Below are 112674 nucleotides of genomic sequence, written 5' to 3' on the forward strand. Positions count from 1 at the left end.
AACCAACCCCCCCCTTGTGTGTTTTTGGTCCTCTGTTTCAAAAAAACCCCCCCCGCGCCCCCCGCCCCCGCCCCCCCCCCCGCCCCTCTGATCGTTTTCTGCGACCGCTGTGCGGACTACGAGCGCGGACTACAGCGCGCCGAAGCCCACCTTGCGCGGGGCCGGCTCGCCGAGCTCGACGTAGGCGAGGCGGTCCGCCGGGACCAGGACCTTGCGGCCGTGCTCGTCCACGAGGCTCAGCAGCTGCGACTTCCCGGCCAGTGCCTCGGCCACCGCCCGCTCGACCTCCTCGGCGCTCTGACCGCTCTCCAGAACGATCTCGCGGGGCGCGTGCTGCACGCCGATCTTGACCTCCACGGCTATGTCCCTCCGACGGTCAGTGAAGTGCGCGACCATTCCGCGCCGTACCCAGCACACATTAGCCCGGTGAGGGGACGTACACGCTCCGGCCGAGAACGCCAGGAGCGAACAGTGACCGGGAACAAACCCGCACGGGGGCGCGCCACGGGTACTCCGCCGGGGGCGGGTCAGTGGTGATCGCCTACTCCGCCGAGGGCGGGTCAGTGGTGATCGCTGCCGTGCAGGGGGAAGCCCGCGATGCCCCGCCAGGCCAGCGAGGCCAGCAGCTGGACCGCCTGGTCGCGCGCGACGCTGCGGTCGCTGTGCAGCCAGGAGCGGGCCACCACCTGGGCGAGGCCGCCCAGGCCGGAGGCCAGCAGCATCGACTCGGCGCGCGAGAGGCCGGTGTCCACGGCGATGACCTCGCAGATCGCCTCGGCGCACTCGGTGGTGACCTTGTCGACGCGCTCGCGCACGGCGGGCTCGTTCGTCAGGTCAGACTCGAAGACCAGGCGGAAGGCGCCGCCGTCGTCCTCGACGTACGCGAAGTAGGCGTCCATCGTCGCCCGGACGCGCTGCTTGTTGTCGGTCGTTGACGCCAGTGCGGTTCGTACGGCCTGGATCAGCGACTCGCAGTGCTGGTCCAGCAGGGCGAGGTAGAGGTCGAGCTTGCCCGGGAAGTGCTGGTAGAGCACGGGCTTGCTGACGCCGGCGCGCTCGGCGATGTCGTCCATCGCCGCCGCGTGATAGCCCTGCGCGACGAAGACCTCCTGGGCGGCGCCCAGCAGCTGGTTCCGTCGGGCTCGGCGCGGCAGGCGAGTGCCACGCGGGCGCGCCGCCTCAGTTTGCTCGATGGCTGTCACGCCGCCTCCCAAATGTCGTCCACTTGCGGTGTGCGCCGCGCCGCCATCGTACTTTTCGGTAACCGTGGTGTGTGCGGTGCGAGCGGAGAATTTCACGGACCGGACGCCGATCAAAACGGAGCAGACCGGTGTGAACAGGTAGGTAGCGGGCAGGCCGGAACTCCGTTCCTGCTCAGCGCGCTGTCCGATGGCCGCCTTCCTTGTCAGCGGTAGTCGTCCTCGTCCAGGGACACGACGCGTGCCTGCTCGACGAGATCGGCCTCGTTCGCGCGGGCCGGGTCCACGTCCTCGAGGGAGTCGTCGCGTTCAGGCGCGATGTCCGCGTACTGTTCCGCCGCGTCGTTCTCGGGGGCCTCGACGTCGATCTCCGGGGGATCGTCGACCTGGAACTCCTCGAACACCTCGGGGTCGGTGGGGTCAACGGCCATGATGGGCTCCCTTCCTCGAACGTCCCTGCAATAAGCAGGGGCTACATGCGGGTGCCCTCTCTATGAGCCTAGGAGACACCCGATCCGGACGCTATGCGATCCGCCCACGATCTGTGACGGCGAACACATGAGTCACTGCGTGATCGTCTCGTAACATTGCCGCATGTCGTCGACCGAGTTGCCGTCCGTGCCACCCACCGATCTGCTTCCGGAAGCGGCCGCCGTCAGGGTCGCGGAGGGCGAGCGGCTCAGGTTGGTCGGGCTGCCGGGAATCACGCTGTCGGTGCGGTCGCGGCCACCCGCGCGCGAGGGGCTGCCACCGGCGCTGTACGTCCATGGCCTCGGTGGTTCCTCCCAGAACTGGTCGTCGCTGATGGCGTTGCTCGACGGGGTCGTCGAGAGCGAGGCGCTGGACCTGCCCGGCTTCGGCGACTCCCCGCCGCCGGACGACGGTGACTACTCGGTCACGGGGCACGCGCGCGCGGTCATCCGTTACCTCGACTCGGCCGGACGCGGGCCCGTACACCTCTTCGGCAACTCGCTCGGCGGCGCGGTCGCCACGCGCGTGGCCGCGGTGCGGCCCGACCTCGTCCGGACGCTCACGCTTGTTTCGCCCGCGCTACCGGAGCTGCGGGTGCAGCGCACCGCGGTGCCGACGGGGCTGCTCGGGTTTCCCGGCGTGGCGGCGCTGTTCACCCGGTTCACCAGGGAGTGGACGGCGGAACAGCGGGTGCGCGGCGTCATGGCGCTCTGCTACGGGGACCCCGGGCGGGTCACTCCGGAGGCGTTCGGCCACGCGGTGGCGGAACTGGAGCGGCGGCTGCGGTTGCCGTACTTCTGGGACGCGATGACGCGGTCCGCGCGCGGGCTGGTCAACGCGTACACGCTGGGCGGCCAGCACGGGCTGTGGCGCCAGGCCGAACGGGTCCTCGCGCCGACCCTCCTCGTCTACGGCGGCCGGGACCAACTCGTCGGCTTCCGCATGGCCCAGCGGGCGGCCCGCGCCTTCCGCGACTCCCGCCTGCTCACCCTGCCGAACGCCGGGCACGTGGCAATGATGGAGTACCCCGATACGGTGGCTACGGCGTTCGGCGAGCTTCTGCTGCATGCAGAGGGCTCCGGGGGCGGGAGCGCCGGTGTCTCCGACGGTGACGCCGAGTCCGTCCGACGTACGAGTACCGGGAGCTGAAGCGCGAGGTGGGACGCCACAGCCGGCGCGGTCCTGCGCCCAAGAGCGCGGGCGAGAGGGACACCGGGGAGAGGGTGCCGCCGCCGCGACCCGCGCCGGCGACGGAGGGTACGCCCGCGCGGGCGGTTCCGCGTTTCGCTGACGGTACGCCCGTGCGCGGGGTGCCCCGTCTCCCGGACGGCACTCCCGCTCATGGTGTGCCCCGTCTCCCGGACGGCACTCCCGCTCATGGTGTGCCCCGTCTCCCGGACGGCACCCCCGCCCACGGTGTCCCCCGCGTTCGTGGTGGGCACCCCGAGCAGCGTGAAACCGGTGGCGGCTGGGGCGAGTTGAGGGGGCAGACGGTCGACGGGGTGGGCTACGGGTGGCCGGGTGCGCCGGGGGCCGCGATACCGCGGCAGCGCCAGGCGCCTCCGACGCGCCCGAGGCAGGACTACCTCGACGCCTTCACCCAGGACGACGACGTCTTCGCACCCCACGCCTCCGCCCCCGCCTCCCCACTTGCCACGGATCTGCACGCCCCTGTCACCGACCGGCCCACGGACGCACCCGGGACCAGCACGGGCACCGGCACCGGCACCGGCACCGGCGTCGATGACGACGACGCGCCGCCGACCGGCGAGCCCGCGCGCGAGAAGGGCGCCAAGGGCCGGACCTTCACCGGCATCGCGGCCGCCGCCGTCACCACCGTGCTGGCCGTCGTCGTCGCCGGCCAGGTCACCGGCGGTCAGGACGAGAGCGCCGTACGGTCGCAGTCCGCCACCGACCAGGCCGGCGACTCCCGTCCCTCGGCCGCGTCGAGCCCCTCCGCTTCGCCCGAGGTGGCGACGCTGACGTATGCGCAGAAGATGGCCGAGAAGTACGCGCTGAGTGCCACGCTCAAGGGCTCGGGAAAGTTCGACGCGGTTCCCGGTGTCGACAAGGCACCCGGGAAAGGGCAGAAGTACACGTACCGCGTGGACGTGGAGCAGGGGCTCGGGCTCGACGGCGAACTCTTCGCGCAGGCCGTGCAGAAGACACTCAACGACGACCGGAGCTGGGCCCACAACGGCGCCCGCACCTTCGAGCGGATCCACTCCGGTAAGCCCGACTTCGTGATCACCCTCGCCAGCCCCGGCACCACCGCCACCTGGTGCGCCAAGTCCGGCCTGGACACCACCGAGGACAACGTGTCCTGCGACTCCGCCTCCACCGAGCGCGTGATGATCAATGCCTATCGTTGGGCGCAGGGCTCGAAGACATACGGTGACGAGATTCACGCCTACCGGCAGATGCTGATCAATCACGAAGTCGGTCACCGCCTCGGCCGCAGCCACGTGACGTGCGACAAGAACGGTGAACTCGCCCCGGTCATGCAGCAGCAGACCAAGTTCCTCGACCACGACGGAATCCACTGTCTGCCCAACCCCTGGCCCTATCCCAAGAGTTGACAGGCGGCGCATGAGTCACGCTGGCGTGAGCGGGAAGTTCGTTCGTATTTCTGTGCTGTTGTCTCGTCGCGCGTCCGTCCGCGCCGCCATCGAGCCGGCGCTCACCGGTGTGACCACGCTGTGCATGGCCGACATCCACTGTCACTGACGCCCGCCTTCCTCGACCCGGAGGCCGCGGCCTGGCGCCGGGCCGCGCGACAGGAGCTGGCCGGTATGTGACGTTGCGCGCCCGAACAATCTCCTAGCGCGACGGAACGCGACCTGTGCGGGAAAGTTACGACTGTTCACCCCTTTTGATGGCGTGATGGACAACCGTCCATCGCGCCACCGTCTTGTCCGCATACGTTCTTCCCGCTGTGAGCCGCCGAACCAACGGCGGCTCCCCATACGGGAGATCGGGGTGCACTCGTGCGCATCGGACTGCTTACGGAGGGTGGCTATCCGTATGTGAGCGGTGACGCCAGGCTCTGGTGCGACCGGCTCGTGCGCGGGCTCGGGCAGCACGAGTTCGACATCTACGCGCTCAGCCGCAGCGAGCGTCAGGAGGACGAGGGCTGGATCGAGCTTCCGTCGCAGGTCAGCCGCGTGCGTACGGCACCGCTCTGGACGGCCGGCGACGACGGGGTGGTTTACGGGCGTCGCGCGCGCCGGCGGTTCACCGAGTGCTACGGGGAGCTTGTGGCCGCGTTGTGCGCGGGGGGCACAGGGGGTGTAGGGGGCGCGCAGCAGCCGTCAGGGGACTCCTCCGGTGAATCCGGGGAGGTCTGCGCCTCCGAGGCGGACCGTTTCAGCAGTGCGCTGTACGGGCTCGCCGAGCTCGCCCGCGACGAGGGCGGACTGGTGGGGGCACTCCGCTCCGAGCGCGCCGTACGCGTGCTGGAGCGCGCCTGTCGTGCGCCCGGCACGCTGCGCCCGGCACGCGAGGCGCGCGTACCCGATCTGCTCGCCGTCGCCGCGCACCTCGAACATGCCCTGCGCCCCCTCTCGCTCGACTGGTACGAGGACGACGGACTCGGCTCGGCCGACCTGTGCCACGCGGCGTCCGGCGGCGCGGCGGCCCTGCCCGGACTCCTCGCCCGCCACTTCTTCGACGTCCCCCTGCTGGTCACCGAGTACGGGGTCCGGCTGCGCACGCACTACCTGGCCTCCGGCGTCGGCCCGACCGCCGAGGCCGCCCCCTCCGTACGAGCACTGCTCGCCGCCTTCCACGGCAGGCTCGCCGCCGAGGTCTACCGGCGGGCCGCCTGCGTCACGCCCGGCAACGCGCACGCCCGCCGCTGGCAGGAGCGCTGCGGCGCCGACCGGGCCAAGGTCCGCACCGTCTACCCCGGCATGGACGCCTCGCACTTCGCGGAGGTGGGAGAGGCGCCCGAGTGCACCGACCCGGACACGCTGGTCTGGGTCGGCCGGATCGAACCGGCCAAGGACCTGATGTCCCTGCTGCACGCCTTCGCCGAGGTCCGTAAGGAGGAGCCGAAGACGCGCCTGCGCATCGTCGGCGCGGCCGTCGGCGCCGAGGGCGAGGCGTATCTCGGGCACTGCAAGGCGCTGGCCGCGCAGCTCTTCCCCGACGAGGCGGAGGGCCCGCACACCGTGGGCGACAACCCGGTGTCCTTCGAGGAGATCGGCGGCCCGGAGGCCCCTACGGTCGCGGAGGCGTACGCGTCGGGTGCGGTGACCGTCCTGTCGAGCGTCGTCGAGGGCTTCCCCATCAGCCTCGTCGAGGCCATGTTCTGCGGCCGCGCCACGGTCTCCACCGACGTCGGCGCGGTGGTGGAGGTCATCGGCGGTACCGGACTCGTCGTGCCCCCACGCAATCCGAGGGCGCTCGCCGAGGCGTGCGTGACGCTGCTGCGTGACCCCGAGCGCCGTGCGCGCCTGGGCGCCGCGGCACGCGCCCGTGCGCTCGAACTGTTCACCGTCGAGCAGAACATCGCGGCATTTCACGGCATTTACCTGGAGATCGTCTCGCACTGCCCGGTCAACCGGGTCGCCCTCGACCGCACGGGCGAGCCATTGCCGTTCGCCGTCCCCGCCGAGGCTCACCTGCCGGGCCGCTGGACGGGACCGGTCGCCCGTGTCGCCGCCCGTGGCGGCCCCGGCTGGGCGGCAGGACCGCCGGTGCGGGAGACGGCTCCGGCGCGAGCCGCCTCCTCGGTGGTGGCGAGGGCCGCGGCGGAGGGGGCGCGATGAGCGGGCTGGGGGAACTGGACCGGCCCGGGACACCAGGCCGTCCCGGCGCGCGGGATGCGGAGTCACAGGACTGGGGTGTGGGGGAGAGCGAGGCGGAGGGCTTGGGGGCTGCGGAGGGCGCCCAGGAGGTGGACGTACCGGACGCACAGGGCGCACAGGAACTGGGCGAGTCCGGCGCGCACGCCGGAGCACCGAGTGTCGGAGCGCCCCCCGACGCACCCGCCGGCGGCATGCGTTCCGGTGGAACGACCGCCGGCCGCGGGACCGCCGCCCCCCGCCGTGGCGCGGCCGACCCCGTCAAGACCCTGATGCACCGTCACCGGGAACTGTGTGAACGAGCCGTGGACCCCCTGGAGATCGCGGCAGGTCTCGAGGCGCACGGGGTCACCGACCGGACCGCCGCGCGCTTCCGCCACCGGGACGTCTTCTCCCTCGCGGAGGAGATGTACGCGCGCGTCCCCCGCAGCGGCGAGGATTCCCCGCACCCAGCAGCCCTCGTGACCACCCGGCTACGCGCGGACTGGGCCCTGCTCGCCCTTCTGCCAGGGGCGCTGTGCGCCGCCACAGTGGTCGGCCTGCGCCTCACCACGGGACAACCACGCCTGATCACGGCCGCCGTGGGCGTCCTCGCCGTGGCCGTCGGCCTGCGCGCGGCGCTCGGCCGCGGCCCGCTGAGCGCCGCGCGCCGCACCCGTTCCGGCTCGCACACGACCGGCACCAGCACCTGGACATGGTGGCTCCTCGTCTATGTCGCCCTCGGGGACGGCCTGCTGCGCGGCGCCGTCGGAGGAGGCCCCGACGGCCTGCCGACCGGCACCTCGGACGGCCTCTGGCCCCTTGCCACGGCCCCCGTCCTGGCCCTCGCACTGGCCTGCGCCCCAGCCGCCTGGACCGCCCACCTCTTCGCCGTACGAGCCCGCCGCAAACTGACGGCCAGCCGCGGCCTGGCGGAGTTCGCCGCCTCCGTACAACCGCTGCTGCTCGGCACGTTCGCCCTGTACCTGTGCGCGCTGACGGCCCTGCTGGCCCTGTGCGCCGCGGCCCTGGGCGAGCCCGCCGCCTATGCCCAGGCCCTCACCCTCGGCGCCCTCCTCCTGCTCGCCCGCCTCCTCACCGTCCACGGCTTCACCCACGCCCCCGTGGTCGTCCTCGGTGCCACGGCCATGGCCGAAGCGGCCGCCCTGAGCACCGTGTTCGCGGGCCGTCTCCCGGGCTGCGCCTTCCTGGCCGCGCCCGTCGAGGCCCTGGTGGAGGCCTGGGGCCCCGGCGGTCTCCCGGCCCTCGTCTGCGGCGCGGCGGCCCTGACCCTGCTGGTCCACGCGACCCGCACCCTGACCCGCGCCTCGGCTCACGCCCAACCTCACGACTCGCCGTGACGCGTGGCCCCCGCTCGGGCGCACCCCCGACCCCGCGACGACGACACGCGACGCAAACCCCCCATGCCGGACGCGCGCCGAACACCCCAATCCGCCATCCGCCCTCGGAGAACCGGCCCCCGCGCCGGAGGCAACCGCACCACCCCCTCGAAGGAGAACACGAGATGACCACCTCCCGATCCGGAGCGTCCGGAGCCACCGGAACATCCGGAACGCACACCCCGGGAGCCGCGCGATGAGGGTCCTGCTGATCGGAGCCAACGGCTACCTCGGCCGCTTCGTCGCCGACCGACTGCTCGCCGACCCGGCCGTCCAGCTCACCGCGCTCGGCCGCGGCGACGACGCCGACGTCCGCTTCGACCTCGCGTCCGGCAGCCCCGGCGCGCTCACCCGCTTCCTCGACGCGGTCCACCCCCAGGTCGTCATCAACTGCGCGGGCGCCACCCGCGGCGGCGCCCGCGAGCTCACGCGGCACAACACCGTCGCCGTCGCCACCGTCTGCGAGGCCCTGCGCCGCAGCGGCTGTGGCGCCCGCCTGGTGCAGATCGGCTGCGGCGCCGAGTACGGCCCCAGCCAGGCCGGCTCCTCCACGGCCGAGGACGCCGTCCCGCGCCCCGGCGGCCCCTACGGTGTCAGCAAGCTCGCCGCCACCGAACTCGTCCTCGGCTCCGGCCTGGACGCCGTCGTGCTGCGGGTCTTCTCTCCCGCCGGCCCCGGCACTCCCGCGGGCTCCCCGCTCGGCCGCCTCGCCGAGGCCATGCGCCGCGCCATGCAGTCCGGCGACGGCGAACTCAAGCTCGGCGGTCTCGGCGCCCAGCGCGACTTCATCGACGTGCGCGACGTGGCCCGCGCCGTCCACGCCGCCTCGCTCTCCGCCGCACAGGGCGTCATCAACATCGGCTCGGGCCGTGCCGTGCGCCTGCGGGACGCCGCCGCGATCCTCGCCCGCGTAGCCGGCTACGGCGGCGCCCTGCACGAACTCGACGGGCCTCCCGGCGGCCACCACCTGAGGACCACCATCGGCCACCCCCGCACCGACTCCGACCACGCGGCCCCGCTCGCCTACCCGTACCCCGACGGCTGCGGCAGCTGGCAGCAGGCCGACGTCCGCACCGCACGCGACCGGCTCGGCTGGCGGCCCCGCATCAACCTCGAGGAGTCCCTCGCCGACATCTGGATGGAGGCGGCATGCCGTATCTGACCAGCTCGACGGCGGGTTCCGCGAGCACCGACGTCCGCACCGGTTTCGGCATCCCCGGCTACGCACACCCCCTGCTCGCCCCGACCGAATGGGGCGAACTCACCCGCCCCGGGACACCACTGCACTGGGTCGTGCTCAACGTCGCCGACGGCCCCGGCAGCCGCCCCGATCCGCACTGCCTGGAAGCGGCGGGCCGGGTACGCAACGCGGGCGTCCGGGTCCTCGGCCACCTCGACACCGCTTACGGAGCCCGCCCCTTCGCCGACATGATCTCCGACGCACACCGGTACCTCGACTGGTACCGGGTCGACGGCTTCCTGCTGAACCGCTGCCCGACCGAACGCACCGCACTCCCCGAGACGCGCCGCACGGTGACCACGCTCCGTGGATTGCGCGACGACACCCACATCGTCCTCGGCCATGGCACCCACCCGTATCCGGGCTACGCGGAGAACGCCGACCAGCTCGTCACGTTCTCCGGCTCCTGGAGCGATTACCGCTGGTCGCAGGTGGCCGAGTGGACCGCCGACTACCCGCCCGAGCGCTTCTGCCACCTCGTCCACGGTGTCCCGCGCGGCCACCTCGACGAGGCGCTGCGCATCGCCCGCTGGCAGGGGGCCTCGACGATCTACTTCACCGACCGCACGGACCGTGACGGCCGCGACGCCCCCTGGGAGGGCATGCCCGGCTACTGGGACGAAATCGTCTCGCGGATCGGAACGGGTGTCTCGGAATGAAGGAGGCCATGGCAGTGTTACAGGGAGAACAACTGTAGTGATTGACCGACCAACGGAGTCCCCGTGTCGTTGCCACCCCTGGTCGAGCCAGCCTCTGAGCTCACCGTAGACGAGGTCCGCAGGTACTCCCGCCACCTGATCATCCCCGACGTCGGGATGGACGGGCAGAAGCGGCTGAAGAACGCCAAGGTGCTCTGTGTGGGCGCCGGCGGCCTGGGCTCGCCGGCGCTGATGTACCTGGCCGCGGCGGGCGTGGGCACGCTCGGCATCGTGGAGTTCGACGAGGTCGACGAGTCGAACCTGCAGCGCCAGATCATCCACAGCCAGGCCGACATCGGCCGCTCCAAGGCCGAGTCGGCGCGCGACTCGGTCCTCGGCATCAACCCGTACGTGAACGTGATCCTTCACGAAGAGCGGCTCGAAGCCGAGAACGTGATGGACATTTTCAGCCAGTACGACCTGATCGTCGACGGCACGGACAACTTCGCGACCCGCTACCTGGTCAACGACGCCGCCGTGCTGCTGAACAAGCCGTACGTGTGGGGCTCGATCTACCGCTTCGACGGCCAGGCCTCCGTCTTCTGGTCCGAGCACGGCCCCTGCTACCGCTGCCTCTACCCGGAGCCCCCGCCGCCCGGCATGGTCCCCTCCTGCGCCGAGGGCGGCGTCCTGGGCGTGCTGTGCGCGTCCATCGGCTCCATCCAGGTCACCGAGGCGATCAAGGTCCTCACCGGCACCGGTGAGCCCCTGGTCGGCCGTCTGATGATCTACGACGCCCTGGAGATGCAGTACCGCCAGGTCAAGGTCCGCAAGGACCCCAACTGCGCGGTCTGCGGCGAGAACCCGACCGTCACCGAGCTCATCGACTACGAGGCCTTCTGCGGCGTCGTCTCCGAGGAGGCCCAGGAGGCGGCCGCCGGTTCGACGATCACTCCCAAGCAGCTCAAGGAGTGGATCGACGACGGCGAGAACATCGAGATCATCGACGTCCGCGAGATCAACGAGTACGAGATCGTCTCGATCCCCGGCGCCAAGCTGATCCCGAAGAACGAGTTCCTCATGGGCACCGCCCTGGAGGCCCTCCCGCAGGACAAGAAGATCGTCCTGCACTGCAAGACGGGTGTCCGCAGTGCGGAGGTCCTCGCCGTGCTGAAGTCCGCGGGCTTCGCGGACGCCGTGCACGTCGGCGGCGGCGTGATCGGCTGGGTCAACCAGATCGAGCCGCACAAGCCGGTTTACTAAGTCAGCCCTTCCGCTGACCAGCGGAACAGAAGAAGCCCACGGCTCTGACCAGTTCGGATGCTGTGGGCTTCTGCCGTTGTCGGTCGCCCTCGGCTGACCTTGGACGGCCCAGCGTCCCGCCACCGGGCCACTACCTGCGGCGAGACCGCAACGGCGGGGGCTTCGCGCACCACGGGTGCCCGGAGCCCCCGCCGTCGTCATGAGCAGACCTTGCCGTCCTTCGGCATCGTCCCCTTCAACAGGTACGTGTTCACAGTGGAGTCGACACAGTCGCTCCCGCTCCCGTACGCCCCGTGACCCTCGCCCTTCCAGGTGAGCACCACACCTACGTCCTTGCCCAGTTCGTCCGCCATCCTGCGGGCGCCCTCGTACGGCGTCGCAGGGTCGCCCGTGTTGCCGACCACCAGGACTGGCGACGCACCCGGCGCACTCACCTCCGGAGTGTCGTACTGCCCGGCCACCGGCCAGTCGTGGCACCAGCCGGCCGTGTCCCAGCCGAGGAAGTCCCCGAACACGGGTGAGATCTTCTCGAACTCCGGCAGCAGCTTCTTCGTCTCCTCCAGCGTGGGCCGCTGCTTGTCGTCCAGGCACGATATGACGCGTTGCGAGTGGGTCGTCGTGCCGTAGTGCCCTGACCCGTCCCGCTCGTTGTAGCCGTCGGCGAGCGTCAGCAGCTCCGAGCCGTCCCCCTGCTCCGCATCCTTGAGGGCGCTGGTCAGGCTCGGCCAGCCGGCCTCGCTGTAGAGCGGCAGGACGATGCCGGTGATCGCCAGCGTCTGCGTCAGCTTCCGCCCCGACGACGTCGGCAGCGGGTTGGCGTCGATCCGCTTCAGCAGGTCAGCGATCTTCTGCGTGCCCTTCTGCGGGTCCTGGCCGATGGACTCGAGGTAGTCGTTCAGCGCGCGCTGGAAACCCCTGGCCTGGTTCTCGGCGTGACCCACCGTGTCGGCGCTCGGGTCGACGACCGCGTCGAGGATCAGCCGCCCGACGTTCTTCGGGAACAAGTGGGCGTAGACGCCGCCGAGTTCGGTGCCGTAGGAGATGCCGAAGTAGTGCATCTTCGTGTCGCCGAGGACCTGGCGCATCAGGTCCATGTCCCGGGCGGTGTCGGTGGTCGAGACGTGCGCCATCAGGTCCCCGGCGGCCTTCTCGCAGCCTTTGCCGAAGTCGGTGGAGTCCTGGAAGTACGCCTGCTCCTCGGCCGGGGTGTCCGGTGTCGCGTCGATCGCCTCGGCGGCCCGGATCTCCTTGTCGCCACGGCAGCGCACGCCCCCACTGGCAGCGACTCCGCGCGGATCCCAGCTCACCAGGTCGTACCGCTGGCGCAGCTGGGACACCGTGGAGGCGTACGACGGCATCATGGACACGCCCGAGCCGCCGGGGCCGCCGAAGTTGAACAGGAGCGAGCCGATGCGATCCTGGCCGCGGGCCTTGGCCCGGATCATTGCCAGGCCGATCGTCCTGCCGTCCGGTTTCGCCCAGTCCAGCGGCACCTTGAGCGTCGCGCACTGCCAGTCGCCGCCCGGTGCGGGCGAGTCGGCCGTGGCCTTGCAACGTCCCCAGTCGAGCTTCTGGGACGTCAGCGAGGAGGGCAGCGCGGACGCCGTGCCGGAGGGGTCGCGTGAGGACGCCGTGGCCGACGCCTTCGCCCTGCCCGTTCCCTTGCTGTTCTTGCCGTTGCCGGATGACGAGCCGCTGCTACAGCCCGCCACCAGCAGTGCGGCGGCGGCGCCCAGCGCCGTCCACCGTGCCAATCGCGCCATCCGGTGTCCCCCCTCGCAGGCCGTCCGCACCGAGCAGCGGACGGCAGTCAGGCCATAGTAGGCGGAGCACGCCAAGCTCACCGAGGCCTGTGGATAACCGTCTGACCTGCCAGTTTGCCGGGTTCAGGGAGGGAATCAGGAGCACACGGTCCCGGCCGCCGGCACCTTCCCGTCCAGCAGATAGCCGTTCACCGCGCTCTGCACGCACTTGTTCTTGCTGTCGTACGCGCCGTGCCCCTGCCCCTTGTACGTCAGCTCCACACCGACTCCCTTGCCCAGCGCGTCCACCATCCTCCGCGCACCCGCGTACGGCGTGGCCGGGTCACCGGTGTTGCCCACGACGAGGATCGGCGCGGCTCCGGGCGCGCGGACGTCGGGGTGGTCGGCGGCGCCGGCCACCGGCCAGTCGGTGCAGTTGACCATGCCCCAGGCCAGGAAGTCGCCGAACAGGGCGGAGGCGGCCCGGAACTCGGGCAGCTTCCCCTCCACGTAGTCGACGGTGTATCGCGGCTTGTCGTCGGCGCAGTTGATGGAGACGTTGGCCGCGGCGAGGTTGCTGTACTCGCCGTTCGCGCTGCGCCCGTTCATCGAGTCGGACAGCAGCATCAGGACCTTGCCGTCACCGGCGTACGCCTCTTCCAGGCCCTCGGTGAGGTACTCCCAGAAATCCTTCGAGTACAGGGCCTGCGCGATGCCGTTGGTCGCGGCCGTCTGGGTCAGCTCGCGCGGCAGGATGCCGGGGATCGGTTTCTTGTCGAGGCTCTTGAGCAGGGCGGCGATGCGGTCCTTGACGTCCTGAGCGGTATCGCCGATCGGGCAGTCCTCGACCTTCGAGGTGCAGTCCTCGGCGAAGTTGTCGAGCGCGAGCTGGAAACCCTTGGCCTGCCCGAGCGAGCCCTGCTCGGCCGTCTGCGTCGGGTCGACGACCGCGTCGAAGACGGCGCGGCCCACGTTCTTCGGGAACAAGTGGGCGTAGACGCCGCCGAGTTCGGTGCCGTAGGAGATGCCGAAGTAGTGCAGCTTGTCGTCGCCGAGCACCTGGCGCATCAGGTCCATGTCGCGGGCCGCGTCGGTGGTGCGCACATGCGGCAGCATCTTCTTGGAGTTCTTCTCGCAGGCGGCGTTGAACTGCTTGGTGTTGTCCAGGAACTCGGTGCGCTCGGCGGCGTCGTCCGGGGTGGCGTCCTGCTGGAAGTACTGGTCGAGCTGCTGGTCGTTCTCGCACTTCACGCCGGCGCTGCGGCCCACCCCGCGCGGATCGAAGCTGACCAGGTCGTAGCGGGTGCGCAGGGCCGTGTAGTCCTCGCCGAAGGCGGGCAGTGCGGTGACGCCCGAGCCGCCGGGGCCGCCGAAGTTGAACACGAGCGAGCCGATGCGCTTGCTCTCCGCGCCGCTCGCCTTCGCCCGGATCAGCGCGATCTTGATGGTGTCGCCCTTGGGGTCGTTCCAGTCGAGGGGCGCCTTCATCGTGGCGCACTGCCACTCGTCGCCGTCCGGCAGGGGCGACGGGGCGTCACCGCCGCCCTCCGCCTGGGACGGGGCCGGGCAGTCCTCCCAGCTGAGTTTCTGGGCCGTCAGGTCCCCGTCCTTGGAGTCGTCGTCGCAGCCCGCCAGCACTGAGAACAGCAGCAGGGCAGTGGCGGTCAGGGCGGCGGCGCGCAGCCGGGAGGGGTTGGGCATGATTCCATCGTGGGGTCGTGCCCGCTCGCGCGCGCGGGACACGGTCCGTACGAGGTACGCCGGCCCCCACCGGTCAGAGCGCTCCCTTGCGCGACAGATGGTTGAAGGCCAGCCACCCCGGCAGCACCGGTAGCCACAGCGTCAGCAGCCGGTACAGCAGCACCGCAGGAGCGGCGACCTCCTTCGGGAGTCCGACGGCGATCAGACCGACCGTCAGGGTCGCTTCGACCGCGCCCACACCGCCGGGCGTCGGCGCCGCGGAGCCGAGCGCGTTTCCGGCGAGAAAGACGACAGCGACGCTGGCGATGCTGAGCGAGGTCGACTCGTCGCCGAAGGCGCGGATCGACGCGTCCAGGCACATCACGAAGCAGGCGGTGAGCAGCAGCATGCCGCCGATACCGGTGAGCAGCTTCTGGGGCCGCTGCAGCACGTCGAGCATGCGCGGTACGACGCCCGCGAACAGTGACCTCACGCGCGTGACGGCGAACTTGCGCAGGAACGGCACCGAGGTCACCACGAGCACGAGCACCGCCACCGTCAGCAGACCCGCGATGACCGTCCGGGACGGCGACAGCGACGGTGTCTTTTCGGTGCCGGTCAGATAGCCGAAGGACAGCAGCATCAGGATGTGGCAGCCGAGCCCGAACAGCTGCGACGCGCCCACGCTGGCCACCGCGAGTCCGGGCCGTACGCCCGCGCGCTGCAGAAAACGCGTGTTGAGGGCGACACCGCCCACTGCGGCCGGCGCGACGATCTTCACGAACGAGCCGGCGACCTGCGCCCCCACGGTCCGTACGAACGGCACCCGCTCCGGCACGAAGCCGAGCAGGCTCATCGCTGCGGCGACGTAGCTGAGGGCCGAGAACAACACCGCTGCGATGACCCAGCCCCACTGGGCGTTGGAGAAGAGGGTCCCGAACTCGATGTGCGTGAGCTGCGTCAGCAGGAAGTACGCGCCGATGGCGCCCGCGATGAAGCTCATCAGCGTGCGTGGCCGCACCCGCTCCAGGCGGGCCGGCTCGACCGGCGCCTGCGGCCTGATCCGCAGCACCGCGTGTCGGATCTGGGTGAGCAGATCCTCCTCGCGCGCCTCCTCCACGGCCTCGTCGATGGCCCGCTTCTCGGCCCGCTGCTCCGCGCGTACGGCCTTCTTGTCGGGTCTGTCGGGTACGACGGGCGCGGCCTCGTCCTCGGCCGCCTCCAAGCGGGCCTGCTTGGCCTGCCGGGACGCTTCCAGGACCGCCTCGCGTTCGCGCTGTGCGCGCTCCCGGGCCCGTTTCCGCAGCGTCGCGCGCGTGGAGCGCGTCAAGGCGATGGGCTGGAGCATCGGCAGGCAGTCGGCGACGGCGTCGGGACCGAGGACGCCCACCGCGGAGGCCACCGCGCGCTCCGCTCCCGCTCGCAGGCCGAGCGTCGTCAGGAGCTGCGCGACGTCCATGCGCAGCAGCAGGTCGCCGGCCGCGATCTCACCGCCGCGCAGGTCGGTGAGGACCACCGCGCCGGAACGATCCACCACAATCGCGTCGCCCGACAGCCTGCGGTGCGCGATGCGCCGCGACTGCAGCGCATGCACCTGGTGCCAGGTGTGGTGCAGCAACTCGTCGGTGATCTCCTCGTCGGCCAGCGAGTCGAGGGTGCGGCCGCCGGTGTGTTCGTAGACGAGCATCACGGCGTCGGGGCCGAGTTCGGAGGTCGCGATCAGCTTGGGGGCGTTGGCGCCGGCCGCGATGGCCGCGTACGCGAGCAGCGCCTCCTGCTCGAGGGCCTGGCGCAGCGACTGCAGGCTGCTGCGGGTGGCGAATCCGCGCAGTGTCAGGTTGCGCCAGGCGCGGTAGAAGAAGCCCTGCGCCTGCTGCTCCCGGTCGACCACCGTGACGTCCAGCGGCGGACCGTCCTCCAGGGTGACGAAGTAGCGCCGCCCGCGGTCGCCGTTCTCTGCCGCCTCGGAGGTGTCCTCACGGGCCGCGCTCACCGGGCGGAAGCCGACCGTCCGCAGGCCCGCCATCAACGTCCGTCCCGTGGGACGGACGTTCGGCGAGCCGACCGCGTACAGCGTTCCGTAGGCCACGGTCCAGCCGATCAGCACCGTCAGGATGATCGAGAACGGTGTCGTGTAGCCGGTGACCAACATGGAGAACGCGTCGAGGAGCAGCACGATCCACAGCACGGAGCGCCAGCGCGGTCTGCGGGACATGCCGACGGCCGTCATGTACGCGATGACGGGGGCGAGATAGCCGTGCACCGGGTCGGTCAGGGCGTGGATGTCGCCGGGGGAGGGTTGGGTGAGCGCCTCCTGGATCGAGCCGGGGGCGGCCTTGGCGACCCACAGGTCGGTGGCGAGGGTCACGCCGTGCGCGAGGACCGCCGCGAGTACGCCGTCGGCGATGCGCAGCCCGTCCCGCTTGATCAGCCGTTCGATCGCGAAGGCGACCGGTACCAGCAGGATCGCGATGCTGGACGCCAGCCCCGCGATCTTGATCAGGAGATCGGGTGCCTGACCGGTGCCCTTGTTGATGTCCTGTTCGAGCCCCGAGGTCGTTCCGTGGGCGAACGCGGAGATCGCGAACAGCACGACGATGGCGAGTACACCCACCAGCAGCCGCATCAGGTCGGAAGGACGGTGCACGCGCGCGGGGAGCAGTGGTTCGTCGCCCTCGACCTCGTCGATGTGCACCTCCTCGGCAAGATCCGCGTCCGACGGGAGCCGCTTCCCGGCCGTCTTCCTGCCGTTGTCGGCAGCCTTCTTGCGTTCGTCGGCGGTGTCCGGGCGCGACGCGGCGTCAGAGGTACCCTCCGCGTCCTCGGGGTGCACACCCTGCTGCTTCATCGTCTCTTCTTGGTCTCGTATCACCGGTCACCGCCCGCACGATGGTGGCATGCCCCACCGACACACGGGGGCATCAGGGTGCAAATGCGGGGGCGCACAGTCTGCCCCAAGCATCGCTCCAGGGCGAGGGTCACGCAGAGTCGCGCGGCCGTCGCGCTGTCGGTGGGGTGGGGCAGGATGGGGTGAATGAGCGAGCAGAGCCTTCCGGACGACGACCGCCCGGAGTACGCGGACGCGCTGCCGGAGTACGCCGAGCGGGTCCTCGAGGTCGCCGAGCTGATCCCGCCGGGGCACGTCATGACGTATGGGGACGTCGCCGAGTGGCTGGAGGTGGGTGGCCCGCGCCAGGTCGGCCGCGTGATGGCCCTCTACGGAGGAGTCGCCCCGTGGTGGCGAGTCGTGCGCGCCGACGGAGTTCTGCTGCCCGGCCACGAGTTGCAGGCGCTCGGCCACTACCGCGCGGAGGGCACACCGCTGAAGGAAGCGAGCAGGGCTGCCGAGGGCCACCTGCCGCGCCTCGACATGAAGCGGGCGCGGTGGGACGGCGGCGAACGTGCGGAGGGTCACACCTGACAGCTTCCGCCACCGAAAGGGCTCGGGGGAAACCTGTGGCCCGTACGGGGGAAACGGGGCACATCTGTGGCATGCCGTACGTTCGTGAGGCGAGGGACATGCGTGGCGCATGGGCCGTGCGGGCCGTGCGGGCCGTGCGGGAAGAGGGGGAAGCCCTGCTTCCGCACCATTCGTCGGCGTAGCGTCGCCTGCACGCGTCCCCCTCACCCCGCGGTCACCGCCCTCCACACGTGGCGGCCCGCCTGCCCGTGACCCGACGACCATTTCCTCGACGACGGCGCTCCGCGCCGGCAGTGACAGCCCCCAGCACACCCACCAGGACCGGCGAACCACGTGAGCTCCTCTTCCTCCACCAGGCGCCTGCCGCACCCCCAGGTGCGGCAGGGGAGTCGTGGCGCTTACCGACTGGTTCGTACCCCGCCGGACCGACCGGATCCCCCTCGTCTGGACGCCGCACAGCGTGCCGTGGTTGACCACAGGACCGGCCCGCTGCTCGTCCTCGCAGGTCCGGGCACCGGCAAGACCACCACCCTCGTCGAGTCCGTGGCGGACCGCGTCGCCCGGGGCGGCGACCCCGCGCGGATCCTGGTGCTGACGTTCAGCCGCAAGGCCGCCGTCGACCTGCGCGACCGCATGGCGCTGCGCACCGGCGCCGCCCACGCGCCGCAGGCGACCACCTTCCACTCGTTCTGCTACGCCCTGATCCGCGCCCACCAGGACAGCGACCTCTTCGTGGAGCCGCTGCGACTGCTGTCCGGACCCGAGCAGGACGTCGCCGTCCGTGAACTGCTCGCCGGCCAGCTCGACCTGGAGCGCCTCGGCCTCGCCCATGTGCGCTGGCCGGACGAACTGCGCGCCTGCCTGACCACCCGTGGCTTCGCCGACGAGGTCCGCGCGGTCCTCGCCCGCAGCCGCGAACTGGGCCTGGGCCCCGAAGCCCTGGAGGCCTTCGCCCGCCGTATCGGCCGCCCCGACTGGCGGGCCGCGGCCGCCTTCCTCGCCGAGTATCTCGACGTCCTCGACCTCCAGGGCGTGCTCGACTACGCGGAACTGGTCCACCGCGCGGTGCTCCTCGCCCGCCGTCCCGAGATCGCCGGCCGGCTCGCCGCCCAGTACGACGCCGTTTTCGTGGACGAGTACCAGGACACCGACCCCGCCCAGCTACGGCTGCTGCACGCCCTCGCCGGCGGCGGCCGCACCCTCGTCGCCTTCGGCGACCCCGACCAGTCGATCTACGCCTTCCGGGGCGCGGACCTGAACGGCATCCTCGACTTCCCGCAGGCCTTCCCGCGCTCCGACGGCCGCCCGGCCCCCGTCGAGGTCCTGCGCACCTCCCGCCGCTCCGGTGCCGCACTGCTGGCCGCCACCCGGCTGCTGACCCGGCGCATGCCGCTGACCCGCCTTCCGGCGGAGAAGGTACGTGCCCACCGCGAGCTCACGCCGGTCCACCAGGGCGGGCGCGTCGAGGTCTACACGTATCCGACGCCTGGCACGGAGCTGGACAACATCGCAGACATCCTCCGCAGAGCGCACTTGGAGGACGGCGTTCCGTGGGGCGAGATGGCCGTCCTGGTGCGTGCCGGGTCCCGCATCCCGTCCGTCCGCCGCACCCTCACGGCCGCCGGCGTCCCGCTCGACATCGACGGCGACGACCTGCCGCTGCGACACGAACCGGCGGTGGCACCGCTGCTGACGGCGCTGCGGGCGGTGGCGACGGCGGAAGCCGCGGGGCGTGGCGAGGGCTGCCGTATGGACGATTCTCAAAAGCCGGAATCGGAGCGGGAGCAGGAGCCTGAATCGGAACCGGAGCGTGAGCGAGAGTCGGAGCCGGAATCCGAATCGCAGCGGGGGCGAGAGTCGGAGCCGGACACCTGCTGGCTCGACACCGAAGCCGCCCTGACCCTGCTCACCTCCCCCCTCGCCGGAATGGACGCCGCCGACCTGCGCCGCCTCGGACGGGCCCTGCGGGAGGAGGAGCGGGCAGCGGGCAACCCCGTGCCGCCGCCCTCCGACGAACTGCTCGCGCGGGCGCTCGCCGAGCCCGAGCGCCTGGTCACGCACGACCCGGCGTACGCGCGCGGCGCCCAGCGCCTCGGCGCGTTGCTCAGGAAGGCCCGAGAACGCCTCGCGGGCGGCGGCAGCGCCGAGGAGGCGTTGTGGGACCTGTGGGAGGGCACGCCGTGGCCCACGCGCCTGGAGCGGTCCGCACAGCGCGGCGGCGCGGCCGGCCGCAACGCCGACCGGGACCTGGACGCCGTGTGCGCGCTGTTCGCGACCGCCACGCGCGCGGAGCAGCGCACCGGGGGCCGGGGCGCCCTGAACTTCCTGGAGGAGATCGAGGCCGAGGACATCGCGGCCGACACGCTCACGCGCCGCGCCGTGCGCCCCGACGCCGTCCGTCTGATGACCGCGCACCGCTCCAAGGGCCTGCAGTGGCGCCTGGTCGTGGTGGCCGGAGTCCAGGAGGGGCTGTGGCCCGACCTGCGCCGCCGCGGCTCCCTGCTGGAGGCCGACCGCATCGGCCGCGACGGCCTCGCCGAACCGCTCAGCCCGGGCGCACTGCTCGCCGAGGAGCGTCGCCTGTTCTACGTGGCCGCCACGCGCGCGCGTGAACGCCTTGTCGTCACCGCTGTGAAGGCCCCGGCCGACGACGGTGACCAGCCCTCCCGCTTCCTCACCGAAATCGGCGTGGAGCCCAAGGACGTCACGGGCCGCCCCCGCCGCCCGCTGTCCGTCGCCGCACTCGTCGCCGAACTGCGCGCCACCACGGTCGATCCGCGCGTCTCGCAGGCCCTCAGGGAGGCCGCCGCCCGCCGTCTGGCCCGGCTCGCCGCCCTTGCCGACGAGGACGGCCGCCCGCTGGTGCCGTCCGCGCACCCCTACCGCTGGTGGGGCATGTTCGAGCCGACCGAGAGCAAGGTGCCGCTGCGCAACCGCGACCAGCCCGTGGTGCTGTCCGGCAGCGCCCTCGACCAGCTCGCCAACACCTGCGCCCTCCAGTGGTTCCTGGGCCGCGAGGTGAAGGCAGACACACCCGCGACCGCCGCCCAGGGCTTCGGCAACGTCGTGCACGTCCTCGCCGACGAGGTCGCCTCCGGGCACACGCCGGCCGATCTCGCCGTCCTCATGGAGCGCCTCGACTCCGTGTGGAACGCGCTCGCCTTCGACGCGCCCTGGAAGTCGGCGCAGGAGAAGGACAACGCACGCGTGGCGCTCGAACGCTTCCTGAAATGGCACGTCATGGACCGCGCCGGACGTACGCCCGTGACGAGTGAGCACGACTTCGACGTCACCCTCGGAGCAGGCGACTACGAGGTGCGCATCCGCGGCCAGATGGACCGCGTCGAGACGGACGCCGAGGGCCGCGCCTACGTCGTCGACTTCAAGACCGGCAAACAGGCGCCCAGCGCGGCCGAGGTGGCCCGCCATCCCCAGCTCGCCGTCTACCAGCTTGCCGTCAGCGAGGGCGCCGTCGACGATGCCTTCGACGGAGCGCGCCCCGAGCCGGGCGGCGCCGAACTCGTCCAGCTGCGCCAAGGCGCCGCGAAGCGGGACGGCGGCGAGACCCTGCCCAAGGTGCAGGCGCAGGAGCCCCTGGAGGGACCGGAGGGCGAGTGGGTCGGCGACCTGCTGGCCACGGCCGCCGGCAAGGTCCTCGACGAACGGTTCACCCCCACCGCCGGCCAGCACTGCACACACTGTTCCTTCCAGGCGTCGTGCAGCGCGCGTCCCGAGGGGCGACACGTGGTCGAGTGACCCCGCGTGATCGCTCGCGGCCGTTGTGATACACCGCACCACGCGTGCTGACCTGCGCTTCTCCCATCCCTGAGCGGCGATCGGGCACCGACTGTCAGTGGCCGCGGCTAGCCTCTCCGACATGCCCGCCCGTATCACCGATCCCGAGCAGCTCAAGGAGCTCCTCGGTATCCCGTTCACCCCGGAGCAGACGGCCTGCATCACCGCGCCGCCCGCCCCGCAGGTCATCGTGGCCGGAGCCGGATCGGGCAAGACGACGGTGATGGCCGCACGAGTGCTGTGGCTGGTCGGCACCGGCCAGGTCGCTCCCGAGCAGGTCCTCGGCCTGACCTTCACCAACAAGGCCGCCGGCGAACTCGCCGAACGCGTCCGCAAGGCACTGATCAAGGCAGGCGTCACCGACCCCGACGTCATCGACCCGGACAACCCCCCGGGCGAGCCCGTGATCTCCACGTACCACTCCTTCGCCGGCCGCCTCCTGACCGACCACGGTCTGCGCATCGGGCTCGAACCGACCGCCCGCCTCCTCGCCGACGCCACCCGCTACCAGCTCGCCGCGCGCGTGCTGCGCGAGGCCCCCGGCTCGTACCCGGCACTCACCCGGTCTTTCCCCGACCTGGTCAGCGACCTCCTCGCCCTCGACGGCGAGCTCGCCGAGCACCTCGTACGGCCCGAGGACCTGCGCGCGTGGGACGCCGAACTGCTGCGTGCCCTGGAGAGCGCCAAACTCACCAACGCCGAGCTGCGCAAGGTCCCCGACACAGCAGCCGCCCGCCGCGAGCTCGCCGGCCTGGTCCTGCGCTACCGGGCCGCCAAGCGCGAGCGCGACCTGCTCGACTTCGGCGACCAGATCGCCCTCGCGGCACGGCTCGCCCAGCTCCCTGAGGTGGGCCGCATCCTGCGCGACGAGTTCCGCGTGGTGCTCCTCGACGAGTACCAGGACACATCCGTGGCCCAGCGCATCCTGCTCGCGGGTCTGTTCGGCGGCGGCACGGGCCATCCGGTGACCGCCGTCGGCGACCCCTGTCAGGCGATCTACGGCTGGCGCGGCGCCTCCGTCGCCAACCTTGATGATTTCCCCGAACACTTCGCCCACACCGACGGCCGTCCCGCCACCCGCCAGGCCCTCAGCGAGAACCGCCGAAGCGGCGGCCGCCTCCTCGACCTCGCCAACGGACTCGCCGAGCCCCTGCGCGCCATGCACGCGGGCGTGGAGGCCCTCCGCCCGGCACCCGGCGCCGAACGCGACGGCATGGTCCGTTGCGCCCTGCTGCGCACCCACACCGAGGAGATCGACTGGATCGCCGACTCCGTCGCCCACCTCATGCGGACCGGGACAGCACCCGGCGAGATCGCCGTCCTGTGCCGTACGGCCACCGACTTCGCGCAGATCCAGGGCGCCCTCGTCGCCCGGGACGTCCCCGTTGAGGTGGTCGGCCTCTCCGGGCTGCTGCACCTGCCCGAGGTCGCCGACCTCGTCGCCGTCTGCGAAGTCCTCCAGGACCCTGGCGCCAACGCCTCCCTGGTCCGCCTGCTGACCGGCCCACGCTGGCGCATCGGCCCACGCGACCTGGCCCTCCTGGGCCGCCGTGCCCGACTGCTCGTCTCCCACGCGCGTGTGGGAGACGCCGACCCCGATCGCAGGCTCGCCGAGGCCGTCGAGGGGGTCGACCCGTCCGAGGTGATATCGCTCGCGGACGCTCTCGACACGTTCCTGGAGACGCCGCTGAACGGCGCAGGGGACGACGACGGGCTGCCCTTCTCGCCCGACGCGCGTGTGCGGTTCGCCCGCCTGGCCGCCGAACTGCGCGACCTGCGCCGCTCCCTGTCCGACCCCCTCATGGACGTCCTGCACCGGGTCCTTGCGGTCACCGGCCTGGAGGTGGAGTTGTCGGCGTCCCCGCACGCCCTGGCCGCCCGCCGCCGCGAGACCCTGTCGAACTTCCTCGACGTCGCCGCCTCCTTCGCCGCGGGCGACGGCGAGGCCACCCTGCTGGCCTTCCTCGGCTTCCTGCGTACCGCCGCCCAGTACGAGAAGGGCCTCGACAACGCCCTCCCCGGCGGCGAGAACACCGTCAAGGTGCTCACCGCGCACAAGTCCAAGGGCCTGGAGTGGGACGTCGTCGCCGTCCCCGGCCTGGTCACCGGCACTTTCCCCAGTACCCAGGGCCGCGAGAAGTGGACCGCCCAGGGCAAGGTGCTGCCACACGGGCTGCGCGGCGACGCCGACACTCTGCCCGACGTCGAGTCCTGGGACTCCCGCGGCATGAAGGCCTTCCACGAGGCCATGAAGGAGCACCAGCACACCGAGGAACTCCGCCTCGGCTACGTCACCTTCACCCGCCCCCGCTCCCTGCTCCTCGGCTCCGGCCACTGGTGGGGCCCCACCCAGAAGAAGCCCCGCGGCCCCTCCGACTTCCTCCAGGCCCTCCACGACCACTGCGCCGCCGGACACGGCGAGATCGAGGCATGGGCGGACGAGCCCGAGGAGGGCGAGGAGAACCCGGCCCTGCACCTGGCGACCGCCGACCAGGTCTGGCCCCTGCCCCTGGACGACGCCGCCCTCGCCCGCCGCCGCGCGGCGGCCGAGACGGTCCTGGCCCACCTGGAGGCCCTCGCCTCCCACGAGGACGGCCACCCTGCGGCCGCGCACGACCCCGACACCTTCGACGACCCGGACTGGCCCGTGCCGCCGGAGGACGACGAACCTCTCTACGACGAGCGGTTCGAGGAGAGCGACCCCTTCGACGAGGACGCCTCGGACTGGGAGGCATTGGCCACGGACCGGCCGACGGTCCCGCACCAGGCGACCGCCCCGCAGAGCGCGGAGCGCGCGGTCCCGCACACGGGCGCCCGCCCGCACCCCGCACCGGCTGAGTACGGCCAGACCCCCGAACACCACCCCCTCACCCCCGAGGAAGCCCGTACCGTCGCCTCCTGGGACCGCGACCTCGGGGCCCTCACCGGTGAGCTCCTGCGCGCCCGGCAGAGCGTCGGGGACGTTCCCCTGCCCATGACGCTGACCGCGTCCCAGCTGCTGCGCCTGGCCGCCGACCCGGACGGATTCGCCCAGGAACTCGCGCGCCCCATGCCACGCCCCCCACAACCAGCCGCGCGCCGGGGCACCCGTTTCCACGCCTGGGTGGAGGCACGCTTCGAGGAGCTGACGCTGCCCATGCTGGAGCCGGAGGACCTGCCCGGCAGCGAGGCCGACATCGCCGACGAACGAGACCTCCAGGCACTCAAGGACGCCTTCGAGCGCACCGCGTACGCGCACCGCACGCCCTACCGCATCGAGACCCCCTTTCAGCTCGCGATCGGCGGCCGCGTGGTCCGGGGCCGTATCGACGCCGTCTACAAACAGAGCGACGGCGACGGGACGACGTACGAGATCGTCGACTGGAAGACCAACCGCACCCGCACCGCCGACCCGCTCCAGCTGGCCCTGTACCGGCTGGCCTGGGCCGAGCAGCAGGGCGTGCCCCTGGAGTCGGTCACGGCCGCTTTCCTGTACGTGCGCGACGGCGAGGTCGTACGGCCGGACGAGCTGCCCGACCGGGCCGCACTGGAGCGCCTGCTGCTGGAGGAGCCGTCGTGTGACGAACAGCCCAGCGAGGATGTCACTGAGTGCCGATAGGCTCGTGACCATGAGCCAGACCCCGGACAGCGCCGTCCGTACGTACATCCAGCACCACCGCGACGCCTTCCTCGACGCCCTCGCCGAGTGGCTGCGCATCCCGTCCGTGTCGGCCCAGCCCGACCACGCGCCCGATGTACGGCGCAGCGCCGACTGGCTCGCCGCGAAGCTCCAGGAGACCGGCTTCCCCACCGCCGAGGTCTGGGAGACCGCGGGGGCCCCGGCCGTCTACGCCGAGTGGCCCTCCGAGGACCCCGAGGCGCCCACGGTCCTCGTCTACGGCCACCACGACGTGCAGCCCGCCGCCCGCGAGGACGGCTGGGACAGCGAGCCCTTCGAGCCCGTCGTCCGCGAAAACCGCCTCTACGCGCGCGGGGCGGCCGACGACAAGGGCCAGGTGTTCTTCCACACACTCGGTGTCCGCGCCCACCTCGCCGCCACCGGCCGGACCGCCCCGGCCGTCAACCTCAAGCTGCTGATCGAGGGCGAGGAGGAGTCCGGCTCCCCGCACTTCCGCGCCCTCGTCGAGGAACACGCGGGCCGGCTCTCCACCGACGCCGTGATCGTCTCCGACACGGGCATGTGGGCCGAGGACACCCCCACGGTGTGCACCGGCATGCGCGGCCTCGCCGAGTGCGAGATCCGTCTCCACGGACCCGACCAGGACATCCACTCCGGCTCCTTCGGCGGCGCCGTGCCCAACCCGGCCACCGCCGCGGCCCGCCTCGTCGCCGCCCTGCACGACGAGCACGCACGCGTGGCGGTCCCCGGTTTCTACGACGGCATCGTCGAACTCACCGACCGTGAACGCGAGCTCTTCGCCGAGCTCCCCTTCGACGAGCAGCAGTGGCTGCGCACCGCCAAGTCGTACGCCCTCCACGGCGAGGCCGGCCACACCACCCTGGAACGCATCTGGGCCCGCCCCACCGCCGAGGTCAACGGCATCGGCGGCGGCTACCAGGGCCCCGGCAGCAAGACGATCATCCCGTCCACAGCGCTGGTGAAGCTTTCGTTCCGGCTGGTCGCGGGCCAGGACCCGGACCACATCGAGAAGGCCGTCCGCGCCTGGGCCGCCGAGCAGGTGCCCGCCGGGATCCGGTACGAGATCACGTTCGGCGCGGCCACGCGCCCGTGCCTTACGCCGCTGGACCACCCCGCCCTGCAGTCCGTGGCGCGCGCCATGGGCCGCGCCTTCGACAAGCCTGTCCGCTTCACCCGTGAGGGTGGTTCGGGACCGGCCGCCGACCTTCAGGAAGTCCTCGGTGCCCCCGTGCTCTTCCTGGGCATCTCCGTCCCGTCCGACGGATGGCACGCCCCGAACGAGAAAGTCGAGCTCGATCTGCTCCTCAAAGGCGTCGAGACCAGCGCGTACCTGTGGGGCGACCTCGCGGAGAACTGGCGCCATGCGCCCTGACCGCCCCACGCCGCCCGGAACGGGCCTGTGCGCGGGGCACACTGGAAAGACCGCCCCGCACCGAAAGGCCCCGCCGGACCCGGTCACCCCTTGCCCTACGTCCCGCTGAACCGCCCGCCGAAACGAACCGTTCCACCGGGGGAGATGGAAGCACCTGTGACCACCTGGACCGACCACACCGCCGACCGACCCATCTCGCTCACCGCGCCCAGCGGCATCGACCGGGCCGCCCACCACCGGCTCGACGAGGCCTGGCTCGCGGCGGCATGGAGCCACCCCACGACCCGCTGCTTCGTGGTCTCCGGCGGCCAGGTCCTCATCGACGAGACACCCGACGGCCGGACCGAGGTCGTCATGACGCCCTCATTCGAGGCCCCCCTCACCGAGGCGCACCGCTACTTCCTGGGCACCGACGAGGACGGCGTCAGCTACTTCGCCCTCCAGAAGGACGCCCTGCCCGGCCGCATCGACCAGTCCGCGCGCCCCGCGGGCCTGCGCGAGGCCGGCCTGCTGCTGTCACCTCGGGACGCGGGCCTGATGGCGCACGCGGTCGCCCTGGAGAACTGGCAGCGCCTGCACCGCTTCTGCTCCCGCTGCGGGGAGCGCACGGTGATCGCCGCGGCCGGCCACATCCGCCGCTGCCCGGCCTGCGGCGCCGAGCACTACCCGCGCACCGACCCCGCCGTGATCATGGCGGTCACCGACGAGGACGACCGCATCCTCCTCGGCCGCCAGGTCCACTGGCCCGAAGGCCGCTTCTCGACGCTGGCCGGCTTCGTCGAGCCCGGCGAGTCCATCGAGCAGTCCGTGCGCCGCGAGGTCCACGAGGAGGTCGGCATCACCGTCGGCCAGGTCGAGTACGTCGCCAGCCAGCCCTGGCCGTTCCCGTCCAGCCTCATGCTGGGCTTCATGGCCCGCGCCACGTCGACCGAGATCGACGTCGACGGCGACGAGATCCACGAGGCCCGCTGGTTCTCCCGCGACGAACTGGCCGCCGCCTTCGAGTCCGGCGAGGTACTGCCTCCGTACGGCATCTCGATCGCCGCCCGCCTGATCGAGCTCTGGTACGGCAAGCCGCTGCCGACGCGAAGCTTCGTGTGAGACAGGACACAAGAAGGGCGGTCCCTGAGGCATCTCAGGGACCGCCCTTCTGACAGCGCCGGAGCGGTTACGCGCCGATCTTCTGCTTGACCTGCGCCAGCGACGGGTTCGTGAGGGTCGAACCGTCCGGGAACAGCACAGTCGGGACCGTCTGGTTTCCGCCATTCGCCTTCTCCACGAACGCCGCGGAATCCGGGTCGTGCTCGATGTTGATCTCGTTGTACGTGATGCCCTCGCGGTCCAGCTGGCTCTTCAGCCGTGTGCAGTAGCCGCACCACGTGGTGCTGTACATCGTCACAGTGCCCGGCATGTCTCTCGTGCTCCTTCGGCGTTCGGGGGACGGGTGCTCGCAGGGGGAGAACGTACTTGAAAGGGCCACCATTCCCCGCCCGGCGATCGAGCGGGACGTGACGCCTGCCGCATTAGTACGACTGCGAGGGCCTGCCTGTGGACAACCGGCTCACCCGTCCCGGGCGACCTGGCAGCATGGCTGTGTGACAGCAGCAACGCACTCCACGCTCTTCCCGCAGGTACCGGACTCGGCCGACGCGGTGCTCGAGGGGCTCGACCCCGAGCAACGCGAGGTGGCCACCGCCCTGCACGGTCCGGTGTGCGTGCTGGCCGGCGCAGGCACGGGCAAGACCCGGGCCATCACCCACCGCATCGCCTACGGCGTACGCGCCGGCGTCCTCCAGCCCTCCAGCGTGCTCGCCGTCACCTTCACCAACCGCGCCGCCGGAGAGATGCGCGGCCGGCTGCGCCAACTCGGTGCCGTCGGCGTCCAGGCCCGCACCTTCCACTCCGCCGCCCTGCGCCAGCTCCAGTTTTTCTGGCCGAAAGCGATCGGTGGCTCCATGCCCCGGCTCGTCGACCGCAAGGTCCAGCTCGTCGCTGACGCGGCCGCAGCCTGCCGCATCCGCCTCGACCGGGGCGAGCTGCGGGACACCACCGCCGAGATCGAGTGGTCCAAGGTCACCCAGACCGTCCCCGCCGACTATCCCGTCGCCGCCGCCAAGGCCGGCCGTGAGACGCCCCGCGACCCGGCCGAGATCGCCCAGCTCTACGCCGCCTATGAGGACCTCAAGCGCGACCGGGCCGTCATCGACTTCGAGGACGTCCTGCTGCTGACCGTCGCCATCCTCCAGGACCGGCACGACGTCGCCGAGCAGGTCCGTGCCCAGTACCAGCACTTCGTCGTCGACGAGTACCAGGACGTCAGCCCCCTCCAGCAGCGCCTGCTGGAGCTGTGGCTCGGTGATCGGGACAATCTCTGTGTGGTCGGTGACGCCAGCCAGACGATCTACTCCTTCACCGGAGCGACCCCCGACCACCTCCTGGACTTCCGCACCCACCACCCCGGCGCCACCGTCGTCAAACTGGTGCGCGACTACCGCTCCACACCCCAGGTCGTCCACCTCGCCAACGGCCTGCTCGCCCAGGCCCGCGGCCGCGCCGCCGATCACCGCCTCGAACTGATCTCCCAACGCGACCCGGGCCCGGAACCCCTCTACACCGAGTACACCGACGAGCCCGCCGAGGCCGAGGGTGCCGCCCGCCGCATCCGCGATCTCATCGGCGCCGGTGTCCCAGCCAGCGAGATCGCCATCCTGTTCCGTACCAACTCCCAGTCGGAGACATACGAACAGGCCCTCGCCGATGCCGGCGTGCCCTACCAGCTGCGCGGTGCCGAGCGGTTCTTCGACCGCCCCGAGGTACGAAAAGCGGGTGTCGCCCTGCGCGGCGCGGCCCGTTTCGGCGGCAACGACTCCCTCCTCGACGACGCCGTCGACCTGCCTTCCCAGGTGCGTGCCGTGCTGTCGGGCGAGGGCTGGACCCCGCAGCCTCCGGCCGGCTCCGGCGCCGTCAGGGAGCGCTGGGAATCGCTCGCCGCCCTGGTGAACCTCGCCCATGACTTCGCCTCGGCCAAGCCCCGCGCCACCCTGAGCGACCTCGTCACCGAACTCGACGAGCGTGCGAGCGCCCAGCATGCCCCCACCGTGCAGGGCGTCACCCTTGCCTCCCTGCACTCGGCCAAGGGCCTCGAGTGGGATGTCGTGTTCCTGGTCGGTGTCGCCGAGGGCATGATGCCGATCACCTACGCCAAGACCGACGAGCAGGTCGAGGAAGAGCGCCGCTTGCTCTATGTCGGCGTCACCCGCGCCCGCGAGCAGTTGCACGTCTCCTGGGCGCTCTCCCGCTCGCCGGGTGGTCGCCCCAACCGCCGTCCCAGCCGTTTCCTCGACGGGCTGCGCCCCGGCTCGGCCAGCACCGTCGGCCGCACCGGCCCGGGCGCCCCGGGCGGCATCGAGCGCGGCTTCACCGGCGGGGTACAGGCCACCGTCCCGCGCCGCCGACACCGCACCCCTGCCCGCTGCCGGGTCTGCGGACGCACACTGACCGACGCCGGCGAGATGAAGCTGATGCGCTGCGAGGACTGCCCCTCGGACATGGACGAGGGCCTCTACGAGCGGCTGCGCGAGTGGCGTGGGGTGCAGGCGAGCAGCAGTGGACAGCCCGCGTTCTGCGTCTTCACCGACAAGACCCTGATGGCGATCGCCGAGGCCGCTCCCGACGATCCGGGCGACCTGGCGCGGATCCCGGGCGTCGGGGCCCGCAAACTCAACCGCTACGGGGCCGACGTCCTGGCCATCTGCGCAGGCCGGGAGCCCGGCGTGGACGGCGACGGGGACTGATACGAACTCGTCGAAAAAATAGTTTGCGCATGCCCCAGCAATCCCCATAGGTTCTTAGGCACGGGAACGGAGGCCTTCTCGGAGGCCCCGATTCCGTGCTGTACTTACATATCCGTCGGACTGGGCTCACCCCCGGTCCCCCGAGACGCCGAGAGGAGGCGATTCCAGTGATCAGCATCAAGACCAGCTCCACCAGCACCGTGAAAATGACCGATCGCTCGGTCGCCTCCGCGTGCATGCTCGGCGTTTCGAACCTGGGCACCGGTCTGTCCGGCATTCCTGCCGCGCGTCCGGCGTCCTCCCTGTCTCTCGCGGGTCTTCCCATCCGTGAGCGCAATGAGCGACCGACCAAGGCACTGGAAGCAGCAGTAGCGGCACAGGCCAAGGCCTATGCCTTTACGGCGACCGGTGCCGGATTCCGGAAGCAGACGACGCAGCATCACCTGATGTGGGCCTTCCGTGGGCCAGAACCCTGGAGTGATCCAGCCTGATCGTCAATCAGGCCGGCGCCTTCAGGGCCGCGGAACCCCATCCGGGATCCGCGGCCCTTCTGTTTGTCCTCGAACGGGGATGACGGAGCGAAGGGGCCTCGGGACAAGAAAAGAACCCGGTACCAAGCCGACACCCGGTCCAACAGGACCGGACCGACCAGACGAGGAAGACCAACCGTGCAACTCGAAGCGCACGCCCCGTCCGTACCGCCTTCCGAAGCGATCCCCAAGCCCGGCCTCACGGAGGACCCCACCTTGACCCCGCTCACCGCGCTCACCGCGCTCGACGACGCCATCGAGAACCTCGGCGTACCCGTCCCCTGCCGGTCCTACGACCCGGAGGTCTTCTTCGCTGAGTCGCCGGCGGACGTCGAGTACGCCAAGTCCCTCTGCCGCACCTGCCCGCTGATCGAGGCCTGCCTCGCCGGTGCCATGGAGCGGCGTGAGCCCTGGGGTGTCTGGGGTGGCGAGCTGTTCGTCCAGGGTGTCGTCGTCGCCCGGAAGCGGCCGCGTGGCCGCCCGCGCAAGAACCCGGTCACGGCATGAACCCCGCAGGAACGATCGACCGCCCCCTCACGAACGACCCCAAGAAGCAGGCCCCGATGAAGCCGTCCACCAGCGAGCCCACGGGCTCCGCGACCCCAGACTTCACCACCACCGGCGCGACCGACTCGCGTCAGAACAGGACCCGAGAGATGCAACTCATCCCAGAAGCCCTGGCTCGTGCGCATATGCACGACCGGCTGCAGGAGGCGGAGCGGGAACGCCGGGCCATGCGCCTGGCGACCGCCCGCCGGATGCAGCGCCGGGCCGAGCGTGCCTCGCTGCGTGCCCGCCGGGCGCTCGCCATGGCGGTCATGCAGTAACCGACCACACCTGAAGCGTTGGTTCCCCGCGGGGGCTGGTCCGTGCGAACGGACCGGCCCCCGCGGTGCGTTGTAATCGCCGATCCACCGGGCGCGGCGATATCGTCACCGGGTGACGAGTCTTCACGGAGGCAGTGACAACGGCGGTTTCGCAACGGAGCCACGCCCCCTCGTGTGCGCCCGCTGCGGCAAACCGGCCGAAGGCCCGCAGCCCACCTGGACCTGTTCTGTGGAGAACGGGACCCGCAACTACTTCTGCGACACCTGCGCCCGCGACAACCTCAGAGCGATCGAGGGGCGGCTGGACTCGGCCTGGTGGTGAGGCCGGTCCCCCAGGGCCCTCCAGCAGCACCACCTGATCGGTCTCGACGTCACACCCGAGCACCGGATGACTGCCGTCCGTCGCCGTCTCCGTCTCCCCTTCGGAGCACGAAGAGGTGCACGACGTCGTCCCACTGCGGGCTCACGCTTCCGCAGCCGCCTCCTCCGTCTCCTCCACCTCCGGCAGGAAGCCTGGGAGCCACTCCTCCAGTTCCTCGCGTAGGCGTACCGTCGAGCCGAGTTGGCACAGGACGCCGATCGTGCTGAGGGTCACCCGGTGTATCAGGAGGTATGCCGGGGGGAGGTTGAGGCGCTTGCCGAGTTGGTAGGCGGGGGAGCGGGGGTCGGCGACGCGGGTGGCCTGGCTGCGCATCCAGCCTCGGGTGAAGGTGAACGCCTCGACCCGGGCCGGCTCGATGATCGGCAGGAGGTAGTCGAGGACCGCGTCGGGGTCCAGCTCGATGGAGTCCTTGACGAAGCCCTCGGCGCACAGGAGCTCGTAGACGGTCTCGGCCTCGCCGTCGAGGGTCATCCGGAGCGAGTCGCCGATGGGCGTCGGAAGGCCGCCCGGGAGGCGGTCGACCGTGCCGAAGTCGAGGACGCCCAGGCGCCAGTCGTTCTCGCCGTCCGGGCCGCCGGGCAGCAGGCGGAAGTTTCCCGGGTGCGGGTCGGCGTGCAGCAGGCCGGTGCGGGCCGGGCCGGAGAAGAGGAAGCGGGCCAGCAACTGGCCGGCGCGGTCACGTTGGGCCTGCGTGCCGTCGGCGATCACCTCGGACAGCGGGACGCCGTCGATCCACTCGGTGATCAGGACCTGGTCGCACTGGTGGACCACCATCGGCACCACCACGTCCGGGTCGTCCGCGAACTCCTCCGCGTGGACCTGCTGGGCCTGCGCCTCCAGCCCGTAGTCGAGCTCCTCGGAGACGCGGTCCCGGAGTTCGGCGATCAAGGGCTTGATGTCCATGCCGGGAATGAGAGGTCCCAACAGGCGTGCGAAGCGGCTCAGTTGGTTGAGGTCGGACAGCAGGGCCTCGCCCGCTCCGGGGTACTGCACCTTGACCGCGACCTCGCGGCCGTCGTGCCACACCGCCCGGTGCACCTGGCCGATCGAGGCCGCCGCGGATGGCTTGTCCTCGAATTCCACGAACAGGTCGTGCCAGTCGTCGCCGAGCCGCGCCGCCAGGACGGTGTGCACGGTTCGTGTGGGCATTGGCGGGGCTGCTTCCTGGAGCTTGGTCAGTGCGGCCCGGTAAGGGCCGGCGACCTCCTCGGGCAGCGCTGACTCGAAGACGGACAGGGCCTGTCCGAACTTCATTGCCCCGCCTTTGAGCTCACCGAGCACCTTGAACAACTGCTCTGCCGTGCGCTGCTGCAGCTCGCGGCCGACGATGTCGGCGGACTCGCCCACGATCCGTTTGCCGAGTCCCCAGGTTGCCCGCCCGGCGAAGCCGAGCGGGAGCGCGGCGAGCTTGGCGGTCCGGGTGACCGCCTTCCGGGGAAGATCAGACATGCGCCCTCCAAGTCCCAGCCGGCCGCGCCGCGCCTGCCGTAAGGCATAACTCCGTTGACGACCGTTGCTCCGCCATTGTCTCGTGCGACGCCCCGTCCTGAGCGGTGTGTTCTCCCTTACCTTTCTCCGCGGCCCCGCACGGGCATGCAGAGTGCGCCCAGACGGGCCGTGCATGCCACTGGAGGCCGGGGAGTGAGACCTCCCAGCGAGCCCCCGCGGTGGAGGGGATCCGGCCGTCCAGGAAGGCGAGCGCGTGGGCGGCCGCCAGTCCGGCGACGGTCGTGGCCAGCGTCAGGTCGCAGGCGCGGACCTGGCCTGGCTTCCCGGAGTGCCACTGGGCGACCAGGCGGGGCCAGGTCGGGTCCCGTTCGCTGCGCCCCTCGTGCAGGCAGCCGGCACAGCCTGTCTCGCCGGGAAGGACGAGGGGGCCGACGACGCCGGTCGCCTCCACGACCCCGGCGTACAGATGGGGCGTACCGGAGGCGATGAGGGGTTCGGCGACGGACGGGGCGGGTGTGTGCACGGCGACGTCGTCCCGTGGGGCGAGGATCACCAGGGAGAAGCCCTGTTCGCCTGCGTTTCCGGGCGAGCCGGCGGCACGGCGCGGTGGGCGGTCCGGTGCCGCCCTGCGTGCGGCGCGTCGAGCCGCCTCGTCCCTGCGCTCCCCGATCGCCTCGGCGGGCAGTCCGCCCGGTGCCACGTCCCAGGGTTCGACGCGGCCGCCGTCGCGCACGTCGACCTCACCGACTCCTGCGCCGGAGAGCAGCCCGGCCAGGACCGCGCCGACCCGGCCGGCACCCCTCACCTGGACCCGCAGAGAGCGGCGGGCGGCCAGGTGCCCGATCGCGTCGCCCGGTGCGGAGGTCGTCAGCGACAGCGAGGCCAGATCGGGGCGCAGCCGGTCGAGGACCTCCTTCTTGCCCCGCAGGGTGTCGGCGGGCGGTCCGCCCCCTCTCGCGTCGTCGAGGAGCCCGGCGTGTGCCAGCCGTGCCACCAGAGTGTCGACATGTCCGTCGGGCAGGCCCATGCGGTGGCCTTCTTCACGCAGGAGTGCGAGGCCGCGCGTGCCGTTGAGCAGATCGAGGAAACTGCCCGTCGCCGTGTCCATCGGACCGAGCGTCATCGCGTGCGCGGGGGTCATCCCGAACTGCACGGTGTTGAGATCACGCCAGCCGCGCCGCAGCGCGGGCTTCACCATCGGATGCATTGCAGGCCCCCGTAGCCGAAAGGAAGTCGAAGGAAGTCGAAGGAAGTCGAAGGAAGCCGGAGGTGGTCGGAGGAACGCGAGGGAAGTCACGGAACGTACAGAACGTCCCCCTTCGCCGGTGGAGATCGGTCCACGCTCCGCCGGCGAGTGCCAGCATGCCCGGCCCGGCCGCGCGGCGCCGAAAGTTGTCCACAGGCAGGGGATATTCGTCGTACAAATCAAACGCAAGGTGGGGGATCGGAACCGAACCGTCCCGGAGTCGGGACTTCCCCCGTGTGCAGCGGGTAACGTCGGGGCGTGTCCGCCGACCCACTGCACCGTGCCGGAACTCCACAGCGCAGCACGACGAGCCAGCCGCCGAGCGGCTCAGGGGCGAGCGCGATCGAGGTGCGAAGGAGTGCCCGTCGACGCAGGACGGTCTCCGCGTACCGTGAGGGCGATCGCACCGTCGTGCTCATCCCCGCCCGGATGTCCGAGGCGGAGGAACAGCGCTGGGTGACTGTCATGCTCGACAAGCTGGCAGCCCAGGACGCCAAGCGAGTACTCGGCGACGGCGAGCTGGCCGAGCGCGCCGAACGGCTGTCGGCCCAGTATTTCGACGGCCGCGCCCGGCCCACGTCCGTGCGCTGGGTCACCAACCAGAACACGCGCTGGGGATCGTGCACGCCGGCCGAGGGCAGCATCCGTCTGTCGCACCGGCTGCAGGGCATGCCCGAGTACGTCGTCGACTACGTGCTCCTCCACGAGCTGGCCCATCTGCTCGTGCCCGGACACGGGCCGCGTTTCTGGCGGATGTTGGAGGCGTACCCGCGTACCGAGCGGGCCCGGGGCTATCTCGAAGGGGTGGTGGCCGCCGACCGTCTGCCTCATTTGCCCGGTGCGCGCAGCGAGTGACCTCGCCCTGCGGCGGAGCTTCCGGCAGCGCTGAACACGGGTTGTGTACCGGGACTGTACCGACTTCGTCCGGTGTCCGAATTTGCCGTTAGCCTGGCGCGACGCACTCGTATTCGGGATGGGGGACGGTCGTTACGCATGGCCAGGGAATTCCAACGCGGCCACAAGGCCAAGATCAGTGACCTCACGGCGGGCACCGATCTGTACGTAGGCGTGCAGATCACCGGCCCCGGACTGGGCTTCGACATCAGTTGCTTCGGCCTCGACGCCGACGAACGACTGTCAGACGACCGGTACTTCATCTTCTTCAACCAGCCGAAGTCCCCTGAGGAGGCCGTTCAGCTCCTGGGCACCCAGGCGGGCGACACGGAGTCCTTCCGGGTCACGCTCGACCGGATCCCGCCGCAGATCCAGAAGCTGTCCTTCACGGCGACGATCGACGGCGCCGGGCAGATGTCGCAGGTCGGCCCCGGATACATCCGTATTGTCGCGGGCGGCGAGGAAGTGGCCCGGTACTCCTTCAACGGCTCCGAGTTCTCCACCGAACGGGCCGTGATGCTGGGCGACTTCTATCTGAAGGACGTCTGGCGCTTCGCGGCCGTGGGACAGGGCTTCGACGGCGGGCTCGACGCGCTGCTGAAGAACTTCGGCGGTGAGGTCCTCGAGGAGGAGGCGCCCGCCGTCCCGCAGCAGCCGCAGGCCGGTGCCGTTCCGGGCTTCGCCCCGCCCGCCTTCGCCGCCCCCGCCGCCCCGGCCCCCATGCCCGCTCCGGCCCCCGCGCCGCAACAGCCCCAGCCCGCCGCGCAGGGCTTCGCGCCCCCGCCCGGTGCCACCCCACCGCCCCCGGCTCCCGCGCCCTCGGTGCACGCCGCGCCGACCATCGTCGCGCCCCTGACCCCGCCCGGCGGCGGCACCGTACCGCCCCCGGCGCCCGCGCCCGCCCCCTACGGCCAGCCGCCGCAGCAGCCGTACGGCCAGCAGGCCCCGAGTGCACCCATGCCGCCCGGCTACGCGCAGCCCCAGGCACCCCAGGCCCCGACGGCGCCTCCCGGCTACGGGCAGACCCCGCCTCCCGGCTACGGGCAGCCGACCCCCCCTCCGGGCTACGGCCAGCAGCCGCCGTTCGGGCAGGTCCCGGGCCAGCAGGCCGCCCCCTATGGAGTGCCGCAGGGCGTGCCCCAGGGCGGCGCCGGGGTGACCGCAGCGCTCCAGCAGTTCAAGGAGACGCCCACCGGGCAGCGCTGGACGCAGCAGAACAAGAAGCTCATCCGCGTCGATCTCGGCATCGGTGGCCAGCCCGTGCTGGCGCGGCAGGGCAGCATGGTGCTGTACCAGGGCAAGGTCGACTTCAGTTACAAGGGCGCCGGGTTCGCCGGTCGGATCGTGGGCAACGCGACCGGCCAGGAGATGCAGCTGATGCGCTGTACCGGCCAGGGCCAGGTGTTCCTCGCTGAGAACTCCACCCATCTGCACCCGATCGAACTCCAGGGCGACGCGATCTGCGTCTCCGCCGAGAGCGTCCTCGCCTTCGACGAGAGCCTCCAGTACGAGGTCCGCCGCGTCGAGGGACACGGCATTCCCGGGGGTGCCCTGTTCACGATGCAGTTCCAGGGCACCGGCACCATCGTCGTGAAGACGCACGGCACGCCCGTCGTGCTGCCGGTCACCCCGACCACGTTCGCCGACTGCAACGCGGTGGTCGCCTGGTCGGCAGCCTCCCAGGTGATCGTCTCCAGCCAGGTCCGGATGCGGCGCAACGCCTACCCGGGCGACACCGGCGAGAGCGTCAACCTGCAGTTCCGGGGCGCCCCCGGCAACTTCATCGTCGTTCAGCCGTACGAGGTCTGAGGGAGCCCGTCATGAACCAGCCGCTCGCGGGCTACGCTCCCGCGCCCGTCACCGCCCGCATGGAGAACCACGGCAACCACATGCTGAAGGTCGCCATGCAGACCGGAAACGACCTCCTCGCGCGCGTGGGGTCGATGGTCGCCTATGAAGGCTTCGTCCAGTACGAGCCCAACCCGCCGGCCGTGCGCCAGATCGCCCGCGACTGGGTCACCGGCGAGGGCGCGCCCCTGATGAAGGCCTCCGGCGACGGACTGCTCTACCTCGCCGACTACGGCGCGAACGTCGTCGTGATCAATCTCAACGGCGACGGCATCTCTGTCAACGCCACGAACCTGCTCGCCTTCGACGCCCATCTGACGTGGGGCGTCGAACGGGTCAAGGGGCTGGCGAAGTTCGCCGGGCAGGGCCTGTGGAACACGAAGATCTCCGGGCAGGGATGGGTCGCGCTGACCTCCCGGGGCAACCCGATCGTCGTCGACTGCGGCGGCGGCGAGGACGAGACGTACGTCGACCCCGACGCGCTCGTCGCCTGGTCCCCGAACCTCAAGGTGAAGGGCAAGCGCAGCTTCAAGGCGCAGTCACTGATCGGCCGGGGCAGCGGCGAGGCCTACCAGATGGCCTTCTCCGGCCAGGGCATCGTCGTCGTCCAACCCAGCGAGGACAGCACCGACCGCCTCCGGGTCCGGGGCTGAGGGGGAGCCAGAGTCACCATGCAGAGCCCGCTTTTCGCCCACAATGACCAGCAGACCCAGGAACGCTGGAGCCTGCAGAACAAGCAGATGCTGCGCGTCGCCCTGGAGGGCCACGACGACATCTTGGCCCGTAAGGGCACCATGGTCGCCTACCAGGGCCTCGTCGAGTTCGACGCCGAGTACCAGAGCAACAACCAGTCACGCTCGCGTGCGTACACCGGTGAGGGCCTGGACCTGATGCGCTGCCACGGGCAGGGCACGGTGTTCTTCGCCAACCTCGCCCAGTACATCCACCTCGTGGACGTGGAGCAGGACGGGCTGACCGTCGACAGCAGCTACGTGCTCGCGATGGACTCGTCCCTGCACCACGAGGTCATCGCCGTCGACAGCCTGTACGGCATCTCCGGCTCGGGGAAGTACCAGCTCAACATCACCGGCCGCGGCAAGGTCGCCCTGATGACCTCGGGCGCGCCGCTGATGATGCAGGTCACGCCCGACAAGTACGTCAACTGCGACGCCGACGCGATCGTCGCCTGGTCCACCGGCCTGCGCGTGCAGATGCAGGCCCAGACGCACTCCTCCGGAGTGTGGCGGCGCCGTGGAAGCACCGGCGAGGGCTGGGAGCTCAGCTTCATGGGCACCGGCTTCGCGCTCGTCCAGCCCAGCGAGCTGCTGCCGCCCCAGAACGCCCAGATCGGGCAGGGCCTCGCCGCGCAGTTCGGCATGGGCCAGCAGGGGGCGCGGGGCCAGAACCAGGGGAACGTCTGGAGCTGACCGCACGTACGAACGAGGGGTGACCGCGATGGCGGTCACCCCTCGAACGTTCAGGGCGTTCAGAGCCGGGCGCGGGTCGCGTCCAGAAGTCGTACGACGGAGTCGTCCGCCACGTTCGCCACTTCGTCGTACGCGAACCACCGCACGTCGAGCGACTCGTCGCTGATCGCGTGCTGCGCGCCCGGAGGTGCCACGACCGCGTACTGGACGTCGAAGTGGCAGTGGCACGGCGGCGGGATCGGGTGCCGGTCCAGCCGCACCGGGCCGCCCGGAAGCAGTGTCAGGCCCGCGATGCCCGACTCCTCCGTCGCCTCGCGCAGTGCCGCCGCCGCCAGGCCGGCGTCGCCGGGCTCGCAGTGGCCGCCCATCTGCAGCCACATGCGCAGCTTCTTGTGCAGGGTCAGCAGGGCCCGGCCGTGCACGGGGTCGATCACCAGGGCGCTCGCGGTCACGTGGCCCGCGTGGCAGGCCTTCCACATGCCGTCCGGGTGCGCCGCAAGGTGGTCCAGGTAGGCCTGGCGCAGCTCTTCCTGCTCCTCGTACTCCTTCAGTACGAGGACCGCGTCGTCGTACAGGCTCACTCGGTGTCGTCGTCCTTGGTGTCGTCGTGCTTCTTCAGGTCCGGTGTCTCGCCCGAGCCGCTGCTCGCCGCCTCGCCCAGCATCTTGTCCCACTCGGAGAAGTCCATCTGCTCGCGGTGCACGAAACCGTCCGGGTCGTCCAGGTCGGTGGCCGTCGGCAGCATGTCCGGGTGGGCCCACAGGGCGTCACGGCCGTCGACGCCACGTGCGTCCGTGAGGGACGCCCACAGCCGGGACGCGTCGCGCAGGCGGCGCGGGCGCAGCTCGAGGCCGATCAGCGTGGCGAACGTCTGCTCGGCCGGGCCACCCGTGGCGCGACGGCGGCGCAGCATCTCGCGCAGCGCGTCCGCGGACGACAGGCGGGGCTTCGCGGCCGCGTGGACCACCGCGTCCACCCATCCCTCGACGAGCGCCAGGGCCGTCTCCAGACGGGCCAAAGCGGCCTTCTGCTCCGGCGTGTCCTCCGGCTGGAACATGCCCTGCTGAAGGGCGTCCTGAAGCTGCTCCGGGTTCTGCGGGTCGAACTGGCCGACCACGTCCTCCAGCTTGGCCGTGTCGACCTTGATCCCGCGCGCGTACCCGTCGACCGCGCCGAACAGGTGCGAGCGCAGCCACGGCACGTGCGCGAACAGACGCTGGTGGGCGGCCTCACGCAGGGCGAGATACAGCCGCACCTCCTCCTTCGGCACGCCCAGGTCCTTGCCGAACGTCTCGATGTTCACCGGCAGCAGTGCGGCCTTGCCGGTCGGCCCGAGCGGCAGGCCGATGTCGGTCGAGCCGACGACCTCGCCCGCGAGCACGCCGACGGCCTGCCCGATCTGCGTACCGAACATGGCACCGCCCATCGAGCGCATCATGCCGATCAGCGGGCCGGCCATGGCCTGCATCTCCTCGGGCAGGACGTCGCCCATCGCCGCGCCGACGCGCTCGGCGACCGGGTCGACGAGCTCCTTCCACGCGGGCAGGGTCGCCTCGACCCACTCCGCGCGGGACCACGCCACCGCGGAGCCGGCACCGGACGGCAGGGACGTCGCGTCGTCCAGCCACAGGTCGGCCAGGCGGACGGCCTCCTCGACCGCGGTCCGCTCGGCGGGACCGACGCTCGCGTCCTTGACCCCGTCAGAGGTGCCCTGGGCGACCGTCTGGCGGGCGATCTGCTTGGCCATGTCCCAGTTCACCGGGCCGCCCTCGTACGAGAGCATCTGGCCCAGCTGCTGGAACGCGGCGCCCAGGTCGTTGGGGTTCAGTGAACCGAACATGGCAGCGAGCGGATTGTCCGCGCCGGGGCCACCAGGGCCTCCGGGCCCGAAACCGAACGGGTTGGCCGGTCCCTGACCACCACCGCTCTCCTGGTCCTTCTTCTTGCCCTCGTCGCCGTTCTCCGGCTCCTCCGGCGGAAGGCCGAATCCGAATGGGGTGTCACTCACGGGATTCCTCGGCTGGTAAGGCCACCGGTTCTTTCCGGCGGCACGACTGCCCGACAACACCACCCAGCCTAGACACCGCGGGCGGATCGGGCCTCGGTGCTTCGCCGGCCGAGTGCCTGCGGCAGGATGGATGCCACCTGGTACGTACGCGTCACTCGCGCTCGTATGAAGACAACCGCTGGAGACACCTGGTGAGTTCCCCAGATCCGCAGGTTCGCGCAGCGCGAAACCACTCAACCCCTGCCGCCGCCCGCGGCCCCGTCGTCGCGGTCACCGGCGCCGCATCCGGCGTAGGTGCGCTGCTCACCGAGCGGCTCGCCGCATCGGAGGAGGTCAAGCAGGTCATCGCCATCGACGAGCGCCGGGGCGAGTGCGCGCAGGCGCAGTGGCACATTCTGGACGTGCGGGATCCGGCCATCGCGGACAAGCTGCGGGGCGCGGACGTAGTGGTGCACCTGGCGCTCGACCTGGACCTGGGCAGCGATACAGCCGCTCGTACGGCTTACAACGTCCGGGGGACGCAGACCGTGCTGACGGCTGCCGCGGCCGCCGGAGTGCACCGGGTGGTGCTGTGCACCTCCGCGATGGTCTACGGGGCGCTGCCGGACAACGAGCTGCCGCTGTCGGAGGACGCCGAGCTGCGCGCGACCGCCGAGGCCACAGGGGTCGGCGACCTGTTGGAGATCGAGCGGCTGGCGCGGCGCGCTCCGCGAGCGCATCCGGGGCTCAATGTCACCGTGGTGCGGCCGGCAGTGCTCGTCGGTGAGACGGACACCGCGCTGACCAGGTATTTCGAGTCGCCTCGGCTGCTTGTCGTGGCCGGGTCTCGGCCCGCGTGGCAGTTTTGTCATGTCGAGGACCTGTGCAGTGCTCTGGAGTATGCCGTCCTGGAGAAGGTCGACGGGGAGCTCGCCGTCGGCTGCGACGGGTGGCTGGAGCAGGAGGAGGTCGAGGAGCTGAGCGGGATCCGGCGGATGGAGCTTCCGTCGGCGGTCGCTCTGGGGGCGGCGGCCCGGCTGCACCGGATCGGGCTCACGCCGTCCCCGGCGGGGGACCTGGCGTACACGATGTACCCCTGGGTGGTGAGCGGGAGCCGGCTCCATGACGCGGGGTGGCGGCCGCAGTGGACCAACGAGGAGGTGCTCGCGGAGCTTCTGGACGAGGTCTCCGGGAGGCGCACGGTCGTCGGGCGGCGGCTGGGACGGAAGGACGCGACGGCCGCGGGTGCGGCGGGAGCGACGGTGGCTCTGCTGGGCGCGGCGGCGGTCGTGCGGCGGGCGCGGAAGGCTCGGCGGCGGATCTGAGGCCCGGGCGCGGTGGGTGTCGGGTTTTCTCGGCTCCGCCGCCCCACGAGGCTGAAGATCCCCGAACGGCTCACCGCCATCGGCTCACCGCCAATGGCACACCACTGTAGGAGACTCCGAACGCCACACGCGTGTGCCGGGTGAAAACGCTATTCCCCGTGGTCCTGGGCGTGCGGCACGATGGGGGTATGGCATCAACGAACGATCATCCCGGTGAGCAGGCGGCGCAGGACCCCATCAAGCTGATCGCCGTTCGCGACACCGCGCTCTCCGTGGACGAGGTCTTCCGGGCCGTCGGGGACGATGCCGCCGGGGGGACGGCACTGTTCGTGGGGACGGTGCGCAATCACGACGGGGGCGCCGACGTCGACCGGCTCGGGTACTCGTGCCATCCCAGCGCCGAGGCGCAGATGCGGCGGATCGCGGAGAAGGTCGTCGCCGAGTACCCGGTGCGGGCGCTGGCCGCGGTGCACCGCGTCGGGGACCTCAGGATCGGGGATCTCGCCGTCGTCGTCGCCGTGTCCTGCCCGCACCGGGGCGAGGCCTTCGAGGCCTGCCGGAAGCTGATCGACGACCTCAAGCACGAAGCGCCCATCTGGAAGCACCAGAAGTTCTCCGACGGCACCGAGGAATGGGTCGGCGCGTAGCGCCGTCGTCGAGGGGTGGTGGTCGGGCGACGGGAGGGCGGGTCGGCGCGTAGTGCCGTCGTCGAGGGGTGGTGGTCGGGCGACGGGAGGGCGGGTCGGCGCGTAGTGCCGTCGTCGAGGGGTGGTGGTCGGGTGACGGGAGGGCGGGGGCCTGCTGAATTCCTTGTCCTCCGTCCGGTTGCGTAACCGGCCCCCTGCCGTGAGCGTTGTCAGTACGGATGGTTAACTGCTGATCAGTCAGTTGCGGTCGCTCAATGGGGTTGGGAGGTCGGCATGGGGGCTCTCGCCTGGTTGCTGATTCCGCTTGTGGCTGCGATCGGCGCCGGTCTGTGGGGCAGTTGGGCCAACCGGACGAGGAAGGCGCGCGGCGACGGTCCAGAGCTGGACGGGTACGCCCGTTTCCGTGCCGCGATGGAGAAGTCGCACACCGGTACGTGACGGGGTGGCCCTGACGGTGTGCTGACAGGAGCGTCCCGTACTGTCGAGGCATGCCACGCCGCACTGCGACGATGCTCGCCTCCACCCTGATGCTGATCGCGCTCCTGTGCGCGGGAGTGTTCATCCCCGTGCCGTACTCGGAGATGTCCCCGGGGCCGACGGTGAACACCCTCGGCGAGCACGGTGGCGAGCCGGTGCTGCAGATCTCCGGGCACAAGACGTATCCGACCAGCGGCAACCTGAACATGACCACGGTGCGGGTCACCAGTGCCGACTACCGGATGAACCTTGTCGAGGCCGTGTACGGCTGGCTGGCGCACGACAACAAGATCGTGCCGCACAGCACGCTCTACCCGGACGGCAAGACCGAGGAGCAGTCCACGCAGGAGAACGCCGAGGAGTTCAGCCAGTCCCAGGAGAGCGCCAAGGTCGCTGCTCTGAAGGAGCTCGACATTCCGGTGCAGGCGTGGGTGATCGTCTCGACGGTCGTCAAGGATTCCCCGGCCGAGGGCAAACTGCACGCCGGCGACGTGATCAAGGCCGTCGACGGTACGACGGTGAAGGAGCCCGCCGACGTCGCGAAGCTGGTGACGAAGCACAAGCCCGGCGACGACGTGGTCTTCACGATCGTGCCCGCCAAGGAGCAGGCCGCCGCCGAGAAGGAGAACCGGACGGCGACCACGACCGAGAAGGTCACGATCACCACCACGACGTCCGACGACAGCGGTGAGAAGCGGGCCATCGTCGGGATCTCCGCCGGGACCGATCACACGTTCCCGTTCACCATCGACATCAAGCTCGCCGACGTCGGCGGACCGAGCGCCGGTCTGATGTTCGCGCTCGGCATCTACGACAAGCTCACCCCGGGCAGCCTGACCGGCGGAAAGTTCGTCGCCGGCACCGGGACCATCGACGACGAGGGCACGGTCGGGCCCATCGGCGGCATCGAGATGAAGACCGTCGGCGCCCGCGACAAGGGTGCCCAGTACTTCCTGACGCCCGCCGACAACTGCGCGGCCGCCGCCAAGGACACCCCCGCGGGGCTGCGCCTGGTCAAGGTGAACACCATCGACGACGCCCTCGACGCCCTGAAGGACATCCACTCCGGCAACACCGCCGACCTGCCGAAGTGCACCACCAAGGGCTGACGCGGAGCAGCACGTACGTGGCTGGGGGCGCCCTTGAAGCGAAGGGCGCCCCCGGTGCCGTGCACGACTACACCGAACGTGACGAGAACCTCAGTCCTCGAACGTCGCCGTCAGCGCATCCGCCAGCCCAGGGACCAGGTCGGCGCCGGTGAGGACCTCCGTCGGGGAGTCCTTCTCGCGCAGGCGCACAGCGGACTCGCGTGCGCCGTCGCGCAGGACCGCGACCGTCATACGGACCTCCTGGCGCTCCGGGTGCTCGGCCACCCACTTCGCCAGCTTCGCGTCGCTCAGGCCCTGCGGGACCTGCGCCTCAGCGGACGGTGGCAGCATCAGGCGCTCCACGGTGAGCGCGCAGCCGACCACCGCGTCGGGCCAGGCGATCGTGGCGAGGAACTCGTCGAGCTGCTTGTCCGTTGGAATTTCGTCCTGCTCGATCGGGGTGAGACCGGTGGTCTCCTGTTCTTCACCCAGGCCGAGCTGGGCCGCAAGCGAAGGTTCCTGGGCCCGCAGCCGTGCGGTGTCGACGAGGGCGAAGAGGCGGGCGGGCTGGTCCCAGCCGAGGCCGGAGGCGTACTCGTCGATCTCGAGTACGGCCCGGGTGAGCGGACTCGCCGCCATGGGAGTGTTGGACATGGTCACAATCCTGCCTCGTTCCCGGCCGAAATCGGGAACCGAGTAAAGCGTGAGTAAGTTGCATAGGTGTGGGCCTGCGATTACGAGGCCCCGGGGAGGGCCCGCAAAAATGCGGACCTGACGTATCGACAGCGAACTTCGAGGTGCGCACCTTGGCTTTCCAGATGCCGGACCGCGGCGGAGGCCCGACAGGGCCGCGGATCAGAGTGGGCCGCCCGTCCCGGCGTGTCCGGACCCTGCTCATGACGCTGGGCGTCCTTGCCGTTCTCGGTATGGCGTTCACCATGTTCGCGGGTTTCTGGACGGACTGGCTCTGGTATCGGTCGGTGAACTACTCGTCCGTGTTCACGACGACGCTGTGGACCAAGATCGGGCTCTTCTTCGTCTTCGGCCTGCTGATGGCCCTGGCGGTCGGCTTCAACATCTGGCTGGCCCACCGGCTGCGCCCGCCGCTGAGCGCCATGTCGATGGAGCAGCAGAGCCTCGACCGCTACCGGATGGGCATCGCGCCGTACAAGAAGTGGCTGCTGTTCGGTATCACCGCCCTGGTGGGCCTCATCGCGGGTGCGTCCGCGTCGAGTCAGTGGCGGACCTGGCTGATGTGGGTCAATGGCGTGCCCTTCCACCAGAAGGACCCGCAGTTCCACCTCGACGTCTCCTTCTACGCCTTCGACCTGCCCTGGTACCGCTTCCTGCTGGGCTTCGGCTTCGCCGCCGCGATCCTGTCCCTGATCGCCGCCGCGCTCACCCACTACCTGTACGGCGGACTGCGTATCACCAGCCCGGGCGCGCGCGCCACGGCCGCGGCCACCGGGCATCTGTCGGTACTCCTGGGCATCTTCGTCGCCCTCAAGGCGGTCGCGTACTGGCTCGACCGGTACGGCCTCGCGGTGAAGTCCAGCGACTTCAAGGCGACCGACAACTGGACGGGCCTCAGGTACGTCGACGCGAACGCCTATCTGCCGGCGAAGACGATCCTGTTCTGCATCGCCGTCATCTGCGCTCTGCTGTTCTTCGCCACCTTGTGGCGGCGTACCTGGCAGCTGCCCATGATCGGCTTCGGCCTGATGGTGCTCTCCGCGATCCTCATCGGCGGCCTGTACCCGGCGATCGTCCAGAAGTTTCAGGTCCAGCCCAACGAGCAGGCCAAGGAAGCGCCGTACGTCGAGAAGAACCTCAAGGCGACGCGCGAGGCGTACGGCATCGACGGCACCCAGGTCACCGAGTATTCGGGCAAGAGCAACACCACGGACAAGACCAAGCTGCGGGATGACGTCGACTCCACGGCGAGCGTCCGCATCATGGACCCGAACGTCGTCTCGCCCACGTTCCAGCAACTCCAGCAGATCCGGAACTACTACGCGTTTCCGACGAATCTGGATGTCGACCGCTACACCAAGGACGGCAAGGACCAGGACACCGTCATCGGTCTGCGCGAGCTGAACCTCAACGGCATTCCGAAGAACAACTGGATCAACGACCACTTCCGCTACACCCATGGCTATGGCGCGGTCGCGGCCAAGGGCACGGAGGCCGACGCCGAGGGCCGCCCGGTCTTCACCGAGTCCGACCTGCCGTCCACCGGTGACCTCGGGACGTACCAGCAGCGGATCTACTACGGCGAGAAGACCACCACGTATTCGATCGTCGGCGGTCCCCAGAAGGAGATCGACTACTCCGACGACAACGGCGAGAAGACCACCAGCTACGCAGGCAAGAGCGGGGTCAACCTCTCCAACCCGGTCAACCGGGCCGCGTACGCGGTGGCGTTCGGTGAGCCGCAGATCCTGTACTCCGGTGCGATCGGCGAGGGTTCGCGGATCCTGTACAACCGCACGCCCAAGGAGCGCGTCGAGGCGGTCGCCCCGTGGCTGACCATCGACGGCGACGCCTACCCGGCGGTCGTGGACGGCAAGATCCAGTGGATCGTCGATGCGTACACGACCACCAACGGATACCCGTACGCCTCCCGTACGACCCTGGGCGATACGACGGCGGACTCGCTGACCGCGACCAACAACTCGCGCGCGGTGGTGGCCCAGCAGAACCAGGTCAACTACATCCGCAACTCGGTGAAGGCGACCGTCGACGCGTACACCGGTGACGTCAAGCTGTACCAGTGGGACACCGAGGACCCGGTCCTGAAGACCTGGATGAAGGCTTTCCCGGGCACGGTGAAGCCCAGGACGGCCATCCCGGACTCCCTGATGGATCATCTGCGGTACCCGCAGGATCTGTTCAAGGTCCAGCGCGAGCTGCTCACCCGCTACCACGTGAAGGACGCGCAGACCTTCCTCAGCGGCAGCGAGGTGTGGCAGGTGCCGGACGAGCCGACCAACAAGTCGGGCGACGCCGTTCCGCCGTACTACCTGAGCATGAAGATGCCCGACCAGACGGCGCAGGCGTTCTCGCTGACGACGACGTTCACGCCCAACGGCCGGGACAACCTCAGCGCGTTCATGGCGGTCGACTCCGAGCCGGGCACCCCCGACTACGGCAAGATCAGAATTCTGAAACTGCCGACCAACACAACGGTCAACGGGCCCAAACAGGTCCAGAGTCAGTTCAACTCCGAACAGGACATCGCTGAGTCGATCAAGCTGCTGAAGGGCGGCGACTCCGATGTCGAGTACGGCAACCTGCTGACGGTGCCGCTCGACGGAGGACTGCTCTACGTGGAGCCTGTCTACGTACGGGGTGGTGGACTCAAGTACCCGCTGCTGCGCAAGGTGTTGGTGACCTACGGAGGCAACACCGCGTTCGAGGACACGCTCGACGAGGCCCTCAACAAGGTCTTCGGAGCGGAGGGTACGACCACCACGCCACCGGACGAGAGCACGACCAGTCCGCCGACGTCCTCCAACCCGACGGTCCAAGAGGCCCTGAACGACGCCCAGAAGGCCTTTGAGACCGGACAGGAGGCCCTGAAGAAGGGCGACTGGCAGGCGTACGGCGAGGCGCAGAAGGATCTCGAGGACGCGCTGAAGCGGGCCGAGGATGCGCAGACGAAAGCGGACAAGACCAGCGGGAGCAGTGGGAGCGGCAGTAGTCCGAGCCCGAGCAGCACCGCCAGTAGCAGTCCGAGCGGCAGCCCCAGTAGCAGTCCGAACAGTGGCTGAGCTGCGGCTGAGTAAAGAGCTCCCCCCGCGCCGTGGTACGGTTGAGACACAACGGCGCGGGGTGGAGCAGCTCGGTAGCTCGCTGGGCTCATAACCCAGAGGTCGCAGGTTCAAATCCTGTCCCCGCTACTGAACGCGAAGGCCCGGATCCTCCAAGGATCCGGGCCTTCGTGGTGTGCGAACGCATGTGCCGACCCCCGAGACGGCCGCGCCGACGGGGGGAGTTGGGGAAATCCGTGTTTGACTTGTCTCTCTGTGGGCATGTCGACAAAACGCTGAAGTGACCTCACTGGCTGCGGTATACCAGGTGTACCCAGGTTGCAGGTGGTGCGACGATGGACGTTATGGGGGACAAGGCAACTCTGTTGGAGACAGGGCGGTTTGTGCAGTCTGCCGAGTTTGCGCAGTCGGCTGACCTTGGGCAGTCTTCCGACCGGGACGAGACCGGCGAGAGCGCCGAGGAGGCGCGCCTGCGGCTCGCCGTGGAAGCCGGCGAGGTCGAGGCGATGAGCGTCCTCGGGGCCATGCTGCTGCGCCGAGGCGATCTCGACGCGGCCGAGCCCTATCTGCGTGGCGCCACCACCGCCGGTGACCGTGCCGCCGCCAACAATCTGGGGGTCCTTCTGCATCAGCGCGGCTACGCCGAGGATGCCGCGGGATGGTGGCGGATCGCCGCCGTCGCCGGTTCCGCCGCGGCCGCGCACGCCCTCGGCCGGCACCACCGCGAGCGCGGCGACGAGCCCGCCGCCGAGTACTGGCTGCGCCAGTCCGCCGAGCAGGGGCACGCCCTGGGCGCGTACGCCCTCGCCGACCTGCTGGAGCACCGCGGGGACGGTGGGGCCGAGCAGTGGATGCGGGCGGCCGCCGAGCGGGGCCACCGGGAGGCCGCGTACCGGCTGGCGCGGGCGCTGGACCGGCGGACCATGCAGGAGGCCGACGGTGACAACGGTGTCGGTGTCGGTGTCGGTGTCGCGGTCGGTGTCGGTGGATCGGCGGAGGACGAGGCCGAGCAGTGGTACCGACAGGCCGCCGCGCGCGGACACCGCAGGGCCGCGCTGCACCTTGGGGCGATCCTCGAGAAGCGGGGCGAGCTCAAGGAGGCGGGTCGCTGGTACCTGACGTCCGCCAAGGACGGGGAGGCGCGGGCCGCCTGCGCCCTCGGCTTCCTGCTGCGGGACGCCGGGGACACCGAGAGCGCCGCCGTGTGGTGGCTGCGGGCTGCCCAGGACGGGGACGGCAATGCGGCCAACGCGCTGGGCGCACTGCACGCCGAGCGCGGTGAGACACAGACCGCCGAGCGTTGGTACCGGGCCGCGATGGACGCCGGCGACGACAACGGCGCCTACAACCTAGGGCTGCTCTGCGCCGAGCAGGGGCGGACCGCGCAGGCCGAGCAGTGGTACCGGCGCGCCGCCTACGCCGGGCACCGGGAGGCCGCGAATGCGCTGGCGATCCTGCTGCTCCAAGGCGGGGACGCGACCGGGGCCGAGCCGTGGTTCTCCAAGGCGGCGGAGGCCGGGAGCGTGGACGCCGCGTTCAACCTGGGGATCCTGTACGCCGGGCGGGGCACGGAGCAGGAGGACGCGGCCGCGCTGCGGTGGTACGAGCGGGCGGCGGCGGCCGGGCACACGGAAGCGGCGCTGCAGATCGGGATCGCCCGGCTGCGGGACGGTGACGAGCGGGAGGCGGAGCGGCATCTGCGGTGCGCGGCGGGCGGCGGCAGCGCCGAGGCCGCGTACCGGCTGGCCGCGGTGCTGGACGCACGGCGTCCCGCGACGCCCGCGCACGAGCTCGGTGAGCATGTGCACGAGAAGACCGAGTGCGAGGAGTGGTACGAGCGGGCGGCCTCCCAGGGGCACCGGCGGGCACAGGTGCGGGTCGGGATGCTCGCGGCCGACCGGGGCGATGTGGTGGAGGCGGCCCGGTGGTACCGGGCGGCGGCCGAGGCCGGGTCGCGGAACGGGGCGTTCAACCTGGGGCTGCTGCTGGCCCGGGAGGGCAGCGAGCCGGAGGCTGCCGTGTGGTGGACGCGGGCCGCTGACGCGGGGCATGGGCGGGCGGCTCTTCGGCTGGCCCTGGTCTACGCGCGTCGGGGGGAGCTTGCGGAGGGGCAGCGGTGGGCCGATCGGGCGGTGTCCTTGGGGCCGGCCGAGGTGTCCGAGCGTGCGGCTCGGTTGCGGGATGCGTTGCGGCAGGAGCTGTCGGCCTGAGCGGTGCCGTGGGCCGGGTGCGGGCGGGTGGGGTCGCTCGCCCGCGCCGGCGGGGTGCCGCCGCGCCCGCCCGTACCGCCCCGAGCGGCACGACTGCCCGCAGCCCCGCGGATCCACGATTGCCCGCAGCCACGTCGGCCACAGCCCACGCGATAAGCGATTTGCTTCCATCCGCATCCTTGACGTAACGTTGCATTCATCGACGCGGGGTGGAGCAGCTCGGTAGCTCGCTGGGCTCATAACCCAGAGGTCGCAGGTTCAAATCCTGTCCCCGCTACTGAAGGCCGAGGGCCGGAATCCGAAAGGGTTCCGGCCCTCGGTTTTTGCCTGCACCGCTGCACTGCTGCACCGCTGTTGTGCCTGTTGCTCCTGTGGCGCCCTGTCGCACCTGGACGGCTTGTGGGATCGCGGAACGGCAGCAGAAAGCCCCGGCACCCATCGGTTGCCGGGGCTTCGGGAAGCGTCGCTACGCCGCCGCGCAGTTCGGGCAGAGGCCGCGGTACGTCACCTCGACGTCCGAGACCGTGAAGCCGAAGCGCTCCGAGTCGGGGAGGTCGCTCAGCGGGTTGCCGCCGGGGTGGACGTCGCGGATCGCGCCACACCGAGCACAGACCAAGTGGTGGTGCGGGCGGTGGGCGTTCGGGTCGTACCTCTTGGCGCGCTTGTCGGTCGTGACCTCGAGGACCTCGCCGAGGGAGACCAGTTCGCCCAGCGTGTTGTAGACGGTCGCCCGGGAGATCTCGGGCAGTTTGGCCACGGCCCTGACGTGCACTTCGTCGGCCGTCAGGTGGACGTGATCGCCGTCGAGGACCTCGGCCACGACGCGCCGCTGAGCGGTCATACGCCATCCGCGTCCGCGCAGCCGTTCCAGAAGGTCACTCATACGGATCAGCCTAACAGCAAGGGGACCAGGTCCCGAACGTGTGTGACTTTGGAGCTCTGCTTGACTTAGACATTGTCCATTGTAGGATCAGATTCGACATTGGCCAAGGGTAGGACTTGTCCGACAGGACTTGCCAGACAGGACTCGTCAGAAATGACGCAGGAGGCGCACGTGACGCAGGGACCGCTTACGACGGAGGCCGGTGCTCCGGTGGCCGACAACCAGAACAGCGAGACCGCGGGCGTCGGCGGCCCGGTTCTCGTCCAGGACCAGCTGCTGATGGAGAAGCTGGCCCACTTCAACCGGGAGCGCATCCCGGAGCGCGTCGTGCACGCACGCGGTGCGGGCGCCTACGGCACCTTCACCGTCACCGCCGATGTCACGCGGTACACGCGCGCCAGGTTCCTCTCCGAGGTCGGCAAGCGGACCGAGACGTTCCTGCGCTTCTCGACGGTGGCCGGCAACCTCGGTGCGGCCGACGCCGTCCGCGACCCCCGTGGCTGGGCGCTGAAGTTCTACACCGAAGAGGGCAACTACGACCTCGTCGGCAACAACACCCCGGTGTTCTTCATCAAGGACGCCATCAAGTTCCCGGACTTCATCCACACTCAGAAGCGCGACCCGTACACGGGCTCGCAGGAGGCGGACAACGTCTGGGACTTCTGGGGCCTGTCTCCCGAGTCCACCCACCAGGTGACCTGGCTGTTCGGCGACCGCGGTATCCCGGCCTCGTACCGCCACATGAACGGTTACGGCTCGCACACCTACCAGTGGAACAACGAGGCCGGCGAGGTCTTCTGGGTCAAGTACCACTTCAAGACCGACCAGGGCATCAAGAACCTCACCCAGGCCGAGGCCAACAAGCTCGCCGGTGAGGACCCGGACAGCCACCAGCGCGACCTGCGCGAGTCCATCGAGCGCGGTGACTTCCCGACCTGGACCGTGCAGGTCCAGATCATGCCGGCGGCCGACGCGGCGACCTATCGCTTCAACCCGTTCGACCTCACCAAGGTGTGGCCGCACGAGGACTACCCGCCGATCGAGATCGGCAAGCTGGAGCTCAACCGCAACCCGGAGAACGTCTTCGCCGAGGTCGAGCAGTCGATCTTCAGCCCCGCGCACTTCGTGCCCGGCATCGGTCCGTCACCCGACAAGATGCTCCAGGGCCGCCTCTTCGCGTACGGCGACGCCCACCGCTACCGCGTCGGCATCAACGCCGACCACCTGCCGGTGAACCGCCCGCACGCCACCGAGGCGCGCACCCACTCCCGTGACGGCTTCCTCTACGACGGCCGTCACAAGGGCGCGAAGAACTACGAGCCGAACAGCTTCGGCGGCCCGTTCCAGACGGACCGTCCGCTGTGGCAGCCGTTCAACGGCTTCACGGCCGCCACCGGCAACCACGAGGCCCCCGTCCACGCCGAGGACAACGACTTCGTGCAGGCGGGCAACCTCTACCGGCTGATGTCGGAGGACGAGAAGACCCGTCTGATCGAGAACCTCTCCGGCTTCATCGCCAAGGTTTCGCGCGACGACATCGCCGAGCGGGCCATCGACAACTTCCGCCGGGCGGACGGCGACTTCGGCAAGCGGCTGGAGGCTGCGGTCCAGGCCCTGCGCCCCCTTCGCGCCTGAACCGGCGCCGCTCTCGCGGACCTGGTTGCTCGCCGTGGGGTTGCTCAATTGATGGTTGCGGTTCAATGCGGCGCCTGTGCGGATCCTGTCCGTGCAGGCGCCGTCGCGCATCAGCCCGTCAGGCTGGCGGCGTGCTGCCTGGCCGGTGCCCAGCAGCGGATGATGTCGCGGACCGAGACGATGCCGGCCGGCTCGCCGCGGTCGAGGACGACCAGGTGGCGGAAGCCGCCGTGGGCCATGGCCCGGGCCGCCTCCTCCAGGGTCCAGGTCGGGGTGGCGAAGACGACGTTGTTCGTGGTGTGGGCGTGGGTGCGTTCCGCGTCCGGGTTCTGGCCCAGGCCGACGGAGTTGAGTATGTCGCGCTCGGTGAGGATGCCGATGCCGCCGGCCTCCGGGTCGAGGACCAGGGCGGCGCCGACGCGGCGCGCGGACATCAGGGCGGCCGCTTGGCGGAGGGTGTGGGCGGGGCCGATGGTGAGGACCACCGTGCTCATGGCGTCGCGGACGAGCATGGGATGGAGCCACCTCCTACGGGAATCCACGGGACTCGCGGACCTTCGGCCCGTTCGTTCATGGATTCACAAATTCACAAGTGGGGATGCTCGCAGCGTGACAGGTAAAGCGGAGGTCAACAAGAGGGCGTGCGAGGCCAATTGAGGGCGCACGCGCTCATCTGTGTCGTTCAGTAGCGCTGGTTGACATACCCCAGCAACTCGTCGTGCAGCAGACCGTTCGACGCGGCCGCGTTGCCGCTGTGCGGGCCCGGGCGGCCGTCGAGGCCGGTGAAGGTACCGCCGGCCTCCGTCACGACGATCGCGGTGGCCGCCATGTCCCAGAGGGAGAGCTCGGGTTCCGCGCACATGTCGACGGAGCCTTCCGCGACCATCATGTACGGCCAGAAGTCGCCGTACGCGCGCGTGCGCCACACCTCGCGGGTGAGGTCCAGGAAGCCGTTCAGCCGGCCCTGTTCCTCCCAGCCGCTCAGCGAGGAGTATGCGAAGGAGGCGTCGCTCAGCTTCGAGACGCGCGAGACGTGCAGGCGGGACGCCGAGGACAGGCTGCGGCCGGTGAAGGCGCCGTGGCCCTTCGCGGCCCACCAGCGGCGGCCGAGGGCGGGCGCGGAGACGACGCCGACGACGGGCTGGTAGCCGCCCTCCGCCGCCTCCATCAGGGAGATGAGGGTGGCCCAGACGGGGACGCCGCGTACGTAGTTCTTGGTGCCGTCGATCGGGTCGATCACCCAGCGGCGGGGGCCGGTGCCCTCGATGCCGTACTCCTCGCCGAGGATCGCGTCGCGGGGGCGGGCGCGCTGGAGCTGACCGCGGATGAGTTCCTCGGCTGCCTTGTCCGCCTCACTCACCGGGGTCATGTCGGGCTTCGTCTCGACCTTGAGGTCGAGGGCCTTGAAGCGGTCCATCGTCCCGGCGTCGGCCGCGTCGGCGAGGACGTGGGCGAGGCGGAGGTCGTCCAGGTAGTCCGGCATACAACGAACCGTATCTGCCGAGGTGGGGGCGGGGCTACACGGGGGCGCGCGGGTTCGGGTCCGGGGCGTGCCCGCGCGAGGTGGCTGACGAGCGCCCCCCGACGCCCCCGCGAACCCTTGACAGTGCCTCCGTGCGCGTCAAATCTGGGCGCAGAGCCGCTCGCCCCAGGGAGGCGATGATGCCTGCAGCGCGGGAATCCCTACTGGACGCCGCGTACACGGCGCTGGCACGCCGGCCGTGGTCCGCGGTGCGGATGGTGGATGTCGCCGCGGCGGCCGGGGTGTCCCGGCAGACGCTGTACAACGAGTTCGGGAGCAAGGAAGGGCTGGCCCGGGCGCTCGTCAGGAGAGAGGCCGACGGGTTCCTCGCCGGGATCGAGCGCGCGCTCGCCACGCACACCGACGCCCACGAACGGCTCACCGCGACCGTCGAGTGGACCGCGTCGACCGCCCGCCAGAACGCGCTCGTACGGGCCATGCTCACCGGCTGCTGGAACGAACGGCTGCCGTCGCCGACGCTGAAGGCGGTGCCCTCCTCCTCGGCCGTACCGGCGCAGCGGCGAGCGGACGGCCCGCTGCCCTCACCCGGCGACTTCGTGGCGATCGTCCGCGATCGCGCCGTGGCCGCCCTCTCGGGTCCCGGCACCGCCAGGCCGGACACCGCGGAGCTGGTCCGCTCCTGCGAGCTCGCCGTCCGTATCGCCCTGTCCTGCGTGTCCGCACCGCCGGGGGAGGGCGGGGTCGCGGATCTTGTGCGAGGTGCCTTCCACCGCCAGCTGACCGTCTGACGCGACGCGTCAGTGGGCCGAGCCGGACAGCTGGAGGCCGATCACGCCGATGATCACCAGGCTGATCGAGACGATCTTCAGCGTCGAGACCAGGTCACCGAGGAAGACCATGCCGTAGATCGCGGTGCCCGCCGCGCCGATGCCGGTCCACACGGCGTAGGCGGGGCCCACGTCGAGCTTCTTCAGGGACAGCGTGAGCAGACCGAAGCTGCCGAGCGCGAAGGCGCAGAAGGCGACGGTCGGCCACAGTCTGGTGAAGCCGTGCGACAGCTTCAGACACACGGCGAAGCCGGTCTCGAGCAACCCCGCGACGACTACCAGCAGCCACGCCATGTGCTGTCCTCCCGTATGTCAGCGCTTGTCAGCGTTCCGTGACTGCTTCGTCTGGCTTCATCTGGCTTCGTCTGGTTTGGCCGGTCTTGCTCGGGCTTGGATCCGGCTCGGTGCGATTATGCACTTGCCGGACTCGGGCACGGACAAACAACGTGGAGGTCAGTCGCCTTCCGCGACGGGAGGTCAGTCGCCCTCCGTCCGCTCCCGGGTCGCCAGGAGCCGGCGCAGCGAGTACAGGCGTGCCGGGTCCGCGTGCCCCTCGGCCACCCACGCGTCCAGCGCGCAGTCCGGCTCGTCGTGACTGCACGCGCGCGGGCAGCCCTCCGTGCCCGGCTCCAGGTCGGGGAAGGCGTGGATGACGCGGGACGGATCCACGTGGTGCAGGCCGAACGACCGTACGCCCGGGGTGTCGATCACCCAGCCGTCGTCGCTGTCCGCCAACGGCAGGGCGAGGGCGGAGGTGGTGGTGTGCCGGCCGCGGCCCGTCACCGCGTTCACATGCCCGGTCGAACGCCGTCGCTCCTCCGGAACCAGCGCGTTGACCAGCGTCGTCTTGCCGACGCCCGAGTGTCCGACGAACGCGGTGATCTTCCCGTCGAGCTGCTCGCGCACCCGTGCGACGGCGGTCCCGTTCTCCAGCTCCTCGCGGCTGGTGACCACGTACGGGATGTCGAGGTCGCCGTACAGCTCCAGGAGCTTGTCCGGTGGGGCCAGATCCGACTTCGTCAGCACGAGGAGGGGCGTCAGGCCGCCGTCGAACGCCGCCACCAGGCAGCGGTCGATCAGGCGCGGGCGGGGTTCGGGGTCGGCCAGGGCCGTGACGATGGCCAGCTGGTCGGCGTTGGCGACGACCACGCGCTCGTACGGGTCGTCGTCGTCCGCGGTGCGGCGCAGGACCGAGGTCCGCGCCTCGATGCGGACGATGCGCGCGAGGGTGTCCTTCGTGCCGGACAGGTCGCCGACGAGGGCCACCCGGTCGCCGACGATCGCCGCCTTACGGCCCAGTTCGCGGGCCTTCATCGCCATCACGACGCGGTCCTCGACCAGGACGGTCAGCCGGCCCCGGTCGACGGTGAGGATCATGCCCTCGGCGGCGTCCTCGTGCTTGGGGCGGATGTGCGTACGGGGTCGGTTGCCCTTGCGGTTCGGGCGGGAGCGGATGTCGTCCTCGTCGGTGTGCTTGCCGTAGCGGCGCATGACCTGATCCCTGAGTCTCTATGCCCCGAGCATCCCGGTCCACAGTTCGGGGAAGTCCGGGAGGGTCTTCGCCGTCGTCGCCACGTTCTCGATCTGCACGCCCTCGACTGCCAGGCCGAGGATCGCGCCGGCCGTCGCCATGCGGTGGTCCTCGTAGGTGTGGAAGATCCCGCCGTGCAGGGGGCGGGGCCGGATGTGCAGGCCGTCGGCCGTCTCGGTGACGTCGCCGCCGAGCTCGTTGATCTCCTTGGTGAGCGCGGCCAGACGGTCCGTCTCGTGCAGGCGCAGATGGGCCACGCCCCGCAGGGTCGAGGGGGAGTCCGCGAGGGCGGCGACGGCGGCGATGCCCGGGGTCAGCTCGCCGACCTCGCCCAGGTCCACGTCGATGCCGTGGATGGCCCCCGATCCGGTGAGTACGAGGCCGTACTCGGTCAGTTCGCAGGTACCGCCCATTTCGGTGAAGATCTCGCGCAGCCGGTCACCGGGCTGGGTGGTGCGGGCCGGCCAGTCCGGAACGACCACCCGGCCGCCGGTCACCAGCGCCGCCGCCAGGAACGGCTGCGCGTTGGACAGGTCCGGCTCGATGGTCAGGTCGCGGCCGAGCAGGGCGCCCGGGGTGACCCGCCAGACGTTCGGCTCACCGCCCGACTCCGGGGTGTCCACCTGGGCGCCGACCGCGCGCAGCATGTCCACCGTCATCCGGATGTGGGGCATCGACGGCAGCGTGGTTCCGGTGTGGCGGACCTCCACGCCCTGGTTGAAGCGCGGTCCCGACAGCAGCAGGGCGCTGACGAACTGGGACGAGGACGAGGCGTCGATCGCGACCGGCCCGCCGTCCAGCGCACCGCCGCCGTGCACCGTCAGCGGCAGCGCGCCCCGGCCGTCGTCGTCGATCCGGGCGCCGAGGACGCGCAGGGCGTCGATCACGCCGTTCAGGGGACGCTCGTACGACCTCGGGTCGCCGTCGAAGCGGATGGGGCCGTCGGCGAGCGCGGCGACCGGCGGCAGGAAGCGCATCACCGTGCCCGCGTTGCCCACGTCGATCGTGGCCGGGCCGTGCAGGCCCGCGGGGATCACCCGCCAGGCCTCGCCGGTGCCGCCGGCGACGGTGGAACTGGAGGACACCGTCTCCTCGATGCCGACGCCCATCGCGCGCAGGGCACCGGCCATCAGCAGGGTGTCGCGGGAGCGCAGCGGGCGGCGCAGCCAGCCCGGCTCGGAGGCGAGGGCGGCGAGCACCAGGGCTCGGTTGGTGACCGACTTGGATCCGGGCACGTGGACCGTCGCGTCGACGGCTCCGCTCGCGTGCGGGGCGGGCCAGAGGGCGGTGTGTGCGGGGTTCACGGTCATGCGCCCCACTTTAGTGGCTGGCGATGACCGGAGATCTTGATCAAAAGCGGTGAAAGCGGAGCGAACCCTCAGCATGGGAAATGCCGTGCATATATGCGTGGACGCCGGCCGCATCCGCCATCCGTCACACCTCCAGCAGCCACCTGCCCCCGCCGATCAGCGAGCACAGGGACACCGCGTGGAACAGGAACAGCCACAGCCCCGCCGGTACGTGCGTCAGCCGCGACAGCTGGTCCGCGTCCGAGTCCCCGGCACCCCCGCGGGAGCGCTTGGCCTGGAGTTCGAAGGCCGGGCGCACCCCGCCGACCAGCAGGAACCACACCACCACGTACGCGAACGCCGCCTGCACCTGGGGCCCGGCCAGCCACGACACCAGCAGGAACGTACCGCCGGTCAGCACCACGGTGAGTGCCCCGTAGGCGTTGCGGATCATCACCAGCATCGCGACCAACAGGGCGGTGGCCAGCCACAGCAGCAGCGTGATGTGACCGGCGGCGAGCAGTGCGGCGCCGCCCAGGCCGAGGAGCGGGGGAGCGGTGTAGCCGGAGGCCGCGGTGAGGATCATGCCCAGGCCGTACGGCTTACCCCGGCTGACGGTGAGGCCGCTGGTGTCGGAGTGCAGCCGTATGCCGGTGAGGGTGCGGCCGGTCACGAGCGCCACCAGGCCGTGGCCGCCCTCGTGCGCGATGGTGATCGCGTTGCGCGAGATGCGCCACAGAGTGTGCGGGACGACTATGGCGAGCGCCGCGACCATGGTGGCGAGCACCACCCACAGATCGGGGTCGGGCTGGGTGCCGAAGACGCGGTCCCAGAGGTCGGGCAGCGCGGTGGCGGCGGTGCTGTCCATGTTCTTCGGTGGCTCCCTCTGGTCGCAGTCGATAGGGGCTTGCGCGTAGCGCAATCGTGGAGGGGTGGTGGTCGGGTGGCGGGTGGGCCTGGCAGTGTGGCACGTATGTGCGGACGGTATGCATCGAGTCGTGGGCCCGAGGATCTCGCAGGAATCTTTGAGGTCGAGAAGTGGGAGCCCGAGGAGACCTTGGCGCCCGACTACAACGTGGCTCCGACCAAAGAGGTCTACGCCGTCCTCGACCGTCCCCTGAAGGACGCTGCCGAGAAGCACCCGGTTCGCCAGCTGCGCAAGCTCAGGTGGGGCCTCGTACCGTCCTGGGCCAAGTCGCCCGAGGGTGGTGCACGGATGATCAACGCGCGCGCGGAGACCGTCCACGAGAAGCCGTCGTACCGTCGTGCCTTCGCCGCCCGCCGCTGCATCCTGCCCGCCGACGGCTACTACGAGTGGGTCACCGGCACGCAGGAGCGGGACCTGGAGGTCGAGGGGAAGAAGAAGCGGCCGCGCAAGCAGCCGTACTTCGTGCTCCCGGCCGACGGGTCGGTCTTCGCGATGGCCGGGCTGTACGAGTTCTGGCGGGACCGGACCCTGCCCGACGACCACCCGCAGGCCTGGTGGGTGACCTGCTCCGTCATCACCACGGACGCGGAGACGACCCCGCTCGCGGTGGCACCGGCCGAGGGGCCGCACGCGCTCGCCGAGATCCACCCCCGGATGCCGCTGATGCTCACCCCGGACCGCTGGGACGCCTGGCTCGACCCGTCCCGCACGGACCTCGAAGGCCTGCGTGAACTGCTCGCCCCGCCGCCCGCCGGACTGATGCGCGCCTACCCCGTGTCCACCGCGGTCAGCAACGTCCGCAACAACGGACCGGAGCTGCTGAAGGAACTGGAAGGCCCAGAAGAGGGCACACTCTTCTGATGTGACAGATCTGGCAGAAGTGACACAGAAGATCGAGACCGATGCCGGTCCGGCGCGCATCGCCTGGCAGCACGCCGAGAAGCCGCGGCTCGTCCTCGCCGTCAGCCACGGCGCCGGCGGCGGCATCGAGGCGCGGGACCTGCAGGCGCTTGCCCAGGTCCTGCCGCGACACGGGGTGACCGTCGCCCTCGTCGAACAGCCCTGGCGGGTGGCGGGCAAGAAGGTCGCGCCCGCGCCGAAGACACTGGACGTCGGCTGGCGCGGCATCTGGCCGGCCGTGGCCGAGTCAGGACTGCCGGTGATCTCGGGCGGCCGGAGCGCGGGCGCCCGCGTGGCCTGCCGTACGGCCGTGGAACTGGGCGCCGCCGCCGTGCTCGCGCTCAGCTTCCCGCTGCACCCGCCGGGCAGGCCCGAGAAGTCCCGCGCCGACGAACTGCTCGGAGCCGGGGTGCCCACCCTCGTCGTACAGGGCGGGAACGACCCGTTCGGGAAGCCGGCGGAGTTCCCCGAAGGGGCGTACGACCTGGTCGAGGTGCCCTACGGCGATCACGGGTTCGCCGTCCCCAAGCGCGCGGAGATCACGCAGGAGCAGGCCCTGGAGATCATCACAGATGCCGTCGTCCAGTGGACCGCGTCACTTGGGTAAAGGTTGGGAATGCTACGCGGGCGGATGCTGTTGAGGCGGACAGAAGTGCTGGGGCACCAGCGCCGACGTCTTAGGAGAGGAAGTCCGCCGCATGGGTTCGACCATCTGCCCGAGCCGTAGCAGCCGTACTGACCTGGACTGGACGGTGCTGCATGCGGCCAAGACCGCTCCTATTCGAGCGGCGGCAGGGACCGGTCGTCGTCTATCCTCCGATTCGAGTGGGACCGGTTTCGGTCCTGCCCAGGAACTTGAGGAGGTGGGTCCGGTCACTGGGACCGACGCAGGGACCGACAACGGCCAGGCGGAGCAGCCCGAGGGCCCGGGCATGAGCGCGGAGTCGTCCGCGGAGCGCAGCGCGCGCTTCGAGCGGGACGCGCTCGAATTCCTCGACCAGATGTATTCGGCCGCCCTGCGCATGACGCGCAACCCGGCCGACGCCGAGGACCTGGTGCAGGAGACGTACGCGAAGGCGTACGCGTCCTTCCACCAGTTCCGCGAGGGCACCAACCTCAAGGCGTGGCTGTACCGCATCCTCACCAACACCTTCATCAACTCGTACCGCAAGAAGCAGCGCGAACCCCAGCGCAGTGCGGCCGAGGAGATCGAGGACTGGCAGCTCGCGCGTGCCGAGTCGCACATGTCGACGGGTCTGCGCTCCGCCGAGTCGCAGGCGCTGGACCACCTGCCCGACTCGGACGTGAAGCAGGCGCTGCAGGCGATCCCCGAGGAGTTCCGCATCGCCGTCTATCTCGCGGATGTAGAGGGCTTTGCGTACAAGGAGATCGCGGACATCATGGGGACACCCATCGGTACGGTGATGTCCCGGCTGCACCGGGGCCGCCGTCAACTGCGCGGCATGCTCGAGGACTACGCCCGTGAGCGTGGGCTGGTCCCGGCCGGCGCCGGAGAGTCGAACGAAGCGAAAGGCTCGGGCTCATGAGCTGCGGAGAGCCGCACGAGACGGACTGCAGTGAGGTCCTCGACCACCTGTACGAGTTCCTCGACAGCGAGATGCCGCCCCTCGACCGCGACAAGTTCCAGCACCACTTCGAGGAATGCTCGCCGTGCCTGGAGAAGTACGGTCTGGAGCAGGCCGTGAAGAAGCTGGTCAAGCGGTGCTGCGGGCATGACGACGTGCCGACGGATCTGCGGGCGAAGGTCATGGGACGCATCGACCTGATCCGCTCCGGACAGGCCGTCCCCGAGCACGACGTGACGGCTACGCCTCAGGAGTCCTGAACTCCCGCCCGCCGCGCCCGGGATCGGCTGCCGTCATCCGAACGGGCTAATCCGCGGCTCATACGCCCGTGGATTCATCCCCGGCCGCTCTACGCTCCGGAGCCTGTACAGGCACGGTCGTGGCCGGGGGAGGAGCGGACGTCATGGAGACGGCGGTACCGGCGCGGGCACGTGCGTACGTCGTAGCCTGCGCCGTCCTCGGTGCGGTGCTGTGTCTGGGCCCGCCGCCGTCCGCCCGCACCCCCTGGTGGGCCGTCGTCCTGCTCGCAGCCCTGTACGCCGGTGGTGAGCGGGTCGCCGCGCGCCGCTTCGCCGGAACGTTCCGCCCCGTGCTGCTGGCCGGGGCCTTCCTGCTGCCCCCGCCGGTCGCGGCGCTCGTCGCGCTGCCGGGGGCGCTGCTCTCCCGGGCCGACCGGCCTGTCCTGCTGCGCCGGGTGTGGCGTGCCGCCGAGCTGATGCTCGGTGTGTGGGCCGCGGCCCGGGTGCACGGGGCGCTCGGCGGGCGGGAGGCGGTGGCGGCGTCCGCTTTTCCCCACGTACTGCTGCCGGCCGGGGCGGCCGTGCTGACGTTCTGGCTCGTGCCGGCCGTGCTGGACGGCGGGATCCTCGTGCTGGCCGAACGCGTGCCGGTGCGGCGGGCCTGGCGCGGACTGTTCCTCCGGTCACTGGTGCCGGCCGCCGTGCACGGGCTCGCCGGGCTGATGATGGCCGTGCTGTGGCGCAGTCCGTACGGGCCTGTCGCCGCGCTGCTCGTGCTGCTGCCGATGTGCGTGTCGTGGTGGGTGTTCGCGCAGTACCACCAAGAACGGGCCGCCCACCAGGCGACCATTCGTGCGCTGGTGCAGGCCGTCGACATCAAGGACGAGTACACCCGCGGACACAGTGAGCGGGTCGGACAGGCGTCCGTGATGATCGCGCGTGAGCTGGGCATGGACGACGAGCGGGTCGAGGTGCTCCGGTTCGCCGGGATCCTGCACGACGTGGGGAAGCTGGGCGTCCCCACGCGGCTCCTGCGCAAGGACGGGCCGCTGACTCCCGAGGAGCGGCGGGTGATCGAGCTGCATCCCGAGTACGGGCACGAAATCGTGCGGGGCATCGGTTTTCTCGGGGAGGCCCGGTCGGCGATCCTGCATCACCATGAGCGGTTGGACGGGAGCGGGTATCCGTACGGACTGGTCGGAAGCCAGATCCCGGACTTCGCTCGGGTCGTCGCGGTCGCCGACGCGTTCGACGCGATGACATCCACGCGGTCCTACCGGAGGGCACGGCCGGTGCCGGCGGCGTTGGAGGAGCTCGAGCGGTGTGCGGGGGCTCAGTTCGACCCGTTGATGGTCACGGCGTTGGTGCGGGCGCTCGGGCGGTACGGGTGGCATCCGTCGGTCACAGCGGACGAGGGCCGGTCCCCTCGTGTCCACCCACCCGCTCCGCCTCCCCCCGTTTCCAGTCGGCCAGGAGCACACCGATGACCCTGCGCCACCGTCCGGTGGCGCTCCCCCTCATCCACGCCTCCGCCCTCACCCTCGCCGCCCTCTGCCTCGCCGTCACCCTCTGGACCGGCATCGACGACCGCGGAGCCGCCCTCGCCTTCGGGGTCCTCGTCGCCGTCGGTGAGCTGACCCGGTGGAGCGGGCCGGAGGGCAGGGAGGCCGCGCCCCTCGCCACCGCGGGAGCGCTGTCGTACGCCCTGCTCGGTGAGAACGGGGGGCACCCGACGCTCCCCCAGGCTCTCGACTCCGCTCGAACAGGGGGTACCCCCACGGGCGTCGCGCAGATCGTCGCCGTGGTGCTCGCCGCCTCCCTGCTCGGCAGCGTGCCGCACATCGCGCGCGGGCAGGGGCCGGCGCTCGACCAGCCGGCGCGGCGGGTGCTCACCGTCGGGTTCGCCGCCGTGTGCTTCCAACCCCTCTACGGCAAGGGCGTGTTCGACGGCTGGCCCGGGCACGCCTACGCGCTGCTGCTGGTCGCGCTGCTCGCGCTCACCGCGCTGTGCGACGCCGTGCTCGCGGCCGCCCTGGCCCGCTCCCGGACGGGGTGGCCGTTCGGGCCGCTGCTGCGGGACGAGTTGCGGGCGCTGCTCGGGATCGGGTCGGCCGTGTGCGCGACGGGGGCGGTGATGGCGCTCGCGGTCGCCGTGGTGGGGCTGTGGGCACTGCCCGTCTTCTGTCTGCCCCTGCTGCTCACCCAGGTGTCCCTGCGTAGGTACGCGGCCGTGCGCGCCACCTACCGGCAGACCATCGCCTCGCTCGCCCGGGCCACCGAGACGGCCGGCTGCACCCCCGCCGGGCACGCGCGCCGCGTCGCCGCGCTCAGTCGGGCCGTCGGGCGGGACATGGGACTGTCGGAGCCCGAACTGAACGTACTGGAGTACGCGGCGCTCATGCACGACATCGGGCAGCTGAGCCTCGTGGACCCGGTGCCGGCGGGCGCCACCGCCGTGCTGCCCGCCGCCCAGCAGCGGCGGATCGCGCTGCTCGGCGGGGCCGTCGTACGGCAGACGGGGGTCGACGGGGCCGTCGCCGTGGTGGTGGAGCGGCAGGCCGACCCCTACCGGGAGCAGCCGGTGGCGGCGCGGATCGTGCGGGCCGTGAACGCGTACGAGGAGAAGGCGCGCGACGCCGGGCCCGGCGGGCCCCTGACGGCGCTGGAGGAACTGCGGCTGGGGACGGCCGGAGAGTACGCGCCCGAGGTCGTGGAGGCGCTGGCGCGGGTCCTGTCACGGGACTGTCTGACCTTGCCCTTGGTGGGGTAACCCATGGGTAATGAGCGCCTCTCCAGCCCTACGTGGTTGGATGCGAGGGAGAGGGTGTCCGGGGGCACAAGCCAGCCCAGCCCACTCCACGGAACTGGAACTGGCAGGCGGGAATCGTGAGGATCTTCGGAAAGGGACGGCACCGGCCCTCCGCCTCCTGGCGGCAGGCCACCGATCGGGCGTTCACACTGATCGGCGACGGCCGGTACGAGGACGCGGGCGCGCTGCTGACGCGGGCCGCGGATCTGGAGCCCTGGCTGTCCGAGTCCTGGTTCAACCTCGCTCTGCTGCACAAGTTCCGGCACGACTGGGAACAGGCCCGCACGGCCGGGCTCAGGGCCGTCGCCCTGCTCGACCGGGAGACCGGAGCCCCCGACTGGTGGAACGTCGGCATCGCTGCCACCGCCCTGCAGGACTGGCCGCTGGCGCGCCGGGCCTGGCAGGCCTACGGGCTGCACGTGCCCGGGGGCGCCACGGCGTCCGGGGAGCCCGTCGGCATGGACCTCGGCAGCGCGGCCGTACGGCTGTCGCCCGAGGGCGAGGCCGAGGTCGTGTGGGGGCGCAGGCTCGACCCCGCCCGGATCGAGGTGCTGTCCATTCCGCTGCCGTCGTCCGGGCGACGCTGGGGCGAGGTCGTGCTGCACGACGGGGTGCCGCACGGGGAGCGGACCACGTCGGCCGGGCACTCCTATCCGGTGTTCGACGAGATCGAACTGTGGGCGCCGTCGCCCGTGCCCACCTGGGTGGTCCTGCTGGAGGCCGCCACCGAGGCCGACCGGGACGCGCTGGAGCGGCTCGCCGCCGACGCCGGTTTCGCCGCCGAGGACTGGTCGTCCTCCGTACGGCTGCTGTGCCGGATGTGCTCGGAGTCGCGGATGCCGTCCGACGAGGGCGACGGTGTGCACCTCGACCCGCACGACCACAGCGAACCCGGGCACCCCGGGCCGCTCGGCCACCGCACCGACGGGCAGCTGTGGATGCCCGAGCGGGAGTGCGGGGTGGCCGCGCCGGCCTCACTGGTGAGGGGGCTGCTGGACGGCTGGGTGGCGGACAGCCCGGACTCGCGGGACTGGCGGGACCTCGAAGAGGTCTGCTGAGCCGTCCCTCACCGGGCGTCCCCTTTAGGCTGTACTCGCAGAAATCTCAGGCTTGCAGGAAGGCGTACGTCGGTCATGGCGCAGCAGGACACCGATCAGCAGCACGCGGGCGTGCTCCCCGTGGACGACGAGGGCTTCGTCATCGACACCGAGGAGGCGGAGGAGCGCGAGGCCGCCTGGCGCGAGCGCGGCACCTCGCGGCCGATCACGGTCGTCGGCAACCCGGTGCTGCACAAGGAGTGCAAGGACGTCACCGACTTCGGCGACGAGCTCCAGCAACTGGTCGCGGACATGTTCGCCAGCCAGCGCACCGCCGAGGGCGTGGGCCTGGCCGCGAACCAGATCGGCGTCGACCTGAAGGTCTTCGTCTACGACTGCCCCGACGACGAGGGCGTCCGGCACGTCGGCGTCGTGTGCAACCCGAAGGTCGTCGAGCTGCCCGCGGACAGGCGCCGCCTGGACGACAGCAACGAGGGCTGCCTGTCGGTGCCGACCGCGTACATGCCGCTCGCCCGCCCGGACTACGCCGAGGTGACCGGGCAGGACGAGAAGGGCAACCCCGTCAAGGTGCGCGGTACCGGCTACTTTGCCCGGTGTTTGCAGCACGAGACCGACCACCTGTACGGCTACCTCTACATCGACCGTCTCTCCAAGCGCGACCGCAAGGACGCGCTGCGGCAGATGGCTGAGAACGAGCCCCGCTACCCGGTGGTCGCCAACGACTGAGCCGGAGAACGACTCCGGGGACGCCTGGTCAGGTTCTTTCCTGACCAGGCGTCGTTCGTCTGTCCGTCGCACGTTCGATCCCATACGCGCATGTAGTGATCCATAACCAGTCACGCAAGGGGGATTCTCAGCACGTTGGGGTAGCGAATGAAGCAAATCCATTCCCAGAACGGTCAGTCGTGGTGCTGAATGGGAAGTGCGGGGATACGCAACGGCGCACGCCCGGCACGACGGGAGGGGTGTTGCGCTGACCGGCGGCTGAGAGGGGTAGTTCGTGCCTGCTTTCCCATACAGCACCACGTACGGCACCACATCGACAGTGATCGCGGTTCCACCCTCGCTCTCTCTCCGGGTGATCGAGGCCGCATTTCCCCGGAAACTCCACGAGTATTGGCCAAAGCTTCAGGAGAAGACGCGCACCTGGCTGCTGGAAAAACGGCTCATGCCGGCGGACAAGGTGGCGGAATATGCCGATGGCCTGTGCTACACCGACCTCATGGCGGGGTACTACATCGGCGCCCCCGACGAGGTCCTGCAGGCCATAGCCGACTACAGCGCGTGGTTCTTCGTCTGGGACGACCGCCACGACCGCGACATCGTCCACGGCCGGTCGGCCGACTGGCGGCGGCTGAGGTTCCGGTTGCATGCGGCCCTGGACTCCCCCGAGGACCATCTGCACCACGGGGATCCCCTGGTCGCGGGGCTCGCGGACAGTGTGCGACGGCTGTACTCGTTCCTGCCCGGCACCTGGAACGCGCGGTTCGCCCGGCACTTCCACGAGGTGATCGAGGCGTACGACCGGGAATTCCGCAACCGCACCCAGGGGATCGTCCCCACGGTCGAGGGGTATCTCGCGCTGCGTCGCCTCACCTTCGCGCACTGGATATGGACGGACCTGCTGGAGCCGAGCGCGGGATGCGAACTCCCGGACGCCGTGCGGAAACACCCGGCATATCGGCGGGCGGCGCTGCTGAGTCAGGAATTCGCCGCCTGGTACAACGACCTCTGCTCGCTTCCGAAGGAAATCGCGGGCGACGAGGTGCACAATCTCGGAATCAGTCTCGTCACCCATGAGGGACTGACTCTCGAAGAGGCAGTGGAGGAACTCCGGCGGCGCATCGAGGAATGCATATCAGAATTCCTGGCCGCCGAACGGGACGCCTTACGGTTCGCCGACGAACTCGCCGACGACACGGTGCGGGGAAAAGAACTGAGTGTCGCCGTACGGGCCTGCCTCGGAAACATGCGGAACTGGTTCAGTTCCGTCTACTGGTTCCATCACGAGTCCGGCCGTTACATGGTCGACAGCTGGGACGACCGGTCCACGCCCCCGTACGTCAACAACGAAGCGGCAGGTGAGAAATGACCGTCGATTCTGTGAAGCCCGCGGGACTCCAGGTGCCGGAGCTGCGTGAGCCGCCACTCGCGGGAGGCGGTGTACCGCTCCTGGGCCACGGCTGGAAGCTGGTCCGCGACCCGCTGGCGTTCATGTCGCGACTGCGCGACCACGGCGACGTCGTACGCCTGAAACTGGGCCCGAAGACGGTCTACGCCGTCACCGCCCCCGCCCTCACCGGCGCGCTGGCCCTCAGCCCCGACTACAAGATCGACGGCCCGCTGTGGGAGTCGCTGGAAGGCTTGCTCGGCAAGGAGGGCGTCGCCACCGCCAACGGCCCGACGCACCGGCGGCAGCGGCGCACCATCCAGCCAGCCTTCCGCCTCGACGCGATCCCCGCGTACGGGCCGATCATGGAGGAGGAGGCGCATGCGCTGACCGAGCGCTGGCAGCCCGGCGAGACCGTCGACTGCACCTCCGAGTCCTTCCGGGTCGCCGTGCGGATCGCCGCCCGCTGTCTGCTGCGCGGAGACTTCATGGACGAGCGGGCCGAGCGGCTGTGCGTCGCGCTCGCCACCGTCTTCCGCGGTATGTACCGCAGGATGGTGGTCCCGCTCGGACCGCTCTACCGGCTGCCGCTTCCGGCCAACCGCGAATTCAACCGCGCACTGGCCGATTTGCATCTCCTCGTCGACGAGATCGTGGCCGAGCGCCGGGCATCCGGTCAAAGGCCTGACGATTTGCTGACGGCATTGCTGGAAGCGAAGGACGAGAATGGCGACCCCATCGGGGAACAGGAGATCCACGACCAGGTCGTCGCGATACTCACCCCCGGCAGCGAAACCGTCGCCTCCACGATCATGTGGTTGCTTCAGGCACTCACCGAACACCCCGAACACGCCGACAAGGTACGGGCGGAGGTCGAATCCGTGACCGGGGGCCGGCCCGTCGGATTCGAGGACGTCCGCAAGCTCACGCACACCAACAATGTCGTCGTCGAGGCTATGCGTTTGCGCCCCGCCGTATGGATATTGACGCGGAGGGCGGTGACCGACACCGAACTCGGTGGCTATCGCATTCCGGCCGGTGCGGACATCGTGTACAGCCCGTACGCGATCCAGCGCGACGCGCGTTCCTACGCGCACAACCTGGAGTTCGACCCCGACCGCTGGCTGCCCGAGCGGGTCAAGGACGTACCGAAGCACGCCATGAGCCCGTTCAGCGTGGGCAATCGCAAGTGCCCCAGTGACCACTTCTCGATGGCGCAGCTGAGCCTGATCACGGCGGCGGTGGCGACGAAGTACCGCTTCGAGCAGGTGACCGGTTCGAACGACACGACCCGGGTGGGCATCACGCTGCGCCCGCACAAACTGCTGCTGAGGCCGCTGGAGAGGTGACGGTGGCGACGTTCAGGCGGCCTCCGGGCCCCTGAACGTCCGCCGGTAAGCCCTGGTCGAAATGGTTGCTGTCCTCGGGATCCTGGTCCTCCCGGCCCTCCCCTCACTGATCGGCATCGTGCGCGACCGGCGCATCGACCGACAGATCAGGGAGGCCCAGGAGTCCCGAGAGACCGGACGGGATCAGAAGTCCTCGTCCAGGTCGACGGTGCCCTCCACCGCGACCTGGTACGCCGACGGGCGCCGCTCGAAGAAGTTGGTCAGCTCCTGGACGCCCTGCAACTCCATGAAGGAGAAGGGGTTCTCGGAGCCGTAGACCGGGGCGAAGCCGAGCCGCTGGAGGCGCTGGTCGGCGACGCACTCCAGGTACTGCCGCATCGACTCGGTGTTCATGCCCGGCAGACCGTCACCGCACAGGTCGCGCCCGAACTGCAGCTCGGCCTCGACGGCCTCGCGCAGCATGTCGGTCACCTGCTGCTGGAGCTGGTCGTCGAACAGCTCCGGCTCCTCCTTGCGGACGGTGTCGACGACCTCGAAGGCGAAGCTCATGTGCATCGTCTCGTCGCGGAACACCCAGTTGGTGCCGGTGGCCAGGCCGTGCAGCAGACCTCGGCTGCGGAACCAGTAGACGTACGCGAAGGCGCCGTAGAAGAACAGGCCCTCGATGCACGCGGCGAAGCAGATGAGGTTGAGGAGGAAGCGGCGGCGGTCGGCCTGGGTCTCCAGGCGGTCCAGCTTCTCGACCTCGTTGATCCACTTGAAGCAGAACTCGGCCTTCTCGCGGATGGAGGGGATGTTCTCCACGGCGGCGAAGGCGGCCGCGCGGTCGTCCGGGTCGGGGAGGTAGGTGTCCAGGAGCGTCAGGTAGAACTGGACGTGGACGGCCTCCTCGAACAGCTGGCGGCTCAGGTACAGCCGCGCCTCGGGGGAGTTGATGTGCTTGTACAGCGTCAGCACGAGGTTGTTCGCGACGATCGAGTCGCCCGTCGCGAAGAACGCGACCAGCCGGCCGATCATGTGCTGCTCGCCCTGTGACAGTTTCGCGAGATCTGCCACATCCGAGTGGAGGTCCACCTCCTCCACAGTCCAGGTGTTCTTGATGGCGTCCCGGTAGCGCTCGTAGAAGTCGGGGTAGCGCATGGGGCGCAGGGTCAGCTCGAAGCCCGGGTCGAGGAGGTTCTGGTTACGGGTGGAGCTCATTACTGGCAGGCCTCGCAGGACTCGGGGTTCTCAAGGGAGCAGGCGACGGCGTCGGGGTCGGCCGCCTGCTGGACGGGGATGGTGGCTTGCGCCTGGGCCGCGCGGGCGATGCGGGTCGCCGGGCGGGAGCGCAGGTAGTACGTCGTCTTCAGGCCCGACTTCCAGGCGTACGCGTACATCGAGGAGAGCTTGCCGATGGTCGGCGTCTCCAGGAACAGGTTCAGGGACTGGGCCTGGTCCAGGAACGGGGTCCGGGCGGCGGCCATGTCGATCAGACCGCGCTGCGGGATCTCCCACGCCGTGCGGTACAGATCGCGGACGTCCTGCGGGACCCAGGTGAAGCCCTGCACCGAACCGTTCGAGTCGCGCAGCGCCTCGCGGGTCTGCGCGTCCCACACGCCGAGCTTCTTCAGCTCGTCCACCAGGTACGAGTTGACCTGGAGGAACTCGCCGGACAGCGTCTCGCGCTTGAACAGGTTGGACACCTGCGGCTCGATGCACTCGTACACGCCCGCGATGGACGCGATGGTGGCGGTGGGCGCGATCGCGAGGAGGAGCGAGTTGCGCATCCCGGTGGCGGCGACACGTTCGCGCAGGGCCGCCCAGCGCTCCGGCCAGGTGAGCTCGACGTCGTAGTGGTCGGGGTGCAGGACACCCCGGGCGGTACGGGTCTTCTCCCAGGCCGGCAGCGGGCCGTTGCGCTCGGCCAGGTCGGCGGAGGCCTCGTACGCGGCGAGCATGATGCGCTCGGCGATACGGGTGGAGAGCTGCTTGGCCGCCGGGGAGTCGAAGGGCAGGCGCAGCTTGAAGAAGACGTCCTGCAGACCCATCGCGCCCAGGCCGATCGGACGCCACTTGGCGTTCGAGCGGCCCGCCTGCTCGGTCGGGTAGAAGTTGATGTCGACCACGCGGTCGAGGAAGGTGACGGCGGTGCGGACGGTCTCGTCCAGCCGCTCCCAGTCGATGTCGCCGTCGACGACGAAGGCGCCGAGGTTGACCGAGCCCAGGTTGCAGACCGCCGTCTCCCCGTCGTCCGTGACCTCCAGGATCTCCGTGCAGAGGTTGGAGGAGTGGACGACGTGGCCCGGCTCGGCCGTCTGGTTGGCGGTGCGGTTCGCGGCGTCCTTGAAGGTCATCCAGCCGTTGCCGGTCTGCGCGAGGGTGCGCATCATGCGGCCGTACAGGTCGCGGGCGGCGATCGTCTTCTTCGCCAGTCCCGCCGCCTCCGCCCTGCGGTAGGCCGCGTCGAACTCGTCGCCCCACAGGTCGACCAGCTCGGGTACGTCGGCGGGGGAGAAGAGGGACCACTGGGCGTCGGCGTTCACGCGGCGCATGAACTCGTCCGGGATCCAGTGCGCGAGGTTGAGGTTGTGCGTACGGCGGGCGTCCTCACCCGTGTTGTCGCGCAGCTCCAGGAACTCCTCGATGTCGGAGTGCCAGGTCTCCAGGTAGACCGCGGCCGCGCCCTTGCGCCGGCCGCCCTGGTTCACCGCGGCGACCGAGGCGTCGAGGGTCTTGAGGAACGGGACGATGCCGTTGGAGTGCCCGTTCGTGCCGCGGATCAGCGAACCGCGGGAACGGATCCGGGAGTACGAAAGGCCGATGCCGCCGGCGTGCTTGGAGAGGCGGGCGACCTGGTGGTAGCGGTCGTAGATGGAGTCCAGCTCGTCCAGCGGGGAGTCGAGGAGGTAGCAGGACGACATCTGGGGGTGCCGCGTGCCGGAGTTGAAGAGCGTGGGGGAGGAGGGGAGGTAGTCGAGGCGGCTCATGAGGCCGTAGAGCGCGGCGACTTCGTCCAGCGCGCGTGCGCCTGCTTCTGAATCGAGCGCAGTGTTCTCGGCCAGGCCGCTCGCGACGCGCAGCATGAAGTGCTGGGGCGTCTCGATCGCGCGACGGGTGATCGGGTGCCGGAGCAGATAGCGGCTGTGCAGGGTGCGCAGGCCGAAGTAGCCGAAGCGGTCGTCGGCGGTGGCGTCGACGAGTGCGTCGAGACGGTCGGCGTGAATGCGCACGAACTCCGCCGTACGGTCGGCGATGAGTCCTTCCCGATGTCCGACGGCGACGGACTCGGTGAATGTCGTCACGCCCTGCGAGGCGGCTTCGGCGGCGATGCTGATGGTCAGCAGCCGGGCGGCCAGCCTGGAGTAGGCCGGATCGTCGGAGATGAGCCCCGCGGCCGCCTCCGTGGCCAGCTCGCGCAGCTCCGTCTCGTCCGCCCGCGCGGACCGGCCGCGCAGCGCGGCGGCGGCGACCCGGCCGGGGTCGGCGTCGGGGAGGTCTGCGGTCAGCTCGGTCAGGGTCCGCAGCAGCGCGGCACCGGGACCGTCGGGCTCCATCGCCGGGGTGGCTGAAACCGGATCGGCTGGCGCGATGGTCACGTGGGGCTCTCCCTCGCTCGGCACGGGGCCTTGCGGAGGGCAGGGGCAGCACACGAGCGCACGGGGCGTCGCGTCCACCGGCCCATTCCACGAGGCCCGGACGTCAGGGCACCCGGACCGGACGGCCGGGCGCGCTGTCGGCAGGTCCTCGGACTGACTCCTGTACACAGATATGCACAAGTACACCGTTGCGGGACAGTTCCGGATTCGCACCGGATTCCCCTGCGGCGACAGCGAGCATGAGCATACATCTTGTGCCGGGCTGCGGCGTCACCCCCAGATGTTGTGTCGGGTCGGCGTCAGAGCGTCAACTCGTAGGTGAGGAGAGTGATGTCGGCGAGCTGCGGAATCGGGTTCCAGTCGCGCTCGGGGCTGCGGGTGAAGCCGAGCCGCTCGTAGATCCTGTGGGCGGAGTGCATGGTGCGCTGAGTCGACAGGACCACGCGCACGCAGCCTTCGACGGCTCGGGCGCGGTCGAGGCAGGCGCGGACGAGGGCCTCACCGGCACCCCGGCCGCGGGCCGCGCGGTCGACGGCGAGCATCCGGATCTCGGCCTCACCGGAGTCGGCTATGTCGGCCATGGACCCGCCGGACGGGACGAAGGTCACGCCGCCCAGGACGCGGTCGTGCGCCACGGCGACCAGCACCTCGGCGGCGGCCGCCCGCTTGCCGACGTCCCGCAGCTCGCCGAGGTACTCGTCGCTCTCGCCGAACTCGAGGAGACCGTCATGGAGGTAGGCCTGGGCGGTGATCTCGCCGAGCACCGTGTATTCCGCGGGGTTCGCCTGCCTGATCGAGATGTCCATGAGGCCGATTGTGCCGGACGGGTACGACAACGGGCCGCCGGATTTTCTCCGACGGCCCGCTGATGCTCGTACCTGGCTGATGCTCGTGTCTGCTAGTGGGCTGCTCCCGCAGTCGCCGGCGGCAGTTCCACCTGGACGCCGGGGTCGCCCGCGTCCGCCGTGTAGTCCGCCGGGGACGTCTCGTCGATGCCCTCCGGAGCCTTCACGGCCTTCAGGACGAAGGTGAGGACCACCGTGACGACGACGTTCAGGACGAACGCCGTCAGGCCGATGTAGCCGATCTCGCCGATGCCCGGGATCTCCTTCGACGAGCCGCCGAAGTGCTTCTGCGTGGGGGAGGCGACACCGTACGCGGCGAGCGTGCCGTAGACCATGCCGACCGCCCAGCCCGCGAGCAGCGCCCAGCGGTGGAACCAGCGGGTGAACAGGCCGCCGACCAGGGCCGGGAAGGTCTGCAGGATCCAGATGCCGCCCAGCAGCTGGAAGTTGATCGCGACCGTCTTGTCCATGGTCAGGACGAAGACCAGAGCACCCACCTTCACCAGGAGCGAGACCAGCTTGGAGATCTTCGTCTCCTGCTCCGGCGTCGCGTCCGGCTTGATGAAGTCCTTGTAGATGTTGCGGGTGAAGAGATTCGCGGCCGCGATGGACATGATGGCCGCCGGGACGAGCGCTCCGATGCCGATCGCCGCGAAGGCCACGCCCGCGAACCAGTCCGGGAACATGTCCTCGAACAGCTGCGGGATGGCCAGCTGGCCGTTCTGCACCTTCACACCCGCCGCGATCGCCATGAAGCCGAGCAGGGCCAGCAGGCCCAGCATCAACGAGTACAGCGGCAGGATCGTGGTGTTGCGGCGGATCACGTCACGGCTCTTCGAGGACAGCGTCGCGGTGATCGAGTGCGGGTACATGAAGAGGGCCAGCGCGGAGCCCAGCGCCAGCGTGGCGTAGGTCCACTGGCTCGCCTCGCCGGGAACCACCGCGCCGCGCGGCTTGCCCGTCGCCGGGTTCGTCTGGCTGAACGCCTCACCCGCCTTGGCGAAGATGTCGTCGAAGCCGCCGAGCTTGATCGGGATGTAGATGATCGCCACCGCGATGACGATGTAGATCAGCGCGTCCTTCACGAACGCGATCAGGGCGGGGGCGCGCAGACCCGACGAGTACGTGTACGCCGCCAGCACGCCGAAGGCGATCAGGAGGGGGAGGTCCTTCACGAACCAGTTCGTGTTCTCGCCGCCGCCCACGCCCATCACGTCCAGCACCGCCTGGATGCCGACGAGCTGGAGCGCGATGTACGGCATCGTCGCGAGGATGCCGGTCACGGCGACGGCCAGCGACAGGCTCTTCGAGCCGAAGCGGCCGCGCACGAAGTCCGATGTCGTCACGTACCCGTGCTTGTGCGAGACCGACCACAGGCGCGGCAGGAACGTGAAGATCAGCGGGTAGATCAGGATCGTGTAGGGCACCGCGAAGAAGCCCGCCGCGCCCGCCGCGTAGATCGCCGCCGGGACCGCCACGAAGGTGTACGCCGTGTACAGGTCGCCGCCGAGCAGGAACCAGGTGATCCAGGTGCCGAACGACCGTCCGCCCAGGCCCCATTCGTCGAGGCTGTGCTCGTTCTCGGCCCTGCGCCAGCGCGCGGCCAGGAAGCCCACGACCGTGACGGCCACGAAGAAGAAGATGAAGACGCCGAGCGCGACGCCGTTGACTCCGTCCTTCACTTCGACGCACCACCCTTCTGGGAGGCGCGGGCGCGCTGGTCACGCTGCCACAGCTGGTACGCGGTCATCGTCAGCGCCGTGGAGATGAGCACCCACAGCATCTGGTACCAGTAGAAGAACGGGATGCCGATGAGTGTCGGATCCGTCTTCGCGAACGAACCGACCCACAGCATCGCCACGAAGGGCGCGACGAGGCAGAGGGCGATGACGACGCGGACAGGCGTCACCAATGGCCCTCTGTCCACTTCTGGTGTATTTGACATCTGGCGGGTCCGTCCCCTCACTGATCACCGTTAACGCGCAGGCAATCTAGGTCACGGTGTCGCAGAAACGGAACCCCTCGTCCGTATATCGGGCACACGGCGGGCGTCGGAGGCGTCATCAGCAGCAGCGGAACCCCTGTCGGGGGTCCCGTTCCTGTCGGTCCGTCCGTATCTGCTCGAAGTCCCGCCGGGAGAGCAGGCGCGGCGGTTGTGCTACACCGCGTGCGCCAAGTCGGTCAGTCCTGCGGGCGCTTCAGCCGGGCCACGAACTTGTAGCGGTCCCCCCGGTACACCGACCGCACCCACTCCACCGGCTGGCCGTTCTTGTCCAGCGAGTGCCGGGACAGCATCAGCATGGGCAGGCCCACGTCGGTGCCGAGCAGGCCCGCCTCGCGCGGGGTGGCCAGCGAGGTCTCGATGGTCTCCTCGGCCTCCGCGAGGTGGACGTCGTAGACCTCGGCGAGGGCGGTGTACAGGGACGTGTACTTCACCAGGGACCTGCGCAGCGCCGGGAAGCGCTTCGCCGACAGGTGGGTGGTCTCGATCGCCATCGGCTCGCCGTTGGCCATGCGCAGGCGCTCGATGCGCAGGACGCGGCCACCGGCGGTGATGTCGAGGAGGTCGGCGAGGGTGTCGTCGGCGGTGATGTAGCCGATGTCCAGGAGCTGCGAGGTGGGCTCGAGGCCCTGGGCGCGCATGTCCTCGGTGTACGAGGTGAGTTGGAGCGTCTGCGAGACCTTCGGCTTGGCGACGAAGGTGCCCTTGCCCTGGATGCGTTCGAGGCGGCCCTCGACGACGAGTTCCTGGAGCGCCTGGCGGACGGTGGTGCGCGAGGTGTCGAACTCGGCCGCCAGGGTCCGCTCGGGCGGGACCGGCGTGCCGGGCGCCTGCGTCTCCGTCATGTCCAGCAGGTGCTTCTTCAGGCGGTAGTACTTGGGCACACGCGCGGTACGGACGGTCGCCCCACCCTCGTTCTCCGCACTGCTGACGTCGGTGCTCATGCTCTGCCTTCCCGGCTCCGGGTGCCGAAGCGACCGACATACCCGTCGGCCGCGGCTCACATCGTGGCACGGCTTCGTGTGTGGGTGTCCCCTGCGGATGACCTCGCACGTTCCGTGATCCCCTCTGTATACCGTCGGGGCCCATGTTGGTCTAGTCCAGCGCGCCGGGCCGGCGGTCGCGGTACACGCGAACAGGGCAGCCCGTTCTGGTCGCTTGCGAAATGAAAAGTCCCTGCATATCGCGGTCCCGTAACGGACGACTCGGGCCCCCTCGAACACCCTTGACAGCCCTATTGGTCTGGGCCAAGCTCCCCCCTACTGGTCTACACCATTGGTCCAGTCCCGGCCCCGCTGGGCGGTACCCACCACAACGGTCACCGCAGGGACCGTGGGGGGTTTGAGGGCATCCCTGAGGAGGGTGGCGTGAAGCGCAAGCTGACAGCCGCGATCGGTATCGCGGGCATGATGGTCTCCATCGCGGCGTGCGGGGGCAGCGACGACGGCGGTGACAGCAAGGCCGGGGCGGACGGTTACAAGGGCCAGACGCTCACCGTGTGGGTCATGGACGGCTCCTCGCCGGACCAGTGGCAGAAGGACGTCACCGCCGCCTTCGAGAAGAAGACCCAGGCGAAGGTCAAGTTCGAGATCCAGCAGTGGAACGGCATCCAGCAGAAGCTGACGACCGCACTGTCGGAGGAGAACCCGCCGGACGTCTTCGAGATCGGCAACACCCAGACCCCGGCCTACGCCAAGACCGGCGGCCTGGCCGACCTCGCGGACCTGAAGAGCTCCATCGGCGCCGACTGGACGCAGTCCCTCAACAACTCCTCCGTCTTCGACGGCAAGCAGTACGCGGCGCCCTGGTACTTCGCCAACCGCGTCGTCATCTACAACAAGAAGGTCTGGGCCGACGCCGGCATCAAGGACCTCCCGAAGACGCGCGACGAGTTCTACGCCGACCTCAAGCAGATCGGCGACAAGACCAAGAACGAGCCGATCTACCTGCCCGGCCAGAACTGGTACCACTTCGTCGGCCTGACGGTCGGCGAGGGCGCCGAGCTGGTCAAGAAGGACGGCGACAAGTACGTCTCCAACCTCGCCGACCCGAAGGTCGCCGCCGCCATGGAGACGTACAAGAAGTTCCAGGCGCTGTCCAAGGCGCCCAAGGACAAGGACGAGGCCACTCCGCAGCAGGGCGAGGTCTTCGCCAAGGGCAACGTCGGCGCGATCATCGGCATGGGCTGGGAAGCCGGCACCGCCATCCAGGCCAACCCGGCGATCGAGAAGGAGATCGGCTACTTCACCATCCCCGGTGCCACGGCCGACAAGCCCGAGGGCGTCTTCCTCGGCGGCTCCAACCTCGCCGTCGCCGCGGGCAGCAAGAAGCAGGCGCTCGCCAACGAGTTCCTGAAGATCGCCTTGTCCGACCAGTACGAGGGCGAGCTGGCCAAGCTCAACGGCGTCATCCCGAACAAGGAGTCGCTGCAGACCAACCTGACGGGCAACGCCGCCGCCGAGGCCGCCGCGCCTGCCGCCGCGGGCGGTGGCACCACGCCGCTGATCCCGGAGTGGGCCGCCGTCGAGAACGCCCCCAACCCGATCAAGACCTACATGACCGCCGTCCTGAACGGTAAGTCCCCGGCCGAAGCCGCCAAGCAGGTCGAGAGCGAGTTCAACAAGCGCCTGTCACAGCAGCAGTAGCGCTCTGAAGGAGGCGGGGGCCGCCCTCCCGGTGGCCCCCGCTCCCGGCGTCGACCAGGTCGAGAGAAGAGATGGCGAGCATGACCGTGCAGACCGAACGGCCGCCCTCCGGTCCGGCGGACGTCCGCAAGTCGGACGACGGAGGACCCGGCAGGCCACCACCGCGAGCCGCGTCGCGCACCGGCGCGCTCGCCCCGTACCTCCTGCTGCTGCCGGCCTGCGCGGCCACCGTGCTGCTGCTCGGCTGGCCGCTGCTGAAGGACCTGCTGCTGTCGTTCCAGAACCTCAACATGGGGCAGCTGATCCAGCATGTCACCGAGTGGAACGGCATCGGCAACTACAAAGAGGCCCTCACCGGCGAGGACTTCTGGCGGGTCACCCTCCGTTCGCTGCTGTTCACGGCCGTCAACGTCGTCCTGGTCATGCTCCTGGGCACCCTGGTCGGCCTGCTGCTCGCCCGCCTCGGCAGGCGCATGCGGGTGACCCTGATGGTCGGCCTGGTGCTGGCCTGGGCGATGCCCGTGGTCGCCGCGACCACCGTCTACCAGTGGCTGTTCGCCCAGCGCTTCGGGGTCGTCAACTGGGTGCTGGACAAGCTCGGGTGGCACTCCATGGCCGACTACAGCTGGACCAGCAGCCAGCTGTCGACGTTCTTCGTCGTCACCCTCCTGATCGTCTGGCAGTCGATCCCGTTCGTCGCGATCAACCTGTACGCGGCCACCACCACCATCCCCGGTGAGCTGTACGAGGCAGCGGCCCTCGACGGCGCCGGCGTGTGGAGGAGCTTCACCACGGTCACGCTGCCGTTCCTGCGGCCCTTCCTCTACGCGACCACGTTCCTGGAGATCATCTGGATCTTCAAGGCGTTCGTGCAGGTCTTCGCCATCAACGGCGGCGGCCCGGACCGGCTCACCGAGACCCTGCCCGTCTACGCCTACATCGAGGGCGTCGGCAACCAGCACTACGGCATGGGCGCGGCGATCGCCGTGCTGACCATCCTGATCCTGCTCGGCCTCACGGCCTACTACCTGCGGATCGTGCTCAAGCAAGAGGAGGACGAGCTGTGAAGCGCTCGCTCTTCGGCCGTCTGTGGCCCAACGTCACGGCCGCCGTCCTGTTCGTCGGCTTCGTCTTCCCCGTGTACTGGATGTTCGCCACCGCCTTCAAGCCGACCGGCGACATCATCGCGGACGACCCGGTCTGGTTCCCGACCGACATCACCTTCGAGCACTTCAAGACGGCGACCGGCGTCGACCACTTCTGGACGTATGTCGGCAACTCGCTGATCGTCACGGTCCTCGCGGTCGTCTTCGCGCTGGTGACAGCGCTCGCCGGGTCCTTCGCGCTGGCGCGGATGCGGTTCCGGGGACGGCGCGGCTTCGTCGTCGGCCTCATGCTGGCCCAGATGGCACCCTGGGAAGTCATGGTCATCGCGGTGTACATGATCGTGCGTGACTCGTCGATGCTGAACAGCCTGGTCCCGCTGACTGCCTTCTACATGATGATGATCCTGCCCTTCACCATCCTCACGCTGCGCGGCTTCGTCGCCGCCGTGCCCAGGGAGCTGGAGGAGGCGGCGTTGGTCGACGGCTGCACACGCGGCCAGGCGTTCCGCCGGGTCATCCTGCCGCTGCTCGCCCCCGGCCTCATGTCCACCTCGCTGTTCGGCTTCATCACCGCCTGGAACGAGTTCCCGCTCGTCCTGGTCCTCAACAAGGAGGCCGAGTCCCAGACGCTTCCGCTGTGGCTGTCCCGCTTCCAGACCGCCTTCGGCGACGACTGGGGAGCGACCATGGCGGCGTCCTCGCTCTTCGCCATCCCGATCCTGATCCTCTTCGTCTTCCTGCAGCGCAGGGCCGTCAGCGGCCTGACCGCCGGCGCCGTGAAGGGATAACGCCATCCGATGACGACATTCGCCAGCGGCACCGACACGCTCACCCGTGACGCCCTGACGGTCCTCCAGCCCGGCTTCCCCGGCACCACGGCCCCCGACTGGCTGCTGCGGCGCCTCGGTGAGGGCCTGGCCTCCGTCGGCCTGTTCGGCCGCAACATCGCCTCGCCGGAGCAACTGGCCGCCCTGACCGCGCAGTTGCGCGCCGAGCGGAACGACGTGCTGGTCGCGATCGACGAGGAGGGCGGCGACGTCACGCGCCTGGAGGTGCGGACGGGTTCCAGCTTCCCCGGCAACCACGCGCTCGGCGCGGTGGACGACACCGAGCTGACCCAGGAGGTGGCCTTCGAGCTGGGACGACGGCTCGCGGGGTGTGGCGTCAACCTGAACTGGGCGCCCTCCGCGGACATCAACTCCAACCCCGCCAACCCGGTCATCGGTGTCCGTTCCTTCGGCGCCGACACCGCCCTGGCCGCCCGGCACGCCGCCGCCTACGTCACCGGCCTCCAGGCCGCGGGCGTCGCCGCCTGCACCAAGCACTTCCCGGGCCACGGCGACACGGCCGTCGACTCCCACCACGCCGTGCCCCGCATCGACGCGGACGCCGCGGTGCTGGCGGAGCGCGAACTGGCCCCGTTCCGCGCGGCCATCGCCGCCGGCACCCGGGCGGTCATGAGCGCGCACATCCTGGTCCCCGCCCTGGACCCCGACCACCCGGCAACGTTGTCCCACCGCATCCTCACCGGCCTGCTGCGCGGCGAACTCGGCTACGACGGCCTGATCGTCACCGACGGCATGGAGATGCGGGCGATCGCCGCCACCTACGGCATCGAGCGCGGCAGCGTCCTCGCCGTCGCGGCCGGCGCCGACGCGATCTGCGTGGGCGGCGGCCTGGCCGACGACGAGACCGTACGACGCCTGCGCGACGCCCTCGTCACGGCCGTGCGCTCGGGCGAACTCGCCGAGGAACGGCTGGCGGACGCGGCGGAACGGGTGCGCGCGCTGGCCCGCTGGACGACGGCGGCGGCTCCAGCGGAGGCGCGCGAGGTCCGCGCCGACGTGGGGCTCGTCGCCGCCCGACGCGCGCTCACGGTGACGAACGCACAGCCGTACGAGCCGCCCGCCGAACCCCCGTACGTCGCCGCCTTCTCCCCGGTCGCGAACATCGCCGTCGGCGATGAGACCCCCTGGGGCGTGGCCGCCGAACTGGCCCGCCTGCTGCCGGGCACGGAGACGGGCAGCTTCGCGGGCGAGGACGCGGGGCGGGTGGCGCTGGCGGCGGCGGGGGAGCGGCGGATCGTCGCCGTCGTCCGCGACGAGCACCGCCACCCGTGGATGGCGACGGCCCTCGACGCCGTGCTGGCGGCCCGCCCCGACACGATCGTGGTCGAGATGGGCGTCCCCCAGGCCCCGCCCCGCGGCGCCCTCCACATCGCCACCCACGGCGCGGCCCGCGTGTGCGGCCGGGCGGCGGCGGAGATCATCGCGGGGCAGTAGACCGCACGGCACGGGTACCTGCGACGAAGGCGCCGGCCCCTTTCGGGGAGCCCGGCGCCTTCACGCATTTCGGCACGTCCGAGGCGCCGGTCAGATCCCCTGCCACTCCGGCTTGTGGGCGTACGTGTGCCGGAAGTAGTCCGCGAGTTTCAGCTTGGACGCGGCGGCCTCGTCGACCACGACCGTCGCGTGCGGGTGGAGCTGGAGTGCCGAGGCCGGGCACACCGCCGCGACCGGCCCTTCCACGGTCGCGGCGACCGCGTCCGCCTTGCCCTCACCGGTCGCGAGCAGCACCAGGTGCCGCGCCTCCAGGATCGTGCCGATGCCCTGGGTGATGACGTGGTGCGGCACCTGCTCGATGTCGCCGTCGAAGAAGCGCGCGTTGTCCACGCGGGTCTGCTCCGTCAGCGTCTTGATCCGGGTGCGCGAGGCGAGCGAGGAGCAGGGCTCGTTGAACCCGATGTGCCCGTCGGTCCCGATCCCCAGCAGCTGGAGGTCCACACCGCCGGCCTCGGCCAGCGCCCGGTCGTAGGCCTGGCACGCCCCCTGTACGTCCTCGGCCGTGCCGTCGGGCCCCAGGAACGCGTCCATCCCGATCCCGAGCGGCTCCAGCACCTCGCGGCGCAGTACCGAGCGGTAGGACTCCGGATGGTCGGCGGACAGCCCCACGTACTCGTCGAGCTGGGCGATCCGCGCCCGCGAGGCGTCCACGGCGCCGGAGCGCACCTTGCCCGTCAGCGCCTGGTAGACGGGCAGCGGCGTCGAGCCGGTGGCCACGCCCAGCAGCGCGTCGGGCTTGCGCCGCAGGAGCTGCGCCATGGCCTCGGCGATGAGCTCGCCGCCCGACCGGGCGTCCGGAACGATGACAACTTCCACGCTGGGCCTGCCGTTCTGGAGAGAGCCGAAGAGGGGTGAAAAGGTCGGTGCGATTGCTCTATGTGGTTTAGACCAATCTAACAGAATCGCCTCGGCCGGTCCCGCCCGGACTGGCTCGTCATCCACGCGGCCACCAACTGCACGAGCCCGGAGGTGGAGGAGTCGCTGCGCGCTCGCCGCAAGCAGGGCGTGCCCCGACAGGCGCGGGACGGGGCGAGCCGGGAGGAACCGGAAGCGTTCGCGGAAATTGTCGTGACCATCTGGCCCCGCGGGTGTCCCGGGCGGGCTAGGCTGCCATGCGTCAACCGTAAAACCCAACAACAAACACCCCCCGACGCATGGACACACCAAGTGGTCTAGTCCACAATGCGTAGAGAAGGTTGACAACACAACGAGCCTCCGCTTTCCCCGCACAGGAGAGCGGACCGAGGACCCGGTGCTCTCTGCCCTGACTGCCCCGGCTCCTCATCCTTCGGCCGACTGGGACCGCACACCCCACGGCCGATATTGCTCCGGGCTGCGGTGCCGGGAGGGCTGAGGGTCCCTCTCAGGCGCCGCGGCCCGCGGGTGTTTTTAGGGGTCGCACAAACCGCCGGGTACGCTCGCACACGTGCCCTCCATGAACGAACTCGTACGCCAGCACACGGCCCTCGACGACTCCGACCTCGAGTGGCTCCACATGCTGGTCTCGGAGTGGCAGCTGCTCTCCGACCTTTCCTTCGCCGACCTGGTCCTGTGGGTCCCCACCCGCGACGGCACCCGGTACGTCTCCGTCGCCCAGATGCGGCCCAACACCGGCCCCACCTCCTATCAGGACGACATGGTCGGCCACCTCGTCCCGCGCGGCCGCCGCCCCATGCTGGACGTCGCCCTCGACGAGGGCCGGATCGTGCGCGAGGGCGACCCGGAGTGGCGTGAGGAGGTCCCGGTCCGGGTCGAGTCGATCCCCGTACGGCGGGACGGGCGCGTCCTCGGCGTGATCGCCCGCAATACAAACCTGCTCACCGTGCGCACCCCGAGCCGTCTGGAGCTCACGTACCTGCAGAGCGCCTCGGACCTGGCGCAGATGATCGCGGCGGGCTCCTTCCCGTTCCCGAACCAGCAGGTCGACATGGACGCCTCGCCGCGCGTCGGCGACGGCCTGATCCGCCTCGACGCGGACGGCATCGTGCAGTACGCGTCCCCGAACGCACTGTCGGCCTTCCATCGCATGGGCCTCGCCGCGGACCTCGTCGGCCAGCACCTCGGCCAGACCACCGCCGAACTCGCCCCGACCCGGGGCCCGGTGGACGAGGCGCTGGCCAAGGTCGCGAGCGGCTGGGCGCCGCGCGAGTTCGAGATCGAGGCCCACGACGGTGTGATCCAGTTCCGCGCGATCCCCCTCAAGCCCAAGGGCACACGCATCGGTTCGCTGGTCCTGCTGCGTGACGTCACCGAACTGCGTCGCCGCGAGCGCGAGTTGATCACCAAGGACGCCACCATCCGGGAGATCCACCACCGGGTGAAGAACAACCTCCAGACGGTGGCCGCCCTGCTCCGTCTCCAGGCCCGGCGGATCGAGTCCGAGCGCGGCCGTGAGGCGCTGGAGGAGGCCGTGCGCCGGGTCGGCTCGATCGCGATCGTGCATGAGACGCTGTCTCAAAACCTGGACGAGCGGGTGGAGTTCGACGAGATCGCCGACCGCGTCCTCGCGATGGTCGCGGAGATCTCCCCGGGCAAGGTTGCCGGCCGGCGCACTGGCCGCTTCGGCATCCTGGACGCGGAGGTCGCCACCCCGCTGTCGATGGTCCTGACCGAGATCCTGCAGAACGCCCTCGAACACGGCTTCCGTGAGGGCGAAACCGGCACGGTCGAGGTCTCCGCGGTCCGCGGCGGCACGACGAAGGATGCCCGTCTGCTCGTCACCGTCCAGGACGACGGCGTCGGCCTGCCCGAGGGCTTCGACCCGCACCGCTCCGGCAATCTCGGCCTTCAGATCGTACGGACGCTGGTGGAGGGCGAGTTGGGGGGAACCTTCGACATGGTTCCGGCCCCGGAGCGCGGCACGCAGGTGATCCTGGACATTCCGGTACGGGCGCAGAAGTAGCCGAAGTGGGCGCGGCGCCGGAAGACCCCCGAACAGCATTGAGCCCCGGATCACTGGGTGATCCGGGGCTAAAGCTCGTTGCTGCTCTGTTGCTAAGCGCATCGGGGGTACTGCGCGCTGCGGCTCGGGGGCGGGAGATGCGTACTCGCTGTACGCGCCGCCAAGCTCAGGCTGTTAGCGGGGTGGGTGTTGTCAGGCGGAGGCCTGACGAGCCCGGTTGCGGGCGGCGCGGCGCTTCATCGCGCGACGCTCGTCCTCGCTGAGACCACCCCAGACGCCGGAGTCCTGGCCGGACTCGAGCGCCCACTGCAGACACTGATCCATAACGGGGCAGCGACGGCAGACGGCCTTGGCTTCCTCGATCTGCAGCAGCGCAGGACCGGTGTTGCCGATGGGGAAGAAGAGCTCGGGGTCTTCCTCGCGGCAAACGGCGTTGTGACGCCAGTCCATGGCTGCTACCTCTCCTTGGTATTACGTGCAAGTTGCTTGTGAATGTGAACGCTTTCACGAATCCCTCAACAAGTGAAGGGCCACCCGCCAGATTCGCTGGCGTGGTCCTGTGGTTTGAAGAGGGGTTCCGGTGATCTGTGGAGGCTGGTGTTGCGGGCCGTCCCGATCGCCATGTAGAGACTCGCAAACCTCGACGGCGGATACAACCCCTTCTGGAAAGTTTTTTTTGATTCCTCGGTGTCGACTAGGTCACAGCCGTACTTCCATGGGGTGGACCCTGGCCTAAACGTTCGAGTGAAAGGACTTTGGCCCGTTCCGCTCACACAATCACACGCAGTGCACGGCGTACGCCTGTGAACGTCACACTCGTACGCAGTCCCAGGTGGTCGCCGTCCATCTGGAGGGGCAGCGGCACCTTCGAATGCAAGGTGAACTGGTCCGCGTCGTGCAGCGAGGTCGCGTGCCTGCCGTGGGGCCCCCGCTCCGGGGACGAAGTGAGCAACTGGGTGCCATACCGGGCAACCGCGGCCGTGGACAGACGGCTGAGACCGAGTACGTCGAGGCCTTTATCGAACGAGGCCTTAGGCGACGTGTACATCGGGCGATTGCCGAGATACGTCCAGGGGGACGTGTTCGAGACTATGGCGACCACCAGATCGGTGACCGGGTCCTCGCCGGACTGCTCCAGCGTGATCGTGCCCTGCCGCCGGTTCTGCTCACCGAGGAACTGCCGGACGACCTGACGCACGTACAACGCGTGCGTCGACTTCCTGCCGCGCTCGCGCTGCTGCTCGACCCGGCCGACGACACCCGCGTCGAAGCCGAGCCCCGCGTTGAAGGTGAACCAGCGGGACGGGACGGACTCGTCCTCGGTGCCGGGCGTGCCGGAGGTCAGACCCAGGCCGACCGTGCGCTCGCTGCCCTCGCGCAGGGCGTCCAGCAGGGCGCCGGTGGCCTCGACGGCGTCGTTGGGCAGGCCCAGGGCGCGGGCGAAGACGTTCGTGGAGCCGCCGGGGACCACGGCGAGGCCGGGCAGGCGGTCCGGGTCGGGGCCGGCGTGCAGCAGGCCGTTGACGACCTCGTTGACCGTGCCGTCGCCGCCGAGGGCCACGACCAGATCTATGTCCTTGCTCTCCGTCGCCTGCCGGCCGAGGTCGCGCGCGTGGCCGCGGTACTCGGTGGTGACCGCTTCGAGCTTCATCTCGCTCGCGAGCGCGTGGATCAGCACATCGCGCGTACGTGCGCTTGTGGTGGTTGCCGCCGGATTGACCACGAGAAGTGCACGCATGGGTTGCAGCGTACCTACTGGGTGGTACTCGGCCCAGACCGAGGTAGGGATCGGGTAAGAGATCGGGGCGTGAGGCTCGACACGGGCGCGTGGGGCGCGAGGGCTACCCTTCTCGGGTGAGCAGTGAGACCCCCGCCAGTTCCGAGACCCCCGCCGCCCCGGAGGCCGTCGGCCCCCGCCCGCGGCGCCTGACGTACGCCGCCGCGCTCGCCGCCCTGGAAGGGCTCGCGCTGCTCGTCGGGGGCGGGTGGATGCTCGTCCTCGGCCTCACGGGCGACCCGGACGACCGTCAGCAGGCCGTGACCGGCGGAGTGACGCTGATCGTGCTCGCGCTGCTGCCGTTGCTCGCCGCGCGCGGGCTGCTCGGCCGGCGCGGCTGGAGCCGGGGCCCGGCCGTCGTCACGCAGATCATGGCGCTGCCGGTGGCGTACAACCTGCTGCAGGCCGACAGCGCGGTGATTCCGGCTGGTATCGCGTTGGCGGTGGTGGCCGTCACCGCGCTCGTCCTGCTCGTCAACGCGGAGACGACCCGGGCCCTCGGGATCCGGGGGCCCGGAAACGTGGAGAAGCAGGACGCACAGAAGTAGCCGTTACTCCTCAGTGCCGCTACTCATCAGTGCCCGCTACTCCTCCACGAGCAGCTTCTCCCGCAGCTGCGCGAGCGTGCGCGCCAGCAGCCGGGACACGTGCATCTGGGAGATGCCGACCTCCTGCGCGATCTGCGACTGGGTCATGTTGCCGAAGAAACGCAGCAGCAGGATCCGCTTCTCGCGCGGCGGGAGGTCCTCCAGGAGCGGCTTGAGTGACTCCCGGTACTCCACGCCCTCCAGCGCCTCGTCCTCCGCGCCGAGGGTGTCGGCGACGGCCGGGGACTCGTCGTCGGTGTCGGGGACGTCCAGGGACAGCGTGGAGTAGGCGTTGGCGGACTCCAGGCCCTCAAGGACCTCCTCCTCCGAGATGGCCAGCTTCTCGGCGAGCTCGTGGACCGTGGGGGAGCGGCCGTGCTGCTGCGAGAGCTCCGCGGTCGCCGTGGTGAGGGCGAGGCGCAGCTCCTGGAGCCGACGCGGCACGCGCACCGCCCAGCCCTTGTCGCGGAAGTGCCGCTTGATCTCACCGACGACCGTAGGGGTCGCGTACGTCGAGAACTCGACGCCGCGGTCCGGGTCGAAGCGGTCGACCGACTTGATCAGGCCGATGGTGGCGACCTGGGTGAGATCGTCCAACGGCTCTCCGCGGTTGCGGAAACGCCGCGCGAGGTGTTCGACGAGCGGCAGGTGCATCCGGACCAGCTGGTTGCGCAGCTCCGCGTACTCGGCGCTGCCCTCCTTGAGCTTGCGCAGCTCGACGAACAGGGCCCGCGCGCCGCTGCGGTCCTGTGGATCGTGCCGCGTGGCCTGTGGCGCGCTCTGCGCGTCCGGCTTCTCGTCTCGCTCGTGCTCGCTCATCGTCCCGCCCGTTGCCCTTCCCCGAGCCGTCGCCTCGGCCCGGACGGGGGAGACCCCGGTCCGCCGCTCCCGAGGCGCGCTCTGCACGGCACCTTCCCGATTCCGCTGCCCGTCGTCGTCCAGGAACACGGCCTCGGAGGAGTCGTCCTCCGGATGCGGCCGGGCCTGCTCGGGGATGCCGTCGATGCCGTCCGCCATGCGTCGGGAATCGTCCGAAGCAGTGCTCTCGGCCGGCAGCTCCCGTGTGCCGCGCTCTTCGTCCCGCACCGGCCCGTCCCCGTTCCTCACGCCGGCCCGGGTCCCGCGCCGCGCTGTTTGTAGAGGCTGATCGACACGGTCTTGTCCTCGTCCACGGCGGAGGAGACCTTGCCCGCCAGGGCGGACAGCACGGTCCAGGCGAAGGTGTCCCGTGACGGAGCGTGACCGTCCGTCGTCGGGGCGGAGACGGTGACCTCGAGCGAGTCGTCGACGAGGCGGAAGACACAACTGAGTACGGAGCCCGGCACGGCCTGCTGGAGCAGGATCGCGCACGCTTCGTCCACCGCGATGCGCAGGTCCTCGATCTCGTCCAGGGTGAAGTCCAAACGGGCCGCGAGGCCGGCCGTGGCCGTCCGCAGCACCGACAGGTAGGCACCCGCAGCCGGCAGCCGGACTTCCACGAAGTCCTGGGTCGCGGGCTCGCCTGCGATCTGGGACACCCTCACCTCCAAGGTGGTACAAGCTTTTCGGGGCCGAGGGTCGCCCCCCGGGGTAACGCGAAGTGTGGTGCAGCGGTGACGCTATCGCGCTCTCGACTTTGCTGTCCCCAGGACCCCAACCCCTTGCTGTCACTCATAGTAAACCTACGGATACACTCCGTGGCTAGGGGTTCTGCGGGCCCAAATGGGAAGAGCGCGCGCCGGGTTGACGTACCCAGACGTCAGACGGTCGAACCGTACCCGTCGGACGGTCGAGTGCGTGTCCCTCCAGGGTCACACGAGGACGTGATCCACGAAGCACCAACGCCATTCCTCACCCGGCTCGAAGGTCCGCATCACGGGGTGGCCGGAGTCATTGTGGTGCTCCGTCGCATGCCGTCCCGGCGATGAGTCGCAGCAGCCGACGTGGCCGCAAGTCAGGCACAAGCGCAGTTGCACCGGGTGCGTACCGGCCGCCAGACACTCGGGGCACGTGTCGCTGAGCGGCTCGGGTTCCGGGTGCGGCAGCGCGTCGGAGTGCGTGCACTGTTTCATGATTGCCAGATTACGACGGTCGTGCGGAAGACCGCGCGGAAATCGAGGGCGGGCGAGGACCATGGACGTGATGCCACTGCTGCTGCTGGTGGCGGGAAGCGCGGCGATCGCGGCTGCCGCCAGGCGCACCCCGATGCCGGCACCGCTGCTGCTGGTAGCGGTCGGCCTGGTGGTGTCGTACCTCCCAGGGGTCCCGGACTACACCCTCGACCCCGACGTCGTACTACCGCTCCTGCTGCCGCCGCTGCTGTACACGTCGGCCACCGACAGCTCCTACCTCGACCTGCGGGCGCAGTTTCGTCCGGTGGCGCTGCTGTCGGTCGGCTACGTGCTCTTCGCGACGTTCGTCGTCGGCTGGGCCGTGTACCAGATCGTGCCGGGGATGCCGCTGACCGCGGCGCTGGTGCTGGGCGCGGTGGTGGCGCCTCCGGACGCGGTCGCGGCCACGGCGGTGGCCCGCCGGGTCGGACTCCCCTCCCGGATCACCACGATCCTCCAGGGCGAGTCCCTCCTGAACGACGCCACCGCCATCACTGCCTACAAGGTGGCCCTCGCGGCCGCGGTGGGCGAGGGTGCCACCTGGGCCGGCGGCGTCGGCGAGTTCCTGGTCGCGGCGATCGGCGGTGTCGGGGTCGGCCTGGTCCTGATGGCGCCGATCCACTGGCTGCGCACCCACCTGAAGGAACCGCTCCTGCAGAACACGCTGTCCCTGCTGATCCCGTTCGTCGCGTACGCGGTCGCCGAGCAGTTCCACGCCTCCGGCGTCCTCGCCGTGGTCGTCGTCGCGCTCTACCTGGGGCACCGCGCGTGGGAGGTCGACTTCGCCACCCGCCTCCAGGAGGAGGCGGTGTGGAAGATGGTCGCCTTCGTCCTGGAGTCGGCGGTGTTCGCGCTGATCGGACTGCAGCTGCCCGTCGTCCTGCGCGGGCTCGGGGAGTACGAGGGCGTCGACGCCGCCTGGTACGCGATCGCCCTCTTCCTGGTGGTCGTCGCGACCCGGTTCGTGTGGGTGTATCCGGCGACCTTCCTGCCGCGGCTGCTGTCGGCGCGGATCCGCGAGCGGGAGGAGAACCCCACCTGGAAGGGGGCGATGGTCACCGCCTGGGCCGGCATGCGGGGTGTCGTCTCCCTGGCCATCGCCTTCTCGATCCCGCTGACCATGCACCACGGCGGCGCCCCCTTCCCGCAGCGCAACCTGATCCTCTTCCTGACCTTCACCACCGTCATCGGCACGCTGGTGGTGCAGGGCCTGACCCTGCCCCCGCTGATCCGTCTGCTGAAGTTCCCCGAGCCCGATGCGCAGGCCGCCACGCTCGCCGAGGCCAACGCCCAGGCGCAGGCCTCCCGGGCCGCCGAGCGGCGCCTGGAGGAACTCCTCTCCGACGAGCGCAACGCCCTCCCGCCCCCGCTCGCCGACCGCCTCCGCACGGTGCTGGAACGCCGCCGCAACGCCGTCTGGGAACGGCTCGGCCAGGTCAACCCGGTCACCGGCGAGACCGTCGACGACACCTATCGCCGCCTCTCCCGGGAAATGATCAGCGCCGAACGCGAGGTCTTCGTGAAGCTGCGCGACGGCCGCTACATCGACGACGAGATGCTGCGGGCCCTGTTGCGCAGGCTGGACCTGGAGGAGGCGGCGGCTTATCGGGAGGCGGCGTGAGTACGCCCGCTACGGCCGTCCGGTGATCACCGCTGCGAGGGTGCTTCCCGGCGCGAGGCTGCCCTCCTCGGCGAGGGCGACAAGTCCGTACAGCAACTTGGCGACATAGAGACGCTCGACGGGCAGGCCGTGGCGCTGTTCGAAGTCCTCGGCGAAGGTGTCGAGTTCGGGGGTGGTGCGGGCGTAGCCGCCGAAGTGGAAGCGGTCGTCGAGGGACCAGGCGCCGCGATGGCCGCCGAAGGCCTGCTTCTGGAGTGCCTGTATGTCGGCGGTCAGGAAGCCGCCCTTGAGAACCGGTATGCCCAGGGTGCGCTGGGTGGGGGCGAGGCCGGCGGTCAGGCCGGCGAGGGTGCCGCCGGTGCCGCAGGCGAGGGCGACCACGTCGGCGTGGCCGCGCAGCTCGGTGCCCAGGGACATGCAGCCGCGGACGGCTTCGGCGTTGCTGCCGCCCTCGGGGACGACGTACGCGTCCTCGGCGCCGGCCGCCCGCAGGATCGCCGCGAGGGTCTCCGGGTCGGTTTTGTGGCGATATGTCGATCTGTCGACGAAGTGCAGCCGCATGCCGTCGGCCGCGCAGCGGGCCAGGGAGGGGTTGAGGGGGCGGTCGGCCAGCTCCTGGCCGCGGACCACGCCGGTCGTGGGGAGGCCGAGGATGCGGCCCGCGGCGGCGGTGGCGCGCAGGTGGTTGGAGTACGCGCCCCCGAAGGTGACGATTCTGCGCCCCGCCGCCGCGTCGAGGTTCGGCGCCAGCTTGCGCCACTTGTTGCCGATCAGCTCCGGGTGAATGAGGTCGTCGCGTTTGAGGAGGAGCCGGATGCCGTGCCGGGTGAACCGGGCGTCCCTGACCTCCTGCAGCGGCGAGGGCAGCCGGGGGTGCAGGGAGGCGAGGACGTCGGAGCCGGTCACCCGCCCATTGTCGGACACCTGACCTGGTCAGGTCACTTCAGTCGTTCCCGCACCCGCGCCCTCATCGACGCCATCGTGAACCCGCGCGGGTCCACCTTTCCCGGCTGCCACTCCAGGTGGCCGATCACCGACCGCTCGGACCACCCGTGGTGTCGGCAGATCGCCGCCGCGGCCTTCTCGACGGCCTCCAGCTGGACGTCGGGCCAGGGGTCCTCGCCGTCGCCGAGGTTCTCGCACTCGAAGCCGTAGAAGTGGCGGTTGCCGTCGGTGTCGGCCTCGTTGTCGTGTGGAAGGGCCTTCTCCGCGATCACCGCGCGGAGCACGTCGTCGTCGCCGAGGCCCGCGTGGTTGGCGCGGCCGTAGCCGACCAGGTGGACGGTGCCGTCCTTGGTGATGACGCCGTGACAGAGGGGGCCCGGCAGCCCCGTGTAGCCATCACGGCAGATGTCGACCGTCCGCTCGCCGCCCCGGGTGACCGTGTGGTGGATCATCACGCCGTGGACCGGACCCCACGGGCCCTTGTGGTTGCGGTTGTGGTGCCTCCAGTCGCCGACCTCGACGACCGTGAGGCCCTCCGCTCGCAGACTGTCGAGGAACCGGTCCGCGGACATGGGAGAGGCCATGACCGCCTCCTTACGTACTGCGCGTATGCGACTACCCTGTGCAGTCATCCCGTTATGGTGCTTGTACCGAAAGCGGAGGGCGGGGGCTACACCGTTCGCACAGTGAGCGAGCTGATTCGGACAACTTCCGGACTCTGCGGGTGGCCGGGGATGGCGCGGCGCGACGGGGGTGGGGGAGGGGTGGGCGGCTGGACGGAATCCCTCTCTCTGCCCAGCGGGCGGTGATCCATTCCCGCTCGTTCGGGTAATAGCACCGACACGCTCCGTGATGGAAGGGTGGTCCGCGAGATCGGTGCTCGGTGCGATCGGCGCCGCTGCATGACCGGGAGGGCAATTCAGAATGTCGGTAGGCGAAGAGGTCCGCACAGATCAGGGCAAGCCGCAGCAGAGCCTCGGCACCGCCGCAGCGCGGAACCTGGCCACCACGACCAAGTCCGCTCCCCAGATGCAGGAGATCAGCTCCCGCTGGCTGCTGCGCATGCTGCCCTGGGTGGACGTGCAGGGCGGTACGTACCGGGTGAACCGGCGACTGACCTACGCGGTCGGTGACGGCCGGATCACGTTCGTGAAGACGGGCGACCGGGTCGAGGTCATCCCCGCCGAGCTGGGCGAACTGCCCGTCCTGCGGGACTACGAGGACGAGGAGGTGCTCGCCGAGCTCGCCCAGCGGTGCCGGCAGCGGGAGTACGCCCCGGGCGAGCTGATCGCCTCGTTCGGCAGCCAGACCGACGAGGTGTACCTGCTGGCGCACGGCAGGGTGGAGAAGGTCGGCACGGGCCCCTACGGCGACGACGCCGTGCTGGGGGTGCTCGCCGACGGGGCGTACTTCGGCGACGCGGCGCTGCTCGACCCGGACGCCATCTGGGAGTACACCGCTCGCGCGGACACCGGCTGCACGGTGCTGATCCTGTCCCGCCAGGACGTCGACCAGGTCGCGGAGCGCGCCGATTCCCTGCGCGAGCACATCGGGCGGCTGCGCGCGATCCCCGAGCAGCGGACCAACAAGTACGGCGAGAAGGCTGTCGACCTCGCGGCCGGCCACTCCGGCGAGCCCGAGATCCCGCACACCTTCGTCGACTACGACGCCAGGCCGCGCGAGTACGAACTGAGCATCGCCCAGACCGTGCTGCGCATCCACACGCGCGTGGCCGATCTCTACAACCAGCCGATGAACCAGACCGAGCAGCAGTTGAGGCTCACGGTCGAGGCGTTGAAGGAACGCCAGGAGCACGAGCTCGTCAACAACCGGCAGTTCGGGCTGCTCCACAACTGCGAGTACGACCAGCGGATCCAGCCGCACGACGGCGTCCCCAGCCCTGACGACATGGACGAGCTGCTCAGCAGGCGGCGCGGTACGAAACTGTTCCTCGCCCACCCGCGCGCGATCTCCGCGTTCGGCCGCGAGCTCAACAAGCGCGGACTCGTCCCCGAGACGATCGACGTCGGCGGCAACCGCATCCCCACCTGGCGCGGCGTCCCGATCTACCCGAGCAACAAGATCCCGGTCACCGAGGCCCGGACCAGCTCCATCATCGCGATGCGTCTCGGTCAGGAGGAGCAGGGTGTCGTCGGCCTGCGGCAGGCCGGCATCCCGGACGAGATCGAGCCGAGCCTGTCGGTGCGGTTCATGGGCATCAACGAGCAGTCGATCATCAACTACCTGGTGACGGCCTACTACTCGGCCGCGGTCCTGGTGCCGGACGCGCTCGGCGTCCTGGAGAACGTCGAGATCGGCCGCTGGCGGTGACCTTCGAGACGCTCGAAAGGCGGACGCCCATCGCGGCTCCGAGGGACAGTCGGCCGGCCTCGTCCGACGGGCACGAGGCGGCGGAGATCCTGGAGCGTGCGCGGGCCTCGGTCGACCCCGAGCTGCGTGCGGCCCTCGACACGCTGCCGGGCTCCATGCGCCGGATCGCGCTCTACCACTTCGGCTGGGAGCACGCGGACGGCAGACCGGCGGCAGCCCACGCGGGCAAGGCGATACGCCCCGCGCTCGTCCTCACCGCGGCCGCCGCGCTCGGCGGACCGGGCGCGCGGACGACGGCCGTACGGGCGGCCGCCGCGGTGGAGCTGATCCACAACTTCACGCTGCTGCACGACGACGTGATGGACCGCGACACCACCCGACGGCACCGGCCCACCGCCTGGACGGTGTTCGGCGACGCCGACGCCATCCTCGCCGGGGACGCCCTGCAGGCGCTGGCCCTCGGGCTGCTCGCCGAGGACCCGCACCCGGCGTCCAGGGCGGCTGCCGCCAGGCTCGCGGCCTGTGTGGTCGAGCTCTGCGCCGGCCAGCACGCGGACACGGCCCTGGAGCGGCGCGGCCCCGCCGAGGTCACCCTCGACGAGGTGCTCGCCATGGCCGAGGCCAAGACGGGAGCGCTCCTGGGCTGCGCCTGCGCCCTCGGCGCGCTGTACGCGGGGGCGGCGGACGAGGACGTCGAGGCGCTGGACACGTTCGGCCGTGAGGCCGGGCTCGCCTTCCAGCTCATCGACGACGTGATCGGCATCTGGGGCGACCCGCACCGCACCGGCAAACCGGCCGGTGCGGACCTGGCGGCCCGCAAGAAGTCCCTGCCGGTGGTCGCGGCGCTGGCCTCCAACACCCCGGCCGCCGCCGAACTGGCCGCGCTGTACGAGGTGCCGTACGAGAAGGAGGACGCCGCAGAGATAGCGCGTACCGCGCTCGCCGTGGAGCGGGCGGGCGGACGGGACTGGGCGCAGGGCCAGGCGGCCGACCGGATGTCCCGGGCGATGTACGAACTGGCCCGCGCGATCCCGGAACCGGAGGCGGCGGGTGGTCTGCTCGCGCTGGCCGAGTACGTGACTCGGCGCAGCGACTGAGCGCCTGACCAGAACCCCGGAGCCACCGGGCCGTGCGGCTCCTGACCCCGCACTGCCACCGGGGGCTCCGGTCCCGCGGGTCCCGCACATCCCCACGGTGTGCGGGGCCCGCTGCTTCACCGTCGACACCCCGCCCCAGCACCAGCGCTCACCCATGCTCGCGAAAGTTCGGCATCTACCTGTGCGCCGGCTCCCGGCTCGCGGGCGAGCTGCTCGACGAGATCGACGAGATCGTCATCACGGCGTACCCGATCGCGTATGGCACGGGCATGCCGATGTGCGGCTCCGGCTTCGACGTCACGGAGTTCACCCTCGACGAGGTACGCACGTTCGGCGACGGTGCGCTGGTGCGGACGTACGGCAGGAAGCGCTGAGGCTGCGTCCGGGAGGAAGCGCTGAGCGCGCGTCCGGGAGGAAGCGCTGAGCCCGCGGCCGCCCTACCCTGAGGGCATGGACAGAGACGAACACGTCTGTGCCGTCTGTGGACAGCCCGTCGCGACGGTCGTCCGGCGGCACAAGACGCTGGGCGCGTGGGTTCCGGTGTGGGGTCCTGGCCCGTGCCGGAATCCCGAGTGCGAGGCGCACGCCGGGGACGCCGGAGCCGTGCCGGTCAAGGGACCCGGCACCACCCCTGCCAAGGAAGAACCCGGCACCACCCCCGCCGAAGAAGGATCCGGCACCACCCCTGCCGAAGAAGAATCCGGCACGACCTCTGCCAAAGAATCCTGAACCTGGAACCTGTCGGCCAAGGAATCCCGAACCCCTGTAGAGAATCCCGGCCCGGCTCCGACGTCCCCGGTGAGAGCCGCCCACCCGGGCGGCGCGAGCCGAAGGAGCGGAGTCATGAAGTACCTGGTGATGGTGCAGGGCACGCAGGCGGACTACGAGGGGATGCGCGGCAAGGCGTCCGCGCACTCCCCGGCGTGGAGCGAGCAGGAGCTGCAGGCCATGTATGCCTACATGGGCGCGATCAACGACGACCTGGCCGAGACCGGCGAGCTGATCGACGGGCAGGGACTGGCCGAGCCCGCCCGGACCCGGCTGGTCGCGCGCGGCGCGGACGGCAAGGCCGAGATCACCGACGGACCGTACGGCGAGACCAAGGAGCTCCTCGCCGGGTACTGGGTCCTGGAGTGCGCGAGCCTGGAACGGGTCACGGAGATCGCCGAGCGCGTCGCCCGCTGCCCCCAGCCCGCAGGCGCCGCGGACCACCCGGTGGTGATCAGGCCCATCCTCGACGGCGCCGGGGACATCTGCCCCACCGATTGACACCCCCGATGCGCCGGCCGACCGAGATCGAGGACCTGCTGCGCCTGCACGCGCCGCAGGTCCTCGGCGCGCTGGTCAGGCGGTACGGACACTTCGACGCCGCCGAGGACGCCGTACAGGAGGCACTGCTCGCGGCGGCGGGGCAGTGGCCGCAGAGGGGGGTGCCCGACAACCCGCGAGGCTGGCTGATCAAGGTTGCTTCGCGACGGCTGACCGACGCGTTGCGCAGCGAGGAGGCCCGGCGGGCGCGCGAGGAGAGGCTGGCCGCGCTCACCCCGCGGGACGCGTCCGTCTCCACGGACCCGGGCCCGAGCGAGGACGACACCCTCACCCTCCTCTTCCTGTGCTGCCATACCGACCTGACCTCGCCCGCCCGGATCGCGCTCACCCTGCGCGCGGTCGGCGGTCTGACGACCGCGGAGATCGCCCGCGCGTACCTGGTCCCCGAGGCGACGATGGCGCAGCGCATCAGCCGGGCCAAGCAGACGGTGCAGGGCGTGCGCTTCGGGCGCCCGGACAACTGGGCGGACCGCCTGCCCGCCGTCCTGCACACCCTCTACCTCATCTTCAACGAGGGCTATACGGCGACATCGGGTGCGAGCCTCCAGCGGCGCGACCTGGCCGCCGAGGCCGTCCGGCTGACCCGCGCCGTCCACCGGCTGCTTCCCGACGACGGCGAGGTGGCCGGCCTGCTCGCCCTGATGCTGCTCACCGACGCCCGCCGCGACGCGCGCACCGGCCCGCACGGCGAGCTCATCCCCCTCGACGAACAGGACCGCGACCGCTGGGACAGGGCCGCGATCGAGGAGGGCGTCGCCCTGGTCACCCACGCGCTCGCACAGAGCCGCGCGGGCCCCTACCGACTGCGCGCCGCCATCGCCGCCGTGCACGACGAGGCACCCTCGCCGGAGGCGACCGACTGGCGGGAGATCCTCGGCCTCTACGACGTCCTCGTCCGCCTCGTCCCCGGCCCCGTCGAACGCCTCAACCGGGCCGTGGCCGTCGCCATGGTCCACGGCCCGGAGGCCGGACTCGCGGAACTGGACGCCCTGGAAGCAGAGTTGAGTACCGGCCACCGCCTGGACGCGGTCCGCGGCCACCTCCTGGAACGCGCGGGCCGACCCAAAGCCGCCCGCGCCGCCTACGAGTCCGCCGCGGCACGCACCCTGAGTCTCCCGGAACGACGCTATTTGCGGACGCGGGCGGCCCGGCTCAGGCGCTAGCGTGACCCCATGCCCGAACACCCGTACATCCTGCACATCACCGAACGTCGGCTGTGGGACGCGGCCCGCGAAGCGGGCACGTACGAGATGTCGACCCGCGGCCGCACCCTCGCCGAGGAGGGCTTCATCCACTGCTCGACCCGCGCCCAGCTGCCGCCCGCGGCGAACTGCCTCTACGGCTCCCCCGATGCCCCCGACGACCTGGTGGTCCTGGTCGTGGATCCCGCCCGGCTCGGCGTCCCGGTGAAGTACGAGGCGCCGGAGCCCGGCGGCGAGGAGTTCCCGCACGTGTACGGGCCCATCCCGGTGGACGCCGTGGTGGACGTGGAGGTGTGGGAGTGACGGGAGCGGGTGGCCGACGCCGTCGGCTACGGCGCCGGGTCGTCGTGACGTGGGCGGTGGCCGTGGCCGTCGGGGGCGGTGTCACTCTGTGGCTCCAGGACTCCGCCGAGCCGCAGGGGCCGTACGGTCGTCAGGAACAGGACCCGAGCCAGTCCCCGGCACCCTTGCTGTGGCTGGACGAAAGCCGCTGAGCGCTCCGCTGGAAGCGCGGTGACGATCCTGCGGGCCGGTGGGGGCTGGTCGCGCCCACGCGGCGGAGCCGCATATCGACACAGCCCCGTGCCCCTTGCGGCGCGATACCGCACCGGACTTCGACAAGGCTGCTCAGTCGACCGCGGGCCGCGGCAGGCCGCCCGTCTCCGGATCCCGGCCCGTCAGGCAGTACGTGCCGCCCGCCGGGTCCCGCATCACCGTCCAGTGGCGGCCGTGGGACACGGGCACCGCGCCCAGCCGCTCGTGCTCGGCGCGGGTCGCCTCGATGTCCGCGCAGGCCAGGTCCACATGGGCGGAGGCGGAGCGTTCCTCGCCCAGGCGCTGGAGGAGGATGCGCACCGGCAGGCCCGCCGGCGGCTTGACCACGTGGAACTCGGGGAGCGAGCCGGGCAGGGAGTCCCAGTCGGGCAGGAGGGTGCTCCAGAAGGCGACTTCGGCGTCGTACGCGGACGGCGGGACGTCGAGGCAGACCTGGTCGAGGCGGCTGCCCCGCACCACGGGCGGCCGAGCCGACTCGCCGTGCCACGGCACGGCACAGAACAACTGCCCGGCGGGCGACCGCAGTACGGCCCACCCCTCGTGCTCGGCCACCGCCTCCGCCCCGATCCGCAGCGCTCCCTTCACGAACCCCGGCACGTCCTCGACGGCGAAGTCGAGATGCGCCCCGCCGTCGCCGACGGCGACCCCCTGGACCTTCACGCAGGCGTCGGCCCCGTCCGGCAGCAGGGTCACGAACTCGCCCCGCTCGCCCCGTAGTTCCGACAGCCCGGTGTCCATGACGGCCGTCCAGAACACGCACGCCCGCTCGAACTGCGCGGTGGGCCGGTCCACGAAGGCGTACGTCCAGCGGATGCTCATGGAGCGATCGTATGCAGTCGCCGTCCGGTGGTGCTCAGCCCTCCGGCCGCTCGAAGAACCGCAGCAGGTTCCCCGCCGGATCCCGGAACGCGCAGTCGCGCACCCCGTACGGCTGGTCCATCGGCTCCTGGAGCAGCTCGACGCCGGCCTCCTGCACGCGCTCGCAGAGGGCGTCGCAGTCGGTGGTGGCGAAGATGACCCCGCGCAGCAGGCCCTTGGCCAGCAGCCGGGCCAGCGCCTCCTTGTCGGCGGGGGAGGCGTCCGGGTTCGCGTCCGGCGGCTCCAGCACGATCTCCACGCCCGGCTGGAGCGGCGAGCCGACGGTCACCCATCGCATGCCCTCGAAGCCGACGTCGTTGTGGACTTCCAGGCCCAGGACGTCCCGGTAGAAGGCGAGCGCCTTGTCGTGATCGTCGACGGCGATGAAGCACTGCGCGAGTTTCAGGTCCATGGTCTCGAACCTACTTTCGCCTGGGTCGGGTGAAGGTGCGCGCCACGCACGGCGGGATCTGCGCGCCGGCCTCGTGCGAGCGGGCCCGGTACGCGCTCGGCGTCTCGCCGACCAGCTCCGTGAACCGGGAGCTGAACGATCCCAGCGACGTACAGCCGACCGCGAGACACACCTCGGTCACGGTGAGGTCGCCGCGGCGCAGCAGGGCCTTGGCGCGTTCGATGCGGCGGGTCATGAGATAGCCGTACGGCGTCTCGCCGTACGCCTCCCGGAAGCTGCGCTGGAAGTGGCCCGGGGACATCAGCGCGGTGCGGGCGAGCACGGAGATGTCGAGCGGCTCGGCGTACTCGCGGTCCATGCGGTCGCGCGCCTGCCGCAGTCGTACGAGATCCTCAGGGGCCACCGCACCAGCATGGCACGGCGGGCCCCCGCCGGACCGGCGGACCAGCTCTTCGTCCGGATCGCCTCGCGGTACTTGGTCGTCGTGGGCTTCAGGCGAACGGTGGCGGTCTTCGTACCGTCCACGTAGATGTACGGCCGGCTGGAGGTGGCGGCGCGCGAGACCACCAGGACGGCCGATCGGCCGGTGAAGGTCAGGTCAGCGGTGCCGAATCATGGGGAGGCAGGCGTGAAGCAGGGGAGTGTCGTGTGGTCGCTGGCGACGGTGGGTGTCGTCACCGTGCTGACGGTGAGCTGTGCGAACACAGGTGAGAACATCTCGTCCGGCGGCACTGTGGGAACGTCCCCTGCCCCGTCCAGACTGCCGTACGCGTCGGACAATTACCCCGCGCTCGCCGCGGCCGCGGACGAGGTCGACGGGATCGTCCACCCGCGTTACGAGAAGTGGTACGCGGGCATGGTGCTTGATCATCAGTCCCGGACGATGACCTTGTACCGGAAACCGGGTGGCGATCTGGACCGGCAGGTCCGTTCGCGCGTCTCCGGCGTGAAGGTCGTCTTCAAGGACGCGGCCATGTCCGAGAAGGAGATGACCACGCTGGTGAAGAGGATCCTGGCGGACGCGGCGTACTGGCGGGGAATGGGGATCGTCGTGACGGGCGGCGGCCCCCTGCGGGACGGGTCGGGCGTGAGCATGATGACCCGGGCGGGCACCAGCCAGGAGGCGACGCGGCTGTCGCGGTACTACGACAGCCACGTCGTGGTGGAACGCGGGAGCGCGATCGCTCCTCCTGCGGATCGCTTCACCCCGTCACCGTCGGCGACCTGACCCCCCGTGATGTGCCGCAGGTGGGAGCTCTGGCACTTCCTGAAACTCCCATGCAGGGATGAGTACTTGTACTCATCCCTGAGCGCGCCCCTCGGTTCACCGTGGAGGTCACGAACCCGGACCGACGCGAAGGAACCCAGATGTCGAATGCCTCCCGCCCGCGCCGCCTCCCGCGCCTGCGCCGGCTTCTTGCGCTTGCCACGGACAACTGGCTCGCCCGGGGCTATCTGGCTGTCTTCGCCGCCTCCGTCCTGGTCATGTTCCTCTTCCCGGACAGCGGCTTCGCCGCGAGTCCCCTGATGCTCACGGCACCCCTCTCCTTCCTGGGTGCGGTCCTCCCTTTCGGTCCCGGCACCGAGGGCGGCGGGGCGGTCGAGGTGTCGGCCATCGGTTTCTGGGCCGTCTGGCTCCTCCTGTGCGCCCTCGTGAACGCCGCCGTGCTCGGCGCTCTCGCCGCGGGGTCCGCGACCGCCGCATCGCCGGGCGCGCGTGCGCCCCTCCCGCGTATCGCGGACCCCTCCGAACAGAACGGAACGGACACGGCGCGTTCCGCGCGCCCCGGCCTGCAAAGGACTCGGGCCCTGCTGGCGCCCGCGGTGGACAACTGGCTCGCGCGTGGGTATCTCGCCGTGGCCGCGGCGGCGCTGGGCTTCTTCCTGTGCGCCGCGTACGTGTTGCCGGACCCGGGGTTCGCCGGGATCTGGCCGCTCATGGCCACGGCGCCGTTCAGCATCCTCGCCCTCCTGGTGGCGGCACCCGTGGAGTACTCCTCGCTCGCCTGGCTGAACCCGTTGATCTTCTCCGCCGGTGTGGCCCTGTCCGCGCTGCTCAACGCCGTACTGCTCGGCCGGCTCGCCCGCAGGCTGCGGGTGCGGGAAGCGCGCCCGGCCGCTTGAAGGAGGCGCCGATATCGGGCCATGCGCTCGTCTGATGCGGAGGAAGTCGAGGCTGGAGGGCGGTAGCCGCCCTTCGGCTCAGGTCGAGTCACACAGCGGTGCGTTCGATCTCGATGGCGAGGGCGCCGAGGGCTTCCTTCCCGGGTGGGTAGATCGCGCGGATGTTGGTGAGCTGCTGGGCGAACAAAAACCGCACCCGGTCCGCCCCGGACGCCGAGCATGGCGTCCTGGGCGGACCGGGTGCGGTCAGGGAGACGCTGCAATCAAGGAGGTTGCAGGTCATAGGGCTTGACGCGAGGTCAGGCCTTCTTGGTCTCCCAGAAGATCTTGTCGATCTCGGCGATGAGCTCGAGAGCCTTCTCGCCGGTCTTCGGGTCCGTCGAGGCCTTGGCGGCCGACAGGGCCTTCAGGGTGTCGTTGACCAGCTGGTGCAGCTGCGGGTACTTCTCGAAGTGCGGGGGCTTGAAGTAGTCGCTCCACAGCACGGACACGTGGTGCTTCGCGAGCTCGGCGCGCTGCTCCTTGATGACCGTGGCGCGAGCCTGGAAGTGCGGGTCGTCGTTGGCGGCCATCTTCTCCTGGACAGCCTTCACCGACTCCGCCTCAATGCGGGCCTGGGCCGGGTCGTACACGCCGCAGGGCAGGTCGCAGTGCGCGCTGACCTTGACCTTGGGGGCAAACAGGCGGGAAAGCATGGAGCATTCCTTCCTCGTGATCGTCTTCTCAGGTGGGACATTACTCCCTGAGGGACGGGTTTTCGCGAGTGCCCCCTTGGGCTTAGGACAAAAGACGGGGTTCAGACTGAGACTGGTGGAGGATGAACCGGGGAGGTGCCGGGTGATGCCGGAGCTGTCGCAGGAGACCGAGCACGGGCGGGCGGGTCAGCCCTTCGGGGTGGCCGAGGTGACCGGGCCGTCGATGGTGCCGACGCTGTATCACGGGGACGTGCTGGTGGTGCAGCACCGGGGTCGGATCAGGCCCGGTGACATTGTTGTCCTGCGCCATCCGCTTCAGCAGGACCTGCTCATCGTCAAGCGCGCCACGGAGCGGCGCGAGGGCGGCTGGTGGGTGCTCGCGGACAACTCGTTCGCCGGTAACGACAGCAACGACTACGGCGTGGTGCCCGACGAGCTGATCCTGGGCAAGGCCCGGCTGCGGTTCCGGCCGCGCACACCGGATCAGCGTTCGCCCGTCGCGCTGCTGCGCTGGGTGCTGTCGGCCGCCAGGCCCCTTTTCTCCGACCGGTCCGCCTCCAGGCGTTTGCGGGCGCGATAGGCGGCCACGTTGGCGCGAGTCGCGCAGCGGTCGGAGCAGTAGCGCCGGGAACGGTTGGTCGAGGTGTCCAGGTAGGCGTTGCGGCAGGGGGTCGCCTCGCACAGGCCGAGCCGGTCGACGCCGTACTCCGTGAGGTGGAACGCCAGGCCCATGGCCGCGATCGCGGCGTAGCCCGCCGTCGCGTTGGACGGATGGTCCGCCAGGTGCATGTGCCACAGCGGGCGGCCGTCCTCGTCCCGGAAGTCGTGCCCGGAGATCTGCGGGCTCACCGGGAACTCCAGGAGCAGGGAGTTCAGCAGGTCCACGGCGAGGGTCTCGTCGCCCGTGTCGGCCGCCTCGAAGACCGCGCGCAGCCGGCCCCGCACCGAGCGGAAGCGCGTGACGTCGGCGTCGGTGGCGCGGCGGGCCGCCGACTGGTTGACACCGAAGAGGTTGCGGACGGCCTCGACCGAGGTCAGCGAGTCCTTGCCCCGGGCCGGTTCCTCGCTGTTGACGAGACGGACGGCGTAATCCGAGTAATAGGCCAGTTCCACTTGTAGTCCTTACGGGGGCACTCTATGGTCGTGAGTGCGGTCGGGTAACAGACGGACGCACTTTCAGGGTATTACTTTGACGTGTGTGGTGGAGGGTGCGATGACGGACACGACCACGACCACGACGGGTGCTGACTGGCACGCCTGGCAGGAGAGCTGGGACCGGCAGCAGGAGTGGTACATGCCCGACCGCGAGGAACGCTTCAGGATCATGCTCGACATGGTCGAGGCGCTCGTCGGCACCACCCCGCGCGTGCTCGACCTCGCCTGCGGCACGGGCAGCATCACCGGGCGGCTGCTCGCCCGCCTCCCCGGGGCCAGCAGCACCGGCGTCGACCTCGACCCCGCGCTCCTGGCCATCGCCGAGGGCACCTTCGCGGGCGACGAGCGGGTCTCCTTCGTCACGGCCGACCTCAAGGACCCGGACTGGCCGGCGCGGCTGCCGTACGACTCGTACGACGCCGTACTGACCGCCACCGCCCTCCACTGGCTGCACAGCGAACCCCTCGCGGCCCTCTACGGTCAGGTCGCGGAGCTCGTCCGCGACGGCGGTGTCTTCATGAACGCGGACCACATGATCGACGAGAGCACGCCCAGGATCAACGCGGCCGAGCGGGCCCAGCGGCATGCCCGTATGGATCAGGCCAAGACGAACGGCGCCCTCGACTGGTCGGAATGGTGGCAGGTGGCCGCCCAGGACCCCGTCCTCGCCGCGCCCACCGCCCGCCGCTTCGAGATCTACGGCGAGCACGCCGACGGCGACATGCCGTCCGCCGCCTGGCACGCACGCGTGCTGCGCGAGCAGGGCTTCGGCGAGGCGCGCCCGGTGTGGTGCTCGCCGTCGGACACGCTGCTGCTCGCCCTCAAGTAGGACACCGGCGGCCGGCCACGGATGCTCAACGGCGAGGGGCAGTACCCCGAGCGCCGGAGCCGCTGCCGATGCGGCGCATGCGCAAGGGGCGGTACGAGGATCCCGTACCGCCCCTTCGCGTTCCGCTTCCGTCGCGCTACAGCACCTTGGACAGGAACGCCTGCGTCCGCTCGTGCTGCGGGTTCGACAGCACCTCGCGCGGGTTGCCGGACTCGACCACCACGCCGCCGTCCATGAAGACCAGCGAGTCGCCCACCTCGCGGGCGAAGCCCATCTCGTGCGTGACGACGACCATCGTCATGCCGGACTCGGCGAGGTCGCGCATGACGTCGAGGACGTCGCCGACCAGCTCCGGGTCGAGGGCCGAGGTCGGCTCGTCGAAGAGCATCAGCTTCGGGTCCATCGCCAGCGCGCGGGCGATGGCGACGCGCTGCTGCTGGCCGCCGGAGAGCTGCGAGGGGTAGTTCTTCGCCTTGTCGGCCAGGCCCACGCGCTCCAGGAGCTGGCCCGCGCGTTCCCGCGCCTGGGCCTTGCTGACGCCCTTGACCTGGACCGGCGCCTCCATGACGTTCTCGAGCGCCGTCATGTGCGGGAACAGGTTGAAGCGCTGGAAGACCATGCCGATGTCCCGGCGCTTCAGCGCGACCTCGCGGTCGCGCAGCTCGTACAGCTTGTCGCCGTGCTGCCGGTAGCCGACCAGCTCACCATCGACGTACAGGCGACCGGCGTTGATCTTCTCCAGGTGGTTGATGCACCGGAGAAACGTGGACTTGCCGGAGCCGGAGGGGCCGATGAGGCAGAAGACCTCGCCGGACTTCACCTCCAGGTCGATGCCCTTGAGGACCTCGACGAGGCCGAAGGACTTGTGGACGCCCTCGGCCTTGACCATCGACGTGCCGGAGTCGGTCTTCGCGAGCGGGGAGTTCACCTTCTCGGTCATGCCGTGACCTTCCTGCTCGAGAAGGACGTCAGGTTGGCTTTGACCTTCTGCCACGGCGTGGGCGGCAGCTGACGGCTGGAGCCGCGGGCGTAGTACCGCTCGACGTAGTACTGGCCCACGCTCAGGACCGAGGTCATGACCAGGTACCAGGCGGCAGCCAGGAACAGCATCTCCACCGGGGCACCGGAGGTCTGGCCGATGTCCTGGGCATAGCGCAGGAGTTCGTAGTACTGCACGGCCGACACGAGGGAGGTCGTCTTCAGCATGTTGATGACCTCGTTGCCCGTGGGCGGCACGATCACGCGCATCGCCTGCGGGATGACGATCCTGCGCAGCGTCTTGCCGTGGCTCATGCCCAGGGCGTGCGAGGCCTCGGTCTGACCCTCGTCGACGGAGAGCAGACCGGCGCGGCAGATCTCCGCCATGTAGGCGGCCTCGTTCAGGCCCAGGCCCAGCAGCGCCGTCAGGAACGGCGTCATGAAGCTGGACCAGTAGTCCTTGTAGATCGGTCCGAGGTTGATGTACTCGAAGACCAGACCCAGGTTGAACCAGACGTACAGCTGGACGAGGACCGGGGTGCCGCGGAAGAACCAGATGTAGAACCACGCGATGGACGACGTCACGGGGTTCTTCGACAGGCGCATCACCGCGAGCAGGATGCCGCCGGCGATGCCGATCACCATGGAGAGCACCGTCAGCAGCAGCGTCTGGCCGACGCCCTTGATGATGCGGTGGTCGAAGAAGTACTCCGGTACGGCGTTCCAGTTGATCTTGCCCTGGCCGAACGCGTAGATGATCGAGACCAGGAGCCCGATGGCGATGACGGCCGAGAGGTAGCGACCGTAGTGCCGTACGGGGATGGCCTTGATGGCCTCCGGTCCGGCCGGAGGGGTGTCCTCCGGCCCGGCCGTCTTGTCGATGTCAACAGTCACGGGTGATGCCTTTCAGTGCCCGCTCGGGTCCGCGGTCACTTGCCGCCGTTGATCGTGGCCTGCTTGACGGAGCCGGCCTCGACGCCCCACTTCGAGATGACCTTGTCGTACTCGCCGTTCTTGATGATGGCGTCCAGCGCGGCCTGGATGGCGTCGCGCAGCTGGGTGTTCGACTTGGCGATCGCGATGCCGTACGGCGCCGCCTCGACCTGCTCGCCGACGATCTCGAAGTCCTTGCCGCCGCCCGAGGTCTTCGCCGCGTACGCGGCCACCGGGAAGTCCGAGGAACCGGCGTCGGCGCCGCCGGCGCGCAGCCGGGTCTGGGCCTGCTGGTCGTTGTCGTACGACTCGATGGCGATCTTCTTGCCACCCGTGCACTTCGCGGACTCGGACTTGGCGAGGTCCTCCGAGACCGTGCCGCGCTGCACCGCGATCTTCTTGCCGCAGAGGTCGGCCCAGCTCTTGATGTTCTGGGTCTTGCCCTTGGGGGTGTAGATCGAGACACCGGCGGTGAAGTAGTCCACGAAGTCGACGCCCTCGCCGACCTTCTTGCCGGTGTCGGAGTCGACGCCCTCCTGGCGGTCCTTGGTGTCGGTCATCGCGGACATGGCGATGTCGTACCGCTTGGAGCGCAGACCCGTGATCAGGGTCTCGAAGGTGCCGTTCTGGAACTCGAACTTCACACCGAGCTGCTTGCCCAGGGCGTCCGCGAGGTCGGGGTCGATACCGACCGTGTTGCCGGAGCTGTCCTTGAACTCGACCGGCGCGTACGCGATGTCCGAGCCGACCTTGATGACGCCCGCGTCACGGATCGACTGGGGGAGCTTGTCGGCCAGCGGGGCCGAGCTGGTGCTCGCGGACGAGCCGCTCGAGTTCTTGTCCTTGGTCTGGTCACCGCAACCGGTGAGGATCAGGGCGCCAGCGACCGCGATCGCACCGACCGCTGCTAGCCGGGAGTGCGCGGCGGTCGTACGACGGGTGGAGCTTGCGGTCATGGTGGGTTCCTCCGGCGGATGGATGGAGTTGCCGATGGGTCGACGAGAACACACACCTTCGGGTGTCGCGACCTCGTGTGATTACCGCATCCTGCCATTCGGACTCGGTCGTTCAGGTGACTCTCTATGTCAAAATCGGATAACGGGCGACCCCCGAACCGCACCAGTCCGGTACATCACGACCGGACCTTCTACGGGAATCACTCCTTCCGGCCGCAAGTTCTTCGGCGCGTCTCACGATGTGATCGGTATTGGCGCGGGTGTTATGAGTGCTTGGTCCTTCGGCAGGCTCTTGTCCAGGACTTGTCCCGATATTCGGTCATGAGTCATCTCACTGGACCGCGACCGCATGTGACCTTCGCGTTATGGACTCGTCCTCGACGGCGTCCGTCCGGTAAGAAGGTTCTTTACACCCCTCATCCGGGGCTCAGGGCGCGTGTGCGGCGCGCCCGCCGCGTATGTGCCCGTACGCATCACCTGTCTGGGCCGTGCGCGATGCCCGCCCACCCCTCACCAGGAGTGGCCACCCTCAAACCATGAACACTTAAGGGGTAAGACACAGTGGCAGCGGAGATCGTCAATCCTCGCAGCGAGAACAGTACGGACCAGGAGGGCGGTGCGGAGCCCCTCGATCCCTTCGACCCCGCGTTCGCCCTGCACCGTGGCGGCAAGATGGCCGTGCAGGCCACCGTGCCGGTCCTGGACAAGGACGACCTGTCCCTCGCGTACACCCCCGGCGTCGCGCGCGTGTGCACCGCGATCGCGGAACAGCCGGAACTGGTCCACGACTACACGTGGAAGTCGTCCGTGGTCGCCGTCGTGACGGACGGTACGGCCGTGCTCGGACTCGGGGACATCGGCCCCGAGGCCTCCCTCCCGGTGATGGAGGGCAAGGCGATCCTCTTCAAGCAGTTCGGCGGCGTGGACGCGGTTCCGATCGCCCTGGCCTGCACGGACGTGGACGAGATCATCGAGACCGTGGTGCGCCTCGCGCCGTCGTTCGGCGGCGTGAACCTCGAGGACATCTCGGCACCCCGGTGCTTCGAGATTGAGCGCAGGCTCCAGGAGCGCCTCGACATCCCGGTCTTCCATGACGACCAGCACGGCACGGCCGTCGTGACGCTGGCGGCGCTGCGGAACGCGGCGCGGCTGAGCGGTCGGGCGGTCGGGGACCTGCGGGCCGTGATCTCGGGCGCGGGGGCGGCCGGTGTCGCCATCGCGAAGATGCTGGTCGAGGCGGGCATCGGAGACGTCGCGGTCACGGACCGCAAGGGCGTCGTCTCCCGGGACCGCGAGGACCTGACGTCGGTCAAGCGCGAGCTGGCCGAGTTCACCAACAAGGCCGGGATCTCCGGGTCGCTGGAGACCGCCCTGGAAGGTGCCGACGTCTTCATCGGCGTCTCCGGCGGCACGGTCCCGGAGGCGGCCGTGGCCTCGATGGCGGAGGGCGCCTTCGTCTTCGCCATGGCCAACCCGAACCCCGAGGTGCACCCCGACGTGGCGCACAAGTACGCGGCGGTCGTCGCCACCGGGCGCTCGGACTTCCCGAACCAGATCAACAACGTGCTGGCGTTCCCGGGCATCTTCGCGGGCGCGCTCCAGGTGCGCGCCTCCCGGATCACCGAGGGTATGAAGATCGCGGCGGCCGAGGCGCTGGCGGCGGTCGTCGGGGACGACCTCGCTCCCGACTACGTCATCCCGTCGCCGTTCGACGAGCGGGTCGCCCCCGCGGTGACCGCCGCTGTCGCGGCGGCGGCGCGGGCGGAGGGCGTGGCTCGCCGCTAGGACCTGGCTCGTCGCCAGGACCTGGTTTCTCGCCTAGGTCGGCTGACATGGCCCCGCCCGTTCGGGCGGGGCCATGTCGTTACCCGTTCGGGTGGTTTTCGGACAGTCCCCACGCAGTGTGGGCGGATGCGCTGTGCGCAAGAGGGCGTGTGTCACAAGGCCCCGCGGTTCCCCCCGCCGCCCCCGGAACCTATCGTCGGCTTCATGTTCGCTGCCTACGCTGCCCGAATCGACCGTGACCAGCCCCTCTCCGGCCTGGAGTTGGGGGAGCGCCCGGCGCCCGGGGCCCGCCCCGGCTGGAGCGTCGTCAACGTCAGGGCCGCCTCCCTCAACCACCACGACCTCTGGTCCCTGCGAGGCGTCGGCCTGCCTGAGGACAAGCTGCCCATGATCCTCGGCTGCGACGCCGCCGGCGTCGACGAGGACGGCAACGAGGTCGTCCTGCACTCCGTGATCGGCCAGACCGGCCACGGCGTCGGCCCCGAGGAGCCCCGGTCCATCCTCACCGAGCGCTACCAGGGCACCTTCGCCGAGCAGGTCGCCGTACCCACCTGGAACGTCCTTCCCAAGCCCAAGGAGCTCTCCTTCGAGGAGGCCGCCTGTCTGCCCACGGCCTGGCTGACGGCGTACCGCATGCTCTTCACGAACGCGGGCGTGCGCCCCGGTGACTCGGTGCTCGTCCAGGGCGCGGGCGGCGGTGTCGCCACCGCGGCCATCGTGCTGGGGAAGGCGGCCGGGCTGCGCGTCTTCGCGACCAGCCGGGACGAGGCCAAGCGGAAGCGGGCCCTGGAGCTCGGCGCCGTGGAGGCGCTGGAGTCGGGGGCGCGGCTGCCGCAGCGGGTGGACGCCGTGATCGAGACTGTGGGCGCCGCCACTTGGTCGCACTCGGTGAAGTCCCTGCGGCCCGGCGGGACGCTCGTCATCTCCGGGGCGACGAGCGGCGACCGGCCCTCGCACGCCGAGCTGACCCGGATCTTCTTCCTCGAGCTCAAGGTCGTCGGCTCCACGATGGGCACCAAGGACGAACTCGAGGACCTGCTCTCCTTCTGCGCCGCCACGGGTGTGCGCCCCGTCATCGACGAGGTGCTGCCGCTCGACCGGGCCCGGGAGGGCTTCGAACGGCTGGAGTCGGGCGACCAGTTCGGCAAGATCGTGCTGACCAACTCCCCCTGATCTCCCGGCAGCTCGCACTTCGACGGCCGGCCCGGTTTCCGGGCCGGCCGTTTGCGTGTCAACTTTGGTTGACATTCCTTGCGTGTCAACGTAAGTTGACAGCATGACCGAAGCAACGGATCTCGCCCAGCGCGCCGGCGATCGCGATCCGCGGATCGGACTGCGGGCCGTCGCCGCGCTGCGCAGGCTGCTGGAGCAGCTGGAGGCGGTGCAGGTGCGCAGTGCGCGCAATCAGGGCTGGTCGTGGCAGGAGATCGCCGCGGAACTCGGAGTCAGCAGGCAGGCCGTGCACAAGAAGTACGGGAGGCAGTGATGTTCGAACGCTTCACCAAGGACGCCCGTGAGGTGGTGGTGGAGGCGGTGGCACACGCGGAACGGGCGGGTGCGGAGCGGGTCGAGGAGACCCACGTCCTGCTCGCTCTCCTCGACCGCGAGGGCAGCCGCGGGTCGTTCGCTCTGGCGGCGCTCGGACTGCCGCCGGGAGGCCGGGAGGACGTCGTACGGGAGCTGGGCGAGGCCCGCCGCCGTGGCGGTCTCTCCCGCGCCGACGCGGACGCGCTGTCCGGGCTGGGGATCGATCTGACGGAGATCGTCTCGCGGATCGAGGAGGCGCACGGGGAGGGGGCCCTGGCGGACGTGGCCCAGGGCGGGTCCCCGGGACGTCGGTCCGGACGGCGGCCGTTCGGCCGCGGGGCCAGGGAACTGCTCGCCCAGTCGCTGCGCGTCACGCTGGGCCACCGCGACCGCCGGATCGGCGACGAACACCTGCTGCTGGCCCTCACGGCCCGTCCCGGCGTGCCCGCGGAGGTCCTCGCCGACCACGGAGTGACCCATGAGTCCCTCAGTCGAGTGCTGTACGGCACCGACGCCGACGCCGGCTCCGGCGAGGTCAAGGCCGGCTGAGGGGGCGGCTGAGGGCGAGCGCCTTGCCGGCGCTCGCCCCTCTCACGCCTTCGGCGTGCGCAGTATCGCTCCGATGTGGGCCGCCGCCGTCGACAGGTGGCGGCGGGCGTCGCGGAGTTGGTCGGCGGTGACGCCGTGGTCGCGGGCCGAGTCGCGGATGTCGTCCCGGAAGCGGTCGAGCAGGCGGTCCAGATCGCGGGCCGGGTCGCCGGTGAGGTCCTCGTGGGCCCAGGCAGGCTCGAAGTCGGCCGGGAAGTCCTCCGGGGTCCGGGTGTACTCCGGCTGGGGAGCCGCCGCCTTCTCGGAACCGGCGCCACCGAAGCCGAAGTCCTTGCCGAACTCCTTCCCGAACTCGCCGAACTCCTTGGCGAGTTCGGTCAGGCCCTCCCGTACGCCCGTAGGCCAGTCGCCCCGCGCGAAGTGGTCCTGCACCTGCTCCTGGACCCGTCGGGAGATGCGCTGCAGCTCCTCCTGTGCCTGGGTCCGGGCCTGGTCCTGCGCCTCCTTGGCCTGGCGTCGGGCCCGCTGGGCCTCCTCGCGGGCCCGGCGGCTCTCGTCCTTGGCGCGCCGGGCCTGTTCCTTCCACTCCTGCTTGACGCGCCGCATCTCCTCCTTGGCAGCGCGCCACGCCTCCTTGTCCCCGTACTCCCCGTAGTCCTCGTGGTCCCGGTACTCGCTGGGCTTCGTCGGGGTGCCCCGCCGGGCCTCCGAGGCCGCCGCCCGCATCTCGCGCCGCAGGTCGCCCGCCGCGCCGCGGACATCGGCCCGGATCTCGGCGGCCAGCTCCGCGACCGACTCCCGGATCTCCAGCTCCAGGTCCGCCAGTTCACCGCTGCGGTCAGCCAGTTCGGCGCGGCCCGCCTCCGTGATGGCATACACCTTGCGGCCGCCCTCGGTGGTGTGCGTGACCAGGCCCTCGGCCTCCAGCTTGGCCAGCCGGGGGTAGACCGTGCCCGCCGACGGGGCGTACAGCCCCTGGAAGCGTTCCTCCAGGAGGCGGATCACCTCGTAGCCGTGGCGCGGGGCCTCGTCCAGCAGCTTCAGCAGGTAGAGACGCAGGCGGCCATGGGCGAAGACGGGAGGCATGTCAGAGCACCTTCTTGTCGGTCGTGTCGTCGGCCGGGGCGCTGGTGGGGCCGGAAACGGGATTGTCTCCCGAGGTGGGCGCCGGGCCGTCGGCCGAAGGCGTCGGTCCCGCATCCGTCCTCGCCTCCCACGGCTCGTCCTCCGCCGGTGGCCGCCGCAGCAGGGCGATGGACCCGGAGACCGTCGTCGCCTTCAGCCTGCCGTTGCCCGCGCCCAGTCGGCCGGTGATCCGCTTGGCGCCCCACTGGCCGCTGACCCGGAGGTCCTCGAAGGCGTTGGAGACCGTGCCGCTAGCGGTGTTCGCCTCCACCTCCGCGTCCGCAGGGTGGGGCAGCCGGATGGCGATCTCACCCGAGACGCTGGTCAGGCTGATCTCGGTGGGACTGCTGGTCGGGTCGACATCGACGATCATCGAACCGCTCACCGAGTCGGCCTTCACGGAGGACCCCGCGGCCTCGACCACGGTCAGGTCGCCCGAGACGGAGTTGAAGCGCAGGTCCCCGCTGAGGGCCTGGGCCTCCACGTTCCCCGACACGGTGTCCGCGCGGACCGGGCCTGCCAGGCCCACGAGTGTCGTGTCCCCGGTGACCCCCTTCACCTCGGCACGCCCGTCGATCCCGGAGACCACGGCCGCGGCACCGACGACACCCACCT

At 70.4% G+C, this 112674-nt stretch carries 105 protein-coding genes, 2 tRNA genes, 4 pseudogenes and 1 riboswitch (1 of these 112 only partly in view); of the genes and pseudogenes, 66 read left to right on the forward strand and 45 right to left on the reverse strand.

Annotated features, from left to right (window positions below):
* Positions 1 to 129: 129 nt before the first annotated feature.
* The 3 genes from ABT114_RS22140 to ABT114_RS22150 all read right to left on the reverse strand — a co-directional run bounded on the left by ABT114_RS22140 (position 130) and on the right by ABT114_RS22150 (position 1630).
* A complete protein-coding gene (locus ABT114_RS22140; protein WP_020119766.1) occupies positions 130 to 357 on the reverse strand; it encodes a DUF3107 domain-containing protein in 228 nt (75 codons plus the stop codon).
* 203 nt (positions 358 to 560) lie between these two features.
* Positions 561 to 1202 carry a TetR/AcrR family transcriptional regulator gene (locus tag ABT114_RS22145; protein ID WP_351144547.1) on the reverse strand — a complete coding sequence of 214 codons (642 nt, stop codon included), beginning with the start codon at positions 1200 to 1202 and terminating at the stop codon, positions 561 to 563.
* Positions 1203 to 1405: 203 nt separating this feature from the next.
* Positions 1406 to 1630, reverse strand: a complete 225-nt coding sequence (locus tag ABT114_RS22150) for an Rv3202a family protein (protein ID WP_351144548.1) — start codon at positions 1628 to 1630, stop codon at positions 1406 to 1408.
* Between the two features lie 163 nt (positions 1631 to 1793).
* Between ABT114_RS22150 and ABT114_RS22155 the strand changes: the two genes are divergently transcribed.
* The 8 genes from ABT114_RS22155 to moeZ all read left to right on the forward strand — a co-directional run bounded on the left by ABT114_RS22155 (position 1794) and on the right by moeZ (position 10998).
* Entirely contained in the window at positions 1794 to 2819 is a 1026-nt protein-coding gene (locus tag ABT114_RS22155) for an alpha/beta fold hydrolase (RefSeq protein WP_351144549.1), read from the forward strand.
* 8 nt (positions 2820 to 2827) lie between these two features.
* Positions 2828 to 4249: a DUF3152 domain-containing protein gene (locus ABT114_RS22160; RefSeq protein WP_502988361.1), complete on the forward strand. Its 1422-nt coding sequence runs from the start codon at positions 2828 to 2830 to the stop codon at positions 4247 to 4249.
* A gap of 25 nt (positions 4250 to 4274) precedes the next feature.
* Positions 4275 to 4397 carry an Ms4533A family Cys-rich leader peptide gene (locus ABT114_RS22165; protein ID WP_502988362.1) on the forward strand — a complete coding sequence of 41 codons (123 nt, stop codon included), beginning with the start codon at positions 4275 to 4277 and terminating at the stop codon, positions 4395 to 4397.
* 260 nt (positions 4398 to 4657) lie between these two features.
* Positions 4658 to 6442 (forward strand): DUF3492 domain-containing protein, encoded by a 1785-nt coding sequence (locus ABT114_RS22170; RefSeq protein WP_351144551.1) that lies wholly within the window; start codon positions 4658 to 4660, stop codon positions 6440 to 6442.
* Positions 6439 to 7818 carry a hypothetical protein gene (locus ABT114_RS22175; protein WP_351144552.1) on the forward strand — a complete coding sequence of 460 codons (1380 nt, stop codon included), beginning with the start codon at positions 6439 to 6441 and terminating at the stop codon, positions 7816 to 7818. The genes ABT114_RS22170 and ABT114_RS22175 overlap by 4 nt, the downstream gene beginning before the upstream one ends.
* A gap of 235 nt (positions 7819 to 8053) precedes the next feature.
* Positions 8054 to 9019, forward strand: a complete 966-nt coding sequence (locus ABT114_RS22180; RefSeq protein WP_351144553.1) for an NAD-dependent epimerase/dehydratase family protein — start codon at positions 8054 to 8056, stop codon at positions 9017 to 9019.
* Positions 9007 to 9756, forward strand: a complete 750-nt coding sequence (locus tag ABT114_RS22185; RefSeq protein WP_351144554.1) for a spherulation-specific family 4 protein — start codon at positions 9007 to 9009, stop codon at positions 9754 to 9756. Before ABT114_RS22180 ends, ABT114_RS22185 begins: the two co-directional genes overlap by 13 nt.
* A 63-nt stretch (positions 9757 to 9819) precedes the next feature.
* Complete coding sequence (gene moeZ / locus ABT114_RS22190; RefSeq protein ID WP_351144555.1) at positions 9820 to 10998, forward strand: adenylyltransferase/sulfurtransferase MoeZ; 1179 nt, start codon at positions 9820 to 9822, stop codon at positions 10996 to 10998.
* A gap of 197 nt (positions 10999 to 11195) precedes the next feature.
* Here moeZ and ABT114_RS22195 read toward each other — a convergent pair whose 3' ends face one another.
* From ABT114_RS22195 to ABT114_RS22205, 3 genes are all read right to left on the reverse strand, one after another.
* Positions 11196 to 12761 (reverse strand): alpha/beta hydrolase, encoded by a 1566-nt coding sequence (locus ABT114_RS22195; protein WP_351144556.1) that lies wholly within the window; start codon positions 12759 to 12761, stop codon positions 11196 to 11198.
* A gap of 135 nt (positions 12762 to 12896) precedes the next feature.
* Positions 12897 to 14441 (reverse strand): alpha/beta hydrolase, encoded by a 1545-nt coding sequence (locus ABT114_RS22200; RefSeq protein ID WP_351144557.1) that lies wholly within the window; start codon positions 14439 to 14441, stop codon positions 12897 to 12899.
* A gap of 73 nt (positions 14442 to 14514) precedes the next feature.
* Positions 14515 to 17268: a lysylphosphatidylglycerol synthase transmembrane domain-containing protein gene (locus tag ABT114_RS22205; RefSeq protein WP_351144558.1), complete on the reverse strand. Its 2754-nt coding sequence runs from the start codon at positions 17266 to 17268 to the stop codon at positions 14515 to 14517.
* Positions 17269 to 17454: 186 nt separating this feature from the next.
* On the opposite strand from ABT114_RS22205, the gene ABT114_RS22210 reads away from it, so the two are divergent.
* The 5 genes from ABT114_RS22210 to nudC all read left to right on the forward strand — a co-directional run bounded on the left by ABT114_RS22210 (position 17455) and on the right by nudC (position 27749).
* The gene (locus ABT114_RS22210; RefSeq protein ID WP_351144559.1) at positions 17455 to 17841 is read left to right on the forward strand and encodes an MGMT family protein; all 387 of its coding nucleotides are present in this window, start codon (positions 17455 to 17457) and stop codon (positions 17839 to 17841) included.
* Positions 17842 to 18174: 333 nt separating this feature from the next.
* Positions 18175 to 21597: an ATP-dependent helicase gene (locus ABT114_RS22215; RefSeq protein WP_351144560.1), complete on the forward strand. Its 3423-nt coding sequence runs from the start codon at positions 18175 to 18177 to the stop codon at positions 21595 to 21597.
* A gap of 121 nt (positions 21598 to 21718) precedes the next feature.
* A complete protein-coding gene (locus ABT114_RS22220; protein ID WP_351144561.1) occupies positions 21719 to 25234 on the forward strand; it encodes an ATP-dependent helicase in 3516 nt (1171 codons plus the stop codon).
* A gap of 10 nt (positions 25235 to 25244) precedes the next feature.
* Entirely contained in the window at positions 25245 to 26648 is a 1404-nt protein-coding gene (locus tag ABT114_RS22225) for a dipeptidase (RefSeq protein WP_351144562.1), read from the forward strand.
* Positions 26649 to 26792: 144 nt separating this feature from the next.
* Positions 26793 to 27749, forward strand: a complete 957-nt coding sequence (gene nudC / locus ABT114_RS22230; protein ID WP_351144563.1) for an NAD(+) diphosphatase — start codon at positions 26793 to 26795, stop codon at positions 27747 to 27749.
* Positions 27750 to 27816: 67 nt separating this feature from the next.
* On the opposite strand, the gene ABT114_RS22235 is transcribed toward nudC, so the two are convergent.
* Complete coding sequence (locus ABT114_RS22235) at positions 27817 to 28059, reverse strand: mycoredoxin (RefSeq protein WP_351144564.1); 243 nt, start codon at positions 28057 to 28059, stop codon at positions 27817 to 27819.
* A gap of 184 nt (positions 28060 to 28243) precedes the next feature.
* Here ABT114_RS22235 and ABT114_RS22240 point away from each other — a divergent pair, with 184 nt between their 5' ends.
* The 5 genes from ABT114_RS22240 (at position 28244) to ABT114_RS22260 (ending at position 32121) form a co-directional block, all read left to right on the forward strand.
* Complete coding sequence (locus ABT114_RS22240; protein WP_502988364.1) at positions 28244 to 30442, forward strand: ATP-dependent DNA helicase UvrD2; 2199 nt, start codon at positions 28244 to 28246, stop codon at positions 30440 to 30442.
* 167 nt (positions 30443 to 30609) lie between these two features.
* Positions 30610 to 30933, forward strand: coding sequence for a hypothetical protein (locus tag ABT114_RS22245; protein WP_351144566.1), 324 nt, complete (start codon positions 30610 to 30612; stop codon positions 30931 to 30933).
* Between the two features lie 177 nt (positions 30934 to 31110).
* Complete coding sequence (locus ABT114_RS22250; protein WP_351144567.1) at positions 31111 to 31479, forward strand: WhiB family transcriptional regulator; 369 nt, start codon at positions 31111 to 31113, stop codon at positions 31477 to 31479.
* Positions 31476 to 31799 carry a putative WhiB-interacting protein gene (locus ABT114_RS22255; RefSeq protein WP_351144568.1) on the forward strand — a complete coding sequence of 108 codons (324 nt, stop codon included), beginning with the start codon at positions 31476 to 31478 and terminating at the stop codon, positions 31797 to 31799. The genes ABT114_RS22250 and ABT114_RS22255 overlap by 4 nt, the downstream gene beginning before the upstream one ends.
* Before the next feature lie 112 nt (positions 31800 to 31911).
* Entirely contained in the window at positions 31912 to 32121 is a 210-nt protein-coding gene (locus ABT114_RS22260) for a hypothetical protein (RefSeq protein WP_351144569.1), read from the forward strand.
* Between the two features lie 141 nt (positions 32122 to 32262).
* Here ABT114_RS22260 and ABT114_RS22265 read toward each other — a convergent pair whose 3' ends face one another.
* Together ABT114_RS22265 and ABT114_RS22270 are read right to left on the reverse strand one after the other, a co-directional pair.
* Positions 32263 to 33630 carry an ABC1 kinase family protein gene (locus ABT114_RS22265; RefSeq protein ID WP_351144570.1) on the reverse strand — a complete coding sequence of 456 codons (1368 nt, stop codon included), beginning with the start codon at positions 33628 to 33630 and terminating at the stop codon, positions 32263 to 32265.
* The gene (locus tag ABT114_RS22270) at positions 33623 to 34837 is read right to left on the reverse strand and encodes a TOMM precursor leader peptide-binding protein (protein WP_351144571.1); all 1215 of its coding nucleotides are present in this window, start codon (positions 34835 to 34837) and stop codon (positions 33623 to 33625) included. The genes ABT114_RS22265 and ABT114_RS22270 overlap by 8 nt, the downstream gene beginning before the upstream one ends.
* Before the next feature lie 297 nt (positions 34838 to 35134).
* Between ABT114_RS22270 and ABT114_RS22275 the strand changes: the two genes are divergently transcribed.
* The 4 genes from ABT114_RS22275 (at position 35135) to ABT114_RS22290 (ending at position 39045) form a co-directional block, all read left to right on the forward strand.
* Complete coding sequence (locus ABT114_RS22275) at positions 35135 to 35731, forward strand: M48 metallopeptidase family protein (RefSeq protein WP_351144572.1); 597 nt, start codon at positions 35135 to 35137, stop codon at positions 35729 to 35731.
* 138 nt (positions 35732 to 35869) lie between these two features.
* A complete protein-coding gene (locus ABT114_RS22280) occupies positions 35870 to 37579 on the forward strand; it encodes a TerD family protein (RefSeq protein WP_351144573.1) in 1710 nt (569 codons plus the stop codon).
* An 11-nt stretch (positions 37580 to 37590) separates the two neighbouring features.
* The gene (locus ABT114_RS22285; protein WP_351144574.1) at positions 37591 to 38271 is read left to right on the forward strand and encodes an AIM24 family protein; all 681 of its coding nucleotides are present in this window, start codon (positions 37591 to 37593) and stop codon (positions 38269 to 38271) included.
* An 18-nt stretch (positions 38272 to 38289) separates the two neighbouring features.
* On the forward strand, positions 38290 to 39045 hold the full coding sequence (locus ABT114_RS22290; RefSeq protein WP_351144575.1) for an AIM24 family protein: 756 nt from the start codon (positions 38290 to 38292) through the stop codon (positions 39043 to 39045).
* 59 nt (positions 39046 to 39104) lie between these two features.
* Here ABT114_RS22290 and ABT114_RS22295 read toward each other — a convergent pair whose 3' ends face one another.
* On the reverse strand, positions 39105 to 39626 hold the full coding sequence (locus tag ABT114_RS22295) for an NUDIX hydrolase (RefSeq protein WP_351144576.1): 522 nt from the start codon (positions 39624 to 39626) through the stop codon (positions 39105 to 39107).
* Entirely contained in the window at positions 39623 to 41053 is a 1431-nt protein-coding gene (locus tag ABT114_RS22300) for a zinc-dependent metalloprotease (RefSeq protein WP_351144577.1), read from the reverse strand. The genes ABT114_RS22295 and ABT114_RS22300 overlap by 4 nt, the downstream gene beginning before the upstream one ends.
* Before the next feature lie 191 nt (positions 41054 to 41244).
* Between ABT114_RS22300 and ABT114_RS22305 the strand changes: the two genes are divergently transcribed.
* The 4 genes from ABT114_RS22305 (at position 41245) to ABT114_RS22320 (ending at position 44590) form a co-directional block, all read left to right on the forward strand.
* The gene (locus ABT114_RS22305) at positions 41245 to 42357 is read left to right on the forward strand and encodes an SDR family oxidoreductase (RefSeq protein WP_351144578.1); all 1113 of its coding nucleotides are present in this window, start codon (positions 41245 to 41247) and stop codon (positions 42355 to 42357) included.
* Positions 42358 to 42545: 188 nt separating this feature from the next.
* The gene (locus ABT114_RS22310; protein WP_351144579.1) at positions 42546 to 43004 is read left to right on the forward strand and encodes a molybdenum cofactor biosynthesis protein MoaE; all 459 of its coding nucleotides are present in this window, start codon (positions 42546 to 42548) and stop codon (positions 43002 to 43004) included.
* A gap of 273 nt (positions 43005 to 43277) precedes the next feature.
* The gene (locus tag ABT114_RS22315) at positions 43278 to 43442 is read left to right on the forward strand and encodes a hypothetical protein (RefSeq protein ID WP_351144580.1); all 165 of its coding nucleotides are present in this window, start codon (positions 43278 to 43280) and stop codon (positions 43440 to 43442) included.
* 50 nt (positions 43443 to 43492) lie between these two features.
* A complete protein-coding gene (locus ABT114_RS22320) occupies positions 43493 to 44590 on the forward strand; it encodes a YlbL family protein (RefSeq protein WP_351144581.1) in 1098 nt (365 codons plus the stop codon).
* A gap of 90 nt (positions 44591 to 44680) precedes the next feature.
* Here the strand turns inward: ABT114_RS22320 and ABT114_RS22325 are convergent, their stop codons facing one another.
* The gene (locus tag ABT114_RS22325; protein WP_351144582.1) at positions 44681 to 45223 is read right to left on the reverse strand and encodes a PPA1309 family protein; all 543 of its coding nucleotides are present in this window, start codon (positions 45221 to 45223) and stop codon (positions 44681 to 44683) included.
* Positions 45224 to 45387: 164 nt separating this feature from the next.
* On the opposite strand from ABT114_RS22325, the gene ABT114_RS22330 reads away from it, so the two are divergent.
* The 4 genes from ABT114_RS22330 (at position 45388) to ABT114_RS22345 (ending at position 50829) form a co-directional block, all read left to right on the forward strand.
* Complete coding sequence (locus ABT114_RS22330; protein WP_351144811.1) at positions 45388 to 48342, forward strand: UPF0182 family membrane protein; 2955 nt, start codon at positions 45388 to 45390, stop codon at positions 48340 to 48342.
* Between the two features lie 55 nt (positions 48343 to 48397).
* A tRNA-Met gene (locus tag ABT114_RS22335) sits at positions 48398 to 48471 on the forward strand.
* A gap of 206 nt (positions 48472 to 48677) precedes the next feature.
* On the forward strand, positions 48678 to 50552 hold the full coding sequence (locus ABT114_RS22340) for a tetratricopeptide repeat protein (protein ID WP_351144583.1): 1875 nt from the start codon (positions 48678 to 48680) through the stop codon (positions 50550 to 50552).
* Between the two features lie 203 nt (positions 50553 to 50755).
* A tRNA-Met gene (locus ABT114_RS22345) sits at positions 50756 to 50829 on the forward strand.
* A 189-nt stretch (positions 50830 to 51018) separates the two neighbouring features.
* On the opposite strand, the gene ABT114_RS22350 is transcribed toward ABT114_RS22345, so the two are convergent.
* Complete coding sequence (locus ABT114_RS22350; protein WP_351144584.1) at positions 51019 to 51435, reverse strand: Fur family transcriptional regulator; 417 nt, start codon at positions 51433 to 51435, stop codon at positions 51019 to 51021.
* Between the two features lie 153 nt (positions 51436 to 51588).
* On the opposite strand from ABT114_RS22350, the gene ABT114_RS22355 reads away from it, so the two are divergent.
* On the forward strand, positions 51589 to 53070 hold the full coding sequence (locus tag ABT114_RS22355) for a catalase (RefSeq protein WP_351144585.1): 1482 nt from the start codon (positions 51589 to 51591) through the stop codon (positions 53068 to 53070).
* A 110-nt stretch (positions 53071 to 53180) separates the two neighbouring features.
* Here ABT114_RS22355 and ABT114_RS22360 read toward each other — a convergent pair whose 3' ends face one another.
* The gene (locus ABT114_RS22360) at positions 53181 to 53582 is read right to left on the reverse strand and encodes a CBS domain-containing protein (RefSeq protein ID WP_351144586.1); all 402 of its coding nucleotides are present in this window, start codon (positions 53580 to 53582) and stop codon (positions 53181 to 53183) included.
* Positions 53583 to 53752: 170 nt separating this feature from the next.
* A complete protein-coding gene (gene hisN / locus ABT114_RS22365; RefSeq protein WP_351144587.1) occupies positions 53753 to 54553 on the reverse strand; it encodes a histidinol-phosphatase in 801 nt (266 codons plus the stop codon).
* Between the two features lie 176 nt (positions 54554 to 54729).
* Here hisN and ABT114_RS22370 point away from each other — a divergent pair, with 176 nt between their 5' ends.
* The gene (locus tag ABT114_RS22370; RefSeq protein WP_351144588.1) at positions 54730 to 55341 is read left to right on the forward strand and encodes a TetR/AcrR family transcriptional regulator; all 612 of its coding nucleotides are present in this window, start codon (positions 54730 to 54732) and stop codon (positions 55339 to 55341) included.
* Positions 55342 to 55350: 9 nt separating this feature from the next.
* Here ABT114_RS22370 and ABT114_RS22375 read toward each other — a convergent pair whose 3' ends face one another.
* The 4 genes from ABT114_RS22375 to ABT114_RS22390 form a co-directional block, all read right to left on the reverse strand.
* Positions 55351 to 55674 (reverse strand): DMT family transporter, encoded by a 324-nt coding sequence (locus tag ABT114_RS22375; protein WP_351144589.1) that lies wholly within the window; start codon positions 55672 to 55674, stop codon positions 55351 to 55353.
* A 183-nt stretch (positions 55675 to 55857) separates the two neighbouring features.
* Positions 55858 to 56871: a ribosome small subunit-dependent GTPase A gene (rsgA, locus tag ABT114_RS22380; protein WP_351144590.1), complete on the reverse strand. Its 1014-nt coding sequence runs from the start codon at positions 56869 to 56871 to the stop codon at positions 55858 to 55860.
* Between the two features lie 18 nt (positions 56872 to 56889).
* Positions 56890 to 58221 carry a 3-phosphoshikimate 1-carboxyvinyltransferase gene (gene aroA / locus ABT114_RS22385; RefSeq protein WP_351144591.1) on the reverse strand — a complete coding sequence of 444 codons (1332 nt, stop codon included), beginning with the start codon at positions 58219 to 58221 and terminating at the stop codon, positions 56890 to 56892.
* 124 nt (positions 58222 to 58345) lie between these two features.
* Positions 58346 to 59068: a M50 family metallopeptidase gene (locus ABT114_RS22390; protein ID WP_351144592.1), complete on the reverse strand. Its 723-nt coding sequence runs from the start codon at positions 59066 to 59068 to the stop codon at positions 58346 to 58348.
* Positions 59069 to 59173: 105 nt separating this feature from the next.
* Between ABT114_RS22390 and ABT114_RS22395 the strand changes: the two genes are divergently transcribed.
* The 10 genes from ABT114_RS22395 (at position 59174) to ABT114_RS22440 (ending at position 69179) form a co-directional block, all read left to right on the forward strand.
* Entirely contained in the window at positions 59174 to 59989 is an 816-nt protein-coding gene (locus ABT114_RS22395; protein ID WP_351144593.1) for an SOS response-associated peptidase, read from the forward strand.
* 19 nt (positions 59990 to 60008) lie between these two features.
* Positions 60009 to 60635, forward strand: a complete 627-nt coding sequence (locus tag ABT114_RS22400) for an alpha/beta hydrolase family protein (RefSeq protein ID WP_351144812.1) — start codon at positions 60009 to 60011, stop codon at positions 60633 to 60635.
* Between the two features lie 256 nt (positions 60636 to 60891).
* Positions 60892 to 61575 (forward strand): RNA polymerase sigma factor SigR, encoded by a 684-nt coding sequence (gene sigR / locus ABT114_RS22405; protein WP_351144594.1) that lies wholly within the window; start codon positions 60892 to 60894, stop codon positions 61573 to 61575.
* Complete coding sequence (rsrA, locus tag ABT114_RS22410; RefSeq protein WP_351144595.1) at positions 61572 to 61874, forward strand: mycothiol system anti-sigma-R factor; 303 nt, start codon at positions 61572 to 61574, stop codon at positions 61872 to 61874. Before sigR ends, rsrA begins: the two co-directional genes overlap by 4 nt.
* A 143-nt stretch (positions 61875 to 62017) precedes the next feature.
* Positions 62018 to 63340, forward strand: coding sequence for an HD-GYP domain-containing protein (locus ABT114_RS22415; protein WP_351144596.1), 1323 nt, complete (start codon positions 62018 to 62020; stop codon positions 63338 to 63340).
* On the forward strand, positions 63337 to 64623 hold the full coding sequence (locus tag ABT114_RS22420) for an HD-GYP domain-containing protein (protein WP_351144597.1): 1287 nt from the start codon (positions 63337 to 63339) through the stop codon (positions 64621 to 64623). Before ABT114_RS22415 ends, ABT114_RS22420 begins: the two co-directional genes overlap by 4 nt.
* A 116-nt stretch (positions 64624 to 64739) precedes the next feature.
* Positions 64740 to 65720 (forward strand): tetratricopeptide repeat protein, encoded by a 981-nt coding sequence (locus ABT114_RS22425; RefSeq protein ID WP_351144598.1) that lies wholly within the window; start codon positions 64740 to 64742, stop codon positions 65718 to 65720.
* Positions 65721 to 65795: 75 nt separating this feature from the next.
* A complete protein-coding gene (gene def, locus ABT114_RS22430) occupies positions 65796 to 66446 on the forward strand; it encodes a peptide deformylase (RefSeq protein WP_351144599.1) in 651 nt (216 codons plus the stop codon).
* Positions 66447 to 66720: 274 nt separating this feature from the next.
* Entirely contained in the window at positions 66721 to 67812 is a 1092-nt protein-coding gene (gene cyc1 / locus ABT114_RS22435) for an epi-isozizaene synthase (protein ID WP_351144600.1), read from the forward strand.
* On the forward strand, positions 67809 to 69179 hold the full coding sequence (locus tag ABT114_RS22440) for a bifunctional albaflavenone monooxygenase/terpene synthase (RefSeq protein WP_351144601.1): 1371 nt from the start codon (positions 67809 to 67811) through the stop codon (positions 69177 to 69179). Before cyc1 ends, ABT114_RS22440 begins: the two co-directional genes overlap by 4 nt.
* 183 nt (positions 69180 to 69362) lie before the next feature.
* Here the strand turns inward: ABT114_RS22440 and ABT114_RS22450 are convergent, their stop codons facing one another.
* From ABT114_RS22450 to ABT114_RS22475, 6 genes are all read right to left on the reverse strand, one after another.
* Positions 69363 to 70379 carry a ribonucleotide-diphosphate reductase subunit beta gene (locus tag ABT114_RS22450; protein ID WP_351144602.1) on the reverse strand — a complete coding sequence of 339 codons (1017 nt, stop codon included), beginning with the start codon at positions 70377 to 70379 and terminating at the stop codon, positions 69363 to 69365.
* Positions 70379 to 72757: a ribonucleoside-diphosphate reductase subunit alpha gene (locus ABT114_RS22455; protein ID WP_351144603.1), complete on the reverse strand. Its 2379-nt coding sequence runs from the start codon at positions 72755 to 72757 to the stop codon at positions 70379 to 70381. Before ABT114_RS22455 ends, ABT114_RS22450 begins: the two co-directional genes overlap by 1 nt.
* Positions 72758 to 72879: 122 nt before the next feature.
* Positions 72880 to 73004: riboswitch (cobalamin riboswitch) on the reverse strand.
* Positions 73005 to 73056: 52 nt separating this feature from the next.
* A complete protein-coding gene (locus ABT114_RS22460; RefSeq protein WP_351144604.1) occupies positions 73057 to 73563 on the reverse strand; it encodes a GNAT family N-acetyltransferase in 507 nt (168 codons plus the stop codon).
* A gap of 92 nt (positions 73564 to 73655) precedes the next feature.
* Positions 73656 to 75284, reverse strand: coding sequence for a monocarboxylate uptake permease MctP (gene mctP / locus ABT114_RS22465; protein ID WP_351144605.1), 1629 nt, complete (start codon positions 75282 to 75284; stop codon positions 73656 to 73658).
* The gene (locus ABT114_RS22470; protein WP_351144606.1) at positions 75281 to 75547 is read right to left on the reverse strand and encodes a DUF3311 domain-containing protein; all 267 of its coding nucleotides are present in this window, start codon (positions 75545 to 75547) and stop codon (positions 75281 to 75283) included. The genes mctP and ABT114_RS22470 overlap by 4 nt, the downstream gene beginning before the upstream one ends.
* Positions 75548 to 75783: 236 nt before the next feature.
* Positions 75784 to 76548 (reverse strand): GntR family transcriptional regulator, encoded by a 765-nt coding sequence (locus ABT114_RS22475; RefSeq protein ID WP_351144607.1) that lies wholly within the window; start codon positions 76546 to 76548, stop codon positions 75784 to 75786.
* A 423-nt stretch (positions 76549 to 76971) separates the two neighbouring features.
* Here ABT114_RS22475 and ABT114_RS22480 point away from each other — a divergent pair, with 423 nt between their 5' ends.
* From ABT114_RS22480 to ABT114_RS22495, 4 genes are all read left to right on the forward strand, one after another.
* Entirely contained in the window at positions 76972 to 78249 is a 1278-nt protein-coding gene (locus ABT114_RS22480) for an extracellular solute-binding protein (protein ID WP_351144608.1), read from the forward strand.
* A gap of 80 nt (positions 78250 to 78329) precedes the next feature.
* Positions 78330 to 79316: a carbohydrate ABC transporter permease gene (locus tag ABT114_RS22485; protein ID WP_351144609.1), complete on the forward strand. Its 987-nt coding sequence runs from the start codon at positions 78330 to 78332 to the stop codon at positions 79314 to 79316.
* Entirely contained in the window at positions 79313 to 80143 is an 831-nt protein-coding gene (locus tag ABT114_RS22490) for a carbohydrate ABC transporter permease (RefSeq protein ID WP_351144610.1), read from the forward strand. Before ABT114_RS22485 ends, ABT114_RS22490 begins: the two co-directional genes overlap by 4 nt.
* 9 nt (positions 80144 to 80152) lie before the next feature.
* Positions 80153 to 81637, forward strand: a complete 1485-nt coding sequence (locus ABT114_RS22495; RefSeq protein ID WP_351144611.1) for a glycoside hydrolase family 3 protein — start codon at positions 80153 to 80155, stop codon at positions 81635 to 81637.
* Positions 81638 to 81727: 90 nt separating this feature from the next.
* On the opposite strand, the gene nagB is transcribed toward ABT114_RS22495, so the two are convergent.
* Positions 81728 to 82513, reverse strand: a complete 786-nt coding sequence (gene nagB / locus ABT114_RS22500) for a glucosamine-6-phosphate deaminase (protein ID WP_351144612.1) — start codon at positions 82511 to 82513, stop codon at positions 81728 to 81730.
* Between the two features lie 114 nt (positions 82514 to 82627).
* On the opposite strand from nagB, the pseudogene ABT114_RS22505 reads away from it, so the two are divergent.
* A pseudogene (locus tag ABT114_RS22505) lies at positions 82628 to 82783 on the forward strand (TetR/AcrR family transcriptional regulator); the annotation flags it as partial.
* 349 nt (positions 82784 to 83132) lie between these two features.
* Entirely contained in the window at positions 83133 to 84599 is a 1467-nt protein-coding gene (locus ABT114_RS22510) for a sensor histidine kinase (RefSeq protein WP_351144813.1), read from the forward strand.
* A gap of 192 nt (positions 84600 to 84791) precedes the next feature.
* Here ABT114_RS22510 and ABT114_RS22515 read toward each other — a convergent pair whose 3' ends face one another.
* On the reverse strand, positions 84792 to 85049 hold the full coding sequence (locus ABT114_RS22515) for a WhiB family transcriptional regulator (RefSeq protein WP_006142322.1): 258 nt from the start codon (positions 85047 to 85049) through the stop codon (positions 84792 to 84794).
* Between the two features lie 319 nt (positions 85050 to 85368).
* Entirely contained in the window at positions 85369 to 86337 is a 969-nt protein-coding gene (locus tag ABT114_RS22520) for a diacylglycerol/lipid kinase family protein (protein WP_351144613.1), read from the reverse strand.
* Between the two features lie 116 nt (positions 86338 to 86453).
* On the opposite strand from ABT114_RS22520, the gene ABT114_RS22525 reads away from it, so the two are divergent.
* Positions 86454 to 86924: a hypothetical protein gene (locus tag ABT114_RS22525; RefSeq protein WP_351144614.1), complete on the forward strand. Its 471-nt coding sequence runs from the start codon at positions 86454 to 86456 to the stop codon at positions 86922 to 86924.
* 36 nt (positions 86925 to 86960) lie between these two features.
* Here the strand turns inward: ABT114_RS22525 and ABT114_RS22530 are convergent, their stop codons facing one another.
* From ABT114_RS22530 to ABT114_RS22540, 3 genes are all read right to left on the reverse strand, one after another.
* Positions 86961 to 88070, reverse strand: a complete 1110-nt coding sequence (locus tag ABT114_RS22530; protein WP_351144615.1) for an RNA polymerase sigma factor SigF — start codon at positions 88068 to 88070, stop codon at positions 86961 to 86963.
* Positions 88067 to 88480: an ATP-binding protein gene (locus ABT114_RS22535; protein WP_004925829.1), complete on the reverse strand. Its 414-nt coding sequence runs from the start codon at positions 88478 to 88480 to the stop codon at positions 88067 to 88069. Before ABT114_RS22535 ends, ABT114_RS22530 begins: the two co-directional genes overlap by 4 nt.
* Before the next feature lie 273 nt (positions 88481 to 88753).
* The gene (locus tag ABT114_RS22540; RefSeq protein ID WP_351144616.1) at positions 88754 to 89014 is read right to left on the reverse strand and encodes a UBP-type zinc finger domain-containing protein; all 261 of its coding nucleotides are present in this window, start codon (positions 89012 to 89014) and stop codon (positions 88754 to 88756) included.
* A 61-nt stretch (positions 89015 to 89075) separates the two neighbouring features.
* Between ABT114_RS22540 and ABT114_RS22545 the strand changes: the two genes are divergently transcribed.
* Complete coding sequence (locus ABT114_RS22545) at positions 89076 to 90674, forward strand: Na+/H+ antiporter (RefSeq protein ID WP_351144617.1); 1599 nt, start codon at positions 89076 to 89078, stop codon at positions 90672 to 90674.
* 9 nt (positions 90675 to 90683) lie between these two features.
* Here the strand turns inward: ABT114_RS22545 and ABT114_RS22550 are convergent, their stop codons facing one another.
* Both ABT114_RS22550 and ABT114_RS22555 read right to left on the reverse strand, forming a co-directional pair.
* Complete coding sequence (locus ABT114_RS22550; RefSeq protein WP_351144618.1) at positions 90684 to 91580, reverse strand: 1-aminocyclopropane-1-carboxylate deaminase/D-cysteine desulfhydrase; 897 nt, start codon at positions 91578 to 91580, stop codon at positions 90684 to 90686.
* Positions 91581 to 91612: 32 nt separating this feature from the next.
* A complete protein-coding gene (locus tag ABT114_RS22555) occupies positions 91613 to 92203 on the reverse strand; it encodes an N-acetylmuramoyl-L-alanine amidase (protein WP_351144619.1) in 591 nt (196 codons plus the stop codon).
* Between the two features lie 340 nt (positions 92204 to 92543).
* Between ABT114_RS22555 and ABT114_RS22560 the strand changes: the two genes are divergently transcribed.
* From ABT114_RS22560 to ABT114_RS22595, 8 genes and pseudogenes are all read left to right on the forward strand, one after another.
* Positions 92544 to 93950: a family 2B encapsulin nanocompartment shell protein gene (locus tag ABT114_RS22560; protein WP_351144620.1), complete on the forward strand. Its 1407-nt coding sequence runs from the start codon at positions 92544 to 92546 to the stop codon at positions 93948 to 93950.
* A 29-nt stretch (positions 93951 to 93979) separates the two neighbouring features.
* A complete protein-coding gene (locus ABT114_RS22565) occupies positions 93980 to 95047 on the forward strand; it encodes a family 2 encapsulin nanocompartment cargo protein polyprenyl transferase (protein ID WP_351144814.1) in 1068 nt (355 codons plus the stop codon).
* A gap of 167 nt (positions 95048 to 95214) precedes the next feature.
* Positions 95215 to 95421: pseudogene (locus ABT114_RS22570) on the forward strand (dihydrofolate reductase family protein); the annotation flags it as partial.
* A gap of 76 nt (positions 95422 to 95497) precedes the next feature.
* The gene (locus tag ABT114_RS22575) at positions 95498 to 95776 is read left to right on the forward strand and encodes a hypothetical protein (RefSeq protein WP_351144621.1); all 279 of its coding nucleotides are present in this window, start codon (positions 95498 to 95500) and stop codon (positions 95774 to 95776) included.
* 114 nt (positions 95777 to 95890) lie between these two features.
* Positions 95891 to 96316 (forward strand): YciI family protein, encoded by a 426-nt coding sequence (locus ABT114_RS22580; RefSeq protein ID WP_351144622.1) that lies wholly within the window; start codon positions 95891 to 95893, stop codon positions 96314 to 96316.
* An 8-nt stretch (positions 96317 to 96324) separates the two neighbouring features.
* Positions 96325 to 97539, forward strand: coding sequence for an RNA polymerase sigma factor (locus ABT114_RS22585; protein WP_351144623.1), 1215 nt, complete (start codon positions 96325 to 96327; stop codon positions 97537 to 97539).
* Between the two features lie 9 nt (positions 97540 to 97548).
* Positions 97549 to 97881: a DUF952 domain-containing protein gene (locus ABT114_RS22590; protein WP_351144624.1), complete on the forward strand. Its 333-nt coding sequence runs from the start codon at positions 97549 to 97551 to the stop codon at positions 97879 to 97881.
* A complete protein-coding gene (locus tag ABT114_RS22595) occupies positions 97878 to 98072 on the forward strand; it encodes a hypothetical protein (protein WP_351144625.1) in 195 nt (64 codons plus the stop codon). Before ABT114_RS22590 ends, ABT114_RS22595 begins: the two co-directional genes overlap by 4 nt.
* A gap of 133 nt (positions 98073 to 98205) precedes the next feature.
* On the opposite strand, the gene ABT114_RS22600 is transcribed toward ABT114_RS22595, so the two are convergent.
* The 4 genes and pseudogenes from ABT114_RS22600 to ABT114_RS50605 all read right to left on the reverse strand — a co-directional run.
* Entirely contained in the window at positions 98206 to 98952 is a 747-nt protein-coding gene (locus ABT114_RS22600; RefSeq protein ID WP_351144626.1) for a VOC family protein, read from the reverse strand.
* A 34-nt stretch (positions 98953 to 98986) separates the two neighbouring features.
* Positions 98987 to 99403 (reverse strand): VOC family protein, encoded by a 417-nt coding sequence (locus ABT114_RS22605; RefSeq protein WP_351144627.1) that lies wholly within the window; start codon positions 99401 to 99403, stop codon positions 98987 to 98989.
* Positions 99404 to 99413: 10 nt separating this feature from the next.
* Complete coding sequence (locus tag ABT114_RS22610; RefSeq protein ID WP_351144628.1) at positions 99414 to 99806, reverse strand: helix-turn-helix transcriptional regulator; 393 nt, start codon at positions 99804 to 99806, stop codon at positions 99414 to 99416.
* Positions 99704 to 99997: pseudogene (locus ABT114_RS50605) on the reverse strand (hypothetical protein); the annotation flags it as partial. The pseudogene ABT114_RS50605 and the gene ABT114_RS22610, both read right to left, overlap by 103 nt.
* A 34-nt stretch (positions 99998 to 100031) precedes the next feature.
* Here ABT114_RS50605 and ABT114_RS22615 point away from each other — a divergent pair.
* Both ABT114_RS22615 and ABT114_RS22620 read left to right on the forward strand, forming a co-directional pair.
* Positions 100032 to 100631, forward strand: coding sequence for a hypothetical protein (locus ABT114_RS22615; protein WP_351144629.1), 600 nt, complete (start codon positions 100032 to 100034; stop codon positions 100629 to 100631).
* Positions 100632 to 100771: 140 nt separating this feature from the next.
* Positions 100772 to 101527, forward strand: a complete 756-nt coding sequence (locus ABT114_RS22620) for an SCO4225 family membrane protein (protein WP_351144630.1) — start codon at positions 100772 to 100774, stop codon at positions 101525 to 101527.
* 88 nt (positions 101528 to 101615) lie between these two features.
* Here ABT114_RS22620 and ABT114_RS22625 read toward each other — a convergent pair.
* Positions 101616 to 101705 (reverse strand): annotated as a pseudogene (locus tag ABT114_RS22625) (ASCH domain-containing protein); the annotation flags it as partial.
* Positions 101706 to 101826: 121 nt separating this feature from the next.
* Entirely contained in the window at positions 101827 to 102222 is a 396-nt protein-coding gene (sodN, locus tag ABT114_RS22630) for a superoxide dismutase, Ni (protein ID WP_020130742.1), read from the reverse strand.
* A gap of 145 nt (positions 102223 to 102367) precedes the next feature.
* On the opposite strand from sodN, the gene sodX reads away from it, so the two are divergent.
* Positions 102368 to 102802 carry a nickel-type superoxide dismutase maturation protease gene (gene sodX / locus ABT114_RS22635; RefSeq protein ID WP_351144815.1) on the forward strand — a complete coding sequence of 145 codons (435 nt, stop codon included), beginning with the start codon at positions 102368 to 102370 and terminating at the stop codon, positions 102800 to 102802.
* Here sodX and ABT114_RS22640 read toward each other — a convergent pair.
* On the reverse strand, positions 102706 to 103335 hold the full coding sequence (locus tag ABT114_RS22640; protein WP_351144631.1) for a CGNR zinc finger domain-containing protein: 630 nt from the start codon (positions 103333 to 103335) through the stop codon (positions 102706 to 102708). The genes sodX and ABT114_RS22640 overlap by 97 nt on opposite strands.
* 100 nt (positions 103336 to 103435) lie before the next feature.
* On the opposite strand from ABT114_RS22640, the gene ABT114_RS22645 reads away from it, so the two are divergent.
* Positions 103436 to 104206, forward strand: a complete 771-nt coding sequence (locus ABT114_RS22645) for a class I SAM-dependent methyltransferase (RefSeq protein WP_351144632.1) — start codon at positions 103436 to 103438, stop codon at positions 104204 to 104206.
* Positions 104207 to 104342: 136 nt separating this feature from the next.
* On the opposite strand, the gene ABT114_RS22650 is transcribed toward ABT114_RS22645, so the two are convergent.
* From ABT114_RS22650 to ABT114_RS22660, 3 genes are read right to left on the reverse strand one after another with little or no spacing between them, the layout of a single operon-like run.
* Positions 104343 to 105095: an amino acid ABC transporter ATP-binding protein gene (locus ABT114_RS22650; protein ID WP_351144816.1), complete on the reverse strand. Its 753-nt coding sequence runs from the start codon at positions 105093 to 105095 to the stop codon at positions 104343 to 104345.
* 47 nt (positions 105096 to 105142) lie between these two features.
* Entirely contained in the window at positions 105143 to 106078 is a 936-nt protein-coding gene (locus ABT114_RS22655) for an amino acid ABC transporter permease (RefSeq protein WP_351144633.1), read from the reverse strand.
* Between the two features lie 35 nt (positions 106079 to 106113).
* Complete coding sequence (locus ABT114_RS22660; RefSeq protein WP_351144634.1) at positions 106114 to 107073, reverse strand: ABC transporter substrate-binding protein; 960 nt, start codon at positions 107071 to 107073, stop codon at positions 106114 to 106116.
* A gap of 561 nt (positions 107074 to 107634) precedes the next feature.
* Between ABT114_RS22660 and ABT114_RS22665 the strand changes: the two genes are divergently transcribed.
* The 4 genes from ABT114_RS22665 to ABT114_RS22680 all read left to right on the forward strand — a co-directional run bounded on the left by ABT114_RS22665 (position 107635) and on the right by ABT114_RS22680 (position 110934).
* Positions 107635 to 108858, forward strand: a complete 1224-nt coding sequence (locus ABT114_RS22665; protein ID WP_351144635.1) for an NAD(P)-dependent malic enzyme — start codon at positions 107635 to 107637, stop codon at positions 108856 to 108858.
* Between the two features lie 204 nt (positions 108859 to 109062).
* The gene (locus ABT114_RS22670) at positions 109063 to 110031 is read left to right on the forward strand and encodes a zinc-binding dehydrogenase (RefSeq protein WP_351144636.1); all 969 of its coding nucleotides are present in this window, start codon (positions 109063 to 109065) and stop codon (positions 110029 to 110031) included.
* A 103-nt stretch (positions 110032 to 110134) separates the two neighbouring features.
* Positions 110135 to 110344, forward strand: coding sequence for a helix-turn-helix domain-containing protein (locus ABT114_RS22675; RefSeq protein ID WP_351144637.1), 210 nt, complete (start codon positions 110135 to 110137; stop codon positions 110342 to 110344).
* A complete protein-coding gene (locus ABT114_RS22680; protein ID WP_351144638.1) occupies positions 110344 to 110934 on the forward strand; it encodes a Clp protease N-terminal domain-containing protein in 591 nt (196 codons plus the stop codon). Before ABT114_RS22675 ends, ABT114_RS22680 begins: the two co-directional genes overlap by 1 nt.
* 42 nt (positions 110935 to 110976) lie before the next feature.
* Here the strand turns inward: ABT114_RS22680 and ABT114_RS22685 are convergent, their stop codons facing one another.
* Both ABT114_RS22685 and ABT114_RS22690 read right to left on the reverse strand, forming a co-directional pair.
* Positions 110977 to 112020 (reverse strand): PadR family transcriptional regulator, encoded by a 1044-nt coding sequence (locus tag ABT114_RS22685; protein WP_351144639.1) that lies wholly within the window; start codon positions 112018 to 112020, stop codon positions 110977 to 110979.
* 1 nt (position 112021) lies between these two features.
* On the reverse strand, positions 112022 to 112674 hold the 3' portion of the coding sequence (locus ABT114_RS22690) for a DUF4097 family beta strand repeat-containing protein (protein WP_351144640.1). 295 nt of this gene lie beyond the right edge of the window; the window shows 653 of its 948 coding nt (coding positions 296-948); the start codon falls outside the window, past its right edge; the stop codon is at positions 112022 to 112024.

Source organism: Streptomyces sp. NPDC002088 (assembly GCF_040296605.1).
In the GTDB taxonomy this organism is placed as follows: Bacteria; Actinomycetota; Actinomycetes; order Streptomycetales; family Streptomycetaceae; genus Streptomyces.

Coding starts and splice junctions, on each gene's coding strand:
- ABT114_RS22580 (WP_351144622.1), top strand. CDS start 95,891: ATGAAGTACCTGGTGATGGTGCAGGGCACGCAGGCGGACTACGAGGGG.
- ABT114_RS22475 (WP_351144607.1), bottom strand. CDS start 76,548: ATGAGCACCGACGTCAGCAGTGCGGAGAACGAGGGTGGGGCGACCGTC.
- ABT114_RS22355 (WP_351144585.1), top strand. CDS start 51,589: ATGACGCAGGAGGCGCACGTGACGCAGGGACCGCTTACGACGGAGGCC.
- ABT114_RS22350 (WP_351144584.1), bottom strand. CDS start 51,435: ATGAGTGACCTTCTGGAACGGCTGCGCGGACGCGGATGGCGTATGACC.
- ABT114_RS22195 (WP_351144556.1), bottom strand. CDS start 12,761: ATGGCGCGATTGGCACGGTGGACGGCGCTGGGCGCCGCCGCCGCACTG.
- def (WP_351144599.1), top strand. CDS start 65,796: ATGGCGCAGCAGGACACCGATCAGCAGCACGCGGGCGTGCTCCCCGTG.
- ABT114_RS22360 (WP_351144586.1), bottom strand. CDS start 53,582: ATGCTCGTCCGCGACGCCATGAGCACGGTGGTCCTCACCATCGGCCCC.
- ABT114_RS22650 (WP_351144816.1), bottom strand. CDS start 105,095: ATGGTCAAGGCCGAGGGCGTCCACAAGTCCTTCGGCCTCGTCGAGGTC.
- ABT114_RS22200 (WP_351144557.1), bottom strand. CDS start 14,441: ATGCCCAACCCCTCCCGGCTGCGCGCCGCCGCCCTGACCGCCACTGCC.
- ABT114_RS22605 (WP_351144627.1), bottom strand. CDS start 99,403: ATGGACCTGAAACTCGCGCAGTGCTTCATCGCCGTCGACGATCACGAC.
- ABT114_RS22510 (WP_351144813.1), top strand. CDS start 83,133: ATGAACGAACTCGTACGCCAGCACACGGCCCTCGACGACTCCGACCTC.
- ABT114_RS22290 (WP_351144575.1), top strand. CDS start 38,290: ATGCAGAGCCCGCTTTTCGCCCACAATGACCAGCAGACCCAGGAACGC.
- ABT114_RS22440 (WP_351144601.1), top strand. CDS start 67,809: ATGACCGTCGATTCTGTGAAGCCCGCGGGACTCCAGGTGCCGGAGCTG.
- rsgA (WP_351144590.1), bottom strand. CDS start 56,871: ATGCGCCGCTACGGCAAGCACACCGACGAGGACGACATCCGCTCCCGC.
- ABT114_RS22150 (WP_351144548.1), bottom strand. CDS start 1,630: ATGGCCGTTGACCCCACCGACCCCGAGGTGTTCGAGGAGTTCCAGGTC.
- hisN (WP_351144587.1), bottom strand. CDS start 54,553: ATGCCGGACTACCTGGACGACCTCCGCCTCGCCCACGTCCTCGCCGAC.
- ABT114_RS22235 (WP_351144564.1), bottom strand. CDS start 28,059: ATGCCGGGCACTGTGACGATGTACAGCACCACGTGGTGCGGCTACTGC.
- ABT114_RS22585 (WP_351144623.1), top strand. CDS start 96,325: ATGCGCCGGCCGACCGAGATCGAGGACCTGCTGCGCCTGCACGCGCCG.
- ABT114_RS22185 (WP_351144554.1), top strand. CDS start 9,007: ATGCCGTATCTGACCAGCTCGACGGCGGGTTCCGCGAGCACCGACGTC.
- ABT114_RS22225 (WP_351144562.1), top strand. CDS start 25,245: ATGAGCCAGACCCCGGACAGCGCCGTCCGTACGTACATCCAGCACCAC.
- ABT114_RS22645 (WP_351144632.1), top strand. CDS start 103,436: ATGACGGACACGACCACGACCACGACGGGTGCTGACTGGCACGCCTGG.
- ABT114_RS22180 (WP_351144553.1), top strand. CDS start 8,054: ATGAGGGTCCTGCTGATCGGAGCCAACGGCTACCTCGGCCGCTTCGTC.
- ABT114_RS22555 (WP_351144619.1), bottom strand. CDS start 92,203: ATGGCCTCTCCCATGTCCGCGGACCGGTTCCTCGACAGTCTGCGAGCG.
- ABT114_RS22520 (WP_351144613.1), bottom strand. CDS start 86,337: ATGCGTGCACTTCTCGTGGTCAATCCGGCGGCAACCACCACAAGCGCA.
- ABT114_RS22370 (WP_351144588.1), top strand. CDS start 54,730: ATGATGCCTGCAGCGCGGGAATCCCTACTGGACGCCGCGTACACGGCG.
- ABT114_RS22575 (WP_351144621.1), top strand. CDS start 95,498: ATGGACAGAGACGAACACGTCTGTGCCGTCTGTGGACAGCCCGTCGCG.
- ABT114_RS22470 (WP_351144606.1), bottom strand. CDS start 75,547: ATGTCAAATACACCAGAAGTGGACAGAGGGCCATTGGTGACGCCTGTC.
- ABT114_RS22515 (WP_006142322.1), bottom strand. CDS start 85,049: ATGGACTGGCGTCACAACGCCGTTTGCCGCGAGGAAGACCCCGAGCTC.
- ABT114_RS22210 (WP_351144559.1), top strand. CDS start 17,455: ATGAGCGAGCAGAGCCTTCCGGACGACGACCGCCCGGAGTACGCGGAC.
- ABT114_RS22685 (WP_351144639.1), bottom strand. CDS start 112,020: ATGCCTCCCGTCTTCGCCCATGGCCGCCTGCGTCTCTACCTGCTGAAG.
- ABT114_RS22255 (WP_351144568.1), top strand. CDS start 31,476: ATGAACCCCGCAGGAACGATCGACCGCCCCCTCACGAACGACCCCAAG.
- ABT114_RS22560 (WP_351144620.1), top strand. CDS start 92,544: ATGTCGGTAGGCGAAGAGGTCCGCACAGATCAGGGCAAGCCGCAGCAG.
- ABT114_RS22620 (WP_351144630.1), top strand. CDS start 100,772: ATGTCGAATGCCTCCCGCCCGCGCCGCCTCCCGCGCCTGCGCCGGCTT.
- ABT114_RS22220 (WP_351144561.1), top strand. CDS start 21,719: ATGCCCGCCCGTATCACCGATCCCGAGCAGCTCAAGGAGCTCCTCGGT.
- ABT114_RS22280 (WP_351144573.1), top strand. CDS start 35,870: ATGGCCAGGGAATTCCAACGCGGCCACAAGGCCAAGATCAGTGACCTC.
- ABT114_RS22600 (WP_351144626.1), bottom strand. CDS start 98,952: ATGAGCATCCGCTGGACGTACGCCTTCGTGGACCGGCCCACCGCGCAG.
- ABT114_RS22325 (WP_351144582.1), bottom strand. CDS start 45,223: ATGTCCAACACTCCCATGGCGGCGAGTCCGCTCACCCGGGCCGTACTC.
- ABT114_RS22175 (WP_351144552.1), top strand. CDS start 6,439: ATGAGCGGGCTGGGGGAACTGGACCGGCCCGGGACACCAGGCCGTCCC.
- sodX (WP_351144815.1), top strand. CDS start 102,368: ATGCCGGAGCTGTCGCAGGAGACCGAGCACGGGCGGGCGGGTCAGCCC.
- ABT114_RS22670 (WP_351144636.1), top strand. CDS start 109,063: ATGTTCGCTGCCTACGCTGCCCGAATCGACCGTGACCAGCCCCTCTCC.
- ABT114_RS22155 (WP_351144549.1), top strand. CDS start 1,794: ATGTCGTCGACCGAGTTGCCGTCCGTGCCACCCACCGATCTGCTTCCG.
- ABT114_RS22485 (WP_351144609.1), top strand. CDS start 78,330: ATGACCGTGCAGACCGAACGGCCGCCCTCCGGTCCGGCGGACGTCCGC.
- ABT114_RS22660 (WP_351144634.1), bottom strand. CDS start 107,073: ATGACCGCAAGCTCCACCCGTCGTACGACCGCCGCGCACTCCCGGCTA.
- ABT114_RS22675 (WP_351144637.1), top strand. CDS start 110,135: ATGACCGAAGCAACGGATCTCGCCCAGCGCGCCGGCGATCGCGATCCG.
- ABT114_RS22680 (WP_351144638.1), top strand. CDS start 110,344: ATGTTCGAACGCTTCACCAAGGACGCCCGTGAGGTGGTGGTGGAGGCG.
- ABT114_RS22415 (WP_351144596.1), top strand. CDS start 62,018: ATGGAGACGGCGGTACCGGCGCGGGCACGTGCGTACGTCGTAGCCTGC.
- ABT114_RS22205 (WP_351144558.1), bottom strand. CDS start 17,268: ATGAAGCAGCAGGGTGTGCACCCCGAGGACGCGGAGGGTACCTCTGAC.
- ABT114_RS22265 (WP_351144570.1), bottom strand. CDS start 33,630: ATGTCTGATCTTCCCCGGAAGGCGGTCACCCGGACCGCCAAGCTCGCC.
- ABT114_RS22315 (WP_351144580.1), top strand. CDS start 43,278: ATGGGGGCTCTCGCCTGGTTGCTGATTCCGCTTGTGGCTGCGATCGGC.
- ABT114_RS22420 (WP_351144597.1), top strand. CDS start 63,337: ATGACCCTGCGCCACCGTCCGGTGGCGCTCCCCCTCATCCACGCCTCC.
- ABT114_RS22340 (WP_351144583.1), top strand. CDS start 48,678: ATGGACGTTATGGGGGACAAGGCAACTCTGTTGGAGACAGGGCGGTTT.
- ABT114_RS22395 (WP_351144593.1), top strand. CDS start 59,174: ATGTGCGGACGGTATGCATCGAGTCGTGGGCCCGAGGATCTCGCAGGA.
- nudC (WP_351144563.1), top strand. CDS start 26,793: ATGGAAGCACCTGTGACCACCTGGACCGACCACACCGCCGACCGACCC.
- ABT114_RS22545 (WP_351144617.1), top strand. CDS start 89,076: ATGGACGTGATGCCACTGCTGCTGCTGGTGGCGGGAAGCGCGGCGATC.
- ABT114_RS22590 (WP_351144624.1), top strand. CDS start 97,549: ATGCCCGAACACCCGTACATCCTGCACATCACCGAACGTCGGCTGTGG.
- aroA (WP_351144591.1), bottom strand. CDS start 58,221: ATGACCGTGAACCCCGCACACACCGCCCTCTGGCCCGCCCCGCACGCG.
- ABT114_RS22450 (WP_351144602.1), bottom strand. CDS start 70,379: ATGAGCTCCACCCGTAACCAGAACCTCCTCGACCCGGGCTTCGAGCTG.
- ABT114_RS22270 (WP_351144571.1), bottom strand. CDS start 34,837: ATGCATCCGATGGTGAAGCCCGCGCTGCGGCGCGGCTGGCGTGATCTC.
- ABT114_RS22285 (WP_351144574.1), top strand. CDS start 37,591: ATGAACCAGCCGCTCGCGGGCTACGCTCCCGCGCCCGTCACCGCCCGC.
- rsrA (WP_351144595.1), top strand. CDS start 61,572: ATGAGCTGCGGAGAGCCGCACGAGACGGACTGCAGTGAGGTCCTCGAC.
- ABT114_RS22495 (WP_351144611.1), top strand. CDS start 80,153: ATGACGACATTCGCCAGCGGCACCGACACGCTCACCCGTGACGCCCTG.
- ABT114_RS22375 (WP_351144589.1), bottom strand. CDS start 55,674: ATGGCGTGGCTGCTGGTAGTCGTCGCGGGGTTGCTCGAGACCGGCTTC.
- ABT114_RS22390 (WP_351144592.1), bottom strand. CDS start 59,068: ATGGACAGCACCGCCGCCACCGCGCTGCCCGACCTCTGGGACCGCGTC.
- sodN (WP_020130742.1), bottom strand. CDS start 102,222: ATGCTTTCCCGCCTGTTTGCCCCCAAGGTCAAGGTCAGCGCGCACTGC.
- ABT114_RS22460 (WP_351144604.1), bottom strand. CDS start 73,563: ATGGACATCTCGATCAGGCAGGCGAACCCCGCGGAATACACGGTGCTC.
- ABT114_RS22320 (WP_351144581.1), top strand. CDS start 43,493: ATGCCACGCCGCACTGCGACGATGCTCGCCTCCACCCTGATGCTGATC.
- ABT114_RS22540 (WP_351144616.1), bottom strand. CDS start 89,014: ATGAAACAGTGCACGCACTCCGACGCGCTGCCGCACCCGGAACCCGAG.
- ABT114_RS22310 (WP_351144579.1), top strand. CDS start 42,546: ATGGCATCAACGAACGATCATCCCGGTGAGCAGGCGGCGCAGGACCCC.
- ABT114_RS22330 (WP_351144811.1), top strand. CDS start 45,388: ATGCCGGACCGCGGCGGAGGCCCGACAGGGCCGCGGATCAGAGTGGGC.